Annotated in this window: 76 protein-coding genes and 2 pseudogenes; 32 read left to right on the forward strand and 46 right to left on the reverse strand. The window is 68.3% G+C overall.

Annotation, left to right across the window (positions count from 1 at the left end):
• Window positions 1-150: 150 nt before the first annotated feature.
• Window positions 151-603: a hypothetical protein gene (locus tag ABD466_RS33430; protein ID WP_344661234.1), complete on the forward strand. Its 453-nt coding sequence runs from the start codon at window positions 151-153 to the stop codon at window positions 601-603.
• Between the two features lie 134 nt (window positions 604-737).
• On the opposite strand, the gene ABD466_RS33435 is transcribed toward ABD466_RS33430, so the two are convergent.
• Entirely contained in the window at window positions 738-1,196 is a 459-nt protein-coding gene (locus ABD466_RS33435) for a hypothetical protein (RefSeq protein WP_344661235.1), read from the reverse strand.
• A gap of 237 nt (window positions 1,197-1,433) precedes the next feature.
• Window positions 1,434-2,090 carry a hypothetical protein gene (locus ABD466_RS33440; protein ID WP_344661236.1) on the reverse strand — a complete coding sequence of 219 codons (657 nt, stop codon included), beginning with the start codon at window positions 2,088-2,090 and terminating at the stop codon, window positions 1,434-1,436.
• Window positions 2,091-2,565: 475 nt separating this feature from the next.
• On the opposite strand from ABD466_RS33440, the gene ABD466_RS33445 reads away from it, so the two are divergent.
• The gene (locus tag ABD466_RS33445) at window positions 2,566-3,111 is read left to right on the forward strand and encodes a YrhB domain-containing protein (protein WP_344661237.1); all 546 of its coding nucleotides are present in this window, start codon (window positions 2,566-2,568) and stop codon (window positions 3,109-3,111) included.
• Between the two features lie 368 nt (window positions 3,112-3,479).
• On the opposite strand, the gene ABD466_RS33450 is transcribed toward ABD466_RS33445, so the two are convergent.
• From ABD466_RS33450 to ABD466_RS33460, 3 genes are all read right to left on the reverse strand, one after another.
• Window positions 3,480-4,046, reverse strand: coding sequence for a P-loop nucleotide/nucleoside kinase family protein (locus ABD466_RS33450; protein WP_344661238.1), 567 nt, complete (start codon window positions 4,044-4,046; stop codon window positions 3,480-3,482).
• A 603-nt stretch (window positions 4,047-4,649) separates the two neighbouring features.
• Window positions 4,650-5,390 (reverse strand): DUF6193 family natural product biosynthesis protein, encoded by a 741-nt coding sequence (locus ABD466_RS33455; RefSeq protein ID WP_344661239.1) that lies wholly within the window; start codon window positions 5,388-5,390, stop codon window positions 4,650-4,652.
• A gap of 30 nt (window positions 5,391-5,420) precedes the next feature.
• Window positions 5,421-5,897: a hypothetical protein gene (locus ABD466_RS33460; RefSeq protein ID WP_344661240.1), complete on the reverse strand. Its 477-nt coding sequence runs from the start codon at window positions 5,895-5,897 to the stop codon at window positions 5,421-5,423.
• A gap of 234 nt (window positions 5,898-6,131) precedes the next feature.
• On the opposite strand from ABD466_RS33460, the gene ABD466_RS33465 reads away from it, so the two are divergent.
• From ABD466_RS33465 to ABD466_RS33475, 3 genes are all read left to right on the forward strand, one after another.
• A complete protein-coding gene (locus tag ABD466_RS33465; protein ID WP_344661241.1) occupies window positions 6,132-6,458 on the forward strand; it encodes a hypothetical protein in 327 nt (108 codons plus the stop codon).
• Window positions 6,455-7,378, forward strand: a complete 924-nt coding sequence (locus tag ABD466_RS33470) for an aminoglycoside phosphotransferase family protein (RefSeq protein ID WP_344661242.1) — start codon at window positions 6,455-6,457, stop codon at window positions 7,376-7,378. The genes ABD466_RS33465 and ABD466_RS33470 overlap by 4 nt, the downstream gene beginning before the upstream one ends.
• A 290-nt stretch (window positions 7,379-7,668) precedes the next feature.
• On the forward strand, window positions 7,669-7,893 hold the full coding sequence (locus ABD466_RS33475; RefSeq protein WP_344661243.1) for a hypothetical protein: 225 nt from the start codon (window positions 7,669-7,671) through the stop codon (window positions 7,891-7,893).
• Window positions 7,894-8,196: 303 nt separating this feature from the next.
• On the opposite strand, the gene ABD466_RS33480 is transcribed toward ABD466_RS33475, so the two are convergent.
• The 5 genes from ABD466_RS33480 to ABD466_RS33500 all read right to left on the reverse strand — a co-directional run bounded on the left by ABD466_RS33480 (window position 8,197) and on the right by ABD466_RS33500 (window position 14,921).
• Window positions 8,197-8,667, reverse strand: coding sequence for a hypothetical protein (locus ABD466_RS33480; protein WP_344661244.1), 471 nt, complete (start codon window positions 8,665-8,667; stop codon window positions 8,197-8,199).
• A 49-nt stretch (window positions 8,668-8,716) separates the two neighbouring features.
• Entirely contained in the window at window positions 8,717-9,721 is a 1,005-nt protein-coding gene (locus tag ABD466_RS33485; protein WP_344661245.1) for a TniQ family protein, read from the reverse strand.
• 1 nt (window position 9,722) lies between these two features.
• Window positions 9,723-12,818, reverse strand: a complete 3,096-nt coding sequence (locus ABD466_RS33490; protein ID WP_344661246.1) for a TniB family NTP-binding protein — start codon at window positions 12,816-12,818, stop codon at window positions 9,723-9,725.
• Window positions 12,818-13,633 (reverse strand): TnsA-like heteromeric transposase endonuclease subunit, encoded by an 816-nt coding sequence (locus ABD466_RS33495; protein WP_344661247.1) that lies wholly within the window; start codon window positions 13,631-13,633, stop codon window positions 12,818-12,820. The genes ABD466_RS33490 and ABD466_RS33495 overlap by 1 nt, the downstream gene beginning before the upstream one ends.
• 631 nt (window positions 13,634-14,264) lie before the next feature.
• Window positions 14,265-14,921 (reverse strand): O-methyltransferase, encoded by a 657-nt coding sequence (locus tag ABD466_RS33500; protein WP_344661248.1) that lies wholly within the window; start codon window positions 14,919-14,921, stop codon window positions 14,265-14,267.
• A 102-nt stretch (window positions 14,922-15,023) separates the two neighbouring features.
• On the opposite strand from ABD466_RS33500, the gene ABD466_RS33505 reads away from it, so the two are divergent.
• Window positions 15,024-16,085, forward strand: a complete 1,062-nt coding sequence (locus ABD466_RS33505; RefSeq protein ID WP_344661249.1) for a tyrosine-type recombinase/integrase — start codon at window positions 15,024-15,026, stop codon at window positions 16,083-16,085.
• 42 nt (window positions 16,086-16,127) lie between these two features.
• Here ABD466_RS33505 and ABD466_RS33510 read toward each other — a convergent pair whose 3' ends face one another.
• Complete coding sequence (locus ABD466_RS33510) at window positions 16,128-17,678, reverse strand: hypothetical protein (protein ID WP_344661250.1); 1,551 nt, start codon at window positions 17,676-17,678, stop codon at window positions 16,128-16,130.
• A 244-nt stretch (window positions 17,679-17,922) separates the two neighbouring features.
• The gene (locus tag ABD466_RS33515) at window positions 17,923-19,137 is read right to left on the reverse strand and encodes an acyl-CoA dehydrogenase family protein (protein WP_344661251.1); all 1,215 of its coding nucleotides are present in this window, start codon (window positions 19,135-19,137) and stop codon (window positions 17,923-17,925) included.
• A gap of 154 nt (window positions 19,138-19,291) precedes the next feature.
• Between ABD466_RS33515 and ABD466_RS33520 the strand changes: the two genes are divergently transcribed.
• Together ABD466_RS33520 and ABD466_RS33525 are read left to right on the forward strand one after the other, a co-directional pair.
• Window positions 19,292-19,897 carry a TetR family transcriptional regulator gene (locus ABD466_RS33520; protein WP_344661252.1) on the forward strand — a complete coding sequence of 202 codons (606 nt, stop codon included), beginning with the start codon at window positions 19,292-19,294 and terminating at the stop codon, window positions 19,895-19,897.
• 184 nt (window positions 19,898-20,081) lie between these two features.
• Complete coding sequence (locus ABD466_RS33525; protein WP_344661253.1) at window positions 20,082-21,017, forward strand: polysaccharide deacetylase family protein; 936 nt, start codon at window positions 20,082-20,084, stop codon at window positions 21,015-21,017.
• Window positions 21,018-21,070: 53 nt separating this feature from the next.
• Here the strand turns inward: ABD466_RS33525 and ABD466_RS33530 are convergent, their stop codons facing one another.
• Window positions 21,071-22,351 (reverse strand): bifunctional alpha/beta hydrolase/OsmC family protein, encoded by a 1,281-nt coding sequence (locus ABD466_RS33530; protein ID WP_344661254.1) that lies wholly within the window; start codon window positions 22,349-22,351, stop codon window positions 21,071-21,073.
• Between the two features lie 153 nt (window positions 22,352-22,504).
• Here ABD466_RS33530 and ABD466_RS33535 point away from each other — a divergent pair, with 153 nt between their 5' ends.
• On the forward strand, window positions 22,505-24,106 hold the full coding sequence (locus ABD466_RS33535) for a M1 family metallopeptidase (RefSeq protein WP_344661255.1): 1,602 nt from the start codon (window positions 22,505-22,507) through the stop codon (window positions 24,104-24,106).
• On the opposite strand, the gene ABD466_RS33540 is transcribed toward ABD466_RS33535, so the two are convergent.
• From ABD466_RS33540 to ABD466_RS33550, 3 genes are all read right to left on the reverse strand, one after another.
• Complete coding sequence (locus ABD466_RS33540; protein ID WP_344661256.1) at window positions 24,069-24,734, reverse strand: alpha-ketoglutarate-dependent dioxygenase AlkB; 666 nt, start codon at window positions 24,732-24,734, stop codon at window positions 24,069-24,071. The genes ABD466_RS33535 and ABD466_RS33540 overlap by 38 nt on opposite strands.
• 54 nt (window positions 24,735-24,788) lie before the next feature.
• Entirely contained in the window at window positions 24,789-26,000 is a 1,212-nt protein-coding gene (locus tag ABD466_RS33545) for a CaiB/BaiF CoA transferase family protein (protein WP_344661257.1), read from the reverse strand.
• Window positions 26,001-26,233: 233 nt separating this feature from the next.
• Window positions 26,234-26,998: an NRDE family protein gene (locus ABD466_RS33550; RefSeq protein WP_344661258.1), complete on the reverse strand. Its 765-nt coding sequence runs from the start codon at window positions 26,996-26,998 to the stop codon at window positions 26,234-26,236.
• 203 nt (window positions 26,999-27,201) lie between these two features.
• Between ABD466_RS33550 and ABD466_RS33555 the strand changes: the two genes are divergently transcribed.
• A complete protein-coding gene (locus tag ABD466_RS33555) occupies window positions 27,202-27,678 on the forward strand; it encodes a hypothetical protein (protein WP_344661259.1) in 477 nt (158 codons plus the stop codon).
• Window positions 27,675-27,878, forward strand: a complete 204-nt coding sequence (locus tag ABD466_RS33560; RefSeq protein ID WP_425558811.1) for a DUF6186 family protein — start codon at window positions 27,675-27,677, stop codon at window positions 27,876-27,878. The genes ABD466_RS33555 and ABD466_RS33560 overlap by 4 nt, the downstream gene beginning before the upstream one ends.
• A gap of 32 nt (window positions 27,879-27,910) precedes the next feature.
• On the opposite strand, the gene ABD466_RS33565 is transcribed toward ABD466_RS33560, so the two are convergent.
• Together ABD466_RS33565 and ABD466_RS33570 are read right to left on the reverse strand one after the other, a co-directional pair.
• The gene (locus tag ABD466_RS33565; protein ID WP_344661260.1) at window positions 27,911-28,693 is read right to left on the reverse strand and encodes an MOSC domain-containing protein; all 783 of its coding nucleotides are present in this window, start codon (window positions 28,691-28,693) and stop codon (window positions 27,911-27,913) included.
• 377 nt (window positions 28,694-29,070) lie between these two features.
• Window positions 29,071-30,777, reverse strand: coding sequence for a putative bifunctional diguanylate cyclase/phosphodiesterase (locus tag ABD466_RS33570; protein ID WP_344661261.1), 1,707 nt, complete (start codon window positions 30,775-30,777; stop codon window positions 29,071-29,073).
• A 196-nt stretch (window positions 30,778-30,973) separates the two neighbouring features.
• On the opposite strand from ABD466_RS33570, the gene ABD466_RS33575 reads away from it, so the two are divergent.
• Entirely contained in the window at window positions 30,974-31,495 is a 522-nt protein-coding gene (locus tag ABD466_RS33575; protein WP_344661262.1) for a GNAT family N-acetyltransferase, read from the forward strand.
• Between the two features lie 215 nt (window positions 31,496-31,710).
• Entirely contained in the window at window positions 31,711-32,865 is a 1,155-nt protein-coding gene (gene trpS, locus ABD466_RS33580) for a tryptophan--tRNA ligase (protein ID WP_425558812.1), read from the forward strand.
• Between the two features lie 110 nt (window positions 32,866-32,975).
• Here the strand turns inward: trpS and ABD466_RS33585 are convergent, their stop codons facing one another.
• The 3 genes from ABD466_RS33585 to ABD466_RS33595 all read right to left on the reverse strand — a co-directional run bounded on the left by ABD466_RS33585 (window position 32,976) and on the right by ABD466_RS33595 (window position 35,618).
• Window positions 32,976-33,377, reverse strand: a complete 402-nt coding sequence (locus ABD466_RS33585) for a VOC family protein (RefSeq protein WP_344661263.1) — start codon at window positions 33,375-33,377, stop codon at window positions 32,976-32,978.
• A 172-nt stretch (window positions 33,378-33,549) separates the two neighbouring features.
• Complete coding sequence (locus tag ABD466_RS33590; protein ID WP_344661264.1) at window positions 33,550-34,002, reverse strand: carboxymuconolactone decarboxylase family protein; 453 nt, start codon at window positions 34,000-34,002, stop codon at window positions 33,550-33,552.
• A 167-nt stretch (window positions 34,003-34,169) separates the two neighbouring features.
• Complete coding sequence (locus ABD466_RS33595) at window positions 34,170-35,618, reverse strand: hypothetical protein (RefSeq protein WP_344661265.1); 1,449 nt, start codon at window positions 35,616-35,618, stop codon at window positions 34,170-34,172.
• Window positions 35,619-35,829: 211 nt separating this feature from the next.
• Here ABD466_RS33595 and ABD466_RS33600 point away from each other — a divergent pair, with 211 nt between their 5' ends.
• Window positions 35,830-37,548 carry a ricin-type beta-trefoil lectin domain protein gene (locus ABD466_RS33600; RefSeq protein WP_344661266.1) on the forward strand — a complete coding sequence of 573 codons (1,719 nt, stop codon included), beginning with the start codon at window positions 35,830-35,832 and terminating at the stop codon, window positions 37,546-37,548.
• 226 nt (window positions 37,549-37,774) lie between these two features.
• Here the strand turns inward: ABD466_RS33600 and ABD466_RS33605 are convergent, their stop codons facing one another.
• From ABD466_RS33605 to ABD466_RS33615, 3 genes are all read right to left on the reverse strand, one after another.
• Window positions 37,775-38,359, reverse strand: a complete 585-nt coding sequence (locus ABD466_RS33605) for a hypothetical protein (protein WP_344661267.1) — start codon at window positions 38,357-38,359, stop codon at window positions 37,775-37,777.
• 63 nt (window positions 38,360-38,422) lie between these two features.
• Window positions 38,423-39,334, reverse strand: a complete 912-nt coding sequence (locus tag ABD466_RS33610) for a recombinase family protein (protein WP_344661268.1) — start codon at window positions 39,332-39,334, stop codon at window positions 38,423-38,425.
• A 58-nt stretch (window positions 39,335-39,392) separates the two neighbouring features.
• Window positions 39,393-40,040 carry a hypothetical protein gene (locus ABD466_RS33615; protein WP_344661269.1) on the reverse strand — a complete coding sequence of 216 codons (648 nt, stop codon included), beginning with the start codon at window positions 40,038-40,040 and terminating at the stop codon, window positions 39,393-39,395.
• Window positions 40,041-40,981: 941 nt separating this feature from the next.
• Here ABD466_RS33615 and ABD466_RS44550 point away from each other — a divergent pair.
• The 3 genes and pseudogenes from ABD466_RS44550 to ABD466_RS33630 all read left to right on the forward strand — a co-directional run.
• Window positions 40,982-41,224 (forward strand): annotated as a pseudogene (locus tag ABD466_RS44550) (DUF4253 domain-containing protein); the annotation flags it as partial.
• A gap of 39 nt (window positions 41,225-41,263) precedes the next feature.
• Entirely contained in the window at window positions 41,264-41,599 is a 336-nt protein-coding gene (locus ABD466_RS33625; protein ID WP_344661271.1) for a DUF4259 domain-containing protein, read from the forward strand.
• A 110-nt stretch (window positions 41,600-41,709) separates the two neighbouring features.
• Window positions 41,710-42,408: a hypothetical protein gene (locus ABD466_RS33630; RefSeq protein WP_344661272.1), complete on the forward strand. Its 699-nt coding sequence runs from the start codon at window positions 41,710-41,712 to the stop codon at window positions 42,406-42,408.
• On the opposite strand, the gene ABD466_RS33635 is transcribed toward ABD466_RS33630, so the two are convergent.
• The 3 genes from ABD466_RS33635 to ABD466_RS33645 form a co-directional block, all read right to left on the reverse strand.
• Window positions 42,378-43,760 carry a Tn3 family transposase gene (locus ABD466_RS33635; protein WP_344661307.1) on the reverse strand — a complete coding sequence of 461 codons (1,383 nt, stop codon included), beginning with the start codon at window positions 43,758-43,760 and terminating at the stop codon, window positions 42,378-42,380. The genes ABD466_RS33630 and ABD466_RS33635 overlap by 31 nt on opposite strands.
• 63 nt (window positions 43,761-43,823) lie before the next feature.
• A complete protein-coding gene (locus ABD466_RS33640) occupies window positions 43,824-45,554 on the reverse strand; it encodes a DUF4158 domain-containing protein (protein ID WP_344661273.1) in 1,731 nt (576 codons plus the stop codon).
• Window positions 45,555-45,651: 97 nt separating this feature from the next.
• Window positions 45,652-46,683: a hypothetical protein gene (locus tag ABD466_RS33645; RefSeq protein ID WP_344661274.1), complete on the reverse strand. Its 1,032-nt coding sequence runs from the start codon at window positions 46,681-46,683 to the stop codon at window positions 45,652-45,654.
• 1,020 nt (window positions 46,684-47,703) lie between these two features.
• Here ABD466_RS33645 and ABD466_RS33650 point away from each other — a divergent pair.
• Entirely contained in the window at window positions 47,704-49,326 is a 1,623-nt protein-coding gene (locus ABD466_RS33650; RefSeq protein WP_344661275.1) for an ISL3 family transposase, read from the forward strand.
• A gap of 42 nt (window positions 49,327-49,368) precedes the next feature.
• On the forward strand, window positions 49,369-49,905 hold the full coding sequence (locus ABD466_RS33655; protein WP_344661276.1) for a DUF2716 domain-containing protein: 537 nt from the start codon (window positions 49,369-49,371) through the stop codon (window positions 49,903-49,905).
• 80 nt (window positions 49,906-49,985) lie between these two features.
• Here the strand turns inward: ABD466_RS33655 and ABD466_RS33660 are convergent, their stop codons facing one another.
• Entirely contained in the window at window positions 49,986-50,570 is a 585-nt protein-coding gene (locus tag ABD466_RS33660; protein WP_344661277.1) for a hypothetical protein, read from the reverse strand.
• 332 nt (window positions 50,571-50,902) lie between these two features.
• On the opposite strand from ABD466_RS33660, the gene ABD466_RS33665 reads away from it, so the two are divergent.
• From ABD466_RS33665 to ABD466_RS33675, 3 genes are all read left to right on the forward strand, one after another.
• On the forward strand, window positions 50,903-51,238 hold the full coding sequence (locus ABD466_RS33665; RefSeq protein WP_344661278.1) for a Tn3 family transposase: 336 nt from the start codon (window positions 50,903-50,905) through the stop codon (window positions 51,236-51,238).
• Between the two features lie 87 nt (window positions 51,239-51,325).
• A complete protein-coding gene (locus ABD466_RS33670) occupies window positions 51,326-51,622 on the forward strand; it encodes a trypco2 family protein (RefSeq protein ID WP_344661279.1) in 297 nt (98 codons plus the stop codon).
• Between the two features lie 41 nt (window positions 51,623-51,663).
• Complete coding sequence (locus tag ABD466_RS33675; RefSeq protein WP_344661280.1) at window positions 51,664-54,531, forward strand: tetratricopeptide repeat protein; 2,868 nt, start codon at window positions 51,664-51,666, stop codon at window positions 54,529-54,531.
• 785 nt (window positions 54,532-55,316) lie between these two features.
• On the opposite strand, the pseudogene ABD466_RS33680 reads toward ABD466_RS33675, so the two are convergent.
• A pseudogene (locus ABD466_RS33680) lies at window positions 55,317-55,619 on the reverse strand (ATP-binding protein); the annotation flags it as partial.
• A 225-nt stretch (window positions 55,620-55,844) separates the two neighbouring features.
• Between ABD466_RS33680 and ABD466_RS33685 the strand changes: the two are divergent.
• Entirely contained in the window at window positions 55,845-56,255 is a 411-nt protein-coding gene (locus ABD466_RS33685; protein WP_344661281.1) for a hypothetical protein, read from the forward strand.
• Window positions 56,256-56,267: 12 nt separating this feature from the next.
• On the opposite strand, the gene ABD466_RS33690 is transcribed toward ABD466_RS33685, so the two are convergent.
• Window positions 56,268-57,119, reverse strand: coding sequence for an HAD family hydrolase (locus ABD466_RS33690; protein WP_344661282.1), 852 nt, complete (start codon window positions 57,117-57,119; stop codon window positions 56,268-56,270).
• Between the two features lie 614 nt (window positions 57,120-57,733).
• Window positions 57,734-61,201, reverse strand: coding sequence for a glycosyl hydrolase (locus tag ABD466_RS33695; protein WP_344661283.1), 3,468 nt, complete (start codon window positions 61,199-61,201; stop codon window positions 57,734-57,736).
• A 475-nt stretch (window positions 61,202-61,676) separates the two neighbouring features.
• Here ABD466_RS33695 and ABD466_RS33700 point away from each other — a divergent pair, with 475 nt between their 5' ends.
• Entirely contained in the window at window positions 61,677-62,663 is a 987-nt protein-coding gene (locus tag ABD466_RS33700) for a LacI family DNA-binding transcriptional regulator (RefSeq protein WP_344661308.1), read from the forward strand.
• A 320-nt stretch (window positions 62,664-62,983) separates the two neighbouring features.
• Window positions 62,984-63,238, forward strand: a complete 255-nt coding sequence (locus tag ABD466_RS33705; protein WP_344661284.1) for a hypothetical protein — start codon at window positions 62,984-62,986, stop codon at window positions 63,236-63,238.
• Between the two features lie 329 nt (window positions 63,239-63,567).
• On the opposite strand, the gene ABD466_RS33710 is transcribed toward ABD466_RS33705, so the two are convergent.
• Both ABD466_RS33710 and ABD466_RS33715 read right to left on the reverse strand, forming a co-directional pair.
• A complete protein-coding gene (locus tag ABD466_RS33710) occupies window positions 63,568-64,437 on the reverse strand; it encodes a hypothetical protein (protein ID WP_344661285.1) in 870 nt (289 codons plus the stop codon).
• 502 nt (window positions 64,438-64,939) lie between these two features.
• The gene (locus tag ABD466_RS33715) at window positions 64,940-65,812 is read right to left on the reverse strand and encodes an alpha/beta fold hydrolase (protein WP_344661286.1); all 873 of its coding nucleotides are present in this window, start codon (window positions 65,810-65,812) and stop codon (window positions 64,940-64,942) included.
• Between the two features lie 179 nt (window positions 65,813-65,991).
• Here ABD466_RS33715 and ABD466_RS33720 point away from each other — a divergent pair, with 179 nt between their 5' ends.
• Entirely contained in the window at window positions 65,992-66,906 is a 915-nt protein-coding gene (locus ABD466_RS33720) for a hypothetical protein (RefSeq protein ID WP_344661287.1), read from the forward strand.
• Between the two features lie 162 nt (window positions 66,907-67,068).
• On the opposite strand, the gene ABD466_RS33725 is transcribed toward ABD466_RS33720, so the two are convergent.
• The 6 genes from ABD466_RS33725 to ABD466_RS33745 form a co-directional block, all read right to left on the reverse strand.
• A complete protein-coding gene (locus tag ABD466_RS33725; protein WP_344661288.1) occupies window positions 67,069-67,317 on the reverse strand; it encodes a helix-turn-helix domain-containing protein in 249 nt (82 codons plus the stop codon).
• Window positions 67,221-67,577 carry a helix-turn-helix domain-containing protein gene (locus ABD466_RS44555; RefSeq protein ID WP_425558813.1) on the reverse strand — a complete coding sequence of 119 codons (357 nt, stop codon included), beginning with the start codon at window positions 67,575-67,577 and terminating at the stop codon, window positions 67,221-67,223. The genes ABD466_RS33725 and ABD466_RS44555 overlap by 97 nt, the downstream gene beginning before the upstream one ends.
• Before the next feature lie 455 nt (window positions 67,578-68,032).
• Window positions 68,033-68,158 (reverse strand): hypothetical protein, encoded by a 126-nt coding sequence (locus ABD466_RS33730; RefSeq protein WP_344661289.1) that lies wholly within the window; start codon window positions 68,156-68,158, stop codon window positions 68,033-68,035.
• Window positions 68,159-68,374: 216 nt separating this feature from the next.
• Window positions 68,375-69,040, reverse strand: coding sequence for a dihydrofolate reductase family protein (locus ABD466_RS33735; RefSeq protein WP_344661290.1), 666 nt, complete (start codon window positions 69,038-69,040; stop codon window positions 68,375-68,377).
• Window positions 69,040-69,564, reverse strand: a complete 525-nt coding sequence (locus tag ABD466_RS33740; protein ID WP_344661291.1) for an SRPBCC domain-containing protein — start codon at window positions 69,562-69,564, stop codon at window positions 69,040-69,042. The genes ABD466_RS33735 and ABD466_RS33740 overlap by 1 nt, the downstream gene beginning before the upstream one ends.
• Window positions 69,565-69,568: 4 nt before the next feature.
• Window positions 69,569-69,910, reverse strand: coding sequence for an ArsR/SmtB family transcription factor (locus ABD466_RS33745; protein WP_344661292.1), 342 nt, complete (start codon window positions 69,908-69,910; stop codon window positions 69,569-69,571).
• 80 nt (window positions 69,911-69,990) lie between these two features.
• Between ABD466_RS33745 and ABD466_RS33750 the strand changes: the two genes are divergently transcribed.
• Together ABD466_RS33750 and ABD466_RS33755 are read left to right on the forward strand one after the other, a co-directional pair.
• Window positions 69,991-70,944 carry a phosphotransferase family protein gene (locus tag ABD466_RS33750; RefSeq protein WP_344661293.1) on the forward strand — a complete coding sequence of 318 codons (954 nt, stop codon included), beginning with the start codon at window positions 69,991-69,993 and terminating at the stop codon, window positions 70,942-70,944.
• A gap of 73 nt (window positions 70,945-71,017) precedes the next feature.
• Window positions 71,018-72,211 (forward strand): hypothetical protein, encoded by a 1,194-nt coding sequence (locus tag ABD466_RS33755; protein ID WP_344661294.1) that lies wholly within the window; start codon window positions 71,018-71,020, stop codon window positions 72,209-72,211.
• 174 nt (window positions 72,212-72,385) lie between these two features.
• On the opposite strand, the gene ABD466_RS33760 is transcribed toward ABD466_RS33755, so the two are convergent.
• From ABD466_RS33760 to ABD466_RS33770, 3 genes are all read right to left on the reverse strand, one after another.
• Complete coding sequence (locus tag ABD466_RS33760; protein WP_344661295.1) at window positions 72,386-72,643, reverse strand: hypothetical protein; 258 nt, start codon at window positions 72,641-72,643, stop codon at window positions 72,386-72,388.
• Window positions 72,616-73,017 (reverse strand): DUF4158 domain-containing protein, encoded by a 402-nt coding sequence (locus ABD466_RS33765; RefSeq protein ID WP_344661296.1) that lies wholly within the window; start codon window positions 73,015-73,017, stop codon window positions 72,616-72,618. Before ABD466_RS33765 ends, ABD466_RS33760 begins: the two co-directional genes overlap by 28 nt.
• A gap of 580 nt (window positions 73,018-73,597) precedes the next feature.
• Window positions 73,598-74,239, reverse strand: a complete 642-nt coding sequence (locus tag ABD466_RS33770; RefSeq protein WP_344661297.1) for a TetR/AcrR family transcriptional regulator — start codon at window positions 74,237-74,239, stop codon at window positions 73,598-73,600.
• A gap of 146 nt (window positions 74,240-74,385) precedes the next feature.
• Here ABD466_RS33770 and ABD466_RS33775 point away from each other — a divergent pair, with 146 nt between their 5' ends.
• From ABD466_RS33775 to ABD466_RS33785, 3 genes are read left to right on the forward strand one after another with little or no spacing between them, the layout of a single operon-like run.
• Complete coding sequence (locus tag ABD466_RS33775) at window positions 74,386-75,447, forward strand: ABC transporter permease (protein WP_344661298.1); 1,062 nt, start codon at window positions 74,386-74,388, stop codon at window positions 75,445-75,447.
• A complete protein-coding gene (locus tag ABD466_RS33780; RefSeq protein ID WP_344661299.1) occupies window positions 75,444-76,292 on the forward strand; it encodes an ABC transporter ATP-binding protein in 849 nt (282 codons plus the stop codon). The genes ABD466_RS33775 and ABD466_RS33780 overlap by 4 nt, the downstream gene beginning before the upstream one ends.
• Window positions 76,289-77,164 (forward strand): ABC transporter ATP-binding protein, encoded by an 876-nt coding sequence (locus ABD466_RS33785; protein WP_344661300.1) that lies wholly within the window; start codon window positions 76,289-76,291, stop codon window positions 77,162-77,164. Before ABD466_RS33780 ends, ABD466_RS33785 begins: the two co-directional genes overlap by 4 nt.
• A gap of 187 nt (window positions 77,165-77,351) precedes the next feature.
• On the opposite strand, the gene ABD466_RS33790 is transcribed toward ABD466_RS33785, so the two are convergent.
• The 3 genes from ABD466_RS33790 to ABD466_RS33800 form a co-directional block, all read right to left on the reverse strand.
• Entirely contained in the window at window positions 77,352-78,083 is a 732-nt protein-coding gene (locus ABD466_RS33790) for a leucine-rich repeat domain-containing protein (RefSeq protein WP_344661301.1), read from the reverse strand.
• Window positions 78,080-78,589 (reverse strand): hypothetical protein, encoded by a 510-nt coding sequence (locus ABD466_RS33795; RefSeq protein WP_344661302.1) that lies wholly within the window; start codon window positions 78,587-78,589, stop codon window positions 78,080-78,082. The genes ABD466_RS33790 and ABD466_RS33795 overlap by 4 nt, the downstream gene beginning before the upstream one ends.
• Window positions 78,590-79,154: 565 nt before the next feature.
• Window positions 79,155-79,766, reverse strand: a complete 612-nt coding sequence (locus tag ABD466_RS33800) for a recombinase family protein (RefSeq protein ID WP_344661303.1) — start codon at window positions 79,764-79,766, stop codon at window positions 79,155-79,157.
• A gap of 533 nt (window positions 79,767-80,299) precedes the next feature.
• Here ABD466_RS33800 and ABD466_RS33805 point away from each other — a divergent pair.
• Window positions 80,300-80,746, forward strand: coding sequence for a hypothetical protein (locus tag ABD466_RS33805; protein WP_344661304.1), 447 nt, complete (start codon window positions 80,300-80,302; stop codon window positions 80,744-80,746).
• Between the two features lie 62 nt (window positions 80,747-80,808).
• Here ABD466_RS33805 and ABD466_RS33810 read toward each other — a convergent pair.
• On the reverse strand, window positions 80,809-81,096 hold a 288-nt coding region (locus ABD466_RS33810; protein WP_425558814.1), incomplete at its 5' end, for a hypothetical protein.

The following is an 81,096-nucleotide window of genomic DNA, read 5'->3' on the forward strand; positions in this document are numbered from 1 at the left end:
ATGTGGCTGAAGCTCCTCACCTCAACCGCATGATCCGAACCCCGAACAGCTCCTAACACGGCCCCACCGCTAAGGTGGCGCTCGCCGACGATCCCAGCGACCCGCCGGACGCCCCGACCCGACCACACCCAGCACGGTGAGGAACTGCTCGTGTTCTCCGGACCGGCCCTGGCGGCCACCCTGCGCACCGCCCACTACCGGCTGAAGCGCTGCGCCTCAGACCTCGATGCGGCGGCCCAGCCGTATCAGATCGCCGAACGCAGCGCACTCGGACCGACCTGGCACTACGGCCAGGACACCGAACCGGTGCGCTACACCGACGGCCAGTGCCTGACACTCGCAGACGGCCGCATGGTCATACTCGAACTGCAAATAGTGTTCGAGCCGGACTGCGTGACCGTCAACGGCCGGCTCCACGTCGAGGCCGACGAGGACACCCCGTCCAGCGGCGGCCCCGCCGGTGTGCTCGTCGACGCCGGGCCCCGCTGGGCGCGCACCGACGAGCAGACCACCGACGCGATCGGCCAGACGCTTGCCGAGCTCACCGGCCGCAGTGCGCTGCTGGCCGAACTCGGCGTGCCGGCGCGCGCCGGCTTCGGATAGGGGAGTGGGTTCAACACATTGACATGGCCGTCGGGATCGGCTCGACCCTGCGCGTTCTGAGCCTCCCTGGTCCTGGCAGGCCAGAGTTCTCAGAGTTGGAGGTGTCATGGGCGTCAGGGGCACCGGGGGAGGGCTCAGTCGCCGGATGATCCCCAGAAGGCAACCGCCTCAGGAAGGCCGTTCTGGTAGAGGACGAGGCATCTGCCGGTCCAGCTGCCGTCATCATCGAGGAGCGGGGAGGCATCGCCAAGCTGTTCGTACTCAGCACGAGTGGGCTTGTCGTGTCCGAACGTCTCGATGATTTCGGCGACGGGGACCGGCCGCATCGTGTTGAAGAGGTAGTCGACGCGAGTGTCGGGTGGCACGAGCCCCCGGACGTCGAGGATCGTGTGCGTGCCCTGGGCGCCCATGAAACCGGCCCACGTGTCCTCGTCACGCTCATCGCCGGACCACAACTCGGCGATGTCTGCAGGACGCCGGTCTTGCGGCCAGGTGCTGAAGTACTCGGCGAACACCTCGCTCTGGAGGGCGGCCATCGTTTCCTCGATGCTGCCGCGCCATGGTGTGACGTAGCTCCAGCCTGATGCTCCCATGAGCGGGGAGCCTAGCGGTGCTGTCGTGTCTCACCGAACCGAGGGTCGCCAGCCCTAGGAGTCATGTGACCTGTCTCATTGAACCTGACCAGCGATCAAGGCTCTGACCTGGGCTGGCCAACTTCGATGAGACATCATGGCGTGCGGGTGTCTCATCGAAGATGGCCAAAATCACCAAGTCTCTGCTCGGTCTCATCCAAGGTGGCCATTTCGAGGCTGGTCCTGGCCTGTTTCGACTCAAGCGTCGTCGAAGCTGATGGTGCGTGGCGCGAGCTTGAGTTGGTCACGGCAACGGGTGACCATTGCCACTGCCCATCGACGGAAGGCATCGGTGTCGACGGCAAGGTCGCTGAGGTCGCGAGCGGTCTGCTGCACTTCGTTGATCCATGGTGCGAACGGGTCTTCGGCCAGGACGGCCGTGAAACGTTGGCGCGATCCCGCAGCGTCACCGGCCAGCGCGGCTGCGATCGCCGCGTGGTAGTTTTCCCAGAAGTAGCCTCCTCTGGATTGCTGAGCGAGAAGGCCGGCGGCAGTCGCATGGATGCTTGAGAAGCGTTCACGATTCTCGGTGACGATCGTCCTGGCGCGCTGGGTCAGGTCACGAACGTCCTTGGCGAACTGATCCGGGTTCACGAACCGCTGGAAGTCGCCTTCCCTGCCACCGAAGTCGAACCTGAGGTAGTCGGCGGGCTGCCACAACCACATGCCACCGACGTCGAGATGGCTTCCTTCGCTCGACCCCGCACGGAACTCGATCACGCCGAGCCACCAGCCCTGGTCGTCGAGCCAGACTCTGGAACGGCCGCGTTGCCGGACCCCGAGCGGGCGGAGTGCCTCTTGCGCCGCTGCGGTGACAAGCCGCGCGGCCGGTGACGGGGTTGCCATGTCGATCATTGTGGCGTGCTGCTCAGTCAGCTCGTAACGGGGCCTATCCCGCCTCCCACCGGAAACGTCCAAGCCACTCGAGGGAGCGTTGGCCAACTTCAGTGAGACGAAACCGCCGCTCCGGCCACCTTGGATGAGAACTGGCCAGGTCCACTGAGACAGGTCACCATGCTCCGGGTGCCGGCCCCGTCGCCGCCGACCAGCGATATCCCGCAAAGCTCACCTTTGCCCTTCCGGCGGGCAGTGGCCAGTGTCCCGTCCGACTGAAGTTGGCCTGCGGCCACCGTGCTGACCTGGGACGGGCCAGATCCAGTCGGACGATGTTCGGGCTAGTGTCCGGTCCGGCCTGGTCCGTGGTTCGTTTTCTCGCGCGGTGTCCGGCTGAATCTGGTCCGGCTGGGGGTTTCTGAACGGCGGAGGTAGAGTCAGTCGTCTGTCGAGAATGCATGTGCGAGATCGAGGGGACGATCCCTATCGTTGCGGGATGGTGTCGCGCGAGTGGGCGATCAAGGTTGTGGAGCAGCACCTTGCCCTCAGGACCCCGGGGACCGAAGGCTTGCACGGGCTCGTGGTCGTCGGGACTGAAGAGCACCGTCTTGGCTGGTTCGTCTATACCCAGAGCGAAGGTTTTGCGCGCAGCCGTGCGTTCCGGGGTTCGGTGATCGGAGCCGGATATTTCCTGGTGGACGGCTTGGACGGAAGCCTTCACCACATGCACGCCTCCGCCGACCCGGTCGACGGGAACTGGATCGAGGACTACCTGGAAGAGGTCCGGGGCGTCCCACGCCCTGATCCGCTGCGACAGCGGGTCGCTCAGCTCGTTCAGCGGGGCGAACGCCTCGCAGCCATCAGGGCGGCCCGCTCTGCGGTGCCTGCCATGGACCCGACCACGGCGAAACGATATGTCGACGCCGTCGCAGCCGGCGCACCGATTCCTGACGACGTTGAGGCTCGGCTTCCCAAGCCGTCGCCGCCACTGTTCGCGGTCCGCAGAGCTGTCACCGGTCCGAACGCTGAGCCGGACGGATAGGGATGGAATCACCTCCGCCATCCGCGTCGCGAGCCGTAGGAGCTTGGGCGGGGAGGCGGCAGCGGGGTGATGATCTCGCCGAACGCCTCGGGCCGCTGGACCCCGTGGTGAGACAAGGGTTCGACTCCCATCGTGACGATGAGGATGATGTGCGACGTCAACGCCTCCCAGCCGCGGCCCCCGTGATGAATATCCAGCTCGTAGTCATCGGCAACGGTCGCTCTGACCAGGCCTCGGGTCTTCCAGATGAATGGGTGCATGAACATTTCGCGGCGGGAAGGCCATCGGGGGTTCGCGCTGAATCTGAGCCAGGTCGTGTCGCCGAGGCTGTCACGCGATAATGCCCAGGCAAGTCCGGATGAACATGCTCAGCTGCGTGCGGGTGAGGCAGAGCCGTTATCCCCCCTCGACAACTCGATGCTGATCTTGGCTGCCAGCTCCGAAGTGTCGACCGTTCCGGTGGTGTCGACGGTGATGAGCGGACCGCCGAGCCGTAGTGGGCCGGGAAAGGTGGTCCGGATCTTGGCGATGCGTTCGTCGAGCTGTGCGGGGGTGAGATCGGGGTCGAGGTGTCCTGGGTGGCGAACGCGGTTCTGGAATCGCCGGGCGGCGAGGGCGACGTCGCAGCGGCAGAAGACCTCGATCAGCTGGGCATCCAGCCCCTGGAATTTTTCGGGTGCGGTGTCGTGATGCCACCAGTTGTCGAGTACCGCTCGCCCGGCGTCGGCCGCGATGGTGAACAGCACCTGGTCCGCGGCGCGGCTGAGGCGGTTTCGCCATGCGTGGTCGCCGACCCCGAGGGAGTCGTAGAGAGCTTCCAGGATCCCGTCTTTGTCCAGGTGCGGCAGTCCCAGCTCGTGCGCGAGGCTGCGCGCCAGTGTGGATTTGCCGCTGGCGGGAAGGCCGGAGACGACGACGAATGCGTTCGCGGACATAGCGTCATTGTCGCGTTATCGGGGCAGGCCCGCTCCCGTCGGGAAGTCAGCGATATCGGTTGCGGACCTGTCTTCCCGCTCAACGGGCAGGGTGGCCGTCAGGCTGGCGGCAGCCTGTGCCAGGCTGATTTCTCGAAGTGTGGGTGTTCGTCGGCGTAGGACTCTCTCGGGTGGAGATAGTGAGGCTCACCGAACAGTGGGCTGATCTGCCGGTAGGTTCCTTCGAGCCTTTGTCTTTGCCGGGCCGTCCAGCGGGTCAGGGGATCACGGACCCGGACTGGGGCTGGTGCCTCTGGCCAGTTCCGGACGACTTCGGCGAGGAACAGGTTCTCCTGTTCGGAGCGCGGACCTTCGAGCCGTCCGAGCCGATGTAAACGACCTCGAACGCATCCGCCGACACGGCGCCGAGTTCGACCAGGGGGCTGCCCATTGGCTCATGACCTGTCTCATTGAACTTGGCCAATGATCAAGGCTCTGACCAGGGATGGCCAACTTGAATGAGACAGCGGAGACGTCTCGTGTCTCATCCAAGTTGGCCACCTCGTCAAGGTCATCATGTTGTCTCACTGGACTTGGCCATTCGATCTCTCGGATCTCACAAGCTCAGTTCGGGCTCGCTTCGGACGGCGTGTTGAGCGCAGCGAGAATGAGCGCGACGCTCTGGGCGGCGTCGGTCGGCTCGTGTAGGTGTCCGTCGCGTTCTCTCACCTGGTAGCGGGCCTCGCCCAACGGCGTCACCAGAGGCAAGTCGCGGGTGTAGGGCCAGTCGGTGGTGCGGCTGAACCAGAGCGTGGAGTGACTCGTCGTTGGGAACAGGGCTCGAAGTCGTGGTTCCTCGATTGCCGCGTCGATGAAGGCATGCAGATCGGCAAGGTGGCGGGCAGTGGAAGACTGCATCTGCCGCCACTTAAGCGCTGCAATCTCGGCAGCGTCGCCGCGTTCGCGTGCTTCGCTGAGTTCGCCGAAGCGCACGAAAGGCCAGTTTGCCCCGAGCTCGCGTAGCGACGCGCCGCCGAGCCAGAGGTGTAGCGACCCGACGACGGCGTGCAGATCATCCGTCGACCCGGCCGCGAGGATCGTCTGTCGGAGACTGAACTGGATGGTGAAGATGCGACTCCGGCTTCCCATCACGACGTTCACATCGCGCGGCGCTTGTTCGGCCCATGCTCCGGTGCGGTGCCAGCCGATGGTGCGGTGGGGATCGACGCGCAGTTGATAGCCGGCGGTGTTCGCCGCGTCCCGCAGCGCCGCGTAAAGGCTGCCGAACGGGGCAACGTCCGGATAGTGCTGGGAGTCCGGTCCGGGCAAACCGCCAACGCTCGCGCTCGGCCGTGAGTCAGTCATGCCGAGAGTCTGCCATCTGTCCGATCTGCCTCACTTCGACTTGAAGCGGAGGTCGGCGTTCAACTGCGCGCTGCGGTTGCGGATGTGAATGCCGTAGGCGCGGGCGAAGTCGAACTCGGCTCGGATGGTCGCTGTGATCCGATCGTCGGTTGCCGTCCCGAAGCTAATGCGCGTGACGTCAACCGGGCAGTGGCATGCGACCAGGTAGATCGATCCGTCGATGTAGCCCTCGTGGGGGTTGACCGGGAAGTCGAACGTGCAGCCGCTCAGCTCGGCGAGCCGGTCGGCCCGAAAGTCGATGAAGTCCAGGCTGATCGCCGTGTTGACGAGCCGGGGGCCGTCTTCCCCGAGACGGAACGTCGCCGGTTCGTACTCGTCATCGGCGGAGAACGGCTGAAGTGGGACCTCGATGCTCCACGTCCCGGCGACCGGGTTGCGGAGCTTGGGACCCCAGAAGGTGATGACCCCCGGTTGTGCCTTCAGGAAGTCATCCGTCAGATCGATCATCGAACGAGTGTGTCACGTGGTGTAGCGGCACGCGCAGCCATCAGCGTGCGTCAGATCGGGTCCGGCGGCGGGACCGGGAGCCGATGGTGTTGCGTCTCAGCCGATCTGAGCCACCCTTGGCACTCTGACCAGGCTGGCTCAAAACACTGACAGCAGGAGGGCTATCGGGGTTCGCGCTGAATCTGAGCCAGGCCGTGTCGCGGCCGCCCCCGCGGGTCCGGCATGATCTCGGTCATGACCGACTCGCGGCGCCAGCGGCTTGACCAGCTGTGGGACGAGCACCTTGAAGCGGAGTTCCCGGCGGCTCTTCGTGGCAAGGACATCGCGAGCATCGACATGGTGATGCTCGATGCGGACATCGCAGGCTGCGTCTCTGTGGCCAGGTCGCGACGCCTGGACGACTGGCGCCGTAAAATCAAGGAGCCTAGCGGCGCGTGTCGTCGAGCGCTGGTGGTTGACAGCTGGATGTGCCATCCCATGAGATCGATCCGGGCGTTAGGGTGGCGAGCCGGTGCCGCGCATCAGGTTGTCTTGCCAGACAAATTAAGGACACCGCGTTGAGTGATGTTCCGGACCTCGGTCCCCTGCCGGATCGCGTCACCGTCGATGCAGAACAGGTGCGGCTGCTGGTCCGCGAGCAGTTCCCGCATTGGGCCGACCTCTTGGTCCGGCCGGTGGCCAAGGGTGGCTGGGACAACATGACCTTCCACCTCGGCGATGAACTGTCGGTGCGTCTGCCGACCGCAGCCGAGTATGCGCTAGCAGTTGACAAGGAACAGCGATGGCTCGGGGTGTTGGCACCGCAGCTACCACTCCCCATCCCGGCTCTAGTGGCGAACGGTCGGCCCGGTGCGGACTACCCCTTCGAGTGGTCGGTCTACCGATGGCTCGAAGGCGAGACCGCCAGTGCGGACCGCATCGCCGATCCTGTCCGATTCGCTCTCGACCTGGCCGGATTCCTGGTGGCCCTGCAGAGCGTCGACATCACCGACGGTCCCCGGCCGGGGAAACACAACTGGTTTCGTGGCGCAACGCTGCGCACGTATGACGAGCAAGCCCAGCACGCGCTCACGGCCTTGAACGGCCACATCGACGTCGAACTGGCGCGCGAGATCTGGAAGACCGCACTGGACGCGCGCTGGGACGGAGTCGAGCGCTGGTTCCACGGTGACATCGCCCAAGGGAACCTCTTGCTCAATGACGGAGAGTTGGCGGCCGTCATTGACTTCGGAACCTGCGGCGTCGGCGACCCGGCCTGCGACTTGGCCGTCGCCTGGACGCTGCTGGCCGCTGACGGCCGGCAGGCCTTCCGCGAGCGGCTGCGCGTCGATGAGGCGACGTGGGCACGCGGGCGTGGCTGGGCCCTGTGGAAGGCGCTGGCCACCTGCGCCGGTGCCCTGGGGCGCGACGAGGAGCAGGCCGCGAGCGCGCTTTGCGTCCTCGACGAGATCTTCGCCGAGTACCCGGTCTGCGCCGACTGAGGTACTACGCCGCCGGGTCGGAGATCTCGGGTCGACCACTCGCCGACTTCATCGCGAACACCGGCACGATTTCGGGCTGCCACCCTGACATCAACCCGACATGGTCAGTAATCGGGCTGTGACTTCGGCGCTTAAGTCTCGACCGTGGCGGACGGCCACGGCGTGTCCTTGCCGGGGACATTCAGCGACAGCATTTCGTGGATGCAGGTGCGTAGTGCATTGCCGTGCCAGTCGACCGGAGGGAGCCATGGCACCTGCTGGAACAACTCGCCTAGGTGGTCAGTGCTGGGATGAGTGAGGAAGGCGCGGAGTTCGTCGGGGACGGGGTCTTCGACCAGACGCGCATCGTCTGGCACGGCTGGCTCGCCGCCACTTTGGCGATGCTGAGCCGCCATCCCCTCGTTGCAGACCAGCGGCCGGCCTTCGCCGCGCGGGTCGAGCAGAAGGCCCGCGCCGCAACTCGCGACGGCGAGCTCCCATCGATGCCTCCCGGGACACGAGACGCCAACGCTTGAGCCGAGGTGGTCCGTCAGATTCAGCGAGACGGATCAAAGGAACCTGCCACCTTCACCGAGACCCAGCCAGAATCACTGGGACGGGACAGAGCCGATCACGAATCCACTCGTTGAGAGCTGTCCTGTCCGACTGAAGTTGGCCAACGACCCGGCGGCTGACCTGGCGCGAGCCAGTTTCGATCGGACTGAGTCCGGCCTCCGTCCGACCGAAGCTGGTTCAGACTGCACGTTTTGGGGTGGTGTCCGGCTTGATCTGGTCCGCCGGCCCCGTTTTCAGCTTCGCGGCCTGGCTGGGCGGCGAGGTCAGTCTCCGGACACTCCCCAGAACGCGACCGACTCGGGAACGCCGTCCTTGTAGAGAATGAGACACCTGCCTGCCCAGCGGCCGTCGTCTTCGTCGAAGATGGGAGAGTAGGTGGTGTCGGCCAACCGCTCGTATTCGGCCCGGGTGGGCATGTCGTGACCGAAGGCCGCGATGGTCTCAGCAGTGGAGACCGGCCGCATGGTGTTGCCGGTGAGCTCGTCGATGCGCGTCTCCGCCGGAACGAGATGTCGGATGTCGAGGATGCTGTGTGTGCCCTGGGTGGCCATGAATCCCGCCCAGGTGTCCTCGTCGAACTCGTTGCCGGACCACAGCTCCGCGATGTCCGCGGGCCTTAACTCTTCGGGCCGGGTGCTGAAGTACTTGGCGAACACCTCGGTCTGGAGGCTCGACATCGTCTCCTCGATGCTGCCTCGCCATGGTGCGATGTAGTCCCAGCCTGATGCTCCCACGGAGGGGGAGCCTATCCTGGTCCGCTGCGATGCCATCTTTTGACCACCGTCATCGACGGCCGCCCGGCCGGTAGTAGCTGCGGCGAGGTGGCAGCGGGGTGATGATCTCGCCGAACGCCTCGGGCCTCTGGACGCCGGAATGAGACAGTGGTTTGGCTCCCATCATGACGATGACGATGATGCGCGATGTCAGCGAATCCCAACCGCGGCCTCCGCGATGGATGTCCAGTTCATAGTCATCCGCGACAGTGGCTCTGACCAGTTCCCGGATCTGCCCGACGAACGGGTGCAGGAACATGTCGCGAAGGTTCCAGGCTCCTGTGACGTCCAGACTTTGCCACCAAGGCGAGAGGATTACCCCGATGAGCGCGATCGAGGCGGGGTAGAGAGCTGCCGCGACGGTGGGGTCGTCCCGATGGAGATCCCAGTCTTTGCCGTGGAAGTCGATGAGCGTGTTCACGACGTGGTTGAGGCACCACTTCTCCTCAAGCCAGCTGCGTGCGATGTGTGCGGCGTCGGCGTAGGCGGCGCGGACGTCGCTTCGACCGTAGGTCCGGACGAGGGCAGCGTGCTGCCGAGCCGCACGGACGATCCTTGGGTGTTCGCTGAGGTCGGGTTGGTTCGCCGGGGCCGAGTCCAGGCCGAGCCATCGCAGGTGCTTGAAGCAGACTTGATCCTCGCTGCGAGCCCAGCACTGGACGTGTTCGGACACGCCTCGGGCGGCTGTGCATAGTCGGCAGGCTGGGCGGGCCTTTGCGGATGCCGGGTGCGGCCGCCCCGTGATCGGCAGGTTGGCTCCAGTGTCGTCGATGTTGAGTTCCGGTAACGCGCAGCGCAGCGTGCGCGCTGAATGGCCGGTGACGGCCGCGAGCGTCGAAGCCGGAACGGGTGTTCGCTTCCGGTTGTCGCCGGCCAGGTGAGCCCGCAGAGCCTGAGGGTCAAGGAAGTTCGCCAAGGCGAGGCGCCGGATGTATGAGTCCATAGTCTCGTTCAGGACCGGCTTGACCGAGCGTGGCAGCGGATCGAGCAGGAGCTCCGGGGAGAGTGTGAACATCTCAGGCTGCTCCGCGCCGCGCGGACTCGGCGGCGTGATCGACCGGGATGGCGTCGAGGAGCTTGCGGGTGATCTTCTCGCTGCCGTCCATGATGGCCGTGATCGCACCGGCGCGGACCAGGTGTGCGAGACTTCCGATGCTGCCGTTGGTGCGATCGTGCAGGTAGCGATCCAGTGTGGTGAGGGTCCCTGGACGATGCAGGTACAGCCGCAGCGTGGATTCCATCGCCTGGACCAGGCCGCGCCATTCGCTGGTGTAGGGGAACGGGTTGGTCTTCACCAGGACGCAGCGTCCGGCGATCTGCTTTCCGCGGATGCCGGTGAACAGGCCGCGGTGCTCGACGTCCATCCCGGCGTAGACGAAAGTGGCCGGGATGTGCTCGGTGAAGTACTTCAGGTGGTCGGACATGTCCTCGCCGGCGGTCGTGGCAAGGTTCAGGTTGTGGATCTCGTCGACCAGGACCAGGTCGGTGCGGGCCTCGGTCAAGACCCGGCAGACGGCGTCGGCGATGTCGGTGACGTTGAACCGTGATTTGATCGGTGGCAGCCCGAGGAACCGGGCGAACTCCACCGCCAGCATCCGCGGGGACCCCTTCGGCGGGCAGGTGACGTAGACGACCGGGATCCGGCCGTCGTCGCCGAACCGCTCGCGGGTCTTCAGCTCGTGGATGAGGCCGAACTGCTTGAGCGCAGTGCTCTTGCCGGTGGTCTGCGGCCCGGACACGATCATGCCGCGTCGGGCCCCGATTTCGCGCCGATTGAGCAGCATCAGCAGTCGTCCTTGGTTGGCGACCTGCCGGACTGTGGAGGTCGCCACGACAGCAAGCTCCGAGTGGTATTCGAAGCGGGCCTCGTCATAGAGCTGCCGCTGCTCAGCGCCGAGGACCTTCAGTTCGTGGTCTGGCAGCAGCTCGAAGGCCGCCGCGACGCTGCTCACGAAGCGCCGCCAGCCGGCCAGGGTCAAGGTGGTCTCGCGCGACGCCTCCGGGATCGGCCTGATCACCGCCATCGCCGTGCCTCCTCCCTGGCATCGAAGATCTCCAGCGATCACCTCGGCCAGACCGGTGTCTTCGTCCTCCGGCTCGGACGCTCTCCGCGTCATGACGGGTTCGTCAGTGCACCGAGGCGGCGGTCCCACCGCTGTGGTGCGGGCAGCGACACGCTTGTCCCGCTTGGTCAACCGCTTCTCCCTGTCCTGGCCCGCAGGACCAGACTTGGCCCGGCGTAGCAGGTCAGCTACCACCTCGGCGGTTTCGGCCTCGTCTGGCGAGTGTCCTTGCGCCCGCCGTTGAGCGAGCGCGTGGTCCCAGGCAAGCTCTCCGAACGGCATCGGCGCGCAGCGAAGGTGCTTCCAGAACAAGGTGAACCAGCCCGCTGACCGATCCCAGTGATTGCGAACCCAGATCCTGGTCACGTCGTAGGGGTCGTAGTGGACCTCCCAAAGTCCCTTGTGCTCGACGTCGCCGGAGCGCTGACGCCGGACGTGGGCGAATTCCTCCTCGCTCCCGCTTCCGTCCAGAACGTCATAGGTGCGGTGATCAATCTTCACGCCATAGTGGTTGATGGCGCGCCACTTCGCCGGCAGCAGCTCGATGTAGTCGTCGGCCGATAACGCAAGCGGCAGGTAGCCGGCCGCCTGAACCAGGGAGGCGTACTTCTCGTTGGGCGTGAACATCCGCCCGGGGCAGGCCGGATCGCGCAGGCCGTCGTGCGGCCGGTTCTGCCAGGCGGCAACGACCCACTCGTCCAGCAGTTCCTGCAACTCCATCAACGACCACAGCGGTTCGGCCTCGGGACGGCGGCCGCGGTGTTCGACCGAGGAGCCCAGGTAGCCGGAGACGAACTGGGCGAACATCGAGCCGACGGACGACATCATCTTCTCGATGTGCGGTTTCTCCGTCGGGGCCCCGGCGTGGGCTGGAGCGAAGTCGATGCCCAGCAGTTGGCAGGCCGTGCGGAAGTTCGTCGAGACGAATACGTTGCCCTGGTCGCAGACGATCAGCTCCGGGATGATGACCGGACGTGCGGCGGCGTGGGCAAGGCGTTCGTCAAGTTCGAGCATGTGGTGGTGCGGCAGCACCGAGCGGGCCATGGCCAGCGCCTCGGACCAGCCCGGGCGCATCGGCTCGGGCGTGACCGTTCGCGCCAGCAGCAAGCTGGCGTCCACCGATTTGGTCGAGGGCCGCAACACCGCCGCGGTGACTGTGCGGGTTGCGACGTCGATCAGCCCGGTCAGCTCGACGCGGCCGATCACGCCGTCGCTGAGCCGGACCGCGACGTCCAGGGGAGTGGAGTCGATCTGCATCAGCTCACCCGGCCGGATTGCGGTGAACACCCCGAACGGGGTGTCCGGCTGGCTGGCCTGGGACTGGCGGGTGCGGGCCGAGCCGGTGGCGTGTGTGCCTCGGGCGAGCTTGTTGAACAGGTCGTAGAACGTTGTGCGGGGCGGCACCGACAGCACGCCGGCCCCGTGCTCGGCGTCCAGGATCTGCTGAACCCGCCAGCGGATGAAGCCGACGCTCCGGGTGGAGGCCAGATCCGTCTCCGCGATGGCCTTGCGCGTCGCCTCCACGACGCGGGGGTCCTGGCGGCCGCCGACCTGCTGGGCCCGGTTCGAGCGCCAGTCCACCAGTCCGGCCAGGTCGCGCTTCTCGAAACGCAGTCTCTTGCGGTTCACCGTTCTGGCGCTGACGCCCTGGTGGCCGGCGGCCGTAAGCTCTGCGGCCTTGGCCGCCTCCCGCTGTGCCAAGGTCCGCCGTTCCGGGTCGTATTCGGGACGCGGCGGCGCCGAGGCAGCCATGCCGGGGGAGCGGCCGGTGAGCACTTCCAGGATGTGTCCCTTCCACCACCGGGCTTCCTCGACCGCCTCGGTGGGGACACCGGGCAGCAGGCCGGAGGCCAGGGACGGTCGAGGCGGCGCCGCGGCGGAATCGATGATGCCGCGCGAGCACACCGCCGCCAGATCCTCCGTCACTACGGTCCCGCTGGCGTCGGCGAGATGGATCTGGGTCCCGGCCAGCCCCACCACGGTCCATGCGACCTCTTCCATCAGTACCCGGGCGCCGATGGCGAGAACGCCGGGCCGCAACCCGGCCATCACCGGCCACCGGAAGCTGCGACCACTGCGGACGTGCTCGGGCCCAACACCGCTGAGCTCAACTCCGCCGCTATCAGGCCTCGCCACATCAGGTGAAAGAGCACCGGCAGCACGCCGAGCCGGTTGCCCCTGCCGGCCTCGTCCGCGCCGTCGAACAGGCCTGCTGGCGTCGCGAAGACCCGTAGCAGCCGCCGCGCCTCCTCATCGCGCCAGAACCGGGGGTGCCGGTAGGCGCTCAGCCACCGCAGGTTCGCGGCCAGGACCGCGTCGACCGCGCCGAGCCGGTGATAGCCCCAGCCGACCCGCGCGCACGCCTGGGCCGTGGCCGCGAACAACTCGGCGTCACGCTCGCCGATCCGGTCGTCCTCGCGAACATCCAGCACGAAGGCCGAGCCGTCGTCCCGCCTCACGAAGTAGTCCGGGACATGGCGCCGTAGCCCGAGGGCATCCCGCCAGTGCAACCGGAACGGCTGCGAGGAGAACGCCAGCACCCGCGGATCGAAATCCAGCAGCACCGCGTGGTCCCGCTCCAGCCACGACTCGTAGCCGACGTGACGTCCGGTCTTCGCCGACCACCGGAAGCCGGCGAAACTCACCTGGCCCCTTCTGCGTGTGGTGGGGAAGGGGCGGACCGGGGCACTGGATTCCAGCTGCTCATGCCAGCATGCCTCCAGCGCCCCGGTCCGCCGCAAGCCGCCGATTACGAACTCAACGTCGAACTTTGAAGCACCTACAGCGGCGATCGCCAAGGCCCCCACGAGCGTCACGGTAGAACCCGACGTCGTGCGCCAGACCAGATTCGCCAGGACATTCACCCAGAAGAGACCAGATGCCGCCGGACGTTCGCTCCACGCCGACCAGATCCATCCGGAGGAGACGCGCTGTACAGCTCATCCCAGCCAGATGCCGCCGGACAGCGTTCCTGATCCCTCCAGCTTCAGCCGGACTCAGCCAGATTCAACCGGACAGGACAAGAGCGTCACGCCGGTCGTGGGGGAACCAACGGACGCGCTAGCTAGGACAATCAACTTTACATAATGTACATTATCGGGCTTCTGTGAGGGCGGGCTCAGAAGGGGTTCCACGAGCAGATTCGCGGCTGTACGTGCCGCCCGCTCGCGTCTACGAAACCGCTGGGCGCCAGCGCGAGAGTCGACAGCACCCAGCACCCGGTTCAACGCGGCGAGCCAGCTCTTGATCGCCAGTGCGATGCGGTACCGGTACGCACGGCGCGCACTCAAGTTCGCCAACGCGCGCCGAGATCCATGGCAGGCCCGCCCAGCGCGACCCGCACGGATCGAGCCGCCACCGCCCGAGCGACCAACCCACCGCACGAGCGCATGAACCCAGCACACGCGAACCAGAGCCGGCCACCACACCACTCCCAGCCGCCCATAACCGCGTCGTGTAATGCTGATTACGCGTCCTGATGCACGCTTCCGCCTTCTACCGCTTGTAAATCAAGGAAACCCCGTCGCCAACTGACAACATCACCACGTCCACCCGCTCGTCCGCCACCACGCGGTCGTTGAACTCCTTCAGTGCGAGCGTGCTCTCCTCCGTCGCCTCCGCGTCGGCCACGCGGCCGCTCCACAGGACGTTGTCCACCGCGATCACTCCCCCGGGGCGCATGCGGGGCAGCAGTTCGCTGTAGTACGTCCAGTACGACTCCTTGTCCGCGTCGATGAACGCGAAGTCGATGTACTCCTGCTGGGGCAGGGAGCGCAGGGTTTCGGCGGCTGGGGCCAGGCGAAGCTCGATGCGGTCCGCTACGTCGGCTTCTTGCCAGGCTTGGCGGGCGATGGTGGTCCATTCCTCGCTGACGTCGCAGCACAGCAGGTGGCCGTCGGGGGCCAGGCCGCGGGCGATGGCGATGGCGGAGAAGCCGGTGAAGGTGCCTACTTCGACTGCTTGCTTGGCGTTGGTCAGGCGGGTCAGCAGGGTCAGGAGTTGGGCCTGTTCGGCGCCGATCTGCATGCCGGAGGGGTCGCCGAGGGCGGCGGTGCGGGATACCAGGGTGCTCTGTGCGGAGTCGAGGGGTGTGGTGTGGTCGACGACGTAGCGCTGCAGGGTGTCGTCCAAGTGGATCGAGAAACGGGTCATGGTGCCGACGATACGCGTAGGTGGGTGGCGGTGATCCGGTGACGGGGCTGGACGGGGCCGGACTGTGCGGGGTTGTCCCCTGGTTCTGATTCCATAGGGTGGGTGGCCGCACCGAAACCGTTCACTCCCATCAGCGTCGCCGAGGCCGTGCACCGCTACCGCGACGCGCTCCACCTGCGGGTGGCCACCGGGGCGCTGTCCCCCGCCACCCGTGACGCCTACGTCCGCGACCTCACCGAGGCGGCGGTTCTGCTCGGCCACGACAAGACGTTGGACGATGTCGAGGCCGAAGACATCGAATACGCCCTCGTGCGCATCGCCAACGCCCCCGACCGCCGCTACACCCGCACCCGCAAGGCCGGCCCCGGCGGTGAAGCCCCCGCCGGACGCGGGCTGCAGGCCCGTGCCCGCTGGACCGCCGCCGTGCGCGGCCTGTTCGCCTGGGCCGCCGACCAGGGCTACATCCGTGCCGACCCCATGCCCGGCGTCTCCCGCGTCCGCGTTCCCACCCGCGCCGCCGGCGCGCGCCTCGGGCTGACCGTCGAGCAGGCCCAGGCGTTGCAGGAGACCCCGCAGGCCTCGGCGGCCGGCAAGGAGTTGCGCGCCGACCAGCGGCTGACCGTGCGCGACGAGGTGATCCTCAGGCTGCTGACCGAGACCGGCCCCAGGGTGGCGGAGTTGTGCGCCGCCAATGTCGACGACGTCCGCCGTCACGAGCTCACCGGCGGCCCGGTGCTGCGGATCCGCAACGGCAAAGGCGGCCGCAGCCGTGACGTTCCGCTGTCGGCCACGCTGGTGGAGCTGCTGGAGACGTATCAGCAGCATGAGCGGCCCACTCCCCCGGCTACCGATGCCGAGGCCGACCGGGCCGATGCCGCACGAGCTCTACTGGTCACGATCCGTGGCCGCCGCATGACGGCCCGCGATGTGCAGCGCATGGTCGAGCGGCGGGTGAAGCAGATGCCGGCCGAGCTGCGGCGCGCCGTCACCCCACACGGCCTGCGTCACACCGCCGCCACTGTGCTGCTGCGCCAAGCCGGTGCCGACGTCGGCACGGTGGCCGACATCCTGGGTCACTCCGACGTCGGCACCACCTCGGTGTATCTGGACCCCTCGGCCACCGCCGCCGCCGAAGCCCTCCAGCGCTCCCCCCTGGCACAGTGAGGAGCCCTTGCACGGGGAGTCCTCGGGGCGGGGAGCCCTTTTTCAGGGCATCGGCGTCAGCGGCACCTCAGCCTGGAATCCGTCGGCGGCCTGCCGGTCGGAGCAGATGAAGTCCTCGGTCATCATGAACGTCCACCACTTGTCCGCCACGCACGCGGTGTGCCCCTGGTGCTCGACCGCCACCAGCAGGCCCACCGCCCGCGGCCACGCGTCATGCGGGAACGTCAGCACCACCGGCTTGTCCCCCGCCTGTGAGATCAGTGACGCCGCCGCCTTCGGCAGGCTCGGGTCGCCGCGGTAGGCGGCCCCGTAGCCCTCGCCGCCGGTCTGCCCGCGTTGCTGTCCCTCCCAGGAGAACGTCAACGCGAACAGCCCGCACGCCAGCGCCGCACCCGGCACCGCCCAGCCCGCGCGCGCCGGCAGTCGCGAGGCGGCCAGGTCGGCGGCGGTCACCGCGATCACCACCAACAGCATCAGCGGTGCGCTGTAGCAGAAGTAGCCGGTGTAGGAGTCGTCCACGCCCAGGCTGTCGACGCCGAACGCCGTGTACACCACCATCAGCGCTCCGGTGCCGACCGCGGCGGCGACGCAGCGCGCCAGGAACGGCCGCACCGCCGGATCCGGATGGAACCGGGCCGCGGCCGCGGCCGCCAGGACCAGCGCGACGGTCACCACCGGCCACACCGCCCCGCCCGGCCAGTACTGGAACGCGAAGCTCAGCGTCTCCCGCACGCCGTGCCCGCCGGCCCGGTCCGAACCGCTGTAGGTCAGGTACTGCCCGAACTGTCCGGGCCAGTGCAGCAGCGTGTCCAGCACGATCGGCAGTGCGAACAGTGCGGCGATGGCCCAGGCGATCAGCAGGCTGCGGTCTGCATGGGCGGCCGGTTCGCGGTGCCGCCAGTACTGCCACAGCGCCAGCGCCCCCAGGGCGCCGACGAACAGCATGAAGCACACGTGTCCGTGCACACACAGCCCCGCGCCGATCGCGAACGCCGGCAGGTGGCGGCGCCGGCCGGCGGCGATCGAGGCGGCGGCCGTGATGAACAGCAGGAATCCGGGGAAGTAGATGTACGGCATCCACGGCGAGTCGATCAACGCCGAGTGCTGCACGATGAACAGCAGGGCCACCGCGGCCCCCAGCAGCGTCGCCGCCCACGACGGCAGCCAGCTGCGGAAGATCGCGGCCACGCCGGCCAGCAGTGCCGCGTTCAGGGTCAGGATCGCCAGCAGCTGGCCGTTCCACGGCGCCGGCACGAGGTGCAGCACGTCGCGGAACAGCCACTCGCCGGCGGCCTGCACGTAGAAGTCGGCAGGGCCCGGATGCCGGAAACCCTGCCGCGAGTAGTTCCCGAACAGCAGCGTGAAGTGCTTGGCCTCGATGGTCGCCAGCGAGTTGGCGGCGAAGTCGGCGTTCTCGGCGATCGGCTTGCTGAAGACCTTGAGATTGTGCGCCAGCAGCAGGACCAGGTTCAGGCCGAACGCGGCCGCCCACGTGGCGCGTCCCCCGACGCGGTCTGTGAGCCGGGCGGTGAGCGGGCCCTCGGAGGCGGATTCGGTCCCGGATTCGGCTTCGCCGGGATGTATCAGCTGCATACGTGCTCCCTCGTGTCGGCGTCACCTTGTCACAGGCTGACACTGTCGTGCCAATCGCCTACCAGGCGGGCCGCGCCTGGCCGCACTGGACCGCATCAGGCCGCATCGGGCCGCACAGGACCGTGCCAGACGGCGCGGCGTCGCGGCGTGGCAGGGCACGAAAACGCCCCGGCCCGTGCACGCTGTGCGATGCGACGGGCCGGGGCCTCAGAGGTACCGAGCCGAGCCGAGCCGAGCCGGCGGCCTAGCGGATCCCCGCCCCCGAGATGGTCCGCGCGATGACCAGCCGCTGGATCTCGCTGGTGCCCTCGAAGATCGTGTAGATCGCCGAGTCGCGGTGCATCCGCTCCACCGGGTACTCGCGGGTGAAGCCGTTGCCGCCCAGGATCTGGATCGCGTCGGCGGTCACCTTCTTGCAGGTCTCCGAGGCGAACAGCTTCGACATCGAGCCCTCGGCCGAGTCGAAGGCCTTGCCGTTGCGGGCCATCCACGCCGCCCGCCACACCAGCAGCCGGGAGGCGTCCACGCCGGTCTTCATGTCGGCGAGCGTGAACGCCACCGCCTGGTTCTCCACGATCGGCTTGCCGAACTGCACACGCGTCTTGGCGTATTCCAGCGAGTACTCGTACGCGGCGCGCGCGATCCCGACCGCCATCGCGCCGACCGCCGGGCGGGAGGCCTCGAACGTGGCCATCGAGGCGTTGCCGCGCGAGGACACGCCCTCGCGGGCCCGGGCCAGGCGGGCGTCCAGCTTCTCCTTGCCGCCCAGCAGGCAGGAGCCGGGGACGCGGACGTCGTCGAGGATGACCTCGGCGGTGTGGGAGGCGCGGATGCCGTGCTTCTTGAACTTCTGCCCCTGGCTCAGGCCCTTGGTGTTCGGGGGGACGATGAACGAGGCGTGGCCGCGCGAGCCCAGCGCCGGGTCGACGGTCGCCACGATGACGTGGACGTTGGCGATGCCGCCGTTGGTGGCCCAGGTCTTCGTGCCGGTCAGGACCCACTCGTCCTTGGCCTCGTCGTAGACCGCGCGGGTGCGCATGGCGGCCACGTCGGAGCCGGCGTCCGGCTCGGAGGAGCAGAACGCGCCGAGCTTGACGTCGTCCGGCGTGCCGAACATCTGCGGCACCCACTCGCCGACCTGGTCCGGGGTGCCGTTGGAGACCACCGACACCGCCGCCAGGCCGGTGCCGGACAGGGCCAGGCCGATGCCGGCGTCGCCCCAGAACATCTCCTCCATCGCGATCGGGATCCCCAGGCCCGACTCGTCGAACCACTGGTTGGCGTAGAAGTCCAGCGAGTACAGGCCGGCCTTGGCGGCCTCCTGCAGGATCGGCCAGGGCGTCTCCTCGCGCTCGTCCCATTCCGCGGCGGCGGGGCGGATGACGTCGGCGGCGAATCCGTGGATCCAGTCCCGCAGCTCGATCTGGTCCTCGGTCAGTTCCAGGGAGAACCCGGTCATCGTTCGTTCACTGTCCTTCGGGTGTCTGGGTGGGCCTGTGGTCGCAAAGACGCCTACCGACGGGTAACCTCGGTCGCCGCTAGTGTGTTACCGGCGGTAACTTCTGTCAAGATGGCGGGACCGCGGACGCGGGGAAGGAACAGGAAGGAACCCGATGGCGACCACCCGACCCGACCCGTCCACACCCCGCCGCGGCCCCCGCACCCGCACCGAACTGCTCGACGCCGCCGAACGCGTCGTCCTGCGCGACGGCCCCGCCGCCTCCATGAACGCCATCGCCGCCGAAGCCGGCATCACCAAACCCATCCTGTACCGGCACTTCGGCGACAAGGCCGGCCTGTACGTCGCCCTGGCCGACCGCCACATCGAGACCCTCCTGGACCGCCTGCGTGAAGCCCTCACCCGGCCCGGAACCCGCCGGCAGCGCACCGAGGCCGCCATCGACGCGTGGCTGCGCCTCGTCGAGGGCAACCCGGCGCTGTACCGATTCCTGGTCCACCGCGGCCAAGCCGAAGAACCCGAAGTCCGCGACCGCGTCGCGGTGTTCCAACGCCGCCTCGGCGACGCCCTGGCCGCCGGCATCGCCGCCGAACTCGGCCTGCCCGAACAACAGTGGCCCCGCGCCCAGGCCTGGGCCCACGGCATCGTCGGCATGGTCCAGGCCGCCAGCGACTGGTGGCTCGACGAGCAGCCGTTCGACCGCACCGCCCTCACCCGGCACCTCGCCGACCTCCTCGACGGCGCCTACGCCCGCGCATGAGACACGACCTGACCTGGCAAAACGAACCGCCAACCCGAAGCGCAGACCGTGCGGCGCGCGCCGCCGGACACCGACCCGATCGCCGATCCGATCACCGAACCGATGTCGAACTGATGTCGAACTGATGTCGCAGTCCGGAGAGGAAACGTCATACCCCTGTCACAGGAATCAACCTTGCGCGCGCATGGTGCGTCCTGAAGGCGTGAGCGTTTCGGGTGTTGATCCTCAGAACCTTCGCGGCGCGCGCCTCGGCGCGATCGCCGGCCGCGGTGTGTCCCGTCGTCTGCTGCTGGGTGTCGGCGGGGTGCTGCTGCTAGGGGCGTGCAGTGACTCCAAACCGTCGGCGGCCGACGGCAGCGGGGGGACGGGAAGTCCGGCCGTGCCGCAGCCGCGCAGGGGCGGTGCGCCGTTCCCCGGGGGCGACCCGGCGGCGGACACCTCGACGGCGCCCGGGGATTCGCACAGCAACGACTCGCCGCCGCCGGACAACACCCCGCCGCCGGGTTCCACCGGCAACGATCCGGCGCCGCCTCCGGGCAAGCCGCAGTTCTACATCCACGAGGGCGACAAGGCGATCGCGTTGACGATCGACGACGGCCCGTCGGCGAAGTACACGCCGCAGGTGCTGGATCTGCTGGCGCAGTACAAGATCCCGGCGACGTTCTGCATGATCGGCGGGAACGCGGCCAAGCACGCCTCGCTGGTGCAGGAGGTGACCGCGGCGGGGCATCTGGTGGCGAACCACACGTTCACGCATCCGGACATGTCGAAGATGGACGCCGGGGCGATCCGCACGGAGATAGAGCGCACCACGGACGCGTTGACGAAGGCCGGGGCGAAGGCGCCGACGTTCTTCCGGGCGCCGGGCGGGGGCTGGTCGCCGGCGGTGTTCGACGTCTGTTCCCAGCTGGGGCTGCGGCCGCTGGACTGGTCGGTGGATCCGCGGGACTGGTCGCGGCCGGGGACGGACCACATCGTGTCGACGGTGATGGGGCACACCCACACCGGGTCGATCATCCTGGAGCACGACGGCGGTGGGGATCGGTCGCAGACGGTGGCGGCTTTGCAGAAGTTCCTGCCGCAGTTGCTGGCGGCGGGGTATCACTTCGTGCAGCCGTGACGGCGGCGCCGGGGTGTGCCCTGGGCGGCGGCCAACGGCACACCCCGGCGAGGTCAGAGCAGTTCGGTGCGGATGACGACTTCGCCGGTGAGGGTGCGGTGCACCGGGCACATGTCGGCGATCTGCAGCAGCCGGGCGCGCTGGTCGGCGGTGAGCGGGCCTTCCAGCTGTAGCCGCCGGTCGATGCGGTCGACGTGGCCTTCGGTGGTCTCGCACTGTTCGCAGTCCTTGGCGTGGACGCGGTCGTGGCTCAGCGACACCGTGACTTTCCGCAGCGGCCAGCCTTTGCGTTCGGCGTACATGCGCAAGGTGATCGAGGTGCAGCCGCCCAGGGCGGACAGCAGCAGGTCGTAGGGGCTGGGGCCGGTGTCGGAGCCCAGCGGGGCCGGTTCGTCCACGATGTAGCGGTGGGTGCCGGCGGCGACGGCCTGCGGGTAGTGGCCGCCGGCCTCGCTGACGCGGACCACGCCCTGCGGCAGCACGACGTCGTCGACGGGCTCAGAGGGCTCAGAGGGCTCAGAGGAGTCAGAGAGCTCAGAGAGCTGAGCGGGCTGACCGGCCTCGGCGGGCTGCGCCGGCAGGTAGCGGGCGACCCACGCGGCCAGCACCGAGGCGACATACGCGGCGTCGGCGCGGCGGGTGAGCAGGTGGTCTGCGCCGTCCAGCGACACGAACGACTTCGGGTGCTTGGCCGCGTCGAAGATCAGCCGGGCGTTGTCGACGCCGACGACCTCGTCGGTCGGCGAGTGCATCACCATCAGCGCGGCCTTCAGATCGCGGATCCGCTCGTTCTGCGACTGCGCGGCGATGTCCTCCAGGAACGCCCGTCGGATGCAGAACTCGCGGCCGCCCAGCGACACCGTCGCCTGGCCTTCGCGTTCGATCTCGGCGCGCGCCTGGTGAATGAGGTGGGCGACGTGGGCGGGGTCGGCGGGGGCGCCGATGGTGGCCACGGCCCGCACCTCCGGGATGTGAACGCGGGCGGCCAGCACGGCGGCGCCGCCGAGGGAGTGGCCGATCAGCAGGCTGGGGGCGGCGTGGTGGGTGCGCAGGTGGTCGGCGGCGGCGATGAGGTCCTGGATGTTGGAGGAGAAGCCGGTGTTGCCGAAGTCGCCGTCGGACTGGCCCAGGCCGGTGAAGTCGAACCGCAGGACGGCGATGCCGTGGCCGGTCAGGGCGCGGGCGATGCGGGCGGCGGCGAAGGCGTCTTTGCCGCAGGTGAAGCAGTGGGCGAACACCGCGTAGGCTCTCGGCGGCCCGGCGGGCAGCTCCAGGCGGGCCGCGAGGGCGTCACCGCCGCTGCCGGTGAAGGTGATCTTCTGTGACGCGGACATCGCGGGGACCCTTCGGAAGACGGCGGCCGGTGCTCAGCAAAGATCGTAAAGGGCGCGGGGGTGGCTGTGGGTGGCTGGTGCGGGGGGCTGGTGCTGGGGCGGGCCGGGCTGGGATCGTAGGGGGCTGAGGGTTTGGGACGGGGAGGGATCCTGGTGGGGACGATACGTGGCCGGCGTGTGCTGGCGGCGGGGCTGGCGATATCCGCGGCGGTGGCGCTGGCCGCGGCGTGTGGGGGCTCCGGGACGGTGGCGCCCGCCACGGCCACCCGGTCTGCGACCGCGGCGGCGGCCACGAGCACCGGGGCTTCCGGTGGCTCTGGTGTGCAGAGTTCCTCTGCGGCCCAGAGCCAGAGTTCGAGCGCGGGCGGGAAGCCGGCCGGCGGGCAGGATGCGGGCGCGTACGCGGCCGGGAAGTCGGCGGTCGTCGCCGACGACGTGTACCCGCAGTACGGCGACCCCGCGACCGATGTGCTGCACTACGGCCTGGACCTGAAGTGGGATCCGGCCGGCAAGGTGCTGAACGGCACCGCGACGCTGACGATCCGCGCGGCCAAGCCGACGAGTGCTTTCGCGCTGGACTTGGTCAGTGGCATGGCCACGGACTCGGTGAAGGGTGACGGGGTGGCCGGGGTGGTTCGTGTCGGCGACAAGCTGACCGTGAACCTGGCCCGGCAGCTGCCCGCCGACGCCACCGCGACTGTGGTCATCGTCTACCACGGCACGCCGCGCCTGGTGACGCCGCCGACGACCCGTCCGGACATCCAGGGCCTGGGCGCGCAGGTCACCGCGACCGGGGCGGTGTGGGCGCAGCAGGAGCCCTATGGGGCGTTCACCTGGTTCCCGTGCAACGACCAGCCGTCGGACAAGGCGCTGTACGACGTCACGTTCACGGTGCCGGACGGCTGGGCCGGCGTCACCGGCGGCGCGTTCGTCGGCCGGACCGAGTCCGGCGGCTACGGCGTCTACAAGTGGCACCAGCCCGATCCGGTGGCGACGTACCTGGTGGCGCTCGGCATCGACCAGTACAAGGAGGAGACCGCGACCGGGCCGCACGGGCTGCCGATCACCTACTGGTATCTGCCGGCCGACGCCGATGCCGTGCACAAGTTCACCGCGAACGTCCCGGAGATGATCTCGTTCCTGGAGCAGCGGTTCGGGCCCTACCCGTTCCCGACCGCCGGGGTGATGTTCCGGCCGGAGATGGTCGGCATGGAGACCCAGACGATGATCACCTTGTCGACGCACATCGGCCAGGACGATCTGCTGCACGAGTTCGCGCACCAGTGGTTCGGCGACGCCGTGACGCCGACGACCTGGTCGGGGCTGTGGCTGAACGAGGGCTTCGCGATGTATTCGCAGTTCATGTGGGACGTGGCGCACGGCCAGCGCGGCGCCGCCGGCACGCTGGACGACTACATGAGCGACCATGTGCTGCCGGCCGACCAGGCGCTGCGCACCCAGGACGGTCCGCCCGGGCACTACAAGCCCACCCACTTCGCTTCCACGAACGTGTACTTCTGCCCGGCGCTGATGCTGCACGGCCTGCACGACGCCCTCGGCGACAAGGCGTTCTACCAGCTGCTCAACGACTGGGTGCACCAGCACCGGGACACCAACCAGGACCGGGCGGCGTTCATCGCGTTCGTGAAGAAGGACACCGGCAAGGACTACGGCGCGTACATCGACGCCTGGCTGGACTCGCCGACGACGCCGACGATCACGCCGGACGGGGCGGGGTCGGGGCCGGCGGCGTGAGCGGTGCGGCTGGCAGCCCGGTGGCGATCGTGCGGTAGGTGACGGAGACCCGTCGTCCGCGCTGCTGCCGGCCCGCAGGGTGGGGATCGCTTTTGCGGGCGGCGATGCTGTGCCGCCAGATGTACCGGGCCGGACCGGTCATGACGGTCAGGCTTCCCGGGCTGAGCCGGACCGGGACTTTCGCGCCGTCCTCGGGCCGGGTGAAGTCCATGACGCAGGCCGAGCCCAGCGAGACCGCCGCGACCACCGGCCCGAAGCAGGGCACGCAGTCCACGTGCCGGCTGATGCCCTGACCGGGCAGGTACTCGTTGACGATCGCCTGGTCGGCGATCTGGGCCATGAACCCGTCGCCGACCAGCCGCCCGGCCAGTTCCGCGGCCCAGTCCGGCAGCGGCGGCGCGGCCGCGCTCCCGGAGCCGGAGCCGGAAGCGAAGCCAAAGCCGGAGACGGGGCTGGAGGCGATGCTGCGGCGGTCGTAGTCGTACCGGTGGCCATAGTGCTGGACACGCCGGCGCAGATCGGTCGACCACTGGGCCGCATCGACGGCGGCCAGCAGCGATTCCTGGGCGCCAGCGCTGAGCCAGCCCTCGACGTACAGCAGACCTGGGACGGAATCCGCGGCGGCCACGGCAGGGAACTGTAACCGGCGCCACCGACACCCCTCGGGCGCTCCAGGACCCGTTCAGAGCCCGAACTCGGCGCGGATGGCGTCGCCGTGCTCGTCCAGCTCGGGCGCGGCCGGCCTGACCTGCGGATCGGGATAGCCGGCCATCTTCACCACCTGGCCGGGCAGCTCCAGGCCGCCGGCGGTGATGCGCATGCGGCGGGCCTCGGTCTGGGCGTCGGTCATGGCCTGGCCGATGTCGTTGACCGGGGCGCACGGCACCTTCGCCGCCTCCAGGCGGGCCAGCCATCCCGCGCAGGTGTCGGCGGCCAGGAGCTCCTCGATGACGGCGGTCAGCAGCACGCGGTTGGCCGAGCGGGCGCCGTTCTCGGCGAACTCGGGCCGCCGGGCCAGCTCCGGGGCGCCCAGAGCGGCGGCGAAGGCCTGGAACAGGGAGTCGTTGCCGACACAGACCACGATCTGGCCGTCGGCGGCGCTGAAGGCGCCGAACGGGGCGATGTTCGGATGGTGCGAGCCGATGCGGTGCGGGACGGTGCGGTCGGCCAGCCAGGCCAGGGCGTTGCCCTCCAGAAACGACACCGTGGCGTCGAACATGGCGATGTCGACGTGCGTACCACGGCCGTGGATGCCGCGGCCGACCAGCGCCGCCATCACCGCACCGAAGGTGTAGACGCCGGCGGACAGGTCCGACACCGAGGCGCCGGACTTCACCGGCGGCCCGTCCGGCTCGCCGGTGACCGACATCAGGCCGCTGCGGGCCTGGATGACCGCGTCGTACGCCGGCTCGTTCGCGCGCGGCCCGGTGGCGCCGTAGCCGGACACGGAGGCATACACCAGACGCGGGTTGCGGGCCCGCAGCGCCGCCGGGCCCAGGCCGAGGCGGTCCATGACCCCGGGCCGGAAGTTCTCCACCAGCACGTCGGCGCGGTCGGCCAGGGCCGCGACCTGCTCCGGGTTCTTCTTCAGATCCACCGCCAGCGACTGCTTACCGCGGTTGACGCGGGCGAAGTACATGGAGCGGCCGTCGGGCGCGAACGGGCCGTAGCGGCGGGAGTCGTCACCGGTGGCGGGGTGCTCGACCTTGATGACGCGCGCGCCGAGGTCGGCCATGATCATGGTGGCGAACGGCCCGGCCAGGACCCGCGTCAGGTCGATGACGAGCAGGCCCGCCAGCGGCCCGGCCTCCTGCGCCGGACCGGACGCGGAGCCGGAGCCGGACGGGGACGGGATCGGGGCGGGTTCGGCGGCCTCGGGGCGCACGGCGGTCATGGATGATCAGGGTGGCACGGGCCGCCTCGATCGTCGATACAGCGCGGCTATCGCACAGGTCACAACGGTTCGTCAAGGTTTGCCGAGACGCTCGCCGCAGGCCCTGTCCGCCACCGCGGCCTGCGGGAACCCCGCGGGAACAACGGCGGCATCGATCCCTGCGACGCCGACGTCGCCGAGGGCGGCACGTTCCCCTGCACCCCCGGGGCGGGCAGGCCCCGGGGGGTCGTGTGTCAGTCGTCGACGACCGGGTTCCAGCTCTGCTCCTCGCCGGGGTCGGCGTTGAAGTCGTAGCGGACACCGTCGCGGCGCAGCGCCACCAGCGACACCGACGTACTGCCCCACGTGCGCTCGCCCAGAGTGCGCCGCACCAGCAGGGCCCGGTCGTCGTAGCGGTCCAGGCCTGCGCCGTCGACCAGCGGCAGCCACTGGCCCCACGCCTGCTGCGTCGAGGTGCCCGGCTCCGGCCGCGGACGGGTGGCGGCGGTCAGCTGCGGACGGAAGTACTTGATGCGGGCCGCCATCTCCGCGGCGCCGGGTCCTTCCTGCGAGTCGCCGCCTTCCAGCCCGCTGTTCACGATCACGTGCAGGCCCGGGCGCAGGTCGCGGCGCTGGGAGCGGTGCCCGTCCCAGCTGAGCAGGAACACCTTCTCCACGGTCGCGCACACCAGGTGGAACGGGTCGTACCGGTCCAGCGGCAGATCATCGACCCCGCCGGTGGCGGCGAACAACAGCGGCAGGTCGCCGCGCGAGAGCCGGGCGGCCTGCGGGGCGAGGCTGCCCCAGCCGTTCAGCACGGTCGCGGCGCGCGGCGCGGCCGGGTCCACGGCCAGCCAGGTGCCGGAGGCGAGCAGGTCCTGCCCGCCGATCAGCGCCGGGTACTGCGGCCAGTGCCGGCCCGGCGGAATCCACGACCGGTCGTGGAACTCGTCACGGATACCGGCGAGCAGGACCGGGTAGGCGGAGGCGGGATCGACGTCCACGATCGCGGTGCACACCCCCTTATCACAGCACCACCCGGGCAGCCTGGTCGAACCCCGGTTCCGGCGGGACACGACAAGCTGCACCGATCACGCTGAGCCACCGGAGCGGCAGCAGTGTGTGGCGGACCGCGGATCCGGGTAGGGCGGATTCCACAGGAACGGGCGGACGCCGGGTGACAACCCTCGACCCGGCGGCGCCAGCACAAGCGGGAGCCGCGATGACGCAGGACTCACTGCCAGTGGGTCGCCAAGCCGATACCGGCGGTACGCCCGCGCGCCCGCCGGGCGCGACGAGCGCCCCGGCCCGCCTGCGGCCGACCCACCCCACACACACCATGATCACCTGGATCATGGTGGGGTTGGGCTACTGCCTGATCGCCGGCAGCCTGCGGCGCCTGACCGCCCCGGCTGAGCTGGCCACACTGCTGCCCGGCGCCGCCCTGGTCTGGTACGCGCAAAGACCCGCGACGCCCCGGTTCCCGGCCCCGGACCGCCTCGACACCCGCGCAGTGCTGCCGTGGGCGGTGCTGCTGGTGCTGTTCGGCGTGTGGGAGCTGTACGCGGCGTTGCGCGGCTCCACCCCGGCGCATCCGACGCTGTCGATCCTGATGGGACCGCTGATCGACCCGCCGTTCGCGCGCGCCGCCGGGTACGCGCTGTGGCTGGCCGGCGGAGTGTGGGTGGTGCGGCGGTGAGCAGCCGGGAGATCACGATCGCCGGGTACGTGCTGGTGGGCCTGGCCGTGGTGGTGGTGGAGCTGGTGGCGCGCCGGCCCGGCAGCCGGGTGCCGACGCTGTCGCAGCTGGTGGGGTTCGTCATGCGGCAGCGGTGGGGGCGGCTGGGGGTCCTCCTCCTGTGGTGGTGGCTCGGCTTCCACTTCCTGTCACGGTCCTGACGGCCAGCGCCGCGATCAGCCTACGAACGCGATCAGTCCACGAACGCGACCGGATCGCCGAGCCTGATCCGTCCGCCTTCCAACACCTCCAGATAGACCCCCAGCTTCAAGTCCCGTCCGGCCAGCGACTTCAGGCCACGCGAGGTGGAGGGCAGGTCGCCCTGGGCGACGTTCAACGTCCGGCATCGCGTGGTGTGCTTCACGAACCGGGCCAGCACCGCGTCGGCGCCGCCGCCGATCCGCAGGCTCCGCCCTTCCCAGGCGTCCTCGGCGAACGCTTCGGCGCCGGGCAACCGCAGCACCAGGTTCGGGCGCAGACGGCGCTCGTCGGTGGGGACGTCCTCCAGTTGCCGCCGGTACCAGTCCAGCGTCGCGGTCGACACCACGTGCAGCGGGGCGGCGTCGTGGTGCGCGGTGGAGGCCTCGGCCATCAGCCGCACGTCGGTGCGGCCCAGGTGGGCGCGGACAGCGGCGTCGGCGGCCGGGGACGGCACCGGGTGGCGGGTGCCGTCGGGGGCGAGCAGCTGCGGACGGCAGGCGGCCGCGTCGGTGGGGTCCTGCGGGTAGCCGGTGACGAAGTCGAGCAGGCCGTCCATGCGACGGAACCGGTTGGTGTCCTTGCAGGCCCCGAACCGGCCCTCGGCGTCCCACACCGCCCACTGGCGGTCACCGACCAGGCCGCGGCGGTCGACGGCGGCGCTGGCGGGCTGCTCGCCGCGCATCGATTTCACCGGGTAGCGCCACAGCGCGGCGACGGTGCCGACTGTTCCGTCGGTTCCGTCGGTTCCGTCGGGCTGGAGTGATCCAGAAGTCATGGGGCCAGGGTAGCCAGGGCGATGCCGCAGGCAGCAGGCGGCTTTGCGCCGGGGGAAAAGCCGGACGGGCCGTGACCCTGGTCCGAAGGTCGCGGCCCGCCCGAGTGTCGGTGTCGCTGGGGGAGCTTGTCCAACACGGTCCGGCTCGGTGAGCCGGCACACTCATCAGACCGCGCCGAGGGCCCCTCATGCCAGAGGCATGCGAAAGGATCAGCCCTGGGGGTGCAAGGAAGTCCTCTTCGGGTCCGCCGGGCGCCACGCGGAAGTCCGCTCGTCAAGGCCCTGCCGCGGGCCCGCCGGAACGAGCCGCCGCCCCCCAAGGGGAGTCACCGCTGCGGTGGCCCGTCCAGTGGTCGCTGCGGCAAGCCGAGCCTGCTTCAAGCCGCCAACGGTGCCCCGCGCGCCAGCAGATCCCGGATCCCCGCGGCCGGCAGCGCCCGCGAGAACAGCCATCCCTGGCCGGTGTCGACACCGAGCCGCCGCACCGTCTCCAGTTGCCCGGCGGTCTCCACGCCCTCGGCGGTCACCGTCAGCCCCAGGGCGTGGCCGAGCGCGGTGACGGTGGCGATGATCTGCTCGTCGGCGCCGCCGGCCGAGCCGTTCGCCCCCTGCGTCCCCTGAGCGCCCGGCGCGCCCGCGCCGACGCCTGCGGCACCGGCGGCACCGGCAGCCGAGGCCAGCCCGGCCACGAACGTGCCGTCGATCTTCAGGATGTGCACCGGCAGCCGCCGCAGATGCGACAGGTTCGAATACCCGGTGCCGAAGTCGTCGACCGCGATCGCCACCCCCTTGTCCGCCAGCGCCCGCAGCGTCGCCTGCGCCGCGTCGTCGCCGGGCAGCAGCGCCGACTCGGTGATCTCCAGCCGCAGCCGCTGCGGCGCCAGCCCGGAATCGGCCAGCGCCGACATCACGTGCCCCATCAGCCGCGGATCGCGGCACTGCCGCACCGCCACGTTCACCGACACCGGCGGCGCCGGCTGCCCCGGGCAGTCCGGCCACGTCGCCGCCGCCTGGCACGCCTCGGCCAGGATCCGGCGGCCCAGCTCCACGATCAGCCCGGAGTCCTCGGCCAGCGCGATGAACCGGTCCGGCGGCACCACCCCGAACCGCGGATGCCGCCACCGCACCAGCGCCTCCACCCCCGTCACCGCCCCGTCGGCCAGCGACACGATCGGCTGGTACTCGCAGTAGAACTGCCCGGACTCCACCGCCGCCGGCAGGTCCGCGGCCAGCCGGTACCGGGCCACGTCCTGCCCGGCGCGCTCGGCGTCGAACAACGTCCACCGGTCCCGGCCCTCACCCTTGGCCCAGTACAGCGCCAGATCCGCCGCGCGCATCAGGTCCTCCGGCGCCGAGGCCGCGGCCAGCGCCTCCACCGCGCCGATCGAACCGGTCACCGTCAGATCCCGGCCCTCCACCCGCAGCGGATCCCGCAACGCCCCCAGGACCTGCTCGGCGACCCGCTCCACCATCGGCCGCGCCGGGCCCTGAGCGCTCTGCGACCCCGCACCGGCCGCACCTGCCAAACCTGCCAGGCCAGACGGGCCCGCTGTGCCCGCTGTGCCCGTCGTGCCCGCCGGGCCGGCCGCGGCCGCACCGTTGTCGCCGCCCTTGTCGCCGCCCTTGTCGGCACCGTTGTCGCCGCCCTCGCCGCCGTAATCGACCAGCACCGCGAACTCGTCCCCGCCGGTGCGCGCCAGCAGATGCCCGCCCGGCTCCAGCGCCGCCCGCAGCCGCGCCGCCACCGCCGCCAGGAACCGGTCCCCGGCGCCGAACCCCAGCAGCGCGTTGATCTGCCGGAACCCGTCCAGATCGACGCTGCACAACCCGATCCGCTGCCCCGGGCGCGCCCGCTGCCCCGTGCGCGCCTCCAGCCACCGGGCCAGCATCGCCCGGTTCGGCAGCCCCGTGAGCTCGTCGGCCCACGGCGCGGACGAGCGGCCCGCGGCCAGCGAGTCGGCCTGCGCCGTGGGCAGATTCTGACCGGACACCGCGACCACCTCCATCGGCGGGCCCGGGGTGCCGAAGACCCCGGCCCGCACCGCCGCCTGCACGGCTTCCGAACGACTACCGAGCGCGATCATAGGACCATCCGGGGGCGCTGTGACGGCGCACACACTCCCAGATCACCTGATCGTGGCCGTACTGTCACACTCTCCGCGCACGCGTCGAGTCCCGGTCAAGGCCCCGGCGCGCGCCGCCGCGGCCGTCCCGCCACCCGGCGCCGCCCGTTGCGGACCCGGCACCGGGCCCGCGCGCGGTCGGGCACAATCAAAGGCTGTGCAGATCACGATTCGCGAAGCCCTTCCGAACGAGTTGGACGCCGCCGGGGAGCTCACCGCCGCCGCCTACGCCGACGACGCCCTGGCCGAGCCGGCCTACCTGCCGCGGCTGCGCGACGCCGCCGCCCGGCACGCCGCCGACGGCACATGGCAGCTGGTCGCCGTCGACGCCGGCGGCACGGTCGTCGGCGCCGCGGTGTACACCGTCGCCGGCAGCGAGTACGCCGACATAGCGCGCGGCGCCGAGGCCGAGCTGCGGATGCTGGCCACGGCCAAGACCGCCCGCGGCCGCGGCGTCGGCGAGGCCCTGGTCCGGCACTGCCTGGACCGGGCCGGCGCCGAACACCGCGACGCGCTGGTGCTGTCGACCAAGCCGCAGATGGCGGCGGCGCAGCGGCTGTACACGCGCCTGGGGTTCCAGCGCATCCCGGAGCGGGACTGGGAGTACGCCCCGGGCAAGGCGCTGCTGACGTTCCGGATGCCGGTCACGGCCGGCACCGCCGTCGGGCCCGCCGATTGAGCGGCGCATGCCGGCCCTGATAGCCTGAACCCGTGAAGAGCTTCGTGTGTGCCAGCTGGCGGCCGTCCTAGGGACGGCTCCCCAACCTGCACGCCGACAGGCCGTCCGACGATCCGGACGGCCTTCGTTGTTCTCAGCCCCGCTCTGGGGCGAGGCGGTCCGGGCGCCGCTGACGGTGACCCCCCGATCCGTGAGATCCCGCGAGGAGAACGACGATGAGCATCACTGTTGACGTACCCACCTCGGCCACGCCCCAGGCCACGAGTTTCCCCGCTACCGTATCCGGCAGCGGCCGCCCCGAGCCGGCGCCGCAGACGGAACCGGCTCTTTCCGCGGACGCCTCGGCGTTCCTGACCGAGGCCGAACTCGCCGCGCAGCTGGTCGGCGACGCCCGCCAGGTGCGGGTGCTGACCGGCGACCGCCCCACCGGGCCGCTGCACCTGGGCCACTACCTGGGCTCCCTGCGCAACCGCGTCCGGCTGCAGGACGCCGGCGCCGACATGTTCGTGCTGGTCGCCGACTACCAGGTCGTCACCGACCGCGACGCCGGCGCCGAGACCACCGGCCACGCCCTCGGCCTGGTCGCCGACTACCTGGCCGTCGGACTGGACCCGTCGCGCAGCACCGTGTTCGCGCACTCGGCGGTGCCGGCCCTGAACCAGCTGCTGCTGCCGCTGCTGTCGCTGATCTCCGTGGCCGAACTCGAACGCAACCCCACCACCAAAGCCGAGGCCGCCGCCTCCGGCCGCCCGGCCCTTTCGGCGCTGCTGCTCACGTATCCGGTGCATCAGGCCGCCGACATCCTGTTCTGCCACGCCGACCTGGTACCGGTCGGCCGGGACCAACTACCCCACCTGGAAGTCACGCGCACCGTGGCGCGCCGGTTCAACACACGCTACCGGCCGGTGTTCACCGAACCCCGAGCGCTGATCTCCGACGCCCCCTCGGTCCTGGGCGCGGACGGGGCGAAGATGAGCAAGAGCCGCGGCAACACCATCCCGCTGCGCGCCAGCGCCGATGAGACCGCGGCCCTCATCAAGGGCTTCAAAACCGACGCCGACCGGCACATCACCTACGACCCCGAACACCGCCCCGAGGTGTCGAACCTGCTGCTGGTCACGGCGCTGTGCCGCGGCGAGGACCCGCACACGGTGGCCGAACAGATCGGATCCGGCGGCGCGGCCGCACTGAAGCGGCAGGCCACGGAAGCGGTGAACGAACACCTGCGGCCGCTGCGGGACAGGCGCGCGCAGGTGGCCGGGGAGCGGTCGCTGCTGTCGGGGATACTGCGGCGCGGGGCGGAGCGGGCCACGGTGGAGGCTGAGGCGACGCTGCAGCGGGTGCGGGAGGCGATGGGGATGGCGTACTGAGATGTAGTGCTTCTCCAGGCAGGTGTCACGCCGCCGCCGTGACACGGCGGCGGCTCCGACGGAGACCCGGTCTGTTGTGCCGGCAAACCCGGTCTGGTCTGCCGGTCTGACTACCCGGCGGCCAGGGGGCTGTAGAACAGCTCCAGCTGGATCCCGTCGGGGTCCTCGAAGCTGACGAACTGCCCGAAGTCGGTGTCGCGGACCGGGGAGTGCGTCACCCCGAGCTCGTCGAACCGGGCCGCCCACTGCAGGAGCTCCTCCGGGGAGGACACACCGAACCCGAAGTGGTCCAAGCCCGTGGTCGCGTAGTGGAACGCCTCGCCGTCGTTGCCGGTGTGCTGCTGGAACGCCACACACACCCCGGTCGCGTGGATCATCAGCGTCTGCAGCCAGTCGGGCTTGTCGGTCACGGCCAGGGTCTTGAAGCCCAGCACGTCGGTGTAGAAACGGACGCTGGCGTCACGGTCGCGGACCGAGAAGGACACGTGCGACCAGCCGGAAAGCTCGGGCATGCTGCGCTCCTGTCAAGGGACGGCGATACGGCGATGTAGCGCTCTGAGTCGACGTGCGCACGTTACCCGCGGCGCGGCCGGGCCGGAAGGCACCCGGGCTGTGAACTGCCCGACTCCCCCGGCCCGGCCACGGCACACGCCCACGCCCACACCCACGCCTACGCCGGGTGCTCTACCAGGCCTTGCCGGCGACCTGCCGCGTGGTGGCGTTCAACCGGTTGAACAAGTTGGTCAACGCGATCATCATCACAACCGCCGCCAGCTGCTTCTCGTCGAAGAACTGCGCCGCCTCATCCCACACCGCGTCAGTGACCCCCGCCGCACCGTCGGCCATCCGCGTCGCCGCCTCCGCCAACGCCAGCGCCGCCTTCTCCTGCTCAGTGAACTGCGGGGCCTCCCGCCACACGGCCACCAGCCCGATCCGCTCCTGGGACTCCCCGGCCTTCTTCAGATTGGACAGGCCGCTGAACACACACGGCGCGCAGCCGTTGATCTGGCTGGCCCGCAGATGCACCAGCTCCAGGACGGTCTGCGACACCCCGCCCTTGTAGATGGACTTGTACAGGTCCTGAATGGAGCCGCCGGCCTCCAGGATCATGGCCGGGTTCGCGATGCGCGCTTCCATGTCGTGCTCCCCTATCGATACTGAACGGGTGTTTCATGCCGATTGGGACCTGTTGGTCCGCCGCCTCACTGACGCCGGGCCGCATCGGAATGTGACAGCGCCAGATATGACGTGGGTCACATCCAGCGCCGGGGAGGTTCGCGCAGGTCAGCGTTTCAGCTACCGCTCTAGTTCTGCCACACGGTCAGATCCACCACCGCATACGGGTTCGCATCCGTGCTGGAAGGCATCCGCCGCACCGTCACCAGCACCAGATGCCCGGTGTCGGTATGGATGCAGAAGCTGGTACCCGACGACACCTGCGACAACAGCACGTCGTGCTGGTAACGGGTGTCGTTGAGGCAAGTGGTGTAGCTGCCGGTGTCCTGCGAGTCCAGCACCGCCACACGGTCGGCGTAGAAGCGGCCGTCGACGAAGCTGGTGGCGAAAAAACCCATCGAATCCGGTCCGTTGGCGGTACCGGAAGCCGGGTGATACGTGTCGTTGAGGAAGTCGACGCTATAACCGGAAGCCAGCTGGATACCCCTGTAGGTGCCGAGCGTCGCCCCCGAGGAGGTAGTCGAACCGGCCGAGGACGTACTCGACCCGGACGACGGCGAGACGTCGACGCCACCGGCCGAGGACGAAGTGCCCGAGCCGCTCGGGGTGGCCGCCGCCGAGCTCGACGGCGCGATACCGCCGGCCGCACTGGCCGTCCCCGCCGAGGACGGCTGCGAGGAGCGGCTCGCCGTACCCGCCGCACCACCGGAGCTTTTGGAAGCGGGAGGCACCGACGCCCCGGTCGGCGTCGACGTGGACTTCGAGGCGAAGGCGTGGTCGCCGAACGCGCCGACGGCGACGCCGAGGACGAACAAGGCAGCCGGTACGCCGACGCGCGCCACAACGCTCTTCCTCGGCGGATCCGAAGCAGGCGCCGATGCCGGAAGCCCAGCAGCCGGGGTCGCTGCAGACAACTGAACGGTCGTCGTGGTGTTGGAAGGGATGTCCAGGACCTGAGCTGCCGCGGCACCGGCCGGCGCCGGCTCCTCGGCTTCCTCCGGCTCCTCGGCACCGGCTACCGGCCCGACCTCGGCTTCTTGTTCTTCCCCGCCTTGGCCTTCACCGTCCTTGCGGCCATCCTCGCTGGCGCGCACCGCCTCGGCCTGCGACTTGCCCCCCTCGGCCTGCGGTCCCTCCGCCTCTTGCGGCTTGTGGACCTGCCCCTCCGCCTGCGGTCCCTCCGCCTCAGCCAGCAGCTTGTCCGCCCCCGCCCCCGTCTCGGGCTCCTGCGCCGGCAGCGGCGTGATGATCGACGGCTCCGGCGCCACCGGCACAGCCCGCTTGCGCCCGCCACCCTTCTCGCCCCCGCCCCCATCGCCTTCCCCGGCCTCGCTCTTCACGAGCTCCGAGATCTGCCCCCAGTACTCCCGCCAGGCCTCGACGTCGCCTTCCCACGCGCCGACCAGCGCCAGCGTCACCTCCCGGGTCGGCAGGCGCGCGCCGTCCAGGGCCGCGTCGATCTGCTGTGCGGTCAATCCGGTGCGTTGCCGCAGCTCCTGTCCGTCTGGCCCCTCCGCGAAGTCCCGAAGGTCCCGCAGCCCCTGTGCCAGTACGGCGACCGCCGACGTCGACGACACCCGCTTCACTCCCCTGCCTCGTGCCTCGTCCGATGCGTCGGTGCCCAAGCGTAGTGCCGGGGGCGACGGCGTTTCGACCCCGTTGCGGACCCCGGCCCGGCTGATCGGATCTGTGCGGATGACGCGAAACCTTGACACTTCCGAGCATTGGCAGTGTGCTGAGGCACGGCGTGCGCCCCGCAGATCTCTCAAGAATCAGCAAGGAGGCACCGTGTCATCACCCCCACCCGGTTTCCGACGGCTGCTCACCGCCGCCCTGTCCTGCGCTTTGGCAGCTCTGCCACTGACACTGGGCCCCGCGCACGCGGTGACCGCTCCGACCGCGCCCGCAGCCCCGGCTCAGACATCCGCGGCCACCCTGGCGCCCACGCCCCCGATGGGCTGGAACGACTGGGCCCACTACCAGTGCTCGGTGACCGAACAGATCGTCACCGCCAACGCCGACGCCCTGGTCAGCAGCGGTCTGGCAGCCAAGGGCTACACCACGGTGACCGTCGACGACTGCTGGATGGCGACCTCCCGCGACTCCTCAGGCCACCTGGTCGCCGACAGCACCAAATTCCCCCACGGCATGGCCTGGCTCGGCACCTACCTCCACAGCAAGGGCCTGCAATTCGGCATCTACGAGGACGCCGGCTCCTCCACCTGCGGCGGCTACCCCGGCAGCGGCCAACCCCAAGGCGGCGGCCCCGACCACTTCGCCACCGACGCCGCCACCTTCGCCTCCTGGGGCGTGGACTACCTCAAACTCGACGGCTGCAACGTCTACATCCCCTCCGGACAAAGCACCGAACAGGCCTACCGCAACGCCTACAGCGCCGAAGCCACCGCACTGGCCTCCGCCGGCCGCCCCATCGTGTTCTCCGAATCCGCCCCGGCATACTTCCAGAACGGCGAATGGGGCAACCCCACCTGGTTCGACGTCCTGAGCTGGATCGGCCAGTACGGCCAACTGTGGCGCGAAGGCTGGGACATCGCCACCTACAACGCCTCCAGCCCCAACACCTCCCGCTGGTCCTCAGTCATGTCGAACTACGGCTACAACCGCTGGATCGCCCGCTACGCCCACCCCGGCAACTGGAACGACCCCGACTTCCTCATCGCCGGCGACCCCGGCCTGACCGCCGACGAATCCCGCAGCCAGGTGGGCCTCTGGGCGATGATGAGCGCACCGATGATCCTGTCCTCCAACGTCAGCGCCCTGACCTCCGCCGGCCTCGCGGCCCTGGGCAACAGCGACCTGATCGCGATCGACCAAGACTCCGCAGGCAACCAGGCCGCAGTGGTATCGACCAACGGCACACTCGACGTCCTGGCCAAACCCCTGGCCAACGGCGACCGCGCCGTAGCGGTACTGAACCGCGGCGCCTCAGCCCAGACCGTGTCAACCACACTCGCCTCGATCGGACTGCCCAACTGCACAGTAACCGCGAAGGACCTGTGGTCCGGAACCACATCGACAACCTCAAGCACGCTGTCAGCAACAATCCCATCCCACGCAACGGCAATCTGGCGCCTGACCCCCGCCTCCAACTGCCCCGCACCCATACCCACCGGCGAAGTCGTCGGCAACGGCGCGAAGTGCATGGACATCACCGGCAGCAGCACCACCGACGGCACCGCAGTGATCCTGTACAGCTGTTCCGGCAACGCAAACCAAGCATGGACACGGCCGGGCGACGGCAGCATGCGGTCACTGGGCAAGTGCCTGACCGCATCGGGCACCACGGCAGGCAGCTCAGTAGTGCTGTCCACCTGCACGGGGACATCGACGCAACACTGGACAGCGCATCCGGACGGAACACTGACCAACGACGCCTCCGGATTGTGCCTCGACGTGTACGGAGGCGGAACGGCCAACAACACGAAGCTGGACACCTGGACCTGCGGGAACCACCAAGCGAATCAGGCATGGGCATTGCCAGCGTGAGCACGACCGAGCCCAGAACCAGACCGTAACTGAATGCAACACCCGCGCTGACTAAGCCTGCCGGTGGGGTCGCAGCTGGCTATCACTACGACCCCACCACCAGATCTCCTAAGAACTCCTCCGCCACATCAGTTCGTCGGGGCTTCTTGGGGTGGGACCGGAATACGAGAGAAAGGGGCCGTGATCTTGTATCGTGGCAGGTAGGGGGGCGGGAAGTCGTCTTTAGTCACACCACGTTAGGCTGTGGATTGTTGCCCAGGCGATACTCCTCGGAGGGCATCGAGTCCCATTCAGTGTTCGCCCCGTCGCGCGTCACGATAAACAGCGGACGCGATCGGAGGGCCAGCCCGACGCGTTGTGCGCGTAGGACGATCCCAGGATCATCGGGTCCTGCGTAGCCCTCTGGCGTGTACCGAAGGCCAACGTCGTGTGTCTCGGCGTACGCGATCGTGTCACTCTCCAGCTCCGCCAGGTCTTTCCCGACCAGTCGAAGTCCGTCGAAGGCGACCTGGGGGCCGTGCACGGCATCGGAGGCGATGCAGAACAGCCCCACAGCTTGACTGACATAACCCGTAACCGCAGGCGGGGAAGCAGCTACCTCGCGATGGTGGACTTCGACTCTCCAAATCGGCGCGAAGATCGAGTGATGCCGTACGCACTCGCTGACCTTCGTCGGACCGAAGGTTCCCGCCGTCTTGACCACTTCGTCGAGGCTCATGCCGAACCGGAGAGGCCCAACGCCGATGGTCGGCGCGTATAGCCATTCGTCTCGTTCGACGGCCCCGAGATCAGCTTCGGTGTTGAACGTCATAGCTAAACCTTTGCGGCCACCCGAGAATCGGTGAGCTCTGCGGCGTGGTCTGATCCTGTCGGATCATGCGGTTTCAGCCGCGGCGATGCGTGCGGCGTAGACCCGGTACGCCTTGCGCTCAGCCGGTCCGGCGGCGGCCAGGCCGCCGCTTTGCGCCAGCGCAGCACGGTGCAGGTCGGCCGGGGCCGACAGCCGGACCGAATGCCCCTGGCCTCGGCGGACAGTCTGCCCGCCGTCCAGGGCCGTGCGGACTGCGGCATCGCCGACGTCACGCAGGTACTCGGCGATCAATCCGGGGATGTCGAGAGTGATCTCTGGGCGCTCGGTTGCCGCAGCACGATCGGCCCCGGCCCCGTCGTCCAGCGCATTCGGATTCTCACCCGGTACGCGGGCACCAGCGGCGTCCAGAACGCGCCGGATGGTGCGGGGCGCGACGTCGTGCTGCCTGGCCAGCGCCTTGACGGCGGTGCCCTCGTGGTAAGCGGCGACGATCCGACCGGCGGCATCGGCGGAGACTGCGGCAGGGCGGCCGAGGGTCTTGCCGGAGGCCCCGGCAGCGGCGACGCCCTCGCGCGTGTTCTCGCTGATCATGTCGCGCTGGAACTCCAACACGGCGGCCAGAACAGACACCATCATCTTGGTCCCGGGGTCGTCGGAGGCCAGGTCGATCCCCGACAGCAGACCCGATTCCACGCGCAGGTGAAGCCCACGGCGGATGAGCACCGGCCGCAGCGCCAGGATGTCGGCCACAGAGCGGAACAGCCGGGCGGCGTCAGCGATGCGGATCGTGTCACCGACCGCTGCCGCGTTCAGCAGCGCGGTGAACCCCTCCCGGCGCAGCGACAGCACACGGGAGGATGTGGCCGGGTCGTCGAAGACCGGGCTGCCGGCGGCCAGCAGCGCGGCCAGGGCGTGACGCTGCCGGGCGTCGGTCTGCCTGTCGGTGGAATGGCGCAGATAGACAAGATCGGTCACGGACGTCCCTCGCGCTCGGCGTACAGCCGGCCCCGCGGCGTCGTTCCCTGAGGTCGTGTCAGTACCACGCCACGACTCCCACGGCGCCCTGACCGGTCGCCGCGGCCAGCCTTAGGACCCGCAGCGGGCCGTCCAGAAGCTCCTCGGCATCGGCTTCGGGCGCGTCGCCGTACTCCGCAAGCCAGCGCCGAGAACGCTCGAGTACCTGGCTGCGGCCCTGCCCCGTCAAGGCCAGCGCCTGCTCGACGCCCGCGAGAGCGGCGGCAACCTCGGCATGCTTGAGTGCGAACTCGCCGAACCGCCCAGGCAGCAACGCCGAACGAGCGGCGCCGAGCCCGTAGTGCAGCGCCGCTGCCGGGCTGGCCTTCCGCGCCGTCGCGGCGAACGTGCCCTCACCGCCGTGGGGCATCAGCTCCACGAAGCGCTCAGCCGAGTCGCCGTAGGTCTGCGAACCCGGGTTCGCGACATCGATCAAGGTGGCGAACCGCTCGGCGGCCGCTGTCGGCCGAAGCCAGGATCGGCCCGGGACCGGCTCGAAGAAATCCTCGGCGTCTCCGCCGTGTTCCCACCACGCCATCAGTTCGACGTAACGTGCGAACGCCTCCGTACTGCGGTACTCGTCCAACAAGTCCGCCAACGCCGCGCTCAAGGCCGACAGCTGGGCATCGTCAATGGCCGCAACGGCCCACACGCCCATCACGCTCACCGGACCCCACCCCTCATTACTGTCCGTCGACGACCGGTGATCATTCGCGGCGGACGAGCTCAACCGCTTGCCAGATCATCCCCCGCCATCCGGCGGCAGCCTCTCTCCGGGCAGGGGAACGCACAACCATGATCGCCGCCACTGGTGGCCGGTCAGAGGCGGCCGTCGCGGTCATCCTAGGGGGCGTAATGGGGAGGCGGAATCCTGGACCGGATCCGATTGGATCGGTCCGGCGTTTCCGCTGGTGGCGCGGCTGCGCGCATTGGATCGTCACATGGGGGCGGAATCGATCGATTAAGCCCCCGTACGATGATCGGATCAGGGTGCTCGTCAACCCCGACGCGCCGCCTGTCGGTGCGGACTGGCACGATTGCGGCCGTCGCCAGCAGGCGGCGATCATCGCGGAACGGAAGCTGATGACCACAAAGACACCGCTTGACGCTCGCGGCCTGCTGGCCAAAGCGAACGTCGTCGGATCCCTGGCCGACGGACGCGATGTCCTGGCGGTTCGAATACCGAAAGGCACCGCGTTCCAGACGTGGCATGCATTCAAGAAGCTCTACGACGAGACCGGACTGTGGCCGTTCCTGACCGATCCGGAACGCGACGACCGTCGCCCCACGGTCTGGGAGGCCTTCGAGGCGAATCGCCGGATCGCGGCCAGTGAGCCTTCAGCCGTCACCGCAAGCGAGTTGTTCGAACGCTGGCGTGCGGAATACCTCGAAGAAGACGAGGACGATCCGGACTTCGACGAAGAGGAGTTGGCGGAGATCGCGGCTGGGTACAGCTGCGGGCCGCTTGACCTCCCGCCCGTCCCCGCAGTCGGCAAGTGCTGGGCCGCGAATACCGAGGAGATCGGATTGTGCCCGGCCGGCCCCGGCGGCACCGACATCCCCAGGCTGATCGAGTGGGGCGGGGCCTGCAACTATGGCATTACCGGTGCGCAGCACGAAGCAGTCTTGTCCTACTGGCACCGTGAGCACGGTGCCGAACTGCTGACGCTCGCCTTCGATGTGATCGAGTTGGCCGTCCCCGATCCGCCGGCCGACCCCGCGACCGTGGCCCGCGTTGCCGAGCAGCAGGTCGCCTACTGCTCGGACATCGTCACCCAAGGCGTCGGCACGACGACCGCTCTGGCGCAGGAGCAGGTCTACGGCCACTCCTGGTTCTTCTGGTGGGACTGACCAGAGCCCATCAAAGCGCAGACCGAGAGGACGGACACGATGGGCACCTGGGATGCCGGTCCGTACGACAACGACAGCGCGGCCGACTTCGCCAACGACCTGGACGACGCACCGGAGCACCAGCGCGTCGCCATGGTTCGCGCAGCTCTCACGGCCGCCGTTGAGAATGACGGCTACCTCGACCTCGACGAGGGAGCTCCGGCCGTGGCCGCTGCCGCCCTGGTGGCGTACCGCCTGCCCGGCGGCGAGCATTTCGCGCCGAACGGCTACGGCCCTGAGGCTCCAGTCCCGGACCTGCCGCCGGACCTGGTCCCGCTCGCGATCAGCGCGGTCGAGCGAGTCCTCGGCGAAGACAGCGAACTCGCGGCCCTGTGAGCTGAGGACATGCGGGCGCAGCGACCTTGGCACACGTCGATGTATCAGCTGAAGTCCGTTCTGCTCAGCGGAGCGACCAACGACATGGACCCGCTGTTCGAGGCGGCCCCGTGATCCCCGCCCCGTTCCGCGGTTCGTGGTGCGCCACCGACCTCGGAGATCACCGACCGTGCCGCTACACCTACGAGCGCTACCCGATCGAATCGGTGCCCCCGTTGGACGAGAAGTCGTTCACTGGCGACTTCGCCTGGCGCGGCGATCTCGGGGACGTCCTGGACGGGCAGATGGCCGCGATGGACAGTCTCGGCACCGACCTGGCCGAGGCCGGACTGAGCCTGCCGACTGACTTCGTCACATATATGACCCGGTCGAACCTGTACCGGTGCCTGGACGAGGTGTCAGGCACCTGCTGCTGGACGAGCCTGTCCACGCCGCTGCCCAGCCCCATCGAACCCGACGCTCGCATGGTGCGGTTCTTCCGCGACCAGCAGGACTGCGTGCTGTGGTACCTATACCTGCGGCCCGACGGCGACTCCTTCGTCGTCCACTCCTACCGCGACATCGAATGGGAGGCTGAGGTCGGATCGAGCGGAGACGCCGACGAGATCGAGAACCTCCCGGACTTCGACAACGACCTGGACTACGAGGTCTTCTGGTGCGCGCCAACGGTCGAGATCTTCGCCTACCGGTTCTGGACGGAAAGCGTCCTTCAGCTCGCGCTCCACGGCGAACGACCCATCGAAGACCTTGACGAAGCCCAACTCGCCTACCTCAATCACTACGCGCAAGCCTCCGGCAGGAGCCGATAGCCGGATATATTCAGGATGGCCGGGCTGGCGGGCTCATGTCCCGCCGGTCGCGAACAGCACCCTGGGTTCCAGATCCAGCGTCGTTGCCGGGGTGTGCTCCGGCGGGGTGAGGTCCACGATCCAGTCGCCGAACCGCCGTATCGTGCGGGTGACATACGGGCTGATCGTGCCAGGTCGTCGAGGTCTACCGGGTGGCCGTCTGCGGCGAGGGCGTTCGCCGCGTCGGTGATGTCCAGGGCCGTGGAGTAGATGGCACAGTTCGCCACGAGCTCGTTGAACTTCACCACCCGATCCTGGTAGCCGGGGTCGTTGTGGCTGATCAGCTGGCCGCCGATCATCAGGTGGGCGGCGAACTTGTGGAAGTTCTCGGTCCGGTTGGTGACCATCGTGATCTGATCGCGCAACGCCGGCTCGGACAGGTACCGCAGCAGCGTGATGGTGCGGATCACTCGGCCCAGCTCGCGCAGCGCCTTGTAGATCCGGTTGCGCCGGGAATGGTTCCCCAGGCGGCGCAGCAACGTCACCGACGACAGCCGACCCTCCCGAATGGAGATCCCGGTGCGCAGCAGATCAGTCCAATGCTTCTCCAGCAGTCCCCAATCGATCACGTTGTCCTCGAACAGCGCATCGATGTGCTTGTACTTCGCGCCTGCGGCCGGCCGGTAGAAGTTCAAGTCATGCCAGTTCCGAATCCGTGGCAGCAGGTCGAACCCCAGCAGCGCGGCCATCTCGAACACCGGCAGCGAGGCCCCCTGGGTGTCGGCGTGGATCGTCTCGGGCTTCACGTCGGAGATGTTGGACAGCAGCGAGTCCAACAGGTACACCGCCTCCCACACCCCGCACGGGATGAAGTGGGAGAACAGGGCGATGTAGTTGTCGGACACCAGCCGGAAGGCCAGGGCCCCGAACCCGCCGTAGCGGACGTGGGATTCGGCCAGGAGGTTGTTCTCCCAGGTGTCGATCTGCGAGCCGTCCACCGCGGCGGTCTGCCCGTCGCCCCACATGGCCGCGACGTCCAGCTTCGCGAACGCGTTCACGACGTCCGCCGACGACTTGTAGATCTTGTTGGGATCGGAGTGCTTGTTCCCGGCGGTGTAGATCTCGTGCGTAGACACGCCTCGCATGTGGCGGGCCACCTCCGTCGGCCCCAGGTTGCCGCCGTAGGCGAAGGCTGTGACCACGTACCGGCCCAGGCTGTCGCGGATCTTCGGGTCTGATCCCGAGGCCGGGCCCAGGTGCCGGGGCCAGCCGGTCCAGGATCGCCGCCTCCAGCGCGAGGGCCGAGGGCAGCCGCTCGGCGCCCTTGCGCCGGGCCAGCACCGGCTGGCCGTCCTCCAGCCGCAGGTCGGTATTGGCCGGGTAGCCCTTGTCCACGTCGGCCGCGGTCTTCGTCAGCAGCGCCCGGTAGTGCGTTATCAGCGTCTTAGGGTCGGCTGGCAGGCCCGCCTGCTCGCAGACGTCCCGATGTGCGGCTCGCACTCCTCCCAGGTCATCTGCTGGGTGTGCAGGTTGGCGTAGGAGTCCGACCCGACCACCGCGATGTCGCCGCTGCGAAGCTCGGACGCCAGGTGGGAGAACACGCACACCTCCAGGTGACGCCGGGCCAGCATCCCGGGGCGGCGCCGGTCGCGCAGCGTGCGCTTCCACAGAGGCCCGGCGAACGCGTCGATATCGAGGGTCAGCACGACCTCCTCGCCATCACGCTCGACCAGGACGGTTTCATCGATTCGTTCGGCAATGCGGCCGGCGTCCCGGACGGCCCGCACGAACTCCAGCGCGTCCAGTACCGCCCGCTCCGCCGACGTCGCCTCCAGCTCGATCGCGTCCACCAGTGTGAACAACGTCGGCCGGTGCGACTTGTAGTACTGCTCGCACAGGGGCAGGTAGTTGTTTCCGTGGTGCGCGGCCACTGCCTCGTGTGCTGCGGACAGCCGGTCAACGCCCCCGCCGCCGGCCAGGGCCTTCAGGACCAGGGCACCGGTTCGGCGGGCGAGCTCCGCCTGTGCCTCGGCCTCTTCTTCGGCCTGCAGCTCGGCCGTCTCTTCACCGGCGGGGTCCGGCTCAGCAGTTTCGGTCTCGTCGACAGCGTCTTCGGCATCTGGTCCCACCGCGGGTTCGGGAGCGTCTGGGTCCTGCTCGGCAGCTTCGCGAGCGGCGGCCAGCACGTCGCCGAACACCTCCAGCAGCCGCTCGGATTCGATCCGGTGTTCTTCGCGCAGCGCCTCCAGCCGGAACCGGCCCTTCTTGTGGATGACGCCCATGCGCTTGCAGAACATCTCGGTCACCTCGTCCCGGGCCGAGGTACGCAGCACGTGGATGAAGCCGGCCAGCAGCGTCAGCCGCTTGTCCTCGCCGACCTTGGCCATGTCGGCAGCGTCGGTGACCTTCGCCTCCCCGGCGAAGTGCGAGATCTTCCCGGGCGGGACGCCAGTGAGCCAGGACTCGGTCGGACCGACCGCGTCCAGCTTCGCCAGGTGCGCCAAGCGCTCCTTGAGCTTGCCGATCGTCGCGGCCTTCGCCGGAGCCTTTAACTTGTCGAACTCGCTGCGCGGGGTCGAGGGGTCCACCCACAGCAGGTGAAGCAGCCACGCCCGCTGCGCGCCCGTCATCCGGGCCGCGACGTCCGCGTACACCTTCCCGTTGACCTCGGCGCGGACCCGGGCAACCATCTTGTCCAAGGCGGTGTAACCGGGAAGCTCCTTGCCCTGGACGACCAACTCCTCCAACGCCACGTTGATTAGAGAGGCCGGGTTGTCCTTGCTCTGCGCCGCCGCCCGGATCGCCGATTCAGCGATCTCCCGCACCTCCGCAGAGTCGTACTTCACTCCCAACCTGGCACGCACGAACTCCCGGTGCCGCTTGGCCGTCCGGGTCGCGTCCACCTCGGCGACGACGCTCTCCGGCAGCTCCAGCAGCCCGCGTATGTGGACGACCACCGCATCAGGGACCTCGTCCAGCGACGGGAAATACCGCAGACGCCGATAACACTTCAGCCAGACCACCAGCGCCAACAGGTGCTGATCGGTCTTGGTCGTCGCCCGCGCCCAGGCCACCTCGTCCGCAGCCGGAGTGAAGCTGTCTGCCAACTCCCGCGCCGACACCATCCGCGCGAACCCTGGATCGGCGGTGCGGTCGATCGACGTCAACACACACCTCGACAGGTCATGGATCAGCAGGCTGACAGAATCCTAGCGACGCACGCAGAGGCGATCGACACCGGCACTCAGCAGCTGCGGAACAAGATCACAGCCCCTTTCTCCCGTATTCCGGTCCCACCCCTTCTTGAGACTCCTGTAGACGCCTTCCCGGAACCCGCCCGCCGACGCCTGACCCATCACGCTCCCGTTCAGCAGCAGCAAGCTCCCCCCGCAACGAAGCAGCCAGCAGCTCGGCCTCACGACGTGCCTCACGCTCAGCACTCAAAGCAGCAGCGTCCTGCTGCGCACGCGCCATCACCTGATCCAGACGAGCCGCCGCGGCATCCACAGCAGCCTCGGCGCGCGCCGCCCGCTCCGCCTCGGCGAGCCTCGCCGCAACCTCGCGGTCGGCGCGTTCCGTCTCGGCCACACGCGCCGCATGCGCAGCCTCGGCATCAGCTCTAGCAGCCTGGACCTGCGCGGTCAGATTGGCACGCAACGCCTCCAACTCCGCTGCCGCACGCTGAGCCGCCGCCTCAGCCTCAGCGGCAGCGGTCGCAGCCTTGCCCTCGGCCGCAGCAATCCGCGCATCCGCCGCCTGCCGCACCAGCTCGGCCTGCTCACGTGCGGCTTCCAACAACAGGGCGGTCTCGGCACGGGTGCGGTTGGCCAACTCCGTAGCTTCGGCAGCATCCCGGCGGGCGGCGTCGACTTCCCGGCGCGCCTGTTCACGCATCGCGGCCACGGCGGCCTCACCCTGCTCACGCAGCTCGGCAAGTTGCTCGCCAGCCTCCCGCCGCAGCTGCTGTTCGTGCTCGGCATGCGCGGCGACCGCGGCATCCAGCGCTTCACGCGCCACATCGGCATCCGCAGCCGCCTGCTCAGCACCGGCGTTCGCCGCTTGAACGGCGAGCTCAGCCTCGGCCCGGCGTGCAGCTTCCGCAGCGGCAACCTGCTCAGCCGCGGTCACCCGCGCGGCCGCGTCCAGCTCCACAGAACGCAGCTGCCGCTCCACATTCTCCGGATCGGTGATCGCCTCAGCACGTTCCAACCACAGGTCCACCTGCGCGCCAAGCTGCCGCAACGTCGCCGCGACCGACACGCCCGAGGCCTCGAACCCGGCGCGCGCCGCTGTCACGGGCAGCCCTCCGCCGCTTCCACTTCCCACAGCGGCTGCCACGACAACGGCCCCACCGACCGGCGTACCTCCGGCTGCGGCAGCTTCAGCCCGCGCGGCGGCCTTCCGCGCCCGGTTGAATGTCACGGCGTTGTGCCCGGGATCGTCGCAGTACTCGTGCCGCCGTCCGCGGCTCCCGGGCAACGTCTCCTTCACAGGCCGCGAACACCGCCCGAGCCGCTCGAACTTGCACAGCGGCCGCCCACCGGAACTCAGCTCATCGCTCACGCTCCCATCCTGGCGGACGCGCCGGGCGTGTCGGGCACCGCCACTCCGCGTCACCCTTTTGAACACCATTTCAATGCGTTACACACCATGCAATGCAACGCAATCCTGTAATGCAGTGCAACGAAACCTCCTCCGCATAATGCACGTTATGCGGAGTCGCGAGCGTCGGGTAGGCGGAGGGGCGGGGCGGCGTGATGCAAGGCAAAACGGGGTGCCGTCCACTGTCGTTGTGAGACACCTGACCTGCCTTACCGAAGCTGGCCAGGTATCCTGTCTCGCCGAAGTTGGCCCCGTCTCACTCAATCTGGCCCGATCCGCGCGGGAGCGGCCAACTTCAGTGAGACAACGATCTTCGACACTGCGCCGGCCTCGTCGCCGTGCTGGTCAGACGGCCTGTGTTCGCCGGAGTGAACCGCCGAGAATGGCCAACTTCGGTGAGACAAGAGGAGAGAACTTGTCCCACGGGCCAACTTCAGTGAGACGCCGCGGGCTGATCCGTCTCACTGAAGTTGTCCCGCCGCAGCTCAGGGCTCTGGCCGCTGGCCAACTTCAGTGAGACAGGACACCAGGACTGTGCTCGAGGGTTCGCCGGCCTCATGGAACCCGGCCGATCACCGCTGGTCGGCGTCCAGCGGTGATGGCGCTCTCTGAAAATGGCTCTGGCGAGCATCACGGGACGGTCACGGCCACGTCCGGGTGATTCTTGCGGGTCTGACCTGCTCACGAGGCTGTTGGTGCACATGGTGCTGTGTTGTGGGTGGGGATCTCTGGGGTCTGGTTTGGCCCGATGTCGAGGGGCTTGTGATCGACGGGGCCATGGTGGTTGGCGACCATGTGCGGGTCGACGCGCGGTGCGCGGTCGGTCAAGCGACGTGTCCGGGCTGCGGAGGCGTCTCGGCCCGAATACACAGCCAGTACCTGCGGCGGCTGGTCGACCGACCGCTTGGCGGCCGGCGCCTGGTTGTGCATCTTCGTGCCCGTCGTTTCTTCTGCGTCAACGGGTCCTGCGAGAAGGTGACGTTCGCGGAGCAGGTGCCGAACCTGACCTCGCGGCATGCCAGGTGCAGCCCTGCGATGGCGCGCATGGTCCAGACGGTCGGGCTGGCCGTGGGCGGTCGGCCGGGATCGCGGCTGCTGCGGCAGTTGGGAGCCGCCGTCGAACGGACTACGGTGCTTTCCCGCGTGAAGGCCTTGCCGATCCCGGCGACGCCACGGGTGAGAGTGCTGGGTGTCGACGAGTTCGCGATCAGACGTGGCCGGACCTATGCGACGTTGCTGTGCGACGTGGAGACGCGCAGGCCGGTTGATCTACTTCCGGAGCGGACGGCGGACAGCCTGGTCGCCTGGCTGGCGGCCCATCCTGGCGTCGAGATCATCTGCCGGGACCGCTCCAGCGTCTACAGCGAGGGCGCCAAGCGGGGCGCACCATCGGCGACCCAGGTGGCCGACCGCTGGCACCTGCTCCAGAACCTGACCGCCGCGGTGGAGAAGACGGCCCACGCTCACCGCGCCTGCCTGCGCAAAGCCGCCGAGCCACTCGCCGCCCCAGGTGCGGATCAGGAGCCCGACGCTCCGGGCGGGTCCCCGATCGAGGATGGCCTGCCGCCATCGGACCCCCCGGGCAACCAGCTTCTCGCACGCACCCGACAACGCCACGCTGACGTCCTTGAACTGCTGGACCAGGGCCACACGATGGCCGCGACCGCCCGGATCCTGGGGCTGGACCCGCGCACCGTCAAACGCTTCGCCACCGAGGACCTGGAGAACATGCTCGCCTCGGCCCGTGATCGCCGCCCGGCGAAGATCGACCCGTTCAAGCCGCTCCTCCAGGCTCGCTTTCACAGCGGCTGCCACAACGCCAATCAGCTGTTCCGGGAGATCGCCGAACGCGGCTACCCGGGCAGCCACCAGTCGGTCCGCCGCTACGTCGCCACACTGCGCTCCGGCACAGCCGATCTGGAAGAGCGCCGTGTCGTTCCCAGCCCTCGCCAGATCACCGGCTGGATCATGCGTAGCCCAAGCAGCCTGTCCGAAGACGAACAGCAGCGGCTCAAGCAGGTCATGGAGTCCTGCCCCGACCTGAGCATCGCCCGGGAGCTGGCCGGCGACTTCCATGCGATCCTGCGCCGACGCTCCGGCCAGGCCGATCTCGCTGACTGGAGTCAGCAGGTCCTGGAGCACGGATCACGGCCGCTCCAAGGTTTCGCCGCGTTCCTCCAGAACGACTGGGACGCCGTCGTCGCCGGGCTGTCCCTTCCCTGGAACTCAGGTGTGGTCGAGGGCCACGTCACGCGCGTCAAGCTGATCAAGAGGAGGTGTTTCGGACGGGCGTCGTTCGGACTTCTGCGCACCCTGGTCCTTGCCCAACCACCATGATCTCGCAGTCCAGGTGCGCCTGATCAGCGATAGATTCGCCCCGTGAGCGAGGCAGCAGTCCAACAGTTGACGACCGCGGAGTCCAAGCAGGTGTGGGACCGCTTTGACAACGCCTTCACGTTCCGTCCGAGCATGTACCAGTTTCCTGCGATCACCGAACCCACCGACTCCATCACCTGGAGCCTTCAAGCGCTGGAGGACGACCCCAGGCATCGCAAGCTCGACACGCTGGTCACCCTCATCCATGGCGCATTGGCCGCCTGCACAGCACCCGGCAACACGCTGTTGCTCTTGGAGTGGCAGCACACCAGCTATCGTCTCCGCCCAGACCAGCCCCCGACCGACATTTTCCTACCGGACGCACCTGAGGCATCCCCTGGCTGGCCACGCAGCCCCTACCCGGACGGCGACTACCCCATCCTGCTCGCCGAAGACTTCACCTACGGCACCTTCGGCCACCCATGGGAGCACTCACTCTGCCTGTTCGGCGCGAACCTGCTGGCGGCGGCCGCAGACGAGATCAACAGCCTCCTGAAGCACACGCTCCGACGAGCCGGCCGCCCAGTCCCGAACGGCTAGGCACCCCCGCGCCGCGATCCAGCCGCGACCATCCCGTGATACACGCCAGAGCCCTGAAAATGCAGGTGCCTGCTCGGCGCTTATGCCCGTGCGGGCTTGATCAGTTGGAAGCGCTCCGCGCCCGGCCGTCCCAGGGCGATGCTGTCGCGGAGGACCTTGTCGTGTGCTGCGGGGCCGATTCGCGTGCCCGTCAGTCGGCTGCCGTTGGGCCGTTCGATGTGGGCAACCCGGGTTGCGGCTTTCAGGGCGGTCCAGATCGCGCGTGTCTGGCTTGGGAGGAGGCGATGTGTGTCGGGATCGACGTCGGACTCGAACCAGCGCACGGCCAGTCGCCCGCTGCGGAAGTGCTCGTCACTGAAGCTGACAATCTGTGAGCGCAGGAGCTGCACGATGGCTCTGGTGGGCGGCCCGGTCGGCGGCCGGACGCCGTCGACGGGCTCGACGTCGGCGGGCAGGGAGGCCCCGATCGGCAAGCTCAGAAACGCTTGGACTCCGCCGCAGGTCAGGGCAGTCTCGATGGTGGGGTGGAGGTGCAGTTGGTGCAGGCTGCGTGGTCCGGGCTGGCTGCATCGCCAGGCGGCGTCCGGGAACGCGGCGGTGATGTGCTGCCCGAGAAGGACTTCATCCTCGGGCAGCAGCCACAGATCGGTTGACGTCTGAACCATCGGAGCAGCATGTCAGAGGCATCCGACGTGTTCCAGAGGATGGTCAGGCGCGGCGCAGTGCGACGACCTCCGAAGCAGTTGGTAGCCGTGGGCGTGCGGTTTCCGGGGCGGTGAGCAGGACGACGATGGTGATGGCCTCGCCGCAGTGCGGGCGGGGACGGGTTGCGGCCGGTTCCAGGACCTGCCGGTTCGTTGACGTCGCGTCACGGGGCGCCGTCAACGCATCGACCACCTGGCCCAAACGGCTGTGATCAAGCGATCTGACGTGCCGTTTCCTCCTGTTCGGCGGATCACAGCTTCTTAGAGCTCGGATTGCGGCATGATGCGCGGTCATGGGGCGGCAGATCGAGGAGGGCTTGAACGTCGTCGAGGCCTGGAACCGTGCCAACGCCGTGATCGCCTACGGCAAGTCCGGTGAGATCTCCACCAACCACAAGGAGGAGGTCGAGATGACCGTGGCGTGCCTGCGGATCCTGCAAGCAGGCCTGGTGTATGTGAACACCCTCGTGCTTCAGCACGTCCTAGCCGAACCTGAATGGGCCGATCTGCTGAGCCGGGCCGACCGGCGCGGCCTGACCGCGCTGTTCTGGGAGCATGTTCGCCCCTACGGCGAAGTCTGGCTTGACCTCGGACGGCGGCTCAGCATCGGCGAGAACCCAGACGAATAGCCCTGCCACCTGGGCGTTCGACCGGCACGGCCGGTATCAGAGTTCTACACTGAAAACCATCGGAGCCGGTCGTGGGGAGGGCCTGGTGTGATCGAGTTGGCGTCGGTGATTCGGGATCTGCGTGCGGAGTTGGAGGCGGCGGTGGTCGCAGCCGACGGTTCGGCGCTGCTGTTCGAGGTGGGGCCGGTGGAGCTGGAGGTGTCGGTCGTCGTGGAGCGGTCGGCCTCAGCGGGAGCGAAGGCGCGGTTCTGGGTGGTCGACGCCGGCACCGAGGGCAAGACTTCGTCGACCGGGACGCAGCGGGTGAAGCTGACGCTGACACCGAAACTGAGAGATGGCGGTTCGCCGCGGGTGTCCGGGCGGTCGCTGCCTGGCGAGCCGTGAGCACGGCTGGGACGCCGGGCGGGTGGGACGCGCGCCGGGCGGTGCAGACGGTCGTCGTGGACGCAGCCGGTGAGAAGTGGCTCGGCTCCGGCTACCTGGCGACCGCCGAACTGGTGCTGACCGCCGAGCACGTGTTGCACGGCGCGCAGGCGGCTGAGGTGCGGTTCGTGGACGCCCCCGGTCAGATGCGGAAGTTGTCGGCCGATGTGGTGTTCGCCGATGCCCGCGCCGACGTGGCGGTGCTGCGCCTTAAACGGCCCGAGACCCGGGGGGTTCCCGCGCTGGTGTTCGGACGGCCGGCAGGCCCAGTGGACTGTGACGCGCTGGGGTTCCCCCGGTTCAAGCTCAACAACGACCACCGCGCCGCCGACGTGCCCGGGGAAGGGTTGTACCGGGACACCTACCAGGCGGCGGGCGTGTGCCATCCGGAGGCCAACCGATATGCCGGAACGTTGGAGGTGACCGTGTCGGTGCCGCCAGGGCCGGACCCCGACGGTGCCTCGCCGTGGCAGGGGATGTCTGGGGCCGCGGTGTTCGCCGGTGGAACCCTGATCGCGATGCTCACCGAGCACCACCTGCGGCAGGGCCCGGGCATGCTGACCGCGTTCCGGGTGGACGGCTGGTACCGGCTGCTGGACCCTCGCAAGTTGGCCGATCTGGCCCGACTGATCGGGCTGCCGGAGACGATGGACGAGCTGGCCGTGGTCCGGGACGTCGGCGCCCGGTGGGAGACGGCGACCGGTGGTCCGTCGATGTCGCTGCCGCGAGACGTCGCGAACTACACTGGGCGAGCTGAGACCCTGGATGAACTTATAGCAGTCCTCGACGAACCGGCGCCTGTCCTGAGAATCCACGCGATCGATGGGATGGCCGGGGTCGGCAAAACCACCTTCGCTGTGCACGCCGCGCATCACTTGGCCAGCCGTTTTCCCGACGGGCAGTGGTTCGTACGTTTGCACGCACACACTCCCGGGGTCGATCCGGCCGACCCCGATCAGGTACTCGGCACTTTGCTGACCGCCGACGGTGTGACCGGCAACCTTCCTGACGGTCCGGCACGTGCAGGCCTTTGGCGCGCACGGACTGCGGGCCGGCGGATGCTGTTGGTGCTGGACGATGCGCTCAACAGCGCGCAGGTCCGCCCACTGCTGCCATCGGCCCCCGGCACCCTGGTTCTGGTGACTAGCCGCAGACCACTGACAGGTCTGGCCGACGCCACAGTGACCGGTCTCGAGGTGCTGAGCTCGCCGCAGGCCTGCGCGCTGTTCACCAGGATCGTCGGTCGACGGGACCTGAGGCCGGATGATCCGCAGGTAGTACGGTTGGTCGGGCTGTGCGGACACCTGCCGCTGGCCATCGGGATCATCGCAGCGCGTTTACGCCACCACCGGTCCTGGAGTGCAGAAGATCTGGTTGATGAGGTGACCGCAGTCGGTCCGCTGCCGGCGTTGATAGGGGAGGACGAAAGCGTCGCGACGGCCTTTCACCTGTCCTATCGGGACCTGAACTTCCTCCAGCAACAGATGTTCCGGTTATTGGGCGCATCTCCGGGCATCGACACCGATGTCGGCGCAGCAGCAGCGATGCTGGAGGTCGACCCGCTCGCGGCCAAGCGTCTGCTTCAGGATCTGGAAGAACACCACCTGCTCGACGAGCCGACCCGCGGTCGCTACCGGATGCACGATCTGGTGCGCGAGTATGCCCGCACCCTGCCTGATGCTGATCCAGAGCACAGCAGGACGGCAGTCGACCGTCTGCTGGTCTACTATCAGCGAACCGCCGCCGAACATCGGCTCCACGGCACCGAGGCTGAGCTCTCCTGGCTGCGCGGTGAACGGCCCAACCTGCTGGCCTGCGTCGAATACGCCGCCGACCGGGGCCGGAACGAGGCCCTCATCACCCTGACAGCCGACTTGGCACCCCTGCTGTTGATCGAGGGCCCGTGGTCTTTGGCCAAGACGCTGCACGCCAGGGCGATAGGGGCAGCAGAACGCTGTGGTAACCGGCCTGCCCTGGCCACCGCCCTGGACAACCTGGGGCGTGTGCAGTCGATGACGGGCGACTACACAGACGCAATCGAATCCTTGGAACCTGCCTTGGTGCTGTTCCGCCAGAGCGGGGACCAGGTCGGGCAAGCTGCTACCCTCAACGATCTGGGCCGCATGCGCTACAAAGTGGGCGACTATCCCGGCGCGAACCGAGACCTCGAGCAAGCCCTGGAACTGGCCCGCGGAAACGAAGACCCGACCCGATGGGCCGCTGTTCTCCACGATCTCGGACGGCTACGGTCCAAGAACGGCGACCGCGCCGGAGCGCTTCGCGACCAGCAGCAGGCCCTGGAGATATACGAGGATGTCGATGACGGAGTCGGCTTGACCGCGGTCCTCATCGAACTGGGTCTCACCTGGCCGGATTGCGACGACACGGGTGCCATCCGATACCTTAACAGGGCCTTGGACCAGGCTCAGCTGGCCGGCAACCTGATCGGTCAGGTCGACGCGCTTTACGGACTGGGAACGCGATCCCAGTCCGACGACCACGACCGTGCGATCTGGTTTCTGCAGCAATCCCTGGAGCTGGCACGCCACACAGGTGACAGGTTCGGGCAAGCCAATGCCCTCTATGGCCTAGGAACCGTGCTGCGACGGGCCGGCGACTACGACGGCGCGATCCGGTTTCTGGAGCAGTCCCTGGAACTGGCCTGCCAGATGGGCCACCGGCTCGGGCAAGCAGAAGCCCTGGAAGAACAGGGTGAATGCCTGGCAAGCACGGAGCGGGCAACGGAGGCGGTGGTTTGTCTTCGCCGAGCCTTGGACATCTATCGCGGGCTCGGTCTCCATCAACGCGACCAGCATGTCGCCGCCCGGTTGGCGGCCTTTGATTTAGAGAATACTGATTCTCCAAACTAGATCCTGCCACGGGTTCACAGAACACGCTCTCAGGTGCCCCGCAGAGCCCGGATACAGGTTCAGAGAACAGGGAACGGCTTGGGGCGGCTCGGCGGGGACGTCGTCCGGCGGCCGTCCCGGACCAGTTCGCCACGGTGCTTGACGACTACACCCGGCAGCTGGCGCAGGCGCCGTTCTCGGCGCATACCCGGCGCACCTACGTCTCCAAGGTCCGCCGGTTCCTCATCCGGCTCGACACCTGCCCCGTCGGCGACGGCGACCCGCTGGGCGACAAGCGGGCGCGGGACTGGACGGCGCGCGACTACCGGACCCACCTGCTCGCCGTGGTCAAGCGCGAGCCGGCCATTGTGAACAATGCCCTGGCTGCCCTGGACGACTTGTACACCCGGCGCGGCCTGGGTCCGGCCGACGCCAAGCGGGCCGAACTGCCCGAGACGGCGCCGCGGGCGCGGGAGTCGCGCGACCGCCTGCTGTTCCTGCGCGAGGTCGAACGCTGGCCGAACGTCCGCGACCGGGCGATCGTACTCGTGCCTTTCTACGCCGGAGCCCGCATTTCCGAGGTCGTGGCCCTGGATGTCGAGGACGTCCGCATGTCCAGGAGGGTCGGCGAGCTGCGCTTGTACGACAAAGGCAGCAAGGTCCGCACCGTCCCGATCAGACCCCGGCCCCGCACCGCTCTGGACGATGGTCCGCCGACGGCGGCCAGCCGGGCTTCGGCTCAGCGTCTTCGGCCTTGTCGCGGGGGTTGGCAGCCCGGTCGCGGCAGCGGCGCGAGCGGTAGGTGCCGTCGTCAAGGTCGTGAAGGACTTCAGATTCCGCTGGTTGATCACCTCGAACAGCAGCGAGGCGCCGTCGTCGGGCAACGGCAGGTAGTCCAGTTCGTCGATGACGAGGAGCCGCGGGCCGGCGAAGAGCCGTATGCAGGTTGACCAGCGCCCTTCGTGGGCGGCCTTGTGGCACTTGGCGGCCAGCTCGGCGGCGGTGGTGAAGCAGATCCGGTGCCCGGCCTCGGCCGTGGCGCGGGCCAGGCCGACGGCGAGCATGGTCTCGCCGACCCCGGGCGGGCCGACGAACAGCACGTGGGAGGTGTCGGTCGCGGTGTTCGACCAGGCCGAGGCCCGCGACTCGGAACACCGCCGCGACTGGGTCGTCCTCGTCGACGGCGCGAAGCACCAGATCGACCTGATCTGCGTCGAGGCCGAGCAGCGCGGCACTGACGTCACGATCGTGATCGACTTGATCCATGTACTCGAACACCTGTGGGGCGCCGCCTGGTGTCTGCACGATGCGGCCGACGGGCGGGCCGCCGAGGCGTGGGTCGCCCCCATGCCCGGGCCCCGCTGGCCGGCGCCGTCCGCGGCGTCGCAGCCGACCTGGACAAGCAGGCCCGAACCGCCAGACTTCGCGGCGCGAAACCCAAGGGCGTCGATGAGGCGGTCGGCTACCTCGCCGACAAGGCCGGACACCTGCGCTACGACACCGCCCTGGCCTCCGGCTGGCCGATCGTGACCGGTGTGATCGAGGGAGCATGCCGCCACCTGGTCAAAGACCGTCAGGACATCACCGGGGCCCGCCGGGACCCGGCCGGCGCCGAAGCCGTCCTGAAACTCCGTGCCCTGCGAAGCAACGGCGACTTCGATACCTACTGGGCCTGGCACGAGCAGCAGGAGTTCGCCCGCAACCACCAGGTGCGCTACCGCGACGGGCTCATACTCGCAGCTTGATCCGCCACATGCTCAGCGAGTCTCGGCCCGGGCAAGTTCACGTAGCTGGCGGGCGACGGCATGCGATCGGTGGTCGCCGATGACCGCCGTGGCGGCATCAAGAACGGCCGGATGAGCGTTGGCGACCGCGTAGCTTTCATCGGCTGCGGCGAACATCGCCAGGTCGTTGGTGTTGTCGCCGAAGCACACCATGCGCTCAGCGCCGACGAGTTCCTTGAGCGTGAGCGCGGCCTGTCCCTTGTTCGCCCGGAACTCGCAGATCTCCAGCCAGCAGTATCCAGAAACGTAGATGTCCGGGGAGTAGTGGCAGCACACGCCGGCATCCCGGCTCCACTGCTCGCGCATCGGCGCCAGCCGCTCCGGCGTGTCTACTGCGTTGATCGCGATCACGGTCTGGGTGTCGGTGACCGACAGGTCGGCCACCTGCCGGAGCCGGCGGTCACCCCCAGAGAGCCGCTCGGCGACATACGCGTGCATACCCGGGTTGCCCGTCCCCTGGTAGAAGACGTGCTCCTTGCCGAAAGCGTCGATCGTATACACCAGAGGATGCAGCCCGCACTCAAGGTAGCCCTCGAGAATCAACGACGTGGTCTTCGTCGGCAGCGGAAACCCGCCTTGGATCTGTTCGCCGTGAAGGTCCGCGAGATACCCGCCGTTGAGGAACGCGACAGGAAGGCATAGATCTACTCCGGCGAGTGCGCGGCGAGTCGACTCGCGTGCCCGAGCTGTCGCAGCTGTGATCAACACACCGGCCCCGATCAGCTCGTTCAGGATCGCCGCCGATTCACTGCTGATCTTCAAGTCAGCGCCCAGCAGCGTGCCGTCGAGATCAGTCACGAACAGCGTCCTGGCCGGCACGAACATGGGCTAAGCATCACCCGTCGACACAGGAAAGATCAAGATGCTCCGCCCAATCCCAGCCCGAACGGTCAGGCGGTCACATGACCGGCCAGACAAAACCCCGCAGACCACTCGACGGAGAACCTCCGCCGGCTGGCGCTGCACCCTGACGGCATGGCGCGGCGCGTGCTCAACCTCCCCGAATGGGGCCGCCACGTCACGGAGGCCATGCGCCAGCGCTTCCGCGCCAGCCCCGACCCGCAGCAGGAGAAGCTCCTGGCGGAGCTGGAGACCTGCCTGCCGAACGTCCGACCCGGGCCGGACTGTCTCGGATTCGCTGTGCCGCTCAGGCTGCGCACCGGTGCCGGGGACCTCAGGCTTCCCCACCCTGACCACGTTCGCCACCTCGACGGACGTGTCTTTGGCGGAGCTACACGTTGAGGCGCTCCTGCCTGCCGACGAGTCGACCGCGAAGCACTTGCGGGACTGCGCGGCGGCTGCGTTGAGGGAGCCGGACAGGGCCGACTTCGAAGGGACATATCGGGGCCCTGGCATGGCGGTGACATGCCAGGGCCGTCCGGAGGGCCACCGGAACAGTCGGCCGTAGAGCCGATGGTTCCGACCGGAACCCGCAGGTGTCAGTGGTAGGGCAGGTTGACGATGCTTTGGTTGCCGGTGGCCAGGGTGGTGGGGCTGGTGCCGATGGCGTTCCAGATTTCGATCTTGACGGTGCCGTCGGCGAGGTCGCAGTAGGTGCCGGTGGCTGTCTCCAGTCCGCTGGCCTGGGTGTAGTGCTCGTTGCCGGGCAGGTTGTCGGTGGCGAAGTAGTGGTAGGTCTCGATTCTGTTCCAGGTGCCGGATCCGGTGCAGTCGTAGGAGATGCGGACCTGGGTGCCGTCGCCCACGGCGGTGCCGGCGTCGATCGGCAGGTCGAAGGTGGTGGTGCCGGTGGTGTGGGTCAGGGTCAGCCCGGTGGCGGTGAACGTGACCGGGTTCGTCGGTGTCCCGTCGAAGCTGCCGCCACCTGCGGAGGGGATACTCATCGTGCTCGCGCTTGCGGGACTGGCCTGCGTGGTCCCGTTCGACTGCAGGTACAGCGTCGGCGAACCGCCACCCGACGACGAACTGGATGAGGTCGATGTCGGCGTGGGCGAAGGCGTTGCCCCGCTGTAGGGCAGGTTGACGATGCTTTGGTTGCCGGTGGCCAGGGTGGTGGGGCTGGTGCCGATGGCGTTCCAGATTTCGATCTTGATCGTGCCGTCGGTGAGGTTGCAGTAGGTGCCGGTGGCTGTCTCCAGTCCGCTGGTTTGGGTGTAGTGCTCGTTGCCGGGCAGGTTGTCGGTGGCGAAGTAGTGGTAGGTCTCGATTCTGTTCCAGGTGCCGGATCCGGTGCAGTCGTAGGAGATGCGGACCTGGGTGCCGTCGCCCACGGCGGTGCCGGCGTCGATCGGGAGGTCGAAGGTGGTGGTGCCGGTGGTGTGGGTCAGGGTCAGCCCGGTGGCGGTGAACGTGACCGGGTTCGTCGGTGTCCCGTCGAAGCTGCCGCCACCTGCGGAGGGGATACTCATCGTGCTCGCGTTTCCGGGACTGGCCTGCGTGGTTCCGTTCGACTGCAGGTACAGCGTCGGCGAACCGCCACCCGACGACGAACTGGAGGGACTGCTCGACGGTGTGCTGCTCGGTGTCGGGGTGGGAGTCGGCGAGCTCGACGACGGTGTGGTCGGCGGCGGGCTCGACGGGCCGCCGGGGGTTCCGACGCCGCCGGACGCGGTTCCGCCGCTCCAGGTGTTCGCGCCCGACGCGACCGTCTTGCCGGCCGGGACCTGGAGGACGGTCCCGTCGGAGAAGTGGACGGTGAGCGCGTTGCCGGTGATGTTGGCCGCGACGTAGGTCACAGCGCCGCCGTTGGTGAAGGTCGCGGTCAACGGATAGTCCGCGGTGATGGCGGTGTCGACGTGGCCGAGGGTGGCGAGGTTGTCCACCCAGTGGAAGGTGTGGGCCTTGCTGTCGCCCTCCTCGGAGGTGAACGTGCTGTTGGCGCGGAAGTTCGACAGCGCCTGGCCGCCGTCGCCCAGGGCCAGGTATTCGTCCCAGATGTCCTGCCAGACGGTGGGCTGGGCGCCGTTCAGCATGGTGGTCAGGTCCTTGTAGTCGGCCAGGACCGAGCTCGGGTCGTCGCCGAGGTACAGGTGGCCGCCGGTGACCGGCAGCAGGTTGATGCCCTGGATCTGGGCGGGGTTGCTGGAGAACCAGGTGGAGTAGGCGCCGCCGTCGCCCCAGACCATCCCCACCTCGTGGTGCGGGAAGGAGGCGGGGTAGGCCTGCCCGCCGGCGTCGAACCAGTAGTCGTGGATGGCCGCGGCCTGCGTGGTGTACAGGTAGACGCCGGCGTCGCGCACCGCGGTGTTGCCGGTGGCCTCGCCCCACTGGATCAGGGCGTTGTCGAAGTTCATGCCTTCGGAGGAGGACTCCTGGTTGTTGCCGGCGGCGAACGAGCCGTGCCCGGAGGCCCAGTCGTGACCGTCGTAGATGTCGAAGTCACGCAGGTACGGGAACCGGGTGTCGGTGCGGTCGTAGTTGTCGGCGTCCCGGATGAGCAGGTCGACCATGCCGCCGTACTGGCTGTTGGTGGCCCAGGAAGGGTTGAACTTGGCCAGCGTGGCCGCGGCGGCGATGAAGTAGCCGTAGTGGAAGTGGTGGTCGTTGAGTTCCTGGTCGGACCCGTAGGAGGCGGGGTACCCGATCAGCGTGCCCCAGTTCTTGTCGTAGTAGAACACGTGGGCGGTCTTGCCGGGTGTGGCGGTGAACCAGTCGGTGAGTTTGGCCTGGATCGCGGTCAAGGCCGCGTCGCGCACGGCGGTGTCGCCGACTTCGTCGGAGCTCTCGGCGAGCCGTGCGGCGCGGCCCACGGCCTTGCCGGTCCAGTAGGTGTCGTCGGAGACCTGCTTGAGCGGGTCGGCTTGCTCGGCGGCCAGGTAGTTCTGGAGGGTCGCGAGGTCCGGCCCGGTGCCGTCGGCCACTGCCGGAAGTTCCGGCAGGACGCCGTGGAACGTCATGGTGGTGGTGAAGGACGTGATGCCGGTCAGCACCTTCAAGGAGCCCCGAGGCGAGACGTAGGTCTGGGACAGCGGAGCGCCTGATGTGAGGTACTGCCACTGGTGGGGAAGCAGCGCCGCGACCGTGCCGGAGCCCGCGCCCTCGACGGCGTTGGTGGTGTAGGCGTAGGTGGTCGTCACCAGGCTGGTGGCGGGGTTGTAGTTGTAGGAGGCCGTGGTTCCGGTGACGAAATTGTAGGCGTCCTGGCGGTAGGCGGCGGCGAGCGCGGCACGGTCGGCGGCGGCCGTCGAGGGGGTGGTGGGCAGGACCGCCACGGAGAAGTAGTCCTTCCCCGCCAGTGTCGAGGTGAACGCCGAGCCGTTCTGCGTCCACGTCGAGCCGGTCGGGGCGAAGGCCACGTAGTCGTGGCCGTTGATGGTGAATCCGAGCATGGAGCCGGTGTCCGACCACACGGTCGGGGTCGCGCCGCCTGACGCGCTGATCTGCGCGGCGCCGCCGGTGGCCTGGAAGTAGGCGAAGGGCAGGCCCTCGCCGATGGTGGCGCGCAACGTGTGCGTGCCGTCGCCGAACCACGGGCTGACAGTCCAGTCGCTCCAGCCGTCGACCATGACCTGGGGCGCGTTCAGCTGGGTCACGCCGGCCACGAAGTCCTCGCTGTAGGGGAAGTGGTACTCCCCCACGCCGCCGGCGCTGCCGGTGATGGTCGGCGTCGTCGTGTACGAGAAGCCGAGGCCGCCGGGCTCGGCCTTGAAGCCCAGCGGGTGGGCGAACATCGGCTCGCCGTAGGCGCAGTTGGTCCGCTTCCACAGGATCGACGTCCACCAGTCGTTCGTGGGCACCGCCCCTGCGGGGGCGTTCGCGGTGACCCACTCGCGCGGGTTGGTGGACACCGATCCGCAGCCGGACGGCAGGGCTCCCACCGGCTGGGTGGTGAAGCCGCCGGCCCCGACGCCGTCGGCGTCCGCCGGGACCAGGACGAACAGAGTCAGCAGGCTGACCAGAACGGCCAGAACGGCGCCGAGGGCGATCAGCCGCTGGCCGGTCGGCATACTACGTCCAGCGGCCGCCGAGGTGGGTGAGGATGCTGCGACCGCCCTCGACGAGGAAGGTGGGGGTGGGGACCACGGTGCCATCATGCCTCCTGCGAAGCTGCGCATGGGTAGGGAAGATGGTGCTTTTGTGGGGTTTGACACCCTGAAAGTTGAGAGCGCTCTCAGCGACGCTCACCGTAGGGCGAGAGTGAGGGTGAGTCAATGGTCGTGTAACATTCACGCACTGGCAGGTAGAGAGCCTCTTGACACGGCGAAGCCCGGAAGCGCTCTCATGCTGTACGCCGCTCCTACACGTCGAACTGCCTCAACCGTTGCTGGTCGTTACAGCCATGGCAGAGGGCTACCACGGCTAATCAGCATTGACGTCCCCGCGGCAGGGTGACACTGTCGACGGTGAGGATGGAAGCGCTCTCATATCCAGCGCCGAGGAGGTCTGAGCATCAACGCCGACAAGACGGCCGAGCGGCCGACGCTGGACACGGTCGCCCGCGCTGCGGGTGTCTCCCGCGCCACGGTGTCACGTGTCATCAACGGTTTGCCGGGCGTCCGTTCACAGGTGCGGGACTCCGTCGAGGAGGCGATCAGCCTTCTGGGCTATGTGCCCAACCAGGCTGCACGGAGCCTGGTGACCAGACGAAGCGGATCGGTCGCCCTGGTGATCTCCGAGCCGGAGAGCGAGGTCTTCTCCGACCCCTTCTTCGCCACCATCGTCCGCGGCGTCGGCGACGAGTTGGCCGAGCTCGACCTGGACCTCGTCCTCATGATGGCCCGGCACGCCGGCCGGCACGACCGCATCGTCCGCTACGCACACAACGGCCACGTCGACGGCGTGCTCCTGCTGGCGATGCACGGGGACGACCCGCTGCCCGGACTGTTGCACTCCGCCGGCATCCCGGTCGTCCTCGGCGGCCGTCCGGTGAACTTGTCGGACGAGTGGACCTTCGTGGACATCGACAACGTCGGCGGAGCCCGCCTCGCCGTGGAGCACCTGCTCAGGCGCGGCTGCCGCCGGATCGCCACCATCGCGGGACCCCAGGACATGGGTTCGGGCCGGGCCCGGCTCGGCGGCTACCGCACCGCGATCGAGGCCGCCGGAACCCAGGCGGAGATCATCGAGTACGGCGACTTCAGCCAGGCCGGCGGCGAGCGGGCCATGCGCCGCCTCCTCGAGACCCATCCGGACGTCGACGCGGTCTTCGCGGCCTCCGACCGCATGGCGCTCGGGGCGATGACGGCCTTGAAGGCCGCCGGCCGCCGGATCCCCGGCGACGTCGCCGTCGTCGGCTTCGACGACAGCGAGGCGAGCCGGTTCAGCGAACCCCCGCTGACCAGCGTCCACCAGTCCACCGACGAGATGAGCCGCCGCATGGTGCGCCTGCTCCAGGCCCGGATGGACGGCGACCAGGCCCGGACGTCGGTCATCCTGCCCACGCACCTGGTCGCACGCTCGTCGTCGTGACCCCGCTGGAGCCCGATATGCCGGAACGTTGGAGGTGACCGTGTCGGTGCCCGGCTTCGAGACGTCGTGGGGTCAGGACCGGGATGACGGGGCTGAGGAGCAGTGCTACAGCAAGTAACCCTGAGAAGGATCATGGACCTCGATTCCGGCCCGTGATCCCGTGAGCCGGGAAACGCAGCTCTCGGCAAAAGCGATCACGGTGCCGGATCGGTCGAGGGGCGCATCCAGCTTGTGAACGGGCCGCTATGGTTCGTCGTCGATGAACTACAGGGGCGAGCGCAGGCTATGAGTGGTTCTGCGCGTTGGAGCTCGTGCGAAGCGTGATTGCGCAGGACCGATGGGAGGAAGCGTTTGGTCTGCTCGCTCCTTTTGTCGTCGTCGATCGCCGCACAACCGCCGGCCTTGGGGCCATGGCCGACCTGGGCTTCCTCGGCCGCGACAACGACAGCGGCGACCTGGTGGTGATCACCGGCTACTGGGCGACGCCGAAGCTCAAAATCACCACCAGCGCGAAGACCGCCGACAAAGTGATCGCGGCGGCCCACGCCGTCGTCGAACAGGGCTCGCCTAACTGAAGACAGGCGTGTGCTCGCCAAGTTGCGCACCGACTTCGTTCGCGCCACCAATCTCCTGCGGGTTCTTCTCGTTTCTGGCCAACCTCGAAGCCACCGCCGATAATCAGCCCGCTGCGTCCGGCCGGGAGGTGACGCTTAGCGGCCCCCTCGCAGCAGAAGATCTGTGAGTCGGACGAGCGTATCGGCCCAGGTGCCCAGGATGGCCGCTCGGCGCCACCGCTGAGCTTGGCGAGTTTCGTGGGCGTCGTCTGCGGACGCCTCGCCTATTTCGGCATTTCGGTCCGCGGGATGTGGTGTGGATGCGTCCGGTCTGACGCCGAGGTGATCGCTCATTGGTCTTCCTCGGTGAGCCATTCCTCAGTCGGGTTCGGCATGCGGAGGATGACCTCGTTGTCTACAAGCTCCTCGATCGGCGCACCTTTCGCGTTGATGGTCGACCAGAAGAGTTGGAGCGCGGTCTTCCCGAGCAGTGACGATCCGTTGGCCGAGTACAAGTAGGAATCGTCACCGGTCCGCGCAATGCGGTCAGCCAGCCCATCGGCGACGGCGATCAGTTGACTTGAGAGATCGCGGACGTCTCCGTCTTCGGCGCTGAAACCCAAGACTTCGAAGACCTCGCTGAAAGCGCTCAGCCAGAGCTCGAAGTTGCGTCGAAAGAATTCGCGATGCACTTCCTGGGCGGCTTCTCGGCAAGACGCATCAAGAACGGGGGCGGACTGAAGGAGGAAGGGGATCGCAGTCCTGTGGCGTAGACGGTCATCCAGGTGCGCTACCTTGGTCACCAGCGCGCTGAAACGTACGCGCCCCGCCAGCACCTTGCCCAGATCTGCGTGAAGTAGGCGCGCCGGAGCTGTTGGGATCTCCCAGAGCCTCGCAGTCACGAGGGCGTAATTGATCTGATCCAACCGGAAATCATCCCAGGACTTCCAGAAGCGGACCCACTTTCCCGGGGTGAGCTCTCCTTCCTCTCCTCGCCTTTCGATCTCCGCCTCGAGATCTTTCCTTCCCGGCCAAGGATGCGCTGCGAACCTTCCCGCGTCGCTGAGATTCGCGATGGTCATCTCCAGGCTTATACGCAGGAATGCGTGCACCTCGGCCCGACGAGCCATGACCTGCGGTTCTTGGAGATGCGCCAGGATCTTCGGCCAGGGCAGGCGTGGATCTTCAGGCGGCGGCTTGGGCGCCGATACATCTTTCATGGCCCGAGGCTGCCAGGGGCGGCCTTGATCCCGCAGGCCGTTGAAAACTTGAGAATGCTACGTGCAGGTAACGTGAATCAGCCGAGGCGCCCGCGGGCGGGCGAACGACCCATCAGCGGCTCGGCAGTCCGAGGCACAGGCAGGAACGGTTGCCGTAGGCTCTGCGGTCACAGGAACATCGCGGCGTCAGGGTACAGGTCACCAACACCACGGCGTCCCCGAAGTCAGCATCGACAACACCTACTTCGAGGTCTCGACGCTGCGCGGACCGTTGATGGATCATCCGGGGCGGGTCTCCCCCACTGGTAACCCCTTCGTCGAACATTCAATGCCGCAACTCGGTCAGCGTCGTCTGCGGACCCGTGTCGAACGGTCGTATTTGGCCCCATCCGAAGCTCCCATGCCGGAAACCTTGAAGCACCGTCCTGCCAGGACTGCCCCCGGCCAAGAACTCGCTTGCCCAGCCTTTCGAGCTGAGAACCGGCGATGGGCCTGCGAGCGGTCAGCTCGGGCACACAGCCCGGTGCACGAATCGCCGCAGGTGCCTACGGAAGGGCTCGGGCTGCTCCAGCCAGGGTTCGTGCCCGCCGCCGTCGATCCGGACCAACGGGACTTCGAGCCGGAGTGCGAGCGATTCCAGTGCTGATAGAGGCCGGGGATCGTCGACCCCGCCGAGCAGTTCGGTTTGCGCCGGCAGGCACGCTCGCAGTTCGTCGAGGTGCTGCTCAATCGGATCCGCACGGCCTTCCTTGCCCAGTTCGCTGTTCATAGCCCAGTTGACGGGGCGGCGTCTGCCGGCACTGTGCGCGGCCCAGCGCCAGCCGCGTTGAGAATCGGCATGGTCAGTGAACCAGGCCAGAGTTAGCAGTTCGACTTCCTGTTCTTCCGTGCGATGCGCCAACGCTTCCAGCTCGCGAAGCCGCTCCTGCTGCGACGCGGTCATGCGGCGCGCGCGTTCACCTCGGTATGCGGTGCGCCAGTCACCAACAAACGGTCCGCACAGCAGCAGCAGCGCAGCCACCCGATCCGGGTGCGTCAGGCAGAACCTGCTCGCCAGATCGGTGCCGTAAGAGTGCCCGATCAGCACTGCCTTGGGTGCGCCCCATGCATCCAGCAGTTCGGCGAGATCGTCGACATGGCGGGCGAGGGAATGACGGCCCTGCCACTCGGATCGGCCTGTGCCGCGCTGGTCGTAGCGGTATACCGGCGCGAGGTCCGCGATCATGGTGGCGACATCGCCCAGATAGTCCGGCAGGCCCGGGCCGCCATGGAGCATGACCACGGGTAGCCGCCGCGTCTTGTCCCCCACCGCGATCCAGCGGATCTGCACCTCGTCGATCATCCGTGCGAGGCCCTGTGTCTCCGTCGAGGTCACCGCAGAACCCTACAAGCCCGCACGCTGGGGGTCGTGCTGGCGGTGGAGTCGAGGACAGCCGGGATCCCGGATTCGTCCAAGAGCAGGCCTCGACATGGCGCGTGATGCCTCACTTGTCGGCTCCGATCGGTACGGTTCTGCCCAACCATTCCGATGATCAGCACAATGTGGGGTGCGCGATGGGTTCCTTCTACGACAACGCACTGGTCACCGCACCACTTGAGCGCGTAGTACAGACGCTGAGGTCCAACGGCGCGACCGGACTGGCAGTAGCGATAGCGCCCGGATGGACCATCGTCTACCCGCATGAGAACTTTGATGCGGCCAGTCTGAGCCAGGCGCTGGACACATCGGTTCTCACTGCTGATGTCCATGACTCCGACGTGTTGTGGCTGCAGATATGGACGGCCGGGAGTCTGGTCCATGAGTACTGCAACGCCCCCACGTACTTCGCTGATGAGTTCGACGACATAGACGGCGTGCCCCATGGCCGTGTCCAGTTCGGCGACGGCGAAGAGCGTTGGCTCCCGGTTGGTCCGATCGGCGTGCAAACCCGCCCGTTCGAGGTGTTCGCCGTCGGTGAGCCCGACACCGACGCGCTTCTGGCGGCGTTGTCGAACAAGCCGCTTGATCCCGAAACCCCGACCTACGAGGAGGGGTATCTGTTTGCCAACGGGCTGCACTGGGACGCGATGGCCGCTCTGGGCCTGCCGGCAAGACTCCTTACCACCGGCTACATCTACCTGAGCCACGCCAATGCACCTGGTATGGACTACTCCGCCTTCATACCGTTCGGTAATGCAGTCCAGCCGAATCCGGAATCCCCCCAGCCAGTGAGACGGTTCACGCAGGAACAGATGATGATGGTCCGCGAGCAGTCCCGGATGCAGGTAACCCTGTCCGGAGGCCCACGGGATGGCGAAGTCGAGTGGGTGCCTTTCCTCGCGATGCTCAACGGGATCGACAGCGGCGACGGCGGCTCGTACCGCCATGTCGTCGATCCTGACGATTCGGGGACGAATGCGTGGATCTATACGCCGGGCGAGCCTGTGTCGAATCACCCGTGGCCCGAGGAACTTGGATTCGGCGCTTGAACGCACGCGCGCCTCGACCATCCAAAACGCTGGGAGACGATCGCGTCAAACCTGGGAATCCACGATGGCAGAGACCGCAGAAGTCCTGGTCACACCACTTTCGCCGACGCCCCTGGCCAGCGTTCGCAGAATCAGCCGACAGGGGTCCAGTCTCGACCCCGATTACGGCTCCACGTCCACCAGCGGACCAGGGATGATCGGCACACCGGGCGCCCAGACCTGCACGGAACGGGCCGCGTCGGCACGGGCCCGATAGCTGCGTCGGTACGCCGTCGGCGAGGTCCTGAGAAGCTTGGCGAAGTGCTGGCGCATCGTCACCAAGGTGCCGAACCCGCAGCGCTGGGAGATTGCCTCGATCGGCAGGTCGGTGGTCTCCAGCAGCTCCTGGGCGCGCGCTGCCGCAACAACCACTGCAGCGGCGTGGTGCCGGCCTGTTCCCTGAACCTGCGGTTGAGTGTGCGCGGGCTAGTTCCCAGGTGCGATGCGATCTCTGACAGAGTCACCGTTCCCCCAGCCGTTGCCGGAGCCAGCACATCGTCGGCTCGAGCGATCCGTGGCCGCCGCCAGGTTCGGGGTGGTCGACGTACGGTGCCTGGCCTGCGTCGCGCCGGGCGGGTTTCCAGTGGGAATCCACGCCTGCTGAGATGGCAGCCATCAGCGATGCAGAACACGACCTGCGGTCCATCCTCACCGTGCAGGGCCTGCGGGCGTTCGGGTATGGCTTCAGCAGCGTGCTGTCGGGCACGGTGCTGGCCAGACGGGGGCTGTCCACCGCGCAAGTGGGGGCCGTGTTCGCCGCCACGCTCGCCGGTATGGCCGGTGCGTCACTGTTGGTGGGCCGGTACGTGGATCGGCTCGGCCGTCGCCGCGGCTACGTCACGATCTTGATCGTCATGGCGCTCGCTGCTGCGGTGCTCGCACTGACCGGCTGGCTCCCGTCACTGCTGCTGGCCGCGCTCACCGGCACGCTTTCCACCGACCCCAACGAGTCCGGGCCGATCACCACCCTGGAGCAGGCGATGATCGGCAGCTTCCCCGGGCCCGAACACGCACGCGTGTTCGCCGTCGACGCGTTCGCTGGCGGCTTCATCGTCCAGGCTTTCCCGGTGTTCTGGTTCGCCCGCCGCTACGGCGCGACCCCGCAGCTGATGGGCACCATGTTCTTCGCAGCCGGGCTGCTCCAAGCCGCCTCCAGCATCGCCGCAGGCAGGTTGGGTGATCGCAGCGGCTTGCTCAACACCATGGTGGTCACGCACATACCCTCCAACCTGCTGCTCGCAGCGATCCCTTTCACTGCGACGCTGCCGATCACGGTGGCCCTGCTGCTCGCCCGCTCCGCGCTGTCGCAGATGGACGTTCCTGCCCGCCAGGCCTACGTCATCACCCTGGTCGACCCGGGCGAGCGCACCACGGCCCTGGCTCGTAGGCCTTCCCGGCATCATCCGCGCCGGGAGCGTCCTCGGGTCACCTACCGCGAACGCACCGCATACCTCAGGTGCGTCACCCGGGGCGATGCCTCCGAACCGACCGGCTCGATCGCGATCTTGGACGCGTCGATGCCCTCGAACAGGCGTGAGCCGGCGCCGAGCAGGACCGGTGACAAGGCGATCGAGAACTCGTCGACGAGGCCGAGGTTGAGGTACTGCAGGATGGTTTCGGCGCCGCCGGCGATGCGGACGTCGCGGTCGCCGGCGGCGGCGCGGGCCTGGTCCAGGGCGCTGTGGGGGCCGTCGTTGACGAAGTGGAAGGTGGTGTCGCCGGGGCGTTTCCAGGGGTCGCGCCGGTGGTGGGTGAGGACGAACACCGGGGTGTGGAAGGGTGCCTCCTCCGGCCAGGCGCGCTCGCCGAGGTCGAACATGCGCTTGCCCATGATGCTTGCGCCGGTGCGTTCGAAAGTTTCCCGGGCGATGTCGTTGTCGCGTCCTTCTTCGCCGCCTTCGCCCTGGTTGAGGTTCTCTCGGAAGAACCGTTGGGGGAAGATCCACGCCTGCAGTTCCATCCACTGCGTCATCCAGTAGTCCAGCCTGGGGTCCTGCTTGCGCTGCTCGGGCGTGGCGAAGATGGCGTCCAGCGACTCCGGTGCGGTGAAGCCGTCCAGCGACATCGAAACGCTGAAGAACACTTTGCCGGGCATCAGGGGCCCTCCTTCTCGACGGTGATCGGGGCTGTCGGGGCGATCTCGGCGACGTAGGCGGCCAGGCAGTTGAGTGTCTGCTTGCCGCCTTCGATCACGTGGTACTTCTCCACGGCCTCGTCGCGTAGCTGTTTGGTGGGGAAGACGGTGCGCATCACGATCTGGGTCCCGGTGCCGTGGGGCGTGAAGGCCAGAGTCGACTCGAAGGAGTTCGGGTCGTCGCGGGACTCACCATGCAGCAGGGCGATCCGCTCCGGAGGGACGATCTCGGTCCAGGTGATCCACTCGGGGTAGTCGGTGCCGTCCGGCCCGTGCATCATGAAGTCCCAGACACCGCCCTCGCGGAACTCGAAGAACCGCGTGGTGGTGGTGAACCCCTCCGGGCCCCACCAGCGCGACAGGTGCCGGACCTGGGTGAACGCCTCGAACACCAGCTCCGGCGGGGCGTCGATGACCCGGGAGATCACGACCTCCCGCTCGGCCGTCGCCGACTCGGGCTGCCTTTGTCGCCTTGCCCCTGTCATCGCCTCAGTCCTCCTGCCGCGCCTGCTTGAGGTCCTGCACATACGTGTCCAGCCGGTCGAAGCTCTCGTTCCAGAACCGCTCGAATCCGCCGAGCCATTCGTGGACCGGCCGCAGCCCGCGGGCGTCCAGGCCGTAGAGCCGCTGCTTGCCCGCTCCACGAACCCGCACCAGCCCCACCTCTCGGAGCACCCGCAGGTGTTTGGACGCCCCCGGCTGGCTCATCCCCAACTCCCGCGCCAGGTCGGTCACCGGCCGCTCACCCGCCCGCAGCAGCGCCAGGATGTCCCGGCGCTGCGGCTCGGCTATCGCGTTGAACGCGTCCGACGTCGTCGCTGCTCGTGCCATGCCAGCCATCATATGCCCATATCGGAATACCTCAAGTCGGGCGAAGTCGATCCCGCAGCGTCCCGGGAGACAAGTGACGAGTGCACCGCTGCGCGACCGGCGAGCGGATCGTCCAGGTCGAGAGGCTGGACGGCGGCATCACGGCCGAGATGCGGAAGCTGACCATCGCCACACCGGGCGCGGATACCCGTGACATGGTGCTGCGGACCTACGTCGACCCGTTCGCCGTGGAGCACGCACAAGACTGGCTGGACCGGGAAGGCACCGCCCTGACACTGTTGGCGGGGACCGACGTGCCTGCGCCGGAACTGGTCGCGGTGGACCCTGCCGCCAAGCAGTGTGAATATCCGTCACGGCTGATGACGCACCTGGCGGGCCAGGCCGTTCTCGACGATGAGGGACTGAAGGCGCGGGTGCCTGCGCTGGCCCGCCAACTGGTGGCAATCCACGCCTTGCAGCCCACTGAACAGCCTCGCCGATACGTGGCGTTGAGCACCGCCGTCGTCCCGGAGGCCGCCGACGCAGGAGTGTGGGCTGCGGCGATCAACGTGATCCGCCGGCCCGCACCGCCGTTTGAGGGGCGGTTCCTGCACAGGGACTTCCAACCAGGCAACATGCTGTTCGAGGTGCTCGACGGGCTCGGCGAGATCGACCGGATCAGCGGGATCGGCGGGATCGGCGGGCCGCCGTCAACGCCTACAGCCGTACGCATCACCGGCGTCGCCGACTTGGCGGCGACCTCCTGGGGACCGCCGGACCTCGATGTCTCGCACTGCTCCACCAATCTCGCCCTGCTGCACGGCCCGACGTGGGGCCAGCAGTTCGCTGCCGCCTATGAGCAGGCCGGCGGCGTGCTGGCCGCGACCGACAGCGAACGACTGTACTGGCGGGTACTGGACGCACTGGCCTGCTCAGAAGAAGTACAGCTGGTGACACAGGCATGGCAGAAGGCAGGCAGGGCCGAGCTCACGACCCGAGTGGCGCAGCAACGGCTGGACAGCTACGTCACCGCCCTGATGGACGAACTGGGCTGAAGCCCGAGCCCGACAACATCTTCGCTCCATATTCGTTCGTGGAGCAGGCGCGCGCCGTGGATACTGCGTGGCGATGACGAGCTACGACGACCCCACGACGTTCCGGGGGCAGCTTCAGCGCGGACGCGGCGTCGCGGCACGCCGGGCAGCAAGCGTGCCGGGCGCCGGGGATGCGGTGTACGAGTGTGTGATCGTCGATCCGCGCTGGGATCGGCAAGTTGAGACGCGCGACGTCTACCTGGCCGCCCTGGTGCGGGAGCTGGCTCTGCCGCTGGTGCCGCTCGAGCAGCATCTGGCCGCATTCGATGGCGACGACCCGGATGACGTCGGGCTGCTGCTGGATGTGTTGGCGCTGCTAGCCTCAGCCGGGGCCCCGGACGCGGTCGAGGTCATGCGCCACTACGTGAGGAATGGAAAGCATTGGAACGCGGCGGTGAACGCGCTGGCGTTCGTCGATGCAGCTGAGGCGCCCGGTGTGCGGGACGATCTCATCGACGAAGCTGTTGCCTGCCGAACCGACGACGAACTCCAGGAGGTCGTCGACACCGGCGACGACAGCTGGATGCGGGGCCTGCTTGAGCGCGATCTGCGCATCAGAGGCTTCTACGACGACGGTGACGAGTCGCGTCATCCGGCAAAGGCCGCCGGCGCCGGCTGTCGACAATGGCTGCGCACGATCGCCGAGGCCCCGCGCAACGAGCTTTTGCAGCAGGTCACGCAGGGATCCTGCAGCCGACGATGGGCTCTGGAGGAGCTCGGGCGCCGAGGCGATGGGAGCGTCCTCGACCTCATCGAGGACCCGAGCCTGCACAACCCGGCCGGGTGGATACCCGGCGCCCCTCAGGCACTGGGGCACCTCGGAGCGGCTGCGGTCCCGCGTGCTCGACTCTGGCTTTCGCGCCAGGATGTCACGGCCGAGCTGGGGCTGAGGGTGCTGGCTGGCAGCGGCGACTACACCGATGTCCCTGTTCTCGTGGCGGCCTTGCGCAACGCCCTCGACGACGAGTCGTGGTGCTTCGCCGAGATCCCCGCCGAGGGGTTGGGCCGGCTTCAGGTATCCGAAGCCCTGCCCCTGCTGAGCGCGGCTTGGGAGCAGACGGCCCATTCCTATGCCCGGGGGCCGTTCCTCACGGCACTTCACCGCTGTGTGCCGGAAGCTGCCCAGACCACGGCCGCAGCCGATGAAGGGCTCAGCGATTGTGAGCCGACGGTACGGGAGATCGCCCAAGACCTTGGCGAGATGTGGGGTGTCACCGCCTGCTCATAGCTGCGGCGTTCATGAGCGCTATCCCGGCCTGATCCAGCAGGTGATGAAACCGGTCAGCGGACAACATCCGCCGATACGGCCGCGCGGCAGTGTGGAGCTGCGGATGATCGACGCGCTGCCGGGTGACCTGTGGATTTTGCGGCGATGGGTGCGGCGCTGCCTCCGTACTTGCGCTCAGGTCCGCTGTCCGCGCCCGGACACATCCCGCACCGGGGTGCGCCAGCGCTCCAGCGTAGAGACGCGTTCGCCCTCGGGCACCTTCAGCAGCCCGATCAGGGTTCGGCGCAGATCGGGACTCACCTCGGAATCGATCACCGAGTTGATCAGGGCGATCTCGCCGACGCGCACCTCGGCCGCCAGGCGGGCCAGGGTCGTGATCCCCGGCAGCAGCGCCCTGTGCCTGATCAGCCACACCACCGCCCGGTCGAACAACTCTCTCGGCCCCTCGTTGGACACCCACGCACGGCCGCGACGAACGCCCGCAGCTCCAGCTCGATCGCGTCGAACTCGCGGATGCCGAGCAGATCCCGGACCTCCCGGGCGTGATCCCACAGGGCCTGCTCCCGATCCGGGTACTGCGCCAGGCTCGACGCATCCACGCCGCCGAGCTGTTCGGCGACGAACTCGGCGACCACCGGCGGGACCTGCGCGGGCTTGGTCAGGAACGTGCCGAGCATCCGAACCGTGCCCCACTGCACCGCCCAGCCCAGCCGGTTGTACCCGCGCCGCTGCTCCCGCGGAGTCGGATCGCCGACGAACCGGCCGTAGCGGGCTACGTGCTCCTCAGAAAGGTTCTCTATCGACATGCCGCCAGAAGTCAGCCCCTGGTCAGAGCCCTGGTCAACGGCCGATCCTTAGCGTTGTCGCAGCGATAGTCCCAAGGCCCTGTGTTCACCGCCGAGGTGCAGTTGACGGTCAACGGGAAGGTCGACGATGCGGCGCTGGCTGTTTGAGCGGCGTTGTTTTAGTTGAGTGCCGCCGAAGGCGGCTCCGTATTGGTTGTGGGCAGGCTTGGGTGACTGTGGAGGTGGAGCGAAGCTAGGGGCCTGTTATCCACCTTTTTCTCTGCGGAATCCGCCTTGCCCTCGGTGGTGAGCACCGAACCGCGCGTGTCCCGGTCCGCCAGATGTAAGCCAAGCGCCGCTCGAGCTGGTCCAGGCACTTGCTCGCGGCGGACTGGCTGATCCCCATAGGCCAGCCGCCAGCCCCAAGCTGCCCAGCTCGGTCACGAGCGTCGGCAGCTTCGGGGTCGAGGAACGCAGCGTCCGCTAACGCGGGCGTACCCGAGGCGGACCATATTCGTGTACGTCTTCGCTTCGGCCATGACGACACCGTCCCGAATACGACCGTTTCCGGGACGGTGTTTGTCGAGTTGTACAACGTGAATCACTTGGGTGCGGGCCCCGTGAGGTATCGCTGTATCGCGGGGGCGACCCAGGCTGCGAGGTCGTCGACTTCAGCCTCGGCCAGCGGGGCGATGCCCAGCAGGTTGCGGGCAGCGGCCAGGCCGACGAGTTGGGAGGCGGCCAGGGCCAAGCGCAGAGGGGCGTCGGGGCGCCCGATGGCCGCTGCCACCGGGCGCAGCACGGTGGCGGTGAGGAACTCCCTGAGCACTTCGGCCGCTTCGTCGTCGGACATGGCGGAGCGGACCATGGCGCGCAGCTGCGGCCCAGTCGCCGGGTTGTCCCACAGCCCGAGGTAGAGCTTGGCGATGCGCTCACCGAGGTCTGCGTCCTGGGTGCCGACCAGGGTCGACAGGGCGGTCAGGAACTCTGTCGGCAGCTCTATGCAGGCTGTGAACAGCGCCCTCTTCGTGCCGAAGTAGTGGTGCACGACCGCCGGGTCAAGACCGGCCTCGGCAGCGACCCCGCGAATGGTGGTGCCGAGGTAGGCGCGGTCTGCGAACTGGCGTTTGGCGGCGGCCAAGATCTTTTCGCGCGATTGCGGGTCCCCGGTGCGGCGGCCGGCCGGACGCCCAGGCCGTCGCGCCGCGGGTACGGCCTGCGGGGTGTCGCTGCGCGGGTTCATGTGATCAGCCTAGCAATATCCAACGCATGTTGAATTTCTGTCGCGGCTCCACTACCGTCGCCTCCGCGCGGACCGCAGGTGTCTGCGACACCCCCGGTTCGACCGTGCGGGGGCGTGCGGAATCCTCTATGTAGGCGGAGCTGCCCATGTGGGCGATGATCCTGAAAGAGTTCCTGGAACTGCGGCGCGACAAGCGCACGATGGCCATGATCATCGTATTGCCGTTGCTGCTCCTGGTGATCTTCGGCTATGCGGCAAACTTCCGCGTGGACAGCATCAAGACCGAGGTGGTCGGCCCGTCCGCGAGCCGGGTCGCCGCGCAGCTGAAGGCGCCGTTCGACGTCACCGAGGTGGAGGCCGGTGCGACTGAGTCGCAAGCCGAGGACGCGCTGCGCAGGGGGGAGGTCGGGGTCGCGGTGGTCACGACCGCCTCGTCGACCACCTCGATCGCATTGATCGACGGCTCGCAGCTGTTCACGGCTGAGTCTGCGGTCGCTGCCACGCAGGAGAGCGGCGGCCTGCTCAAGCCGCAGATCCTGTTCAACCCGACGCTCAAGACGTCTTGGGTGATGGTCCCGGCGCTGGTCGGTCTGATCATGGCGTTCATCGGGACGCTGGTCACCGCGATGGGCCTGGTGCGTGAGCGGCAGACCGGGACGCTGGAGCAGCTGGCGGTGATGCCGTTCCGGCCCTCGGACGTCATCGTCGGCAAGATCGCGCCCTACTTCGTGCTCGCCGCGGTCGACCTGATCCTGGTGACGGTGCTCGGCACGCTGCTGTTCGGGGTGCCGTTCGCCGGCAACGTGCTCGTGTTCGCACTCGGCTCGGCGCTGTTCCTATTCGTGGTGCTCGGCCTCGGAGTGCTGATCTCCACGGTATCCCAGACGCAGGGCCAGGCGATGCAGATGGCGCTGATGACCGTGATGCCGCAGGTCCTGCTGTCCGGCATGATTTTCCCGCTCGCTGCGATGGCCCCCGGGGTCCGCTGGATCGGCTACATCCTGCCTCTCACCTACTTCAACATGATCTCCAACGGCATCATGCTGCGCGACGCCCCGTTCACCTCGCTGCTGCTGCCGCTGGGGGTTCTGGCCGGCATGGCAGCGCTCGTTTTCACCGCCGCCGTGCTGCGGTTCCGCCGCGACTTGGCTCCCAGCATGCCCAAGCCCGCCAAGCAGGCGGCCACACCTGCGGGTGCCGCCTCGTGACCCGCCCCGGATCGGACACCGACGGCTGGGGCACGTTCGGCGTCACCATTGTGCGCGGCGGCGCCACCGCACTGAAGGACGTGACCCTTGCGGCGCCCCGCGGACAGGTCTCGGCCGTGGTCGGCGGCGACGGCGCCGGCAAGACCACGCTGCTGCGCGCCCTGGTCGGCCGGATCCTGCCAGTCTCAGGGCGCATCTCCGCCCCACCGACCGAGCGCTGTGGCTTCATGCCCACCGGCGCCTCAGGGGTCTGGCAGGACCTGTCGGTGAATGAGAACTTCGACTTCGTCGCCGCCGCGCACCACCTGTCCGGCGGTGCGCTTGCCGATCGCCGCACCGACTTGCTGGAACAGGCCGGTCTCACCGGCGCGGCCGACCGCCTGGCCGGCGACCTATCCGGCGGCATGCGGCAGAAGCTCGCCTTCTGCCTTGCCATCCTGCACCGCCCGGACCTGCTGGTACTGGACGAGCCGTCCACCGGCGTCGACCCCGTCAGCCGCGTCGACCTGTGGCGGCTGATCGCGAAGGCCGCTGCAGAGCACACCGCCGTCGTCATGGCCACCACGTACCTGGACGAGGCCGAGCGCGCCTCCACCTGCCTGGTCCTGGACCGCGGCGTCGCCCTGGCCCACGGCGCCCCCGACAAGATCCTCGCCTCCACCCCCGGCACTCTGACCAGCGGCGATGCCCCGACCGGCGACCCCGAGCTGTCATGGCGTCGCGGCCGGCAGACCCGCTCGTGGCACCCTGGGCCGCCCCATCCCGGGGAACAGCCCATCGGTGCGGACATGGAGGACTGCGTGATCGCCCTGACCCTGGCCGAGCAGCAGGCAGGTGCGGCGTGAGCGCCGTCGTCCTGGCCCGTGCCGACCGCGTCTCCAAGCGCTACGGCGCCTTCACCGCCGTAGGCGCCGTCAGCATGCACGTCGGCCCCGGCGAGATCGTCGGCCTGCTCGGCGCCAATGGCGCCGGCAAGACCACCCTGATCAGAATGCTGCTCGGGCTGACAGTCCCCAGCGATGGCGCGGTCAGCGTGTTCGGCCGAGTCCCGGACCGCACCACCCGTGGCCGCCTCGGGTACGTCCCACAAGGGCTGGGACTGTGGGACACCCTTACCGTCGCCGAGAACCTGGCCTTCGCCGCCGCCGCGTTCCACAACCACGAGGCCCCAGAGCTGCCGCCGGGACTACAGGCGGCGAGGAACCGGCAGGTCGCCGCCATCGGACTGGGCCTGCAACGCCAACTCGCATTCACCATCGCCCTGGCCCACCGGCCCGAACTACTGGTCCTGGACGAACCGACCTCCGGCGTCGACCCGCTGTCCCGCGCCCGGCTGTGGGACGCCGTCCACGCCCAGGCCGACAACGGCGTCGGCGTGCTGGTCACCACCCACTACATGCAAGAAGCCGAGCAGTGCGACCGGTTGATCCTGATGTCCCGCGGCAAAGCCGTCGCCTCTGGCACCGAAGCCGACATCATCGGCGACACCACCGCCCTGGAAATCGACACCGACTCATGGTCCGAAACCTTCGCCGTCCTCGACCGCGCCCGGCTGCCCGTCACCCTGGCCGGAACCCGCGTCCGTATCGCCGACACGCCGCGCGACGTGGTCGAGCGCGCTCTCGCGGGCGACGAGGTGGCCGCCACCATCCGTGAAGTTCCGGCCACGCTGGAGGAGAAGATGACTGCCCTTGACCGGGTGGCGACCACCAGCTGAACAGCCGATCGGAATCCTGCGGGCAGCCGGCGCCATAAGGCGCCGGCTGTGTTGTGACACTGCTCAAGATCCCTCTCACCGATAACCACGGTTCCTGCGTTCCCCGTCCCCGGTTAACGACACTCGAACGAGCCACAAAGTAACTCGTCGGTAGCTTGGGACGTCCGCGTTGACCCTGCAGGTCTGGTCAGAACACGTCCTCAACGGAGGGCTGCTCCATGGCCGGGCCGCCGCGATGGGGCGTCTGGACGTATTTCTCGGGTGGCGTTGGCAGTGCTTCGATGCATGCGGTGGAGCAGGCGTTGACCAGCAGCGGGAGCACGTCGGTAGCGACGCGGAGCGAGATCCAGGCCTGAACCGGGCCTGAGTTGCCGATCGGTGCGTCGCAGACGCTGCAGAACTGGATTGACGTGGCGCCCCATGTCCCTGGCCTGAGCTCGCCGATTCTGTCGACCTCGGTGGCGAGTCCGGGGAACGGCGGCCGGTACTTGTAGTTGCCGTACAGGGCACGGGTGCTGACGGTGCTGCGCTTGAGGTTGGGACAACGAGTCAGCTCGTACGGGAACCAGTGCAGCCGGTAGGAGGTGTACGCGGTGAACTCCTCCAAGCTCGTCATCCTGCCGATCTCCGGGGGGATGCGCACCAGGTTGCTTCGGTAAAGAACGAGATGACGTACGTCGGTCAGCTTGCTGATTGTCGGCGGGAGGGTGACGATCTGCCGCCGGTGCTCGGGGCTGAGCTCTGCAAGGGGTTTGAATTCCGCTCGTCGGTCTTCGGCCGCTTCCTCTATCAGTTCGAGGAAGTGCCGCCAGCCGGGCGCTCGGGTGTCCTGGCAGTCCTTGTGGAACTTAGCGATCTTCGGCGGCCGGTCGAGGCGTTTACCGAGGCATCGGCAAAGATCGTGGCTCGGACTGGTCATTGACTCGCCTTGACGTCGAGCGGGGCTCGCAGCTGCTCGGCGCACCGGGCGCGAACCGTCATCTTTAGCTCGTCCACGGTGGCTCCCCATCCGCCCTCCCACTCGTCTTCGACACCGTAGAGCCGACCAAGCGGAAGGTCGATCACGTCGCTGCGGTAGTCGATACGCGCAACGATGTCTTCAACCTGTTGGGCAACCCACCGCTCAGCAGCCTGCCCGGTCAGGCACATCTCGGCCATCTGCCGGAAGGCTTCGCTGGCCGCCGCCACCGCGCTGGGCGGCATTCTGATCCCCATCTCGGCCAGAGCGGCCGGAAGCAGATCGTTGACCTCGTGCGGATCTCGGCCGGTGAGCCCTGCCAACTCCCGCAGCGCCGGGCCGTCGTAGCCGTCTGCCAGCCATTGCGCGGCCCACCAGGGGACGTTCTCCGTCGGAGCGATGCCGAGGACGAACCGCGCCGCGAGGGCGTCCGGCGGTGGTACTGGGGTGTTGTAGCGGTCAGTCATTGCCGGGCTCCGGGTCTGCGGCGAGTTCCTCGAGGATGCGGTAGACGTAAAGCAGCATGTCAAAGCCCTCGTTGGCTTTGGCCGGGCGGGGGTACAACGGAGGGAGCCTCAGCGATCTCCAGTCCAACGCCGAGGTCCGCGAGATGATGACGGAGCACTAGCATCTCGCCGTGAGTGCCCCTCAGGCCGTTACGGCGCAGTTGGTCGGCACGTTGACGTGCTTCAGAGATGGTGTCCCTGTAGATGCGCCTGAAGGCTCGCATGATCGGCGTCGCAGATGTGGTCTCGGGCCCGACGGTGGCCACCCACTGTCCCGTCCGTTCGGTGAGGATGGTGCGGGCAGGCTCGGATGGCAGGCCACGCCCGCACTCGAGCCATTCGTTGCCGCAACCCGGGCAACGTGTCGCGAGGAACCACCGGTTCTCACCGTCGACCAGCGACTCGCCAGCGGTGTAATGCAGGCGGGTGTCGCAGAAGATGCACTCGTCATCGGGGCCGTCAAGGCGTGCGAAGACGCAGCCCGCCCACGGGTCGTCGCCAGCGGGGGCGGTGATGGGGCCGGTACTCATGCTCGTGCTCCGGACACGGCCGCCCCGCCGTCCTGAGCGGGGACACGCTGAAGTACCCGGTAGACCGTGGGTCTGGAGACGGAGAATACCTCGGCGAGGTCGGAGATGCTGTAGTCGCCGGTACCGTGCATGCGGCGTAGCTCGCGCTGTTGCTTGTCGGACAGCTTCGGCTGCTTGCCGCGCAGCTTGCCTTTCGCCTTCGCTACGGCCATGCCCTCGCGGGTGCGGGCCCGCAGCAGGTCGACCTCGAACTCGGCGAAGGTGGCGAGGATGTTGAAGAACATCTTGCCGATCGGGTCGGTCGGGTCGTAGACCTGCCCGCCAAGAGACAGCCGGACACCGCGGGCCGCGAGCGAGTCGCCGATTTCGCGCGCGTCGGGCACCGAGCGGGCCAGCCGGTCGAGCTTCGGCACGACCAGGGTGTCGCCGGCCCGGACCGCAGCCAGGGCCTCGCGAAGGCCGGGCCGGTCGCGGTTGGTCCCGGTCAGTCCGTGGTCGAGGTAGACGCGGTCCTCGGAGACGCCGAGCTCGCGCAGCCGATCGCGCTGTGCGGTGAGGTCCTGCTCGTCGGTGGAGCAGCGAGCGTAGCCGATGAGGATCGCGGTCACACCGAGAAGTGTACGGATGGGCCCCGCTGACCGAGACAATTTTCGTACCAGCTATGTGAGACGGCATCGGCCCTGGCCGCGCTCTCTCGTCCTGCAGTCTCGGTCGTGTCCGTTGAAGGATCCTCTTGCGTATACCTTGCCAGGCTTCTTGCTTCGCCCTACTGGACTTCGCTTCCCCTGGACGACCACATCCAGCGCGACCCCCGGACCTTCGGCACCGTCGTTGGCGGAAAGCCCCTGACCTGGTTGGACACGATGTTCACGAAGGACTTCGCGATACGACTCAGCATCCCTGGTATCGAGCGTTTCGTCGCCGAAGGCAAACGTACTATCGCACCTGGCTTCCAGAGGATCCCCGAACCGCGCTCAGGCATCCACTCCACACTTGGCGGCTGGGTACTGGACCGGCTTCTGGAACGCGCCGGTCTCCAACCCATCCCAAGGCACCGCCTCAGACCCGAACCGGACGCGTTCCGACACAGAGGTGCAACCACACACGTTCATCCTCAGTAGAACCCTGCAAGACTGGTCCCGTGACCCTTCCCGCCGGCAAGCTCACAGCGGTGTTAATGACTATCGGCTGCCTTGCCGCGTGCGGCGACTCGGGTGACTACCACCCCTATCACGGCGATGTCGGGACGAACGACGTCCAGGGAACCTGGACCGCAGGCTGCGGCGGAACGATTGAGCTCAAGCCCGGCGGAGCCGCCTCACTTACGAACGTTCCGTCATACAACGAACGCAAGATGTTCACCGACCCGAATATTCTGTACTCGGGTGAAGCGCGCTGGAACATCTCCCAAGGGTCTGGTTGGAAGTCCGACACGAATCCGCCGACTCTGGACCTCGTGATCCGGAACTTCAGTAGTCCACTACAGTTCGCAGCGGTCAAGGGCAAGCTCAGCCTGGCCCTGGACATCGGCCCTCTGGACAAGGACACCTACTGCAAGTACACGCGATCCGCCTCGGCTAGCGGGTAGTTGGTCTGGGAAAGGATCGCCACGAAGGCGGGAAGGGCCCCTCACGGTGAGGGTTGAGCCGACTATTTCAGCGAGATGGCTGCTCTTACGAGCGACCCTCGAGCATGTGGGCGTGCGCCCGCCGATTCACCGAGCTTCGGCGCACGGTAGGAGATAGCACTAACGAGCCGGGAGAAGAACCAAGTCGCTCCCCCGCAGTCGGCCTCGCCGCCGTCGCTACCTCGTACCTCGAAGCGGTCGGCGGTCAGCTCCCAACTGCGCGCGGATTCCCGAACCACGCACAGCCCCGACAGGACCCAATGCCGCTTAGCTAGTTTCTGATCAAGGTTCTGATCTGGTGGTTCGGTGTG

Source organism: Catenulispora subtropica, from assembly GCF_039531675.1.
GTDB classification, from domain to species: Bacteria; Actinomycetota; Actinomycetes; order Streptomycetales; family Catenulisporaceae; genus Catenulispora; species Catenulispora subtropica.

Excerpts from the sequence above, each read along its gene's own strand:
- ABD466_RS33455 (WP_344661239.1), bottom strand. The coding sequence starts at position 5,390 with ATGACTGACTCACGGCCGAGCGCGAGCGTTGGCGGTTTGCCCGGACCG.
- ABD466_RS33660 (WP_344661277.1), bottom strand. The coding sequence starts at position 50,570 with ATGGTTCAGACGTCAACCGATCTGTGGCTGCTGCCCGAGGATGAAGTC.
- ABD466_RS33450 (WP_344661238.1), bottom strand. The coding sequence starts at position 4,046 with ATGTCCGCGAACGCATTCGTCGTCGTCTCCGGCCTTCCCGCCAGCGGC.
- ABD466_RS33590 (WP_344661264.1), bottom strand. The coding sequence starts at position 34,002 with ATGGAAGCGCGCATCGCGAACCCGGCCATGATCCTGGAGGCCGGCGGC.
- ABD466_RS33475 (WP_344661243.1), top strand. The coding sequence starts at position 7,669 with ATGAGTGAGGAAGGCGCGGAGTTCGTCGGGGACGGGGTCTTCGACCAG.
- ABD466_RS33440 (WP_344661236.1), bottom strand. The coding sequence starts at position 2,090 with ATGATCGACATGGCAACCCCGTCACCGGCCGCGCGGCTTGTCACCGCA.
- ABD466_RS33625 (WP_344661271.1), top strand. The coding sequence starts at position 41,264 with ATGGGCACCTGGGATGCCGGTCCGTACGACAACGACAGCGCGGCCGAC.
- trpS (WP_425558812.1), top strand. The coding sequence starts at position 31,711 with ATGAGCATCACTGTTGACGTACCCACCTCGGCCACGCCCCAGGCCACG.
- ABD466_RS33745 (WP_344661292.1), bottom strand. The coding sequence starts at position 69,910 with ATGGCACGAGCAGCGACGACGTCGGACGCGTTCAACGCGATAGCCGAG.
- ABD466_RS33435 (WP_344661235.1), bottom strand. The coding sequence starts at position 1,196 with ATGGGAGCATCAGGCTGGAGCTACGTCACACCATGGCGCGGCAGCATC.
- ABD466_RS33510 (WP_344661250.1), bottom strand. The coding sequence starts at position 17,678 with ATGCAGCTGATACATCCCGGCGAAGCCGAATCCGGGACCGAATCCGCC.
- ABD466_RS33530 (WP_344661254.1), bottom strand. The coding sequence starts at position 22,351 with ATGTCCGCGTCACAGAAGATCACCTTCACCGGCAGCGGCGGTGACGCC.
- ABD466_RS33515 (WP_344661251.1), bottom strand. The coding sequence starts at position 19,137 with ATGACCGGGTTCTCCCTGGAACTGACCGAGGACCAGATCGAGCTGCGG.
- ABD466_RS33465 (WP_344661241.1), top strand. The coding sequence starts at position 6,132 with ATGACCGACTCGCGGCGCCAGCGGCTTGACCAGCTGTGGGACGAGCAC.
- ABD466_RS33790 (WP_344661301.1), bottom strand. The coding sequence starts at position 78,083 with ATGACCAGTCCGAGCCACGATCTTTGCCGATGCCTCGGTAAACGCCTC.
- ABD466_RS33765 (WP_344661296.1), bottom strand. The coding sequence starts at position 73,017 with ATGTCGATAGAGAACCTTTCTGAGGAGCACGTAGCCCGCTACGGCCGG.
- ABD466_RS33445 (WP_344661237.1), top strand. The coding sequence starts at position 2,566 with ATGGTGTCGCGCGAGTGGGCGATCAAGGTTGTGGAGCAGCACCTTGCC.
- ABD466_RS33555 (WP_344661259.1), top strand. The coding sequence starts at position 27,202 with ATGACGCAGGACTCACTGCCAGTGGGTCGCCAAGCCGATACCGGCGGT.
- ABD466_RS33740 (WP_344661291.1), bottom strand. The coding sequence starts at position 69,564 with ATGACAGGGGCAAGGCGACAAAGGCAGCCCGAGTCGGCGACGGCCGAG.
- ABD466_RS33710 (WP_344661285.1), bottom strand. The coding sequence starts at position 64,437 with ATGAAAGATGTATCGGCGCCCAAGCCGCCGCCTGAAGATCCACGCCTG.
- ABD466_RS33500 (WP_344661248.1), bottom strand. The coding sequence starts at position 14,921 with ATGACCCGTTTCTCGATCCACTTGGACGACACCCTGCAGCGCTACGTC.
- ABD466_RS33520 (WP_344661252.1), top strand. The coding sequence starts at position 19,292 with ATGGCGACCACCCGACCCGACCCGTCCACACCCCGCCGCGGCCCCCGC.
- ABD466_RS33795 (WP_344661302.1), bottom strand. The coding sequence starts at position 78,589 with ATGACTGACCGCTACAACACCCCAGTACCACCGCCGGACGCCCTCGCG.
- ABD466_RS33735 (WP_344661290.1), bottom strand. The coding sequence starts at position 69,040 with ATGCCCGGCAAAGTGTTCTTCAGCGTTTCGATGTCGCTGGACGGCTTC.
- ABD466_RS33775 (WP_344661298.1), top strand. The coding sequence starts at position 74,386 with ATGTGGGCGATGATCCTGAAAGAGTTCCTGGAACTGCGGCGCGACAAG.
- ABD466_RS33755 (WP_344661294.1), top strand. The coding sequence starts at position 71,018 with ATGACGAGCTACGACGACCCCACGACGTTCCGGGGGCAGCTTCAGCGC.
- ABD466_RS33695 (WP_344661283.1), bottom strand. The coding sequence starts at position 61,201 with ATGCCGACCGGCCAGCGGCTGATCGCCCTCGGCGCCGTTCTGGCCGTT.
- ABD466_RS33605 (WP_344661267.1), bottom strand. The coding sequence starts at position 38,359 with ATGACGTTCAACACCGAAGCTGATCTCGGGGCCGTCGAACGAGACGAA.
- ABD466_RS33665 (WP_344661278.1), top strand. The coding sequence starts at position 50,903 with ATGGGGCGGCAGATCGAGGAGGGCTTGAACGTCGTCGAGGCCTGGAAC.
- ABD466_RS33545 (WP_344661257.1), bottom strand. The coding sequence starts at position 26,000 with ATGACCGCCGTGCGCCCCGAGGCCGCCGAACCCGCCCCGATCCCGTCC.
- ABD466_RS33690 (WP_344661282.1), bottom strand. The coding sequence starts at position 57,119 with ATGTTCGTGCCGGCCAGGACGCTGTTCGTGACTGATCTCGACGGCACG.
- ABD466_RS33490 (WP_344661246.1), bottom strand. The coding sequence starts at position 12,818 with ATGGCCGGGTTGCGGCCCGGCGTTCTCGCCATCGGCGCCCGGGTACTG.
- ABD466_RS33770 (WP_344661297.1), bottom strand. The coding sequence starts at position 74,239 with ATGAACCCGCGCAGCGACACCCCGCAGGCCGTACCCGCGGCGCGACGG.
- ABD466_RS33720 (WP_344661287.1), top strand. The coding sequence starts at position 65,992 with ATGGGTTCCTTCTACGACAACGCACTGGTCACCGCACCACTTGAGCGC.
- ABD466_RS33485 (WP_344661245.1), bottom strand. The coding sequence starts at position 9,721 with ATGTTCACACTCTCCCCGGAGCTCCTGCTCGATCCGCTGCCACGCTCG.
- ABD466_RS33460 (WP_344661240.1), bottom strand. The coding sequence starts at position 5,897 with ATGATCGATCTGACGGATGACTTCCTGAAGGCACAACCGGGGGTCATC.
- ABD466_RS33565 (WP_344661260.1), bottom strand. The coding sequence starts at position 28,693 with ATGACTTCTGGATCACTCCAGCCCGACGGAACCGACGGAACCGACGGA.
- ABD466_RS33570 (WP_344661261.1), bottom strand. The coding sequence starts at position 30,777 with ATGATCGCGCTCGGTAGTCGTTCGGAAGCCGTGCAGGCGGCGGTGCGG.
- ABD466_RS33585 (WP_344661263.1), bottom strand. The coding sequence starts at position 33,377 with ATGCCCGAGCTTTCCGGCTGGTCGCACGTGTCCTTCTCGGTCCGCGAC.
- ABD466_RS33525 (WP_344661253.1), top strand. The coding sequence starts at position 20,082 with ATGGTGCGTCCTGAAGGCGTGAGCGTTTCGGGTGTTGATCCTCAGAAC.